Source organism: Botrimarina mediterranea (assembly GCF_007753265.1).
In the GTDB taxonomy this organism is placed as follows: Bacteria; Planctomycetota; Planctomycetia; order Pirellulales; family Lacipirellulaceae; genus Botrimarina; species Botrimarina mediterranea.
The window spans coordinates 4,421,860-4,537,202 of the sequence record NZ_CP036349.1 but is presented as its reverse complement, the minus strand read 5'-3'; the positions used below and the strand labels follow the sequence as shown (position 1 = coordinate 4,537,202).

93 protein-coding genes and 3 tRNA genes (2 of these 96 only partly in view) are annotated in these 115,343 nt (G+C 64.1%); 44 read left to right on the top strand and 52 right to left on the bottom strand.

Annotated elements, in window-relative coordinates:
• From Spa11_RS17485 to Spa11_RS17445, 9 genes are all read right to left on the bottom strand, one after another.
• Positions 1-437: the start of a tyrosine-type recombinase/integrase gene (locus Spa11_RS17485; protein ID WP_145114598.1), read on the bottom strand. 745 nt of this gene lie to the left of the window's left edge; 437 of the gene's 1,182 nt are visible here — the first part of the coding sequence; it begins with the start codon at positions 435-437; its stop codon lies beyond the left edge, outside the window.
• Positions 438-560: 123 nt separating this feature from the next.
• A tRNA-Val gene (locus Spa11_RS17480) sits at positions 561-634 on the bottom strand.
• 122 nt (positions 635-756) lie between these two features.
• The gene (locus tag Spa11_RS17475) at positions 757-1,158 is read right to left on the bottom strand and encodes a Sec-independent protein translocase subunit TatA/TatB (RefSeq protein ID WP_145114596.1); all 402 of its coding nucleotides are present in this window, start codon (positions 1,156-1,158) and stop codon (positions 757-759) included.
• 54 nt (positions 1,159-1,212) lie between these two features.
• Positions 1,213-1,434, bottom strand: coding sequence for a Sec-independent protein translocase subunit TatA/TatB (locus tag Spa11_RS17470; RefSeq protein WP_231933012.1), 222 nt, complete (start codon positions 1,432-1,434; stop codon positions 1,213-1,215).
• 108 nt (positions 1,435-1,542) lie between these two features.
• Positions 1,543-3,327 (bottom strand): prenyltransferase/squalene oxidase repeat-containing protein, encoded by a 1,785-nt coding sequence (locus Spa11_RS17465; protein WP_145114594.1) that lies wholly within the window; start codon positions 3,325-3,327, stop codon positions 1,543-1,545.
• 16 nt (positions 3,328-3,343) lie between these two features.
• The gene (locus tag Spa11_RS17460; RefSeq protein ID WP_145114592.1) at positions 3,344-3,787 is read right to left on the bottom strand and encodes an ExbD/TolR family protein; all 444 of its coding nucleotides are present in this window, start codon (positions 3,785-3,787) and stop codon (positions 3,344-3,346) included.
• Positions 3,788-3,889: 102 nt separating this feature from the next.
• Complete coding sequence (locus Spa11_RS17455; RefSeq protein ID WP_145114590.1) at positions 3,890-4,567, bottom strand: MotA/TolQ/ExbB proton channel family protein; 678 nt, start codon at positions 4,565-4,567, stop codon at positions 3,890-3,892.
• Between the two features lie 105 nt (positions 4,568-4,672).
• Positions 4,673-5,278: a hypothetical protein gene (locus Spa11_RS17450; RefSeq protein ID WP_231933010.1), complete on the bottom strand. Its 606-nt coding sequence runs from the start codon at positions 5,276-5,278 to the stop codon at positions 4,673-4,675.
• A 294-nt stretch (positions 5,279-5,572) separates the two neighbouring features.
• Positions 5,573-6,379 (bottom strand): BON domain-containing protein, encoded by an 807-nt coding sequence (locus Spa11_RS17445; RefSeq protein ID WP_197529484.1) that lies wholly within the window; start codon positions 6,377-6,379, stop codon positions 5,573-5,575.
• Between the two features lie 1,084 nt (positions 6,380-7,463).
• Between Spa11_RS17445 and Spa11_RS17440 the strand changes: the two genes are divergently transcribed.
• Entirely contained in the window at positions 7,464-7,646 is a 183-nt protein-coding gene (locus Spa11_RS17440; RefSeq protein ID WP_145114586.1) for a hypothetical protein, read from the top strand.
• A 93-nt stretch (positions 7,647-7,739) separates the two neighbouring features.
• On the opposite strand, the gene Spa11_RS17435 is transcribed toward Spa11_RS17440, so the two are convergent.
• The 4 genes from Spa11_RS17435 to Spa11_RS17420 form a co-directional block, all read right to left on the bottom strand.
• On the bottom strand, positions 7,740-9,647 hold the full coding sequence (locus Spa11_RS17435) for a redoxin family protein (RefSeq protein ID WP_145114584.1): 1,908 nt from the start codon (positions 9,645-9,647) through the stop codon (positions 7,740-7,742).
• A gap of 431 nt (positions 9,648-10,078) precedes the next feature.
• Positions 10,079-10,285 carry a hypothetical protein gene (locus Spa11_RS17430; RefSeq protein ID WP_145114582.1) on the bottom strand — a complete coding sequence of 69 codons (207 nt, stop codon included), beginning with the start codon at positions 10,283-10,285 and terminating at the stop codon, positions 10,079-10,081.
• Positions 10,286-10,473: 188 nt separating this feature from the next.
• Positions 10,474-10,902: a hypothetical protein gene (locus Spa11_RS17425; protein WP_145114580.1), complete on the bottom strand. Its 429-nt coding sequence runs from the start codon at positions 10,900-10,902 to the stop codon at positions 10,474-10,476.
• 245 nt (positions 10,903-11,147) lie between these two features.
• A complete protein-coding gene (locus Spa11_RS17420) occupies positions 11,148-11,978 on the bottom strand; it encodes an enoyl-ACP reductase FabI (protein WP_145114578.1) in 831 nt (276 codons plus the stop codon).
• A gap of 281 nt (positions 11,979-12,259) precedes the next feature.
• On the opposite strand from Spa11_RS17420, the gene Spa11_RS17415 reads away from it, so the two are divergent.
• On the top strand, positions 12,260-14,161 hold the full coding sequence (locus Spa11_RS17415; RefSeq protein ID WP_145114576.1) for a sigma-54-dependent Fis family transcriptional regulator: 1,902 nt from the start codon (positions 12,260-12,262) through the stop codon (positions 14,159-14,161).
• 189 nt (positions 14,162-14,350) lie between these two features.
• Here the strand turns inward: Spa11_RS17415 and bioA are convergent, their stop codons facing one another.
• The 8 genes from bioA to Spa11_RS17375 form a co-directional block, all read right to left on the bottom strand.
• Entirely contained in the window at positions 14,351-15,667 is a 1,317-nt protein-coding gene (gene bioA, locus Spa11_RS17410) for an adenosylmethionine--8-amino-7-oxononanoate transaminase (RefSeq protein WP_145114574.1), read from the bottom strand.
• 92 nt (positions 15,668-15,759) lie between these two features.
• Complete coding sequence (locus Spa11_RS17405) at positions 15,760-16,548, bottom strand: SAM hydrolase/SAM-dependent halogenase family protein (RefSeq protein WP_197529483.1); 789 nt, start codon at positions 16,546-16,548, stop codon at positions 15,760-15,762.
• Positions 16,549-16,756: 208 nt separating this feature from the next.
• Positions 16,757-18,235, bottom strand: coding sequence for an Asp-tRNA(Asn)/Glu-tRNA(Gln) amidotransferase subunit GatB (gene gatB, locus Spa11_RS17400; RefSeq protein WP_145114570.1), 1,479 nt, complete (start codon positions 18,233-18,235; stop codon positions 16,757-16,759).
• A 47-nt stretch (positions 18,236-18,282) separates the two neighbouring features.
• Positions 18,283-18,666 (bottom strand): GxxExxY protein, encoded by a 384-nt coding sequence (locus tag Spa11_RS17395; protein WP_145114567.1) that lies wholly within the window; start codon positions 18,664-18,666, stop codon positions 18,283-18,285.
• A 41-nt stretch (positions 18,667-18,707) separates the two neighbouring features.
• The gene (gene gatA, locus Spa11_RS17390; RefSeq protein ID WP_145114565.1) at positions 18,708-20,246 is read right to left on the bottom strand and encodes an Asp-tRNA(Asn)/Glu-tRNA(Gln) amidotransferase subunit GatA; all 1,539 of its coding nucleotides are present in this window, start codon (positions 20,244-20,246) and stop codon (positions 18,708-18,710) included.
• Between the two features lie 86 nt (positions 20,247-20,332).
• The gene (gatC, locus tag Spa11_RS17385; protein WP_145114563.1) at positions 20,333-20,623 is read right to left on the bottom strand and encodes an Asp-tRNA(Asn)/Glu-tRNA(Gln) amidotransferase subunit GatC; all 291 of its coding nucleotides are present in this window, start codon (positions 20,621-20,623) and stop codon (positions 20,333-20,335) included.
• A 21-nt stretch (positions 20,624-20,644) separates the two neighbouring features.
• Positions 20,645-20,941, bottom strand: coding sequence for a 50S ribosomal protein L28 (gene rpmB / locus Spa11_RS17380; RefSeq protein WP_145114561.1), 297 nt, complete (start codon positions 20,939-20,941; stop codon positions 20,645-20,647).
• 293 nt (positions 20,942-21,234) lie between these two features.
• The gene (locus Spa11_RS17375; RefSeq protein WP_145114559.1) at positions 21,235-22,098 is read right to left on the bottom strand and encodes an inositol monophosphatase family protein; all 864 of its coding nucleotides are present in this window, start codon (positions 22,096-22,098) and stop codon (positions 21,235-21,237) included.
• 510 nt (positions 22,099-22,608) lie between these two features.
• On the opposite strand from Spa11_RS17375, the gene Spa11_RS17370 reads away from it, so the two are divergent.
• The 4 genes from Spa11_RS17370 (at position 22,609) to ccsA (ending at position 29,654) form a co-directional block, all read left to right on the top strand.
• A complete protein-coding gene (locus Spa11_RS17370; RefSeq protein WP_145114556.1) occupies positions 22,609-22,995 on the top strand; it encodes a hypothetical protein in 387 nt (128 codons plus the stop codon).
• A 69-nt stretch (positions 22,996-23,064) separates the two neighbouring features.
• On the top strand, positions 23,065-24,492 hold the full coding sequence (locus Spa11_RS17365) for a helix-turn-helix domain-containing protein (protein WP_145114554.1): 1,428 nt from the start codon (positions 23,065-23,067) through the stop codon (positions 24,490-24,492).
• Positions 24,493-24,708: 216 nt separating this feature from the next.
• Positions 24,709-25,821, top strand: coding sequence for a hypothetical protein (locus Spa11_RS17360; RefSeq protein WP_145114553.1), 1,113 nt, complete (start codon positions 24,709-24,711; stop codon positions 25,819-25,821).
• A gap of 173 nt (positions 25,822-25,994) precedes the next feature.
• On the top strand, positions 25,995-29,654 hold the full coding sequence (gene ccsA, locus Spa11_RS17355; protein WP_145114550.1) for a cytochrome c biogenesis protein: 3,660 nt from the start codon (positions 25,995-25,997) through the stop codon (positions 29,652-29,654).
• Positions 29,655-29,815: 161 nt separating this feature from the next.
• Here the strand turns inward: ccsA and cydB are convergent, their stop codons facing one another.
• Together cydB and Spa11_RS17345 are read right to left on the bottom strand one after the other, a co-directional pair.
• Entirely contained in the window at positions 29,816-30,832 is a 1,017-nt protein-coding gene (gene cydB / locus Spa11_RS17350) for a cytochrome d ubiquinol oxidase subunit II (RefSeq protein ID WP_145114548.1), read from the bottom strand.
• A 129-nt stretch (positions 30,833-30,961) separates the two neighbouring features.
• Positions 30,962-32,410, bottom strand: coding sequence for a cytochrome ubiquinol oxidase subunit I (locus Spa11_RS17345; RefSeq protein WP_145114546.1), 1,449 nt, complete (start codon positions 32,408-32,410; stop codon positions 30,962-30,964).
• A gap of 331 nt (positions 32,411-32,741) precedes the next feature.
• Between Spa11_RS17345 and Spa11_RS17340 the strand changes: the two genes are divergently transcribed.
• From Spa11_RS17340 to Spa11_RS17325, 4 genes are all read left to right on the top strand, one after another.
• Positions 32,742-34,412 (top strand): hypothetical protein, encoded by a 1,671-nt coding sequence (locus Spa11_RS17340; protein ID WP_145114544.1) that lies wholly within the window; start codon positions 32,742-32,744, stop codon positions 34,410-34,412.
• A 189-nt stretch (positions 34,413-34,601) separates the two neighbouring features.
• Positions 34,602-36,347: a glutamine--tRNA ligase/YqeY domain fusion protein gene (locus tag Spa11_RS17335; protein ID WP_231933008.1), complete on the top strand. Its 1,746-nt coding sequence runs from the start codon at positions 34,602-34,604 to the stop codon at positions 36,345-36,347.
• Between the two features lie 180 nt (positions 36,348-36,527).
• Positions 36,528-36,920 (top strand): L-rhamnose mutarotase, encoded by a 393-nt coding sequence (locus Spa11_RS17330; RefSeq protein WP_145114542.1) that lies wholly within the window; start codon positions 36,528-36,530, stop codon positions 36,918-36,920.
• 32 nt (positions 36,921-36,952) lie between these two features.
• Positions 36,953-37,696, top strand: a complete 744-nt coding sequence (locus Spa11_RS17325; RefSeq protein WP_145114540.1) for a phosphatase PAP2 family protein — start codon at positions 36,953-36,955, stop codon at positions 37,694-37,696.
• Positions 37,697-38,084: 388 nt separating this feature from the next.
• On the opposite strand, the gene Spa11_RS17320 is transcribed toward Spa11_RS17325, so the two are convergent.
• Positions 38,085-39,335: a glycoside hydrolase family 28 protein gene (locus tag Spa11_RS17320; RefSeq protein ID WP_145114538.1), complete on the bottom strand. Its 1,251-nt coding sequence runs from the start codon at positions 39,333-39,335 to the stop codon at positions 38,085-38,087.
• Between the two features lie 222 nt (positions 39,336-39,557).
• Between Spa11_RS17320 and Spa11_RS17315 the strand changes: the two genes are divergently transcribed.
• Positions 39,558-39,640 (top strand) — tRNA-Leu (locus Spa11_RS17315).
• A 281-nt stretch (positions 39,641-39,921) separates the two neighbouring features.
• Positions 39,922-40,365: a GNAT family N-acetyltransferase gene (locus Spa11_RS17310; RefSeq protein ID WP_145114536.1), complete on the top strand. Its 444-nt coding sequence runs from the start codon at positions 39,922-39,924 to the stop codon at positions 40,363-40,365.
• Positions 40,366-40,439: 74 nt separating this feature from the next.
• On the opposite strand, the gene Spa11_RS17305 is transcribed toward Spa11_RS17310, so the two are convergent.
• Complete coding sequence (locus Spa11_RS17305; RefSeq protein WP_145114534.1) at positions 40,440-41,483, bottom strand: type II secretion system F family protein; 1,044 nt, start codon at positions 41,481-41,483, stop codon at positions 40,440-40,442.
• A gap of 150 nt (positions 41,484-41,633) precedes the next feature.
• On the bottom strand, positions 41,634-41,933 hold the full coding sequence (locus tag Spa11_RS17300) for a hypothetical protein (RefSeq protein ID WP_145114532.1): 300 nt from the start codon (positions 41,931-41,933) through the stop codon (positions 41,634-41,636).
• Positions 41,934-42,437: 504 nt separating this feature from the next.
• Between Spa11_RS17300 and Spa11_RS17295 the strand changes: the two genes are divergently transcribed.
• Positions 42,438-43,118 carry an HNH endonuclease gene (locus Spa11_RS17295; RefSeq protein ID WP_145114530.1) on the top strand — a complete coding sequence of 227 codons (681 nt, stop codon included), beginning with the start codon at positions 42,438-42,440 and terminating at the stop codon, positions 43,116-43,118.
• Between the two features lie 89 nt (positions 43,119-43,207).
• On the opposite strand, the gene Spa11_RS17290 is transcribed toward Spa11_RS17295, so the two are convergent.
• On the bottom strand, positions 43,208-43,486 hold the full coding sequence (locus Spa11_RS17290; RefSeq protein WP_145114528.1) for a ferredoxin family protein: 279 nt from the start codon (positions 43,484-43,486) through the stop codon (positions 43,208-43,210).
• A 612-nt stretch (positions 43,487-44,098) separates the two neighbouring features.
• Between Spa11_RS17290 and Spa11_RS17285 the strand changes: the two genes are divergently transcribed.
• Entirely contained in the window at positions 44,099-44,674 is a 576-nt protein-coding gene (locus Spa11_RS17285) for an RNA polymerase sigma factor (protein ID WP_145114526.1), read from the top strand.
• An 80-nt stretch (positions 44,675-44,754) separates the two neighbouring features.
• Here Spa11_RS17285 and Spa11_RS17280 read toward each other — a convergent pair whose 3' ends face one another.
• The 3 genes from Spa11_RS17280 to Spa11_RS17270 all read right to left on the bottom strand — a co-directional run bounded on the left by Spa11_RS17280 (position 44,755) and on the right by Spa11_RS17270 (position 46,821).
• The gene (locus Spa11_RS17280; protein WP_145114524.1) at positions 44,755-45,903 is read right to left on the bottom strand and encodes a hypothetical protein; all 1,149 of its coding nucleotides are present in this window, start codon (positions 45,901-45,903) and stop codon (positions 44,755-44,757) included.
• A 17-nt stretch (positions 45,904-45,920) separates the two neighbouring features.
• Positions 45,921-46,427, bottom strand: coding sequence for a hypothetical protein (locus Spa11_RS17275; RefSeq protein ID WP_145114522.1), 507 nt, complete (start codon positions 46,425-46,427; stop codon positions 45,921-45,923).
• A 154-nt stretch (positions 46,428-46,581) separates the two neighbouring features.
• Positions 46,582-46,821, bottom strand: coding sequence for a hypothetical protein (locus tag Spa11_RS17270; protein WP_145114520.1), 240 nt, complete (start codon positions 46,819-46,821; stop codon positions 46,582-46,584).
• Positions 46,822-46,940: 119 nt separating this feature from the next.
• On the opposite strand from Spa11_RS17270, the gene Spa11_RS17265 reads away from it, so the two are divergent.
• The 8 genes from Spa11_RS17265 (at position 46,941) to Spa11_RS17230 (ending at position 58,678) form a co-directional block, all read left to right on the top strand.
• Positions 46,941-47,729: a glycine-rich domain-containing protein gene (locus Spa11_RS17265; RefSeq protein ID WP_145114518.1), complete on the top strand. Its 789-nt coding sequence runs from the start codon at positions 46,941-46,943 to the stop codon at positions 47,727-47,729.
• A gap of 699 nt (positions 47,730-48,428) precedes the next feature.
• Complete coding sequence (locus tag Spa11_RS17260; protein ID WP_145114517.1) at positions 48,429-49,982, top strand: 2-isopropylmalate synthase; 1,554 nt, start codon at positions 48,429-48,431, stop codon at positions 49,980-49,982.
• Positions 49,983-50,118: 136 nt separating this feature from the next.
• On the top strand, positions 50,119-51,216 hold the full coding sequence (locus Spa11_RS17255; RefSeq protein WP_145114516.1) for a calcium/sodium antiporter: 1,098 nt from the start codon (positions 50,119-50,121) through the stop codon (positions 51,214-51,216).
• A 260-nt stretch (positions 51,217-51,476) separates the two neighbouring features.
• The gene (locus tag Spa11_RS17250; protein ID WP_145114515.1) at positions 51,477-52,859 is read left to right on the top strand and encodes an MFS transporter; all 1,383 of its coding nucleotides are present in this window, start codon (positions 51,477-51,479) and stop codon (positions 52,857-52,859) included.
• Between the two features lie 261 nt (positions 52,860-53,120).
• Positions 53,121-53,978: a sugar phosphate isomerase/epimerase family protein gene (locus Spa11_RS17245; RefSeq protein ID WP_145114514.1), complete on the top strand. Its 858-nt coding sequence runs from the start codon at positions 53,121-53,123 to the stop codon at positions 53,976-53,978.
• A 242-nt stretch (positions 53,979-54,220) separates the two neighbouring features.
• Positions 54,221-55,297, top strand: coding sequence for a Gfo/Idh/MocA family protein (locus Spa11_RS17240; RefSeq protein WP_145114513.1), 1,077 nt, complete (start codon positions 54,221-54,223; stop codon positions 55,295-55,297).
• Positions 55,298-55,549: 252 nt separating this feature from the next.
• A complete protein-coding gene (nagB, locus tag Spa11_RS17235) occupies positions 55,550-57,535 on the top strand; it encodes a glucosamine-6-phosphate deaminase (protein ID WP_145114511.1) in 1,986 nt (661 codons plus the stop codon).
• A gap of 345 nt (positions 57,536-57,880) precedes the next feature.
• Positions 57,881-58,678, top strand: a complete 798-nt coding sequence (locus tag Spa11_RS17230) for a hypothetical protein (protein WP_145114509.1) — start codon at positions 57,881-57,883, stop codon at positions 58,676-58,678.
• 686 nt (positions 58,679-59,364) lie between these two features.
• Here the strand turns inward: Spa11_RS17230 and Spa11_RS17225 are convergent.
• The 3 genes from Spa11_RS17225 to Spa11_RS17215 all read right to left on the bottom strand — a co-directional run bounded on the left by Spa11_RS17225 (position 59,365) and on the right by Spa11_RS17215 (position 62,901).
• Positions 59,365-60,060 (bottom strand): DUF4142 domain-containing protein, encoded by a 696-nt coding sequence (locus tag Spa11_RS17225; RefSeq protein ID WP_197529481.1) that lies wholly within the window; start codon positions 60,058-60,060, stop codon positions 59,365-59,367.
• Positions 60,061-60,441: 381 nt separating this feature from the next.
• A complete protein-coding gene (locus Spa11_RS17220) occupies positions 60,442-61,776 on the bottom strand; it encodes an SAM-dependent methyltransferase (RefSeq protein ID WP_145114506.1) in 1,335 nt (444 codons plus the stop codon).
• Between the two features lie 201 nt (positions 61,777-61,977).
• A complete protein-coding gene (locus Spa11_RS17215; RefSeq protein WP_145114504.1) occupies positions 61,978-62,901 on the bottom strand; it encodes a malate dehydrogenase in 924 nt (307 codons plus the stop codon).
• A 128-nt stretch (positions 62,902-63,029) separates the two neighbouring features.
• Here Spa11_RS17215 and Spa11_RS17210 point away from each other — a divergent pair, with 128 nt between their 5' ends.
• Entirely contained in the window at positions 63,030-64,175 is a 1,146-nt protein-coding gene (locus Spa11_RS17210) for a M24 family metallopeptidase (RefSeq protein ID WP_197529480.1), read from the top strand.
• A 281-nt stretch (positions 64,176-64,456) separates the two neighbouring features.
• On the opposite strand, the gene Spa11_RS17205 is transcribed toward Spa11_RS17210, so the two are convergent.
• The 6 genes from Spa11_RS17205 to Spa11_RS17180 form a co-directional block, all read right to left on the bottom strand.
• Positions 64,457-67,708, bottom strand: a complete 3,252-nt coding sequence (locus tag Spa11_RS17205; RefSeq protein WP_145114500.1) for an efflux RND transporter permease subunit — start codon at positions 67,706-67,708, stop codon at positions 64,457-64,459.
• Positions 67,709-67,798: 90 nt separating this feature from the next.
• Complete coding sequence (locus tag Spa11_RS17200; RefSeq protein ID WP_197529479.1) at positions 67,799-68,893, bottom strand: efflux RND transporter periplasmic adaptor subunit; 1,095 nt, start codon at positions 68,891-68,893, stop codon at positions 67,799-67,801.
• A gap of 441 nt (positions 68,894-69,334) precedes the next feature.
• Positions 69,335-71,167, bottom strand: a complete 1,833-nt coding sequence (locus Spa11_RS23055; RefSeq protein WP_197529478.1) for a hypothetical protein — start codon at positions 71,165-71,167, stop codon at positions 69,335-69,337.
• A gap of 46 nt (positions 71,168-71,213) precedes the next feature.
• Complete coding sequence (locus tag Spa11_RS17190; RefSeq protein ID WP_145114497.1) at positions 71,214-72,269, bottom strand: ABC transporter substrate-binding protein; 1,056 nt, start codon at positions 72,267-72,269, stop codon at positions 71,214-71,216.
• Positions 72,270-72,322: 53 nt separating this feature from the next.
• Positions 72,323-73,147: an ABC transporter permease gene (locus Spa11_RS17185; protein ID WP_197529477.1), complete on the bottom strand. Its 825-nt coding sequence runs from the start codon at positions 73,145-73,147 to the stop codon at positions 72,323-72,325.
• A gap of 263 nt (positions 73,148-73,410) precedes the next feature.
• On the bottom strand, positions 73,411-74,067 hold the full coding sequence (locus Spa11_RS17180; RefSeq protein ID WP_145114495.1) for a metallophosphoesterase family protein: 657 nt from the start codon (positions 74,065-74,067) through the stop codon (positions 73,411-73,413).
• A 281-nt stretch (positions 74,068-74,348) separates the two neighbouring features.
• Here Spa11_RS17180 and Spa11_RS17175 point away from each other — a divergent pair, with 281 nt between their 5' ends.
• Together Spa11_RS17175 and Spa11_RS17170 are read left to right on the top strand one after the other, a co-directional pair.
• Positions 74,349-75,989, top strand: coding sequence for an acetolactate synthase large subunit (locus Spa11_RS17175; protein WP_145114493.1), 1,641 nt, complete (start codon positions 74,349-74,351; stop codon positions 75,987-75,989).
• Between the two features lie 555 nt (positions 75,990-76,544).
• Positions 76,545-77,978 (top strand): aldehyde dehydrogenase family protein, encoded by a 1,434-nt coding sequence (locus Spa11_RS17170; protein WP_145114491.1) that lies wholly within the window; start codon positions 76,545-76,547, stop codon positions 77,976-77,978.
• 127 nt (positions 77,979-78,105) lie between these two features.
• Here the strand turns inward: Spa11_RS17170 and Spa11_RS17165 are convergent, their stop codons facing one another.
• Positions 78,106-78,486 carry a hypothetical protein gene (locus Spa11_RS17165; RefSeq protein ID WP_145114489.1) on the bottom strand — a complete coding sequence of 127 codons (381 nt, stop codon included), beginning with the start codon at positions 78,484-78,486 and terminating at the stop codon, positions 78,106-78,108.
• A 392-nt stretch (positions 78,487-78,878) separates the two neighbouring features.
• Between Spa11_RS17165 and Spa11_RS17160 the strand changes: the two genes are divergently transcribed.
• Positions 78,879-78,950: transfer RNA gene (locus tag Spa11_RS17160), tRNA-Cys, on the top strand.
• A gap of 509 nt (positions 78,951-79,459) precedes the next feature.
• On the opposite strand, the gene Spa11_RS17155 is transcribed toward Spa11_RS17160, so the two are convergent.
• The 3 genes from Spa11_RS17155 to Spa11_RS17145 form a co-directional block, all read right to left on the bottom strand.
• Positions 79,460-80,212 (bottom strand): heavy-metal-associated domain-containing protein, encoded by a 753-nt coding sequence (locus Spa11_RS17155; protein ID WP_145114487.1) that lies wholly within the window; start codon positions 80,210-80,212, stop codon positions 79,460-79,462.
• A gap of 351 nt (positions 80,213-80,563) precedes the next feature.
• On the bottom strand, positions 80,564-81,100 hold the full coding sequence (locus Spa11_RS17150) for a DUF421 domain-containing protein (RefSeq protein ID WP_145114485.1): 537 nt from the start codon (positions 81,098-81,100) through the stop codon (positions 80,564-80,566).
• Between the two features lie 434 nt (positions 81,101-81,534).
• A complete protein-coding gene (locus tag Spa11_RS17145) occupies positions 81,535-83,400 on the bottom strand; it encodes a transketolase (protein ID WP_145114483.1) in 1,866 nt (621 codons plus the stop codon).
• A 510-nt stretch (positions 83,401-83,910) separates the two neighbouring features.
• On the opposite strand from Spa11_RS17145, the gene Spa11_RS17140 reads away from it, so the two are divergent.
• From Spa11_RS17140 to Spa11_RS17115, 6 genes are all read left to right on the top strand, one after another.
• On the top strand, positions 83,911-85,002 hold the full coding sequence (locus tag Spa11_RS17140; RefSeq protein ID WP_145114481.1) for a sodium:calcium antiporter: 1,092 nt from the start codon (positions 83,911-83,913) through the stop codon (positions 85,000-85,002).
• A gap of 89 nt (positions 85,003-85,091) precedes the next feature.
• A complete protein-coding gene (gene coxB / locus Spa11_RS17135; protein ID WP_231933006.1) occupies positions 85,092-86,057 on the top strand; it encodes a cytochrome c oxidase subunit II in 966 nt (321 codons plus the stop codon).
• Positions 86,054-88,582, top strand: coding sequence for a cytochrome c oxidase subunit I (ctaD, locus tag Spa11_RS17130; protein ID WP_145114479.1), 2,529 nt, complete (start codon positions 86,054-86,056; stop codon positions 88,580-88,582). Before coxB ends, ctaD begins: the two co-directional genes overlap by 4 nt.
• Entirely contained in the window at positions 88,579-88,983 is a 405-nt protein-coding gene (locus Spa11_RS17125; RefSeq protein ID WP_231933004.1) for a transmembrane prediction, read from the top strand. The genes ctaD and Spa11_RS17125 overlap by 4 nt, the downstream gene beginning before the upstream one ends.
• Entirely contained in the window at positions 88,983-89,615 is a 633-nt protein-coding gene (locus Spa11_RS17120; RefSeq protein WP_145114477.1) for a cytochrome c oxidase assembly protein, read from the top strand. The genes Spa11_RS17125 and Spa11_RS17120 overlap by 1 nt, the downstream gene beginning before the upstream one ends.
• The gene (locus Spa11_RS17115; protein ID WP_145114475.1) at positions 89,612-90,718 is read left to right on the top strand and encodes a c-type cytochrome; all 1,107 of its coding nucleotides are present in this window, start codon (positions 89,612-89,614) and stop codon (positions 90,716-90,718) included. Before Spa11_RS17120 ends, Spa11_RS17115 begins: the two co-directional genes overlap by 4 nt.
• An 88-nt stretch (positions 90,719-90,806) precedes the next feature.
• On the opposite strand, the gene Spa11_RS17110 is transcribed toward Spa11_RS17115, so the two are convergent.
• A complete protein-coding gene (locus tag Spa11_RS17110) occupies positions 90,807-93,881 on the bottom strand; it encodes a tetratricopeptide repeat protein (RefSeq protein WP_145114473.1) in 3,075 nt (1,024 codons plus the stop codon).
• A 253-nt stretch (positions 93,882-94,134) separates the two neighbouring features.
• On the opposite strand from Spa11_RS17110, the gene Spa11_RS17105 reads away from it, so the two are divergent.
• Positions 94,135-94,677, top strand: coding sequence for a gamma carbonic anhydrase family protein (locus tag Spa11_RS17105; RefSeq protein WP_145114471.1), 543 nt, complete (start codon positions 94,135-94,137; stop codon positions 94,675-94,677).
• 265 nt (positions 94,678-94,942) lie between these two features.
• Here Spa11_RS17105 and Spa11_RS17100 read toward each other — a convergent pair whose 3' ends face one another.
• From Spa11_RS17100 to Spa11_RS17090, 3 genes are all read right to left on the bottom strand, one after another.
• Positions 94,943-96,799 carry a glycerophosphodiester phosphodiesterase family protein gene (locus Spa11_RS17100; RefSeq protein ID WP_145114469.1) on the bottom strand — a complete coding sequence of 619 codons (1,857 nt, stop codon included), beginning with the start codon at positions 96,797-96,799 and terminating at the stop codon, positions 94,943-94,945.
• Between the two features lie 61 nt (positions 96,800-96,860).
• Positions 96,861-97,985, bottom strand: coding sequence for a WD40/YVTN/BNR-like repeat-containing protein (locus Spa11_RS17095; protein WP_145114467.1), 1,125 nt, complete (start codon positions 97,983-97,985; stop codon positions 96,861-96,863).
• Positions 97,986-98,013: 28 nt separating this feature from the next.
• Positions 98,014-98,283, bottom strand: coding sequence for a MoaD/ThiS family protein (locus Spa11_RS17090; protein ID WP_145114465.1), 270 nt, complete (start codon positions 98,281-98,283; stop codon positions 98,014-98,016).
• A gap of 293 nt (positions 98,284-98,576) precedes the next feature.
• Between Spa11_RS17090 and Spa11_RS17085 the strand changes: the two genes are divergently transcribed.
• Positions 98,577-99,572, top strand: a complete 996-nt coding sequence (locus tag Spa11_RS17085) for a hypothetical protein (RefSeq protein WP_145114463.1) — start codon at positions 98,577-98,579, stop codon at positions 99,570-99,572.
• A 90-nt stretch (positions 99,573-99,662) separates the two neighbouring features.
• Here Spa11_RS17085 and Spa11_RS17080 read toward each other — a convergent pair whose 3' ends face one another.
• Complete coding sequence (locus Spa11_RS17080) at positions 99,663-99,986, bottom strand: hypothetical protein (RefSeq protein ID WP_145114461.1); 324 nt, start codon at positions 99,984-99,986, stop codon at positions 99,663-99,665.
• A complete protein-coding gene (locus Spa11_RS17075) occupies positions 99,973-101,028 on the bottom strand; it encodes a DUF1559 domain-containing protein (RefSeq protein ID WP_145114459.1) in 1,056 nt (351 codons plus the stop codon). The genes Spa11_RS17080 and Spa11_RS17075 overlap by 14 nt, the downstream gene beginning before the upstream one ends.
• Before the next feature lie 307 nt (positions 101,029-101,335).
• Between Spa11_RS17075 and Spa11_RS17070 the strand changes: the two genes are divergently transcribed.
• From Spa11_RS17070 to Spa11_RS17055, 4 genes are all read left to right on the top strand, one after another.
• Complete coding sequence (locus tag Spa11_RS17070; RefSeq protein WP_197529476.1) at positions 101,336-101,959, top strand: GDSL-type esterase/lipase family protein; 624 nt, start codon at positions 101,336-101,338, stop codon at positions 101,957-101,959.
• 223 nt (positions 101,960-102,182) lie between these two features.
• Positions 102,183-104,396 carry a PilW family protein gene (locus Spa11_RS17065; RefSeq protein WP_145114454.1) on the top strand — a complete coding sequence of 738 codons (2,214 nt, stop codon included), beginning with the start codon at positions 102,183-102,185 and terminating at the stop codon, positions 104,394-104,396.
• A gap of 97 nt (positions 104,397-104,493) precedes the next feature.
• Entirely contained in the window at positions 104,494-104,787 is a 294-nt protein-coding gene (locus Spa11_RS17060; protein WP_145114452.1) for a hypothetical protein, read from the top strand.
• 186 nt (positions 104,788-104,973) lie between these two features.
• Positions 104,974-106,035, top strand: a complete 1,062-nt coding sequence (locus Spa11_RS17055) for a peptidylprolyl isomerase (protein ID WP_145114450.1) — start codon at positions 104,974-104,976, stop codon at positions 106,033-106,035.
• 298 nt (positions 106,036-106,333) lie between these two features.
• On the opposite strand, the gene Spa11_RS23050 is transcribed toward Spa11_RS17055, so the two are convergent.
• Positions 106,334-106,501 carry a hypothetical protein gene (locus Spa11_RS23050; RefSeq protein ID WP_197529475.1) on the bottom strand — a complete coding sequence of 56 codons (168 nt, stop codon included), beginning with the start codon at positions 106,499-106,501 and terminating at the stop codon, positions 106,334-106,336.
• Between the two features lie 25 nt (positions 106,502-106,526).
• Here Spa11_RS23050 and kdsA point away from each other — a divergent pair, with 25 nt between their 5' ends.
• The 6 genes from kdsA to prmC all read left to right on the top strand — a co-directional run bounded on the left by kdsA (position 106,527) and on the right by prmC (position 113,288).
• A complete protein-coding gene (gene kdsA / locus Spa11_RS17050; protein ID WP_145114448.1) occupies positions 106,527-107,363 on the top strand; it encodes a 3-deoxy-8-phosphooctulonate synthase in 837 nt (278 codons plus the stop codon).
• Between the two features lie 148 nt (positions 107,364-107,511).
• A complete protein-coding gene (locus tag Spa11_RS17045) occupies positions 107,512-109,650 on the top strand; it encodes a hypothetical protein (protein WP_145114446.1) in 2,139 nt (712 codons plus the stop codon).
• Positions 109,647-110,597 (top strand): bile acid:sodium symporter family protein, encoded by a 951-nt coding sequence (locus Spa11_RS17040; RefSeq protein ID WP_145114443.1) that lies wholly within the window; start codon positions 109,647-109,649, stop codon positions 110,595-110,597. The genes Spa11_RS17045 and Spa11_RS17040 overlap by 4 nt, the downstream gene beginning before the upstream one ends.
• A 288-nt stretch (positions 110,598-110,885) precedes the next feature.
• A complete protein-coding gene (gene rpmE, locus Spa11_RS17035) occupies positions 110,886-111,110 on the top strand; it encodes a 50S ribosomal protein L31 (RefSeq protein WP_145114441.1) in 225 nt (74 codons plus the stop codon).
• 105 nt (positions 111,111-111,215) lie between these two features.
• Entirely contained in the window at positions 111,216-112,289 is a 1,074-nt protein-coding gene (gene prfA, locus Spa11_RS17030; protein WP_145114439.1) for a peptide chain release factor 1, read from the top strand.
• A 123-nt stretch (positions 112,290-112,412) separates the two neighbouring features.
• Positions 112,413-113,288 (top strand): peptide chain release factor N(5)-glutamine methyltransferase, encoded by an 876-nt coding sequence (gene prmC / locus Spa11_RS17025; RefSeq protein ID WP_145114437.1) that lies wholly within the window; start codon positions 112,413-112,415, stop codon positions 113,286-113,288.
• Positions 113,289-113,385: 97 nt separating this feature from the next.
• Here the strand turns inward: prmC and Spa11_RS17020 are convergent, their stop codons facing one another.
• Both Spa11_RS17020 and pxpB read right to left on the bottom strand, forming a co-directional pair.
• Positions 113,386-114,153, bottom strand: a complete 768-nt coding sequence (locus tag Spa11_RS17020; protein WP_145114434.1) for a 5-oxoprolinase subunit PxpA — start codon at positions 114,151-114,153, stop codon at positions 113,386-113,388.
• A gap of 82 nt (positions 114,154-114,235) precedes the next feature.
• Positions 114,236-115,343, bottom strand: partial view of a 5-oxoprolinase subunit PxpB gene (pxpB, locus tag Spa11_RS17015; protein WP_261342269.1) — the 3' portion only. The gene runs 488 nt beyond the window's last position; the window shows 1,108 of its 1,596 coding nt (coding positions 489-1,596); its start codon lies beyond the right edge, outside the window; it ends in the stop codon at positions 114,236-114,238.

Sequence of the window (115,343 nt, the reverse complement as noted above, 5' to 3'; positions counted from 1 at the left end):
CGCTTGATGCGGCCCACGTGGTCGTTGATGTAGTTGCGGCTGTGCCCGTCGGCGATCATCCGGTCACGGAGCGCCTTCAGCCGCAGGGGCCCGAACTGGTCCGCAGGCTCACGGCCGTACCAGTCGTTGAGGTATCGCAGCGTCGCCTTGATTCCCGGGGTGACACCGGTGCTGCGACCGTCCTTCTGGTAGTAGCCGACGGCGAACTCCCAGTACCGCGCAGCGAGTTCGACAATTGTCAAAGCTGACGCGTCGGCGTTGCTTGGCCGCGAGCGGCCGCTTGCCAGCCACTCCGCGACCAGCCGGTCGTACAGAACGCGGCTCGGCTTCGAACCGTAGGGCCCAAGGTAGTGATCGACACCGCAGAGAGTGACGACAGCTTGGCCGCTCGCCTTGTGGCGACGATAGGTCGGCAGCTTACTTACTAGACGTGGCATCGCGGGTCTCCCAAGGATTGAAGCCCCAAAACGGTAGGTACCGTTTTGGCTCTCCGGGAAACGCCGCACTGCCGACCGTCGGCAGGTGTCAGAAACTCAAGACTCGGCAGAAGTTACAGCTAGTGGGCGATACAGAACTCGAATCTGTGACCTCTGCCGTGTGAAGGCAGCGCTCTAACCAACTGAGCTAATCGCCCGCGTGTTCTTGCCAGCCAGAAGCTAGGTCTAGCGGCGAGCCCCAAATCTTAGCGGGAGGCCCGAATGGTAGCCAGAGCCAAAGGGCCCCGCTAGACGGTTGCGGCCGACCCCCGCTTGGTGCTCAGCCGACATTGGACGGACTGGGCGCCGGACTCGGAGCTGGAGCCTCTTCACGACGATCGACGGCCGCCAGAGCATCTTCTTCACTAACCGCATCGGTCTCTGGTACATGGGAGTCGTAGGCCGAATCGCTGGCGCTGTCGTCGCGGCGAGGGGGGTCTTCGTCGTGGGCAACCTCGGCCGCGTTGGGGAGCCGGCCTTGGGCGCCTTGCACCGGGGCCCGGGCCGCCTCATCCGCCTCGTTCATCGCGCTGCGGAACTCGTGCTGCAGGTCATTCATCCCGCGGCGGAACTCGGTCATGCTCTTGCCCAGCGACCGCGCCACCGTCGGCAGTCGGCTGCCGAACAGCAGGATGGCGACGACGCCGACGATCAGCATCTCGACGGGGTTGAGTCCGAACATGGCTTTGTCTTGACAGCAAGGCAGCGGGGCGACGAACCAGCGCTATCGGCGCCGTTACTTCTGCGGTTCGTTGCTGTGGTCCTCGACCTCTTTCACGCCCTTCTTGAACTCGGTGATGCTCTGACCGAACGCGCGAGCGATTGACGGCAATCGCGTGCCAAAGAGCAGCAGCGCGATCACAAGGACAACGAGAAGCTGGACGGGGCCGATGCCGAACATGGCGGAAAGGGTCGCTGTGCCGTTCGCAGTGACGCCGCGACCGGGAGGGTAAGTCATTGAGCGCTCGGCAGTTAGAGCGCACTCTCTAGTCTACGCCGACGGTCGGGGGCGTCAAATGGCCGGCGGGGCGAACTGCGTTACAGTTCTATGGCGAAATACCAGCCTCTACCGCCGCAAAACGCCCTCTCGTGAGGCGATCCAGGGGTCGCGGCCGATGGTTTCGGCGTCGTAGCGGTAGTAGACCTCCAGGCACATCGCTCCGAGGGCGGTCGCGTAAACCCGGCCGCCATACCCCCCCCAGACGGTGTCGGCGCCCCAGCTGCCCGCCTCGGGGCCCTGGGCGACTTGGCGGGGGAGGACGGCCCGCTGCATGGCGTCGTTCCACTGCCGCCACGATTGCTCGCCAGCGGCGCCCGTCGAGCGGTGGTGGTGGAGAGCGAGCGTCGCATAGTACCAGTAGTAGAGGTTCGGCTTTCCGCCCGGGCACGATCGACACTCCGCCCCGGGCATGTCGGTCAGCAGCCACGCGGCGGCCTCGTTATCGGCCGCGGGCGATCGCCGCGACAAGCCGAGGATCTGCCGGCAGTACATGGCCTCCGCGGTCATGGTGCTGGTCGTGGGCCCGAGCCGCTGGTAGCAAGCGAGCCCGCCTTGATCGCCGCGACGGACCGCCGTGAGAAACTTCTCGCACCCGGCCCAGGTCGTCTCGGGCACGACGACGCCGGCGATCTCGGCCGAACGCAGCGCCATCACGACCCACCCCATCTGGCTCATATCGCCGCGGTCGCCCGGTTGGTAGCGCCAGCCGCCATCGGCGCGATTCTGGGTGCCGACCAGATAGTCGACCGCGGCCTCGACAGCGGGTCGCAGCCGCTCGTCGCCGCTGACGGCCATCGCCTCGGCGAGCGCGAACGTCGCCATCGAGTGGCAGTAGGTCTTGGCGTACAGCGTCGCGTCGCCGGCGAGCGATCCGCTGGGTTCTTGCTTGTCGAGCAGGTACTGCAAGCCGCGCGTGTAAACGTCTCGGTACGGCCCCGCCAGGTGCGTGTGCCCCGCACCGCCCATCGCCAGCAACGCAAGGCCCGAGAGGCCGGTCTCAGCGCCTTCGCCGGCGCGCTTGCGGTCTTGGCCGAGCGTGAAGGTCTCGCGCCCCGCTCCCCAACGCCGGCTATCCCACGAGCCATTTGGCGCCTGCGCGCGAGCGAGCCAATCGACGGCCGCGGCGACGGCGTCGAGCGACTCTTGCGAACCGCCCTGGTCGGCCGAGAGCCGCCGCTTGGCGAGCTCGCCGCGCTGGGCGTAGGCAGAGGGAGCGAGCGAGGAAGGGACGAGAGACGAGGGGCGGGGGACGGGGGTAAGTTCGGGCTGCGGGATCGGTTCAAGCAGTGGCTCCGGCGCAGATTCGACTTGCGATTCAACTTCTCGAGTCGCCGACTCCTGCGGCGATTCCTGTGTCGGCTCCGCGTTCTCTTCTTCAGCCTGAAGCGCCCACGGTTCAACCTCCGGCGGCGCCATCGAGTCCACCTCCGCCAACTCGGGTTGCGGTTCCGCCTTTTGCTCTGAAGGCGCGTCCGCCGCTTGAGGCTTAGCGGGCGAAGGCTCCGCCACAACGACACTCGGAACTTCCGCCGTCTCCTTTGACGCCGTTGGTTCCGCGTCCGCGACCGGCTCAGCGGCGACCGGCTCTACCGCGTCCGCCTTGGGGTCGGGCGCCTCGGTGGTCCGCAGTACGATCCGCACCTTCTGCAGCGGCGCGTCTTCGGCGCCGGGTCGCGGCGGGCCGCCGAGGCGGATGCCCGCCATCGCCGCAAGCAGCAGCAGGTGGGCCGAGATCGACAACGCCCCGTAACGGTGCAGCGGTCGCCGCTTGCCCCACTCGGTGAACGCCGTCGCGGCGCAGCCGCCAGCGGCCAGCAGGGCCAGCGCGGCGAGCAGGGTCGAGAGAGACATCGTGCGTCCTCTCCCGTTAGCGGCGGATCGTTTCTTCGGCCGTGTCTACTGACACGCCCACGTCGGCGATTCCCGCCGCGCGGCACGCGGTGAGGGCGGCGGCGATGTGTTGAAAGTCGCAACGGGCGTCGCCGTGGATTAGCACCGCTGGGCCCGCGTCCGAGGCCGCGCTCTCTTTCGCCAGCGTGAGGTCGGCCTTCAACTCATCAATGGATCGCACCTCGCCATCGAGCGTGATCTCGCCCGCCGCCGTGACGCTCACGACGCGCGGCTCGACCACCGCCGCGACCGACGTCCCTTCCGATCCAACGGTCGGCAACTCGAGCTCGACTGCGCGCTCGACCTCCGCGAACTGGGTCGCCGACATGAAGAAGATCACCAGCAGGAACACAACGTCGATCATCGGCGTCAGGTTCAACGCGAACGGGTCGGCGCCGGTGGCATCGCGTTTGAGAGGCATGCAGAGGGGTTCGGGGCTAAGGGGTTGAGGGGCTAAGGGAGCTGAGGCGAACTGTTTCCCGAGGCCCTAAGCCCCTCAGCCCCTCAACTCCTAACCCCTCCACTAAGCGGCCCGTTTGGTTTTCCGTGGTCTCGCGGTTCCTCGCTCTTCGATCGCTTCGGCCGAGATCAGGTTCACGAGCTCTTGGCCGTGGCGGTCGATCTGGCCAACCAGCGTGTCGATGCGGCCGGTGAGGTGGAGGTAGGCGATCATCGCGGGGATGGCGACGGCGAGGCCCGCGGCGGTGGACATCAGCGCTTCGCTGATGCCGCCGGCGAGCAGCTCGGGCTTGCCCATCGCCGATTCACCGGCGATCGCGTTGAACGATGTCCGCATGCCCCACACCGTGCCCAGCAGGCCGAACAGCGGGCACAGCTGGCTGACGCCACTGATGACGCGGACGTACTTGCGGAGGTCGGCCGCGGCGCGTTCGCCCTCGTCGAGGATCGCTTGCTCGACTTCCACCGCGGGGCGTCCCCAACGGCGCAGGCCCGCCTCGAAGACGTTCGCGATCAGACTCGAGTTCTCTTCACACAAGTCGAGCGCGCCCGACTTATCGACGGCGCCCTCTTCGACCTGAGTGAGGACACAGTGAACGAACCGCTTCGGAACGACACGGCTATGACGCAGCGCCATCAGCCGCTCGATGACGCACAGCACCATGACGACCGAGGCGATGCTGATCGGCACGAGCAGCGGGCCCACGCTGAGCACGGCGTCGAGCAGAGTGGTTTGAGCCATTCACGATTTCCCGTCGTAGCGTCCACGGTTGGCGCCTATTCACGCCGCCGCCGACCGGCGCCACAGGGGCGCGGTCGGCGACGAGCGATTCGATTGTCAGCGACTCTAGTTCAGCGGCGGCAGACACTCGGCGTTATCGACATCGCCAACCATGTGCAGGTGGTTGTGGTCGATGTAGAGCACTTCGCGGGCGTCCTCGTCACGGATGGTGTGAGGCACCGGCCAGCCGACGCGACGCACGTCCTCGTAGTAGACGGTGCACTTGTAGTGGGCGTGGTGCTGTTGAGCCGGGCCGATCATCGGGTAGACACGGACCGGGTCGACGTAGTCGGCGATCTTCTCCTTGACGATCCGCACGTTGTTGCGGTTGCGGACCCAGAGCATCGGGATGCCGCCCTCGATCGGCCGGGCCTTTTCCAAGGCGCGGATGACCTCGTCATCGCTCGGCGGGTCGAGCGCCACGGGCGGTCCGCCCGAGTCGTCGATCGGTCCGAGGATCGGCACGCGGTCGTAGCGTTCGTGCTCCCAATACTTGTCCTCTTCCTTCTTCTGAAGGTAGGGCGAAATCGGGATGGGGACCGCCAGGATGCCCAGACTCGGGCCTCCGCTGACCAGTCCCCAGAAGCATCCGGTGCTCGTCGTTGTAACCGCCGCCACGAGCAGTGCCGCGGTGGCGAGTTGAGGCCGGAGCATCATGCGTTGCCGTGCCATCGAAAAGGACCCTCGTCTGATAGCGAGCGACGTGGGCGCGATCCTGCGCCGCCCGACGCCACGTGATTCGATAGTCTTCTTATCGTGTGAAGCTGGGCGGAACTTGCGGGTTATTCTGAAAATACTGAGTAGTGGGCAGTCAGCAGTCAGCAGTGGTAGCCGTGTCGGCGGAGCCGAAGCCGTTTTGCTGCCCACAACCGACCGCCCACTGCCCCACCACAAAAGCCGCAAGCCCCCGAGGGAAGGTTCCCCCCGAGGGCTTGCGCCAGTTCGTGTAGTAGCCGCCTGCCGTACTCAGTGCGACTCTTGGTGGCTGAAGTCGAGGAACCACCAGCCGTCGTCCCATTCGAGCGTCACCTTCCGCCATCCCAGCGGGACCTGCGGATAGGGATGGAACGGGCCGATGTACGGCCAGGCCGCCGGCGAGTACTGCTGCGGATAGCTGACCGCGGCGTAGTTCGGGTGAGCGGCGTAGCTGGGCCACGCGTAGTTCGGCATGTTGGCCGAGTCGTAGCTCACGCCGCGGGCGCCAGCGGTGCTATAGCCCTGGGGCGCCCCGCCGCCGGCGTAGGCCGCCCCGTACTGGGCGGGCTGAACGCCTTGCTGCATACCCGGATGCGGCATACCCGGCTGCGGCATGCCCTGTTGCGGCATGCCAGCCGTCCGACCCATAGCGAGCGGCATGCCGCGCGACGGGGCCTTGGCCGAGGGCATCGGCTGCGGATTCGGCGGCAACGGCGCCTCTAACGACTCCGGTTCGCCCTGATGGAGCGAGGCCAGCTTCAGCGGCTCGTCCGCTTTCGGCGTGGCCGGCGCCTCGGGCTCGGCGATCTCGAGCTTGTTGACGACGTGGGAGATGCCCTCCACCTCGCTAGCGAGCTGTTCGGCAATCGCCGACTGCTCGGCGCTGGTGACCGAGCCCATAAGCCAGGCCACCCCGTCCTCGAACTTCACGCCAACGCGATAGTTCTTGAGCTGGCCGCTCTCACGCAACGTCTGCGCGACTTGGCTGGCCATCTGTTCGGCGGCGGGCGATGCTGCCCCGGCCGACGCCGGCCAGAGCAGGGCCGCCCCCGCGGCCGCGACGATCCACTGACGCATCTTACTCCCCCTCTGTGTTTTCATTGTGACAGCTCCGCCAACCGAATCGCTCCCGACTGGGTAGCTCACGATTGCCGGTGACTGGCTGGTGGGTCGGTAGGACCCGGTCGCTCGCCCCCGTCGGGCGTGGCGCCATCATCCCCCGCGGCTGATACAACCGCTCCGGTTGGTACTTTCGGCAGCACCGACGCACGGCGGGGAGTCTTTTTTCGCTTTTACCGAGAAGCTGTGCTGAGAGACGGGGTTGGAAGGCTGCTGGCGCCGCTAAGCCGCAAGCGGCTGCTGGCTGTGGCATGGCGGTTGCTTTGACTGGCCGCGGACCCTGCGCGCCGTGCGCGCGAGGACTGTTCCAGCCACCGCTATCTCTGCTTAAGGAGCTTGATGAACTAGCCCTCCGACCCCATGCCCCGTGCGTCGAAGGCGCTGGCGAAACCTCGCCGCGCCGCGATCGACGTTGACGGCAGACAACCGAACCGTTGCCCCGCAGCAACAAGGCCGAACCCTCGGCGGATCGCACTCCGCCGTTCCGTTCACCTTCGAGCGGCCCGCCCCGAGAGCGTGGCTGACTCGCAACGCAACGCGGGGCAAGCGGCCGTAGCGCCGTTGCCTCACTCTGGGAGCCGTGGCAAGCGCTTCGAGTCGCTACTCCGCCCGCTTGGTGAGCCTCTTTCACCCAGCGGCCGGGTCGCGCGCCGTTTCACCAAAATGGTGAAACGACTCCCTCTTCTTGTGAGTCGCCGTAAAGCCTTACAGACGCCTCGGTTGCGACGAAGTTTCTCGCTGTTGGCGACGAGAATCCGTCAGGACACTCGCTCGAAACAGCTAAGCCGTCGGCGCTTAAGGGCTTTTCACGGCGGTGGTGAGAGTATCGCCGCAGTTCGCCGGTGAGAGGCTCGCTCAAGTCGCCGCCGCGAGATTCTTTTCGCGACGTAATGCCGACCTTTCGCGGTTGCGGCGGGAAGCCGCCCCTGCTGGCACGACGCTTGCTTTCTTATTGGTGTCGTGGCGCCGATTGTGGCCCACGCTCTCTCCACCCGTCGGAAACGCGCTACTGAAAGCTCGTCGCTTACCAGGACTTAACACCATGCAGACCTACGCCAATCACGCCTTCCGTTACGACCACTACGAAGACCGCGCCTCGGACGAGTCGCAAAAGACGGGAGCACGCCGCTCGCAACGCTCCAGCCGCCGCCGCTCGCGCAAGCGAACGACCAGCACCCCCGGCATGACCATCAACGGCCGCCGCGGCCGCCGTTGGGGGTGGTGAAGCAGCGATTCGCGGTTAGCGGTTAGCAGGGTAGGCAATGGACAGGGGCGTGCCGTCCCCTCGTCCCTAGTCCCCCGTCCCTAACCCCGCGCGTCAGCGCACCACTCGCTGCAACTCGGCTTCGAGTTCGCCCGCCGTCAGGCTGCGGTTCACGACGCGGCCTTGGGTATCGACCAGCATCATCAGCGGCAGGTTGATAACGCCGAGCGATGTCGCACGCTCGCCGTCGAGGCCCTCGGCGTCGTAGAGGTGTTCCCAACCGTTCTTGTTAGCGGCGAGGAACTGCTTCGCAACCGCCGGGTCGCTATCGAGATTGACGCCGATCGCGTCGAACTTGCCGCGGTACTTCTTCCGCAGCGCCTCGATCTGCGCGAAGTCCGATTGCGGACCGCTCCACGTCGTCCAGTAGTGGACCAGCACGAAGCGGCCCTTGAACGGCGCCGCGGCGAGGTTGAGTTGCTTGCCCGAAAGCGTCGGTCCCGAGAGCGGCAACGCCTTGCCGACCGAGTCGAGACGCCGCAACGCGCCCGCGGCCTTCTGGCCTTGGACGGTGCGTGGGAACTCGGCGGCCGCTTGGCGGTACCACTTCACCGCGACGTCGTTCTCACCGGCGAACTCACCCGCCATGCTGCCCAACTGCAGCAGCGCGTCGGCCGCGTCGGGGCTGGTGGGGTACGCCTTCACAAAGCCCTCGAGCGACGCGATCCAGTTCTGCTGGACCTTGGCGAAGTCGGCCTTGGGGTTCTGATAAGCCAGGCCGTTCTCGGCGGCGATCTGTTGGTAGCGGAAGTGCGCCTCGAGGTCCTTGCCGATCCGCTGCACGCCGGGCGAGCGCGCGATCGAGCCGAGCTTGGCGACGCCGGCGGAGTAGCCGTCGGCTTGCACAGCGGCGCTCAACAGGCCGGCGAGCTGCTTGTACCAAGCGGTCGCCTCATCGGCGCGGTCGGCGCTCTCGGCGAGCTTGAGCAAGAGTTCGACACGGCGGTCGGTGAGCTTCGCCCGGTCGGCGGGCTTCGCGTTCGCCGCTTGTTGGTCGAGCTTGTCTAGATCGGTCATCCACTTCTGCACCTCGTCGCTGGGCGCGCCGACGGTCGCGGCGCCGCCGTTCATCGTTGGCACCGAGAACAGGGCCGCCAGCTCGGGGCTGGTCGCTCCTGTCTGCGGCGATTCAACGAGCCGCCAGCCGTCGCCGACTTGGACCATCGAGCCGAGCAACAGTTGCTCCGGAGCGCCGCCGGCGTCAACGAGCGCCGACGCGTTCTCGTAAACGGTGACGTCCTTCGTCGACCCATCGACCCCTTCGGGGATCACGCCCGGGCGCGGGGCGCCGAAGTCAACGAACTTGCCCTTGGCGTCGATCGCCTTCTGAGTCGTCAAGAACTTCTTGAACTCGCTCGCCGCGCGCTCGCGGCTGGCGGCGAAGCTCTCGGCAAGCGCCTTGCCAAGGCCGAGCGACTTGGCCTCGTCGGCCGTGAGCAGCAGCCGCTCGAAGCGTTCGGCGTCATTGGTCTGCACAGCGAGGAACGCCTCCTCGGCAACTTCCTGCGGCGAGATCCGCTTCCAGTAATCGATCTTGGTGTCTTCGTTATCGTCGATGCCCCAGCGCGAGCCGCCCGTGTGGAACCAGCGGTACTGGTCGGCGCGGTTGTCGAAGTCCGAGTCGATGTCGCGGTAGACTTCCAGGCCGTTCTGGTAGTAGCACCAGGTGTCGACGACGTTGTCGGCGTTGGCGTCGGCGAAGCGGCGGAGCATGCGGCCGGTCCCGTCGCGGACGATCCACGAGGTCCCCTTGCCGTCGCGCTCGGCCTTGATCGTGCAGTTCTTGGCCTCGTCGCCAGCGGGCTTGTCGAACTCGACCCCCTTCTGAATCGGCGACAGAGCGAGCGCCTGCTCGGGAGTCGGCGCCGCGCCCTGACCAAAAGCGGTGGAGCTAGCAGTGACAGCGATCAGGCAGAGGAGGGCGCGTAAGCAAGGCGACATGACGACGAGGTCCTCGTTCATCCGTGGGAGATAGCAAGTCAATCGCGCGGAGTATCGCTATCAGACGCGGCGGCGTACAGAGCGCTTCGGTGTGCTGGTTAACCACAGAGCCACGGAGGACCCGGAGGACGCACAGAGAAGCATCCGAGCCGCGACCGTCAGGGTAGCGACCAAGCGAGCGTCGTCATGTGAAGTCCCTGGCCCCAACGATCGATGTCGAGCAAAGAAAGCCCCGGAGGGGCGAAAGCGCGTAGCCAGGGGCGCAAGCCCCTGGTCATCGGAAAAAGGGAACTAGAAAGCCCCGGAGGGGCGACAGCAACGTGATGATCAACGTTGCTGTCGCCCCTCCGGGGCTTTGCTGTTTGAGGCGTCGTCTACCAGGGGCTCGCGCCCCTGGCTGCACGCTGCCGCCCCTCCGGGGCTCTTACGGACGCCCGTTGGCTCGCTCCAGACTACGGCTTCGCCTTGTTCTGCGACTCTCGGCTCGCTGTCGCCATGATTTCGAGGATCAGCATGAAGACACCAACAACGGCGATCACCAAACCAAACTCATCGGCATAGCAAACAACCTGCGAAGAGGGCATCGCCTCGGCGATCGCGCCGCCTACTGCCATGAAGGCGCCCGAAAAAACAATGATGCTGAGGGCGATAGCTCTCATCTTGGCCTTGCATTGATTGGAGAATAAGTTCGAAACATAAGCTATGTGCTTTGCCCATGAAGTATGGGGTCGCCGCATACGATGAGATCGAGACTCGAACGCCTCTTGTTGCTCCGCAACCCCGAGACTCGTTCGAATGAGCCTAGCGGCAGGCACGCCCTCCCGCTCACGACAGTCGGGGCCACCTGTTAATCACAAAGATTGTGGCAGACTTGGGCAGTTACCACTCCGAATGCTATCGGCTTTCCTGGCGCCTTACCGATCGCGACGAGATAGACGAATTCACGAAATTCGAATCCGTCACTTAAACGCGTTGGAGCTGTGTGGAGCAAAACGTACCACAGCCTTCCTTCCTCCGCTACATTCCTAAGCTTTGCATGAAGTGTCATCGATCGTTGAGGGTCGTTCTCGCCATCTAACTCATTCGCGAAAATGTACTGCTCCGTAGGATCACTGTGGATCTCGTCGTTCTTGGTACCTGGACGATAGCCAGGATAGGGGATGTAGTCCGCATCAAGGGAGACGACGTGTTCACTTTCGAAATGACGCGGCATCAATGCAGCTAGCGCTTCCCGTCCAGTGCGAAGACGACTGCCGTCACGCAACTCGATCAGCATTGGGTGTAGTGGAAAGTCCGACGCTCCACCGTAGCAAGTAAGCCCATCGAGTGATCGCAGGACTGCGCATAGCGATTCCACATCGGAAGGGATACCGGTCTCGAACTGTGATTCAAATGTCGCGATCCCGTCGCGCAGCACAAGCGATTCCGATAGTGGCGACTCGAACCCAAAGTCCAGATGTTGCATTTGACGTTGGGCGTTCTGTTAATGCTTTGTGCGCTCTGAGATGAGCCGAGTCACGGTTAACCCTTCGCCGCCTTGAACTTATCCAGCAACCGCCCCGGCGAGCCCATCGCGTTGTAGCCGGCGTCGACGTGCAGGATCTCGCCCGTCACGCCGCTCGACATGTCGCTGAGGAGATAGACGCCGCTCTTGCCGACTTCTTCGTGCGTGATGTTGCGGCCCAGGGGCGCCATCGCTTCGTAGAGGCCGAGCATCTCGTCGACGCCGGCGCCGCGGCCGCTGATCGTTTGCACGGGGCCGGCCGACAGGGCGTTGACGCGGATGTCGCGGGGGCCGAGGTCGTACGCCAGGTAACGTACGGTCGCGTCGAGGGCCGCCTTGCAGACGCCCATCACGTTGTAGCCGGGGACCGCCTTCTCGCCGCCGAAGTAGGTGAGCGTGAGGATGCTCGAACCGGGGCTCAGCAGATCCTTATGCGCGCTCGATAGCGCCATCAGGCTGTGAACGCTGATCGCCATCGCGAGCTTGAAGCCTTCGCGGCTCGTGTCGACGGTGTCCTTCTTGAGGTCCTCCGGCGGCGCGAAGGCGATCGAGTGCAGCAAGAAGTCGATGTTGCCGAACTCGGACTTACACTTCTCAGCGACGCTGGCGACGTGCTCGTCGTTCGTCACGTCCATCGGCACGAGGAACTTGGCGCGCGGGTTCCCGTCGATGAGCTTCTCGACGCGGCCCTGGTTCTTACGCCGCTCGTCGTCGGGCTTGTCGGGCATGTGCGTGAAGCCGCAGTCGCCCCCTTGCTCCATGACCTGCTCGGCGATCGCCCAGGCGATCGACTGCTTGTTGAAGACGCCCGTAATCAGGCCTTTTTTTCCTGCGAAGAGGCCGGACATAGCGGCGGCTCCCGTGTGAGTTTTGGAGGGGACAGTCGTTGCGAAACGGGCGATCCTACCCGGCAAGAGCGGCGGGGAGAACGGGGCCGCGATCAGAGCTGGCTGACCCAAATTGATTGAGGCCCCGATCGATTGTGGGAGGGGTCTCCAGACCCCGATAGCGGTCTCCTGGCCGAATACGGCATGGTGCGCGTCATCGGGGTCTGGAGACCCCTCCTACAGATTGCTGTCGCCATCCTCTGTGGTTGCGTTCTCGCCCCGCCCGCGTCACAACGGATGTCATGATGACAACACAACCGCTGGCGAAACTCGCTGTCGATCTGATCGCTGCCGTGGGGGAGGGCGCCCAGCCTTTCGACGCCCGTGTCGCGGCGGCGGTGCGGGACGCTTGTGAGGCTTCGGCCGTCGGGTTGTGGCGTCCGGCGGCCCCGCAGTGGCGGAATCTGGCGGGGGTTCCTACGACCCCCTCAGAGCCCCCAGAAGCCGTTCCTGAGGCCCTCGACGCCGAGCGGACGGTTGAGGTGGCGGGCTGGATTGCGACGCCTCTAGCGGCCCCTGGAGGGCCCTCAGAGGGCTACCGTCAGCCCGACATCCTCGCCATCCGCCAACCGCGCCAGCGCCTGCCGATGGCCGACCTGGCGGCGCTGGTCGAGGCGGCCCGCACCGCGGCGTGGGCCACCCATCACGAGGCCGGCCGGATCGAACGGCTGGCGGAGCTGGTCTCGCTGTCGCTGGAGTGGGGTGAGTCGAGCGACACGGCCGCCCTCCTGGAGCGGATGGCCGAGGCGGCGACGCGCCTGTTCGACTGCGACCGCGCGACGGTCTTCTTGTGGAACCGCTCGGCGGGGCAATTGGTGGGGCGGCCGGCGCTCGGCATGCCGGGCAATCAGCTCACCGTGCCCGACAGCGCGGGCGTCGTCGGCCGTGTTGTGCAAACAGGTAAGGCCTTACGCACATCAATGCGTGACGCGGAGATGGTCGATCGTGCGACCGACAAGTCGAGCGGCTATCGAACTGACTCGCTGCTCTGCGTGCCACTCGATGCGCCGGGGGGCGAACGCCTCGGCGCCTTCGAGCTGATCAACAAGAACCGCACCGGCGAGTTCACCGACGACGACGAACGCGGCTTGATTGAGTTCGCGCGACTCGCCGCCGTCGCCGTCGCCAACGCGCAACAGGTCGAAGACCTCGTGTGGCAACGCGACTCGCTCGTGGAGCAGGCCGCCAGCGATGTCCGGATGCTCGGCGAGGCGCCGGCGATCGCCGCGTTACGCAAGACCATCCAGCGCGTCGCCGACGCCGACCTGGCGGTGCTGGTGCTCGGCGAGAACGGCACGGGCAAAGAAGTTGTCGCGCAGTCGCTCCACTTCCAGAGCCGCCGCCGCAACGCGCCGCTGCTGGCGGTGAACTGCGCGGCGATCGCCGAGTCGCTCTTGGAGAGCGAACTGTTCGGCCATGAGAAGGGCGCCTTCACCGACGCGCGCGAGTCGCGGGCCGGCAAGTTCGAACTCGCCGACGGCGGCACGCTGCTGCTCGACGAGATCGGCGACATGTCCCCCGGGGGACAAGCGAAGTTGTTGCGCGTGCTCGAAGACAAAACCGTCGTGCGCGTCGGCGGCGCCGAAGAACGCAAGGTGGATGTGCGTGTCGTCGCCGCCACCAACCGCGACCTCGCCGAGCGCGTGCGCGAGGGCAAGTTCCGCGAAGACCTCTTCTATCGCCTGTGCGTGGTGACGATCGAGCTGCCGCCGTTGCGCGACCGTGGCGACGACGTGATCCTCCTCGCCGAGCACTTCTTGAAGCAGTACAGCCAGAAGCGCGGCCGCAAGACGCCGAAGCTCTCTGCGACGGCCAAACGCAAGCTCACCACCCACAACTGGCCCGGCAACATCCGCGAACTGCGTAACCTGATGGAGCGCGTCGCGTACCTGACCGACGAGCCGATGATCGAAGCCGACGACCTGGCGATCATCGACCGCGGCCCGACCCGCGGCGCCGGCGGCGAGCTGGCAATCGAAGGCGAACTGACCGAAGCCACAGGCGAGTTCCAACGCCGCCTCATCAATCGAGAGATCGAACGCGCTAGGGGCAACGTCGCCGCCGCGGCCCGGTCGCTCGGGCTTCATCGTTCCAATCTTTATCGGAAGATGAAGCAACTCGGGATGGACACCGACGAAGGTTGAACCACAAAGGAACGAAGGAACAAAAAGAGTAGGATGGCGCCGTAGGCCCATCGCCTCATTTCGGAGCCGACATCAAGAAGTGATGGGCCTTCGGCGCCATCCTACGAGCGAAAGAAATCTGTACCGCGAAGGAACTAACGAAGAGAAAAGTCGTCGTCTTCATTCTTTGTTCCTTCGTGCCTTCGTGGTTCAAATCTTTTGCAAAGCGGCCGCCACTACGTCGAGGATGCGATCGAGGTCAGTCGCATCAATGTTGAGCGGGGGCATCACGTAGACGAGGTCGTCGCGGCCGCGGAGCCAGACGCCTCGCTCTAGTGCGTAGCTCGCGATGGCTTGGCCTTTCGGTTCGTGGAGGTCGATCGCCGCGATCATGCCGCACTGGCGGGAGTGTTTGACGCGCGGACTTGTCGCGATCTCGCGCCAACGCTTATTGAGGTGAGCAATCTTCGCCGGCAGTTCGTCCATCAGGCCCGACTCGAACTCGTCGAGCGTCGCCATCGCCGCGGCGGCCGCTAGGGCGTTGCCGCTGTGCGTGTGGCCGTGCCAGAACGTGTTGTCGTCGGTCGGCTCGCGATTGAGGAACGCGTTGTAGACGCGTGGCGTGGTGATCGTCACCGCCATCGGCAGGTAGCCCGCCGTCAGGTGTTTTCCTAAACACAAGAAGTCGGGCGTTACGTCTTCGTGGTTGCAGGCGAAGAGCTTGCCCGTGCGTCCGAGTCCGACGGCGATCTCATCGGCGACGAGCAGCACGTCGTACTCGTCGCAGAGTTTTCGCAACCCCGCCAGAAAGCCCGGCGGGTGCATCAGCATCCCCGCCGCGCACTGCACGCGGGGTTCAACGACAATCGCGGCGATCGTGTCGGCTTGCGATTCGAGGACGGTACGCACATCAGAGAGTGCTCGCGCCATTTCTCCCTCCCCACCAGGTAGAGGGGAGCTTTTGGCGCTGCGGCTATCGGGCGCCGCGACACGTATCACTTCACAAAGCACCGGCGCGAACGCATCGTGATAACGTCCGATGCCGCCCAGCGCTGTCGCGCCGATTGTGTCGCCGTGGTACGCCTGACCGAAGGCTAGATACTTTGTCTTGTTAGTTCGCGGCGAGTCGCATTGCCGCCAGTACTGCAGCGCTTGCTTCATCGCGACTTCGACCGCGCTGGAGCCGTCGCTCGAATAGAAGACGTGTTGCAAGTCGCCCGGCGCAAGGTCGGCGAGGCGTTTAGCGAGTCGCACGGCGATGTCGGCGCCCATGCCGAGGCTGGTGCAGTGCGCCATCTTGCCGAGTTGTTCGACGATCGCCGCGTTGATGCGTGGGTGACCGTGCCCCAGCGCCGCGCACCACATGCTGCTCGCCGCGTCGAGATAGGCGTTGCCGTCAACGTCGTAGAGCGTCGAGCCCTCCGCCCGCGCGATCACCAGCGGCTCGTACCCCGCCATCGGCGTGAACGAGTGCCAGTAGTGGGCGCGGTCCCATTCGCGGAGTTGGTCGTTCTTTGAACTGTTCATTTCGCAAATATCTGTAGGAGGCGTCTCCGACGCCGATTACGCGCACCATGCCGTTTCGGAATGGATACCGTAATCGGCGTCGGAGACGCCTCCTACAAGGTGTCGCTCCAATTCAAACAAACGGCGTCGCCGACGCCCGCGCCGAGCATCTCCGCCGCGTTGCCATTAACGAGGGCGACTTCGACGAAGCCCTCCGAGCCAACGAGCGCCACTAGCGTCTGCGGTGGGTTCTCGCCGTAGGTTTGCCAGAGGCCGTAGGTCTCGTGCTCGCCGAGGGTGACGCGCAGCCGCTCGTCGCGCGGCGTTTCTTTGAGCAGGTCCGCGCTGATGTTCGTGATCAGGTTGCCGTAGTGATCGACCTCGGCGACGCGGCCTTCGATCCGCTCGTTTTCGATGCGTGGTCCGTCCGTCATCGGCATCCTCTGAAGAGAAGCGTGCGCCGCGCCGAGTTCCTTGAGCGGCGTTCCCGACAAGAGCAGCGCCGCGGCGGGCGCCATCAAGTCGCGCCCATGGAACGTACACGAATCCCCCGCCGGCGCCAGTCGCTCGCGGCTTAACGCGACGCATTCATCAAAGCGTCCTTCCAACCACCCGAACAACCCGTTGTCCGGACCGATGAACCGTTGCTTCAGCGCCTCAACGACGACAATCGGCCGCTCGGTCCCTACGCCGGGATCGATCACCGCCAGATGCGTCGTCCCCGCGGGCCAGTAAGCCGCCGCCGCTTCCAAGAGCCGCGCCGCCGCGGCGATGTCTTGCGGCGGGATGTCGTGCGACAGATCGACAACCGTCACGCCGGGCGCGCGGCTGTAGAGCACCCCCTTCATCTGCGCGACGTAGCGGCCGCCGGGGCCGAAGTCGGTGGTGAGGGTGAGGAGCATCGAGGGAGGTTGGTAGGCGGGTAGTCCGATAGATCGGTAGGGTGGTGATAGAAACCCTAGTCTACCCGCGACGAATCCCGCTACCGTGCGGCGCGTTACGCCAGCCATCAAGTATCGTGGCGAGCCGGCGACGTTAGTCGTCGGTGGATGCCTAGTACCCGCTACCCACCGACGACTAACGTCGCCGGCTCGCCATTAGCGCTTGGCGCTACAATCCCTTCGCGATCAGCTCTAAGCAAATCTCGCGCACGCGACCGGGGTCCGCATTCGGGTTCTTCTTCTTTGCTTGTCCGATCAGCGCGCCGACCGCTTTGTCGTTCCCCTTCTGCACGTCGGCGACGATCTTGGGGTTCGCTTGCAGTAGGTCGCGGCAGATCTCGACGAGCTCCGACTCATCGACCGCGGCGATGCCGAGCTTCGCCATCGCGGCGTCGGCGTCGAGTTTTTCGGCGATCATCAGCTCGAAGACCTCGCGCGCCCGCGGGCTCGGCAGCTCGCCGGCGACGAGCTTCTTGATCATGCCGCCCAAGCGCTCGGGCGCGAGGCCGACATCCGTAAGCGTCTTCGACTCGGCGTTCATCACGCGCAGCACGTGCTGCGTCACCCAGTTGGCGGCGAGTTTGGCGTCGCCCGCCTCGGTCGCGGCGGTGAAGAAGTATTCGACGACCTCGCGTCCCTGGTTGACGATCACGTCCGAGTCGTACGCCGACAGGCCGTGGTCGGTCACGAGGCGTAGTCGCAGCGCGGCGGGCAGCTCGGGCATCGCGGCGCGGACCTTGTCGACTTCGGCGGCCGGGTTCAGCACCGGCGCTAGGTCGGGGCAGGGGAAGTAGCGGTAGTCGGCCGACTCTTCCTTCTCGCGCTGCGGGATCGTCTTGCCGGCGTTGTCGTCCCAGCCACGGGTCTGCTTCGGCGCTTCGCCGATGAGGCGACCCGTCTCCTGCCACTCACGATACTGCCGCGCCGCTTCGTATTCGATCGCGCGCTCGACGGCGCGGAAGCTGTTGAGGTTCTTGATCTCAACGATCGGCGTGGCAAGCTTCTTGCCGGGATTCTTCGGGTCGTCGAGGTGGATGTTGACGTTGGCGTCCACCCGCAGCGAACCCTCCTGCATGTTGCAGTCGGAGACGCCGAGGTACTCGGGGCCGAGGATCAGCTTGAGTTCGGAGAGATAGGCCTTCGCCTCCGCGGCTGAACGCAAATCGGGCTCGCTGACGATCTCCAAGAGCGGCGTGCCGGCACGGTTGAGGTCGATCACCGTGTCGCCGCCGGCCCCCGACTCGTCGTGCAGGCTCTTGCCGGCGTCCTCTTCGAGGTGCGCGCGGAGGATGCGAATCGTGCGAGCTTCTGAATCATCAACCGCGACTTCAAGCTTGCCATGCTCGGTGATCGGCAGGTCAAACTGGCTCGTCTGATACCCCTTCGGCAGGTCGGGATAGAAGTACTGCTTACGGTCCCACTTGGTGAACGCGGGAATCTCGCATCCTAGCGCCACGCCCGTTTGCACCGCGAGCTCGATCGCCCTCGCATTCAGCACCGGCAGCGCCCCCGGCAGCCCGAGGCACACGGGGCAGACCTGCGTATTCGGCGCAGCGCCGAACTTATTGGGGCAGCCACAGAACAGCTTGCTCTTGGTGGCGAGCTGGACGTGGACTTCGAGGCCGATGATCGTTTGATAGTCGCTCATGACTTTCTTAAGGCTGGTTGCCCACGAATTACACGAATCTACGCGAATTAAGTTCGAGGTAGGAATCGTTCGTGCTGGAGGCCTTTGCTGTGCCCGAAGTTGATAAGCAAACCGAGGGGCATCTTTGTAGCGTGCAGGTAGTTCAGTAGTTGGGCTCGGTGATCGTCGTTGATGTATGACACAGCCTTCAGTTCAACAAGGACGGACCCATAGCATATCAAGTCAGCACGGTAAGCCTGGATCAGCGGCTGACCTTTGTAGTGGATTTGCAGTGGCGATTGAGGAACGTACGGAATCTGCTTAGCGCCTAACTCAAGTTGCAATGCTTCTTGATATACCGCTTCTAGGAAGCCACATCCCAGTTCGTTGTATACCTCGAAGCAAGCCCCCACGATTGCATATGACTCGTCCTTAAGAACGATCTCAGCCATCGTTTAGACCTATTCGAGTCAATTCGTGTAATTCGTGGGCACTAAATCTTAGCGAGGGGCGCCATTCCAAAAGCCGCTTCGTGCATCCGTGCTGCTCTGAGGAGCCGTTCTTCTTCTAGTGGCGGGGCCATTAGTTGCATGCCGATCGGTAAGCCCGACTTGGACATGCCGCAGGGGAGGCTGATCGCGGGGAGGCCGGCGAGGTTGGCGGCGACGGTGTAGAGATCCAGGAGGTACATCGACAGGGGGTCGTCGACGAGTTCGCCGAGTTTGAACGCCGGCGCCGGGGTTGTTGGGCCGAGGATCACATCCACCTTCTCAAACGCGCGGTCGTAGTCCTGGCGGATGAGGCGGCGGACTTGCAGGCCCTTGAGGTAATACGCGTCGGCGTAGCCTTCGCTCAGCGCGTAGACGCCGAGCATGATGCGGCGTTGCACTTCGGGACCGAAGCCTTCGCTGCGGCTCTTGCGGTAGAGACGCACCAGGGCCGAGTCGATCTTCTTCAGCGCCGCTTTGTCGCCCGCGTCGGTCGCTGCCTTGCGCTCGGCGGCGAGCTCGGCGTGCATCGCCGTTTCGTCGGTGCGGTGGCCGTAGTGAACGCCGTCGTAACGCGCGAGGTTGCTCGACGCCTCGCTGGGGGCAATGACGTAGTAAGTCGCCACGCCGTGCTTGGCGTTTGGTAGGTGGACTTCGACAATCTCGGCGCCGAGTTCCTTATATCGATCAACGCTCGCATCGACGGCGGCCTTCACTTCGGCATCAAGGCCATCGGCGTAGTGCTCGGGAACGACGCCGACACGCAGACCCTTGAGCGGCTCGTCGATCGTTGGCGCCGTCGGTTTCGCCTCCATGTTGGCGGAGGTCGAATCGCGGTCGCAGTGGCCGGCGATCGCGTCGTAGAGCAGGGCCGTGTCTTCGACCGTGCGGGCGAACGGCCCGACTTGGTCGAGGCTGCTGGCGAACGCCACCAGTCCGTAACGGCTGACGCGTCCGTAAGTGGGCTTCATGCCGACGATGCCGCACAGCGCGGCGGGCTGGCGGATCGAACCGCCCGTGTCGGTGCCGATGGCGAGGGGCGCCTCGCAAGCCGCGACCGCCGCCGCCGAGCCGCCGCTGGAGCCGCCGGGCGAACGCGTAAGGTCCCAGGGGTTGTGCGTCTTCTTGAACGCCGAGTTCTCGGTCGAGCCGCCCATTGCGAACTCGTCCATGTTCGTGCGGCCAACGAGCACAGCGCCGGCCGCCTTGAGCTTGGCGACGACGGTCGAGTCGTACGGCGCGCGGAAGTGCTCGAGCATCCTCGACGCGCAGGTAACGAGCTCACCTTCGTCGCAGAGAACGTCCTTCACGGCGACCGGAACGCCATCGAGGGGGCCGAGCGGCTTGCCGGCGGCGCGACGCTCGTCAGCAGCAGCGGCTTGTTGGAGCGCGCGATCCGATGACACGTGCAGAAACGCGCCGACCTTAGCGTCGATCGCCGTGATGCGGTCGAGGTGCGCTTGCGTCAGCTCGACCGAAGAGACTTCGCCGGCGTCGAGGAGGCGACGCTGCTCGGCGGCGGTGAAGCGGGTGAGGTCGGCCATCGTGTTTGGTCGCTCCCTGACGGTCGCGGCTCAGTGAGTTGTTACACGCCGAGCCGTCACCGTGACGGAGTACCAATGAGAACGGCTCAACCTTCGAGAACAGCCGGCACTTTGAAACCGACCGCATCCTTCCGCGGGGCGTTCGCTAGGGCCGCCTCGTGCGACAGGCCCGCGCGCACCTCGTCGGCCCGCAAGACGTTGTAGAGTTCGACGGCGTGGGCCATTGGTTCAACGCCCGCCGTATCGACCGCCGCCAGCGAATCGACGTACGCCACGATGCCGGCGATCTGCGGCGTCAGCGCTTCGAGCTGGGCGTCGTCCAAGTCGAGCCGCGCCAGGTGGGCGACGCGCTCGACATCGCTCCGAGAGATCGCCATGGCCCCTTCATCCGCAGAGGATTACTTCTTCTTGCCAGCCGCTTGCGGCTTAGCGGCCTTCACGGGCAACTGGAACGGCGCCGTGCGGACCTTCTTCACGACCGCGCCCGAGCGGATGCACTGCACGCAAACTCGAAGGTGAGCGGCGTTGCCACCCTCGCCCGCGACCTTGACGCGCTGCAAGTTCGGCTTGAACTGCCGCTTGGTGATGCCAGTGACCTTGGTGCCGACGCCGCCGAGGTACTTCTTCTTACCGCGGATGGTGACCTGGTTGCCGATCTGCGGGCCTTTGCCACAGAGTTCACAAGCGCGAGCCATCGGATTGCCTCGTGGTCGGCCGCCGGTGGGGCAGGCCTGGTGTGTTGAATCGTTGTGCGGGTGTCGAGGCCGTCCCCTGGTCGGGTAACGGACCCCTAGCCGTGGCCTTCCTGCCGCGGCGAATCGCACAGGTTAGCGGACCAAGGCGTGGGGGGCAATGCTCCCCAAAGGCGGAAAACCGGCTGAGACGTGGAAACTGTGGGAGGCGTCTCCAGACGCCGATTTCGCGCACCATGCCTATTCGGGATGGATACCGTAATCGGGGTCTGGAGACCCCTCCTACAGATTTCTGCCTACTTCCCAGCCGTGATCGCCAAAACCTGCTTCAAAACATGCCCGTTGGTGGCGATGCCTTCGCCGGCGTGGACGGTGGGGTCGCCGCTCCAGCTGGTGAAGGTGCCGCCGGCTTCTTCGAGGATCGGCTTCAGGCACGCCGCGTCCCAGACGCTCATCTTGGCGTCGACCATGAGCTCGGCTCGGCCGACGGCGACCATCATGTAGCCATAACCGTCGCCCCAGGTGCGGGATATGCGGGCCGTCTGCTGGAGGGCGAAGTAGGTCTCCGTGGCGTCCTCGGCGCGGTCCTGGAAGCCGCCGACGTCACCGGTTAGGAAGAGGCCCTCACCCAGGTCCTTCAGTTCCGAGACGTGCGCTCGGCTCAGCTCCCCACCGCCGTTTTGGCCGCCGCCGTTCTGGTACCAGGCGCCACCGCCGATGGCGGCGTGGATCGTCTCGCCCGACGCCGGGGCGTTGATCACGCCCAGGATCGGCTCGCCGGAGGCTTCTTCGAGCACCGCCACTAAGTTGGTGTACAGCGGCACGCCGTGCATGAAGGGCTTGGTGCCGTCGATCGGGTCGAGGATCCACTTGTATCCCGACGTTCCGGGCTTTTCGGGGTACTCCTCGCCGAGGATGCCGTCGTCGGGGAACCGCTCCTCGATCCGCTTCCGCAGGTGCTGCTCGGCCGCCTGGTCGGCCAGGGTGACCGGGGTGCGGTCCTCTTTCCACTCGATCCGTAGGGTCGGCGAACGGAAGTAGGTCTGGGTGATCTCGCCCGCTTCGAGCGTGATCTGGCGGGCCCAATCGAGCCGCTCATTGGCGGCGGCCTTCCACTCGGCAGGGTACGTAGCGGGCGAAGCGGCGGCGGGCGTCGTCATGACGTCGATTAGGGGGTCCGTGTTCGGGAGTGCGCCAACGCTGGGCGCAGGTTGTCCGGCACGACCCAAACTACCCGTAGCGGAAAAAGTAGGGGAGCCCCCCGAGCTAGGCTCGCTACCTCGACCCGTAGCGAGCCGGCGACGTGAGTCGTCGGTGGACGCCTGGTACCCGCTTCCCACCGACGACTCACGTCGCCAGCTCGCCGCAACTCGTATTCGGCCAGTTTTCCGACCGGCGTTGTTGGAAGTGGTTAGCGAAACTACGTAGAATTACCTGGATCGCCGCTCGTTGCGGTGGCGAGCCGGATTTCCCAACGATTCCCCGAGGAAGGAGCCTCTGCCATGACCATCCACCAGCGTCCCGCGAGCCGCGGGTTGGCTGTCGTCCTTATGTTGGCCGTAGCGACCGCTGTGGCGGCCCAGGGCTTCGTCTGGCCGCCTGCTGAGGGGGACCGAAGGGTTCAGTCGGGGGGCGCGAAAACAGGCCGAATTCAAGCCATTGAACAGCCTTTGGCAGCCGACCCCCTGCCGACCAATCCATTGGAAACCGATCCGCTGCCGACCGATCCGCCGCCGTCGGAGGAGCCGCTCAGTTTCGCCGCCCGATCGACAACCGCGGCCGCCAGCCCACCGCTGCCCGCCGTGGCGGCGCCGCCGGCGGGGGGGCAGACCCAGTGGAAAATCCTGGAAAATCCGAACGGCCCGCACGCGGCCCTGATTTTTGACCCAGTCCGCCAAGTCTTCGCCGTTTACCACGTCGACGCGGGCAGCGGTCAGATTATGCTGAAGTCCGTCCGTAACTTGTCGGCCGACCTCCGACTCGAACAATTCAACAGCGGTGCCCCCGCCCCGAAAGACATCCAAGCGATGCTCGACGAGGCCCGGGGTCCCCGTTAACGCAATAGCGCTAGCCCGCTGCCGCTAGCGCCTTACGACCGAACTCTCCCCGCCCGAACTGTCGTCGCTATGTCGCAGAAGTTCATCAGCCTCGAAGACGCCGCCGCCCGCCTTGGGATCACGAAGGAACGGCTCAATCACCTTCGTGACGCCAACGTGATCAACGGCTACAAGGACGGGACGAGCTGGAAGTTCCGCACCGAGCACATCGAGCGGCTCGAATCGGAGGGCATCCCCCCCGAGGACGAGGGCGAGGACTTCACTCTCGACGCCGCGGAGGAGTACAGCCTCGGCGATTTGGGCGACGACCTACCCGAGGTCAAGCTGGACGATGACGCCCCCGATGAAGCCCCGCCGACCGAGATCGGCGGTTCGGCGGACGATGATGACGACATCGGTCTGGGCGTCGAGCCGTTGGGCGATGGCGACGATGCCGAGTCGATCCTGCTCACCGGTGATGACGAGATCGAAGGGGGCATCCCGCGCCCGCAGAGCACGATCATCGGCAAGAGCGATCTGTCGCTCGAAGACGACTTGATGCTCGCTAGCGGCAGCGACGCCGCCGCCAAAGCGGGCCCCAAACCCGGCTCCAGTGCGTTCGAGGACCTTGACGAGCTTGAGCTCGACCTTGAGACCGAGTCGCGCGTCTTCGAGGCCAAGCACGCCGAAGCCGCTCGCAAGGCGTCCGAGGAAATTGCCAAGGCAGAGTCGAGCCTCAAGCTCGGCTCGGACAGCGACATCGACCTCGACCTGGGCGACGCCTCGGCTGTCCGTGGCTCGGACGTGCTCGGCAAGGGCGATGTCGACGAGGCCGGTTCGCCGGGTCTCTCTGGCCCCGGTAGCGTCAGCGGCCTGGGCGGCATCGACAGCATTCAGCTCGGCGAAGACGAGGATGACGACCTTGTGCTCGGCGGCTCGGACGGTTCAGACGGTCTAGCCACGGGCGATAGCGGCATCAACCTCTCCCCCTCGGACAGCGGCTTTGCCTTGGACGAGGTGCCGCTCGACCTGGGCGGCTCGCAGATCGGATCGGCCCTGGACTTGGCGGCCCTCTCGGCGGCCGGATCGGGCGCGTCGGGCATGGGCTCGGTGATGTCGGGCCTGGGTGGCGAAGACTTCCAACTCACCCCTGCCGACAGCGGCGACGAGGAAGAAGACAGCTCGCAGATCGTCGCCCTCGAAGAGGTCGGTGAGGAGGACGAGGACCTCCCCGGTTTCGAGGCGATCGACGAAGGCGAGGGGGACGACGATTTCGGCGGCGGTTTCGACGCCGGCGGCTTCGGGACCGAGGCGGCCGCCGCCCCGGTCGCGGTCGGCTCTTCCCAAGAGGTTCCGTTCCCGGGTTGGGTGCTCGGCATGTTGATCGCCGGCTTCTTCTCGATGCTGCTGGCCGGCGTCATGGCGATGGACCTGATGCAGACCATGTGGTCCTGGGACGAGCCCTTCGCGTTCAGCAGCGGCCTCATGGAAGGCCTCCTGAGCATCGTCGGGCAATAGACTAGCCACACGTCGAAGCGGGGACGCAGGGACCTCGAAGGTGTGACGTGGGCCACCCTGTGCGGCGGTTTGCCGCGCCTCGGCGTCCGCGATACGGGTAGGCCGCGCTCCCCGCGGGGCCGTAAGATAGGGGGCTCGCTGCCAGAACGTCTGGCGGCGCCAATCTCCGCCACCGGTCCCAAAAAGCCCGTGCTCTTCACCCGCCGAGCGGCCCCCGTGGTCGCGCTCGCCCTGTGTATTGTCGCCCTTGCTGGGTGCCGTCCCGAGGAAGAGGTCCGCACCTACCGGATCGCCAAGCCCGCCGACGCGCCGAGCGCCGCGAGCGAGACGCCGCAACCCGTTGCTCCCGAAACCGCCGCTAAGCCGCCGAGCGGCGAGCCGACGGATCGGATGATCGGGTCGATCGTGCCCGGGCCGAGCCAGGCGTGGTTCTTCAAGGCCGTCGGTCCGAAGGCGGCGATCGACGACGCGGCAGACGCGGTCACCGCGTTCCTCGCCTCGGTGCGGTTCGAAGGCGACAAGCCGAAGTGGGAGACGCCCGAGGGCTGGACCGAGGAGGAGGCCGGCGGCATGCGGCTGGCGACGCTCAAGGTCCCGGCGGAAGAAGGGACCGAGTCGATCGAAATGAGCGTCATTGGTCTGCCGCTCGTCGGCGACTGGGACGCGCAGGTGCTCGACAACGCCAACCGCTGGCGGAAGCAGCTGCAACAGCCGCCGCTCGCCGCCGAGGCCATTGGGGACGAGCTGAAGCCCCTCGCCGACGTGGCCGAGGGCGCGGTGCTGTTCGACACGGTCGGCTGGTTCGACGGCGGCACGATGGCGCCCTTCGCCGGCGGCGCCGCGCCTTTCGCCAGCGCGACGCCACCCGCGGCGCCGGCCGCGCCCGCTGCTGAGCAGCGCGAGATGAAGTACCAGTCGGAGTTGCAATCGACGACGCCCGACGGTTGGACCGAAGAGCCCGGCAGCGCGATGCGCAAGGCGTCGCTCCGCACGCCCGGCGGAGCGGTGCTGACGGGCTTCGCGTTTCCGCTTACCGGCGCGATGGGCGACCGCTTGGAGAACGTCAACCGTTGGCGCGGCGAGATCGGGCTCGAGCCCACGACCGCCGACGAGCTCGAGGCCCAGACCGAAGAAATGAAACTGCTCGGCAGTGACGGCGCGTACTTCGAGATGGTCGGCAAGACGGAGACGACGCACGCCGCGATGGTCGAGCGCGAAGGCCAGGTCTGGTTCTTCAAGCTCCGCGGTCCCGTCGAAGAGGTGGCGAACGAGCGCGACGCGTTCAAGAAGTGGCTTGAGTCGTTGTCGCTTGAAGGCGCCGAGAAATAACAATTCATGTAGGAGGCGTCTACGACGCCGATGACGGCATCCATTCCGCAGCGGCGTGGTGCGCGTCATCGGCGTCGGAGACGCCTCCTGCAAATTATCGGGTGAGAAATGCCCCTCCCCACAAACGGGAGGGGAGTAATGAAGAAGCCATCGCATTCTTGCAGGCGAATTAAATGGGCGCGACCCTCGAAGCTACTCCCAGTGCCACGACGGCACGACCGACCGACGCGCCGCGCTCTCGACGCGAGGCGTCGACGCTGGAGCGGCTGCTCGGGCCGTTGGCGTCGCTGCGGTTGACGGTCGTGCTCTTCTCGCTGGCGATCTTCTTGGTCTTCGCGGGGACGCTTGCCCAGGTGGACCACGACGTTTGGTACGTGGTCGAAGAGAACTACTTCCGCGTCTGGGTGGCGACGATCGAATGGCAGGCGTTCGCGCGGCTGGTGGAGATGTTCACCAAGAGCGAGGCGCAGCCGATCACGGGGGGTTTCTTGTTCCCCGGCGGCAAGCTGATCGGTGTGGCGATGTTCCTCAACCTGCTCGCCGCGCATTCGGTGCGCTTCAAGGTCGCGTCGAAGGGCGGCCGGCTGGCGGCCGGGCTCGCGCTTGTCGTGGCGGGCGTGGCGGCGACGGCGTGGGTCATCTTCGGCGACAAGACGGTCGGTGACGAACTGTCGCCGGCTTTCAGTGACGGCCTCTGGCAAGCCATGCGCGCCGGCATCGCGGGCCTAGCGCTCGTGATGACGTATTGGTCGCTACAAGCCCGCGCGCGATTGCGAACCGCGGAGTGGGGCCTGGCGATGGCGCTGAGTCTCGTGCTGCTCGGCGTCGCGGCGTACCTGTTCTTGTATCCCTCGGCCGCGCCTGACAACTCGGGCATGCGCATTCTGTGGCAACTCACGAAGTCTTGCGGCGCCGCGGTGCTGTGCCTCGTGGGCTGTCTGCTGGCTTTCAAGCAGCGCGCGGGCATCGTGCTGCTGCACGCCGGCGTGGCGCTGCTGTTGGTGAATGAACTGGTGGTGGACCTCGCCCACGTCGAGGGCGTCATGTCCATCCAGGAGGGCGCGACCGCCAACTATGCCGAGGACATCCGCAGCGTCGAACTAGCGGTCGTCGCCGACGAAGGAGACACGCAGCGCGTCACCGTCGTGCCACAGAACGTGCTCGCCAAAGCCGCCAAGTCGGGCGAAGTCGTGAAGCATCCCGACCTGCCATTCGATCTCAAGGTCGTGCGGTTCGACGAAAACTCGACGCTCGCCGCGGTGGGCCCTGTCGCCGAGAACCCCGCCACGCAAGGCGCCGGCTTGCAGCGCATCGCGCTAGCGAATCGTTCGGTGTCGGGCGCCTCGGCCGCCAGCGGCGTCAACCGGCCTTCGGCCTACGTCGAGCCGATCGACAAGGAGACCGGCAAGTCGCTCGGCGTGTGGCTGGTGTCAAACTCGTACATGCGCACGCCCGGGGGCGGCGGTATCGGCCTGCTCTCGCAGCCGATCGAGGCCGGTGGCGAGACGTACGGCGTCGATCTGCGCTTCAAGCGGCTCTACAAGGACTATTCGGTCACGCTGCAAGACTTCCGGTTCGATCGGTACTCGGGGACCAACGTCCCGAAGAACTTTCAGTCGGACGTCGTGATCAATGACCCGTCGCGCGGCGTCGAACGCGACGCGAAGATCTGGATGAACAACCCGCTGCGCTACGCCGGCGATACGCTCTACCAGCAGGGCTATGACGAAGTCACCGAGCAGGGGACCGTCCTCCAGGTGGTCAGCAACACGGGCTGGATGATCCCGTATGTGAGCTGCGTTTACGTCGGCCTGGGAATGCTCGTGCACTTCATGGGCACGCTGACGCGCTTCGCACGGCGGCGCGTCGAAGAAGCGAACCGCCTAGCGAAGGCGAACGCCGCCGACGAAGCGGGCCCGAGCCTGCTCTCAGCGGCCGCTTGGAAGCAGCCGATCGTGTGGGCGCCAGCGCTCGCCGCGGTGGTGGCGGTCGCTTACTTCGGTAGCAAGGCAAGCCCGCCGAGCGACGCAGCGGGGGCGATGGCGATCCAGCGCTTCGGCGCGTTGCCGGTCGCCGAGGGGGGCCGCATCAAACCGATCGACACGCTCGCCCGCACGACGCTGCAGGCGATCAGCGCCCGGCAAGAAGTCTTCGAAGACAAGGACGACCGCGACGGCCTGCCGGCGACGCAGTGGCTGCTCGAAACGATCTCGGGGCGCGAGGGTTGGGCGCAACACCCGGTGTTCCGCATCGAGAGCCTCGAGTTGCTCGACGCGCTGGGTCTCGAACACCGCACGGGCTTCTTCCGTTACAGCTACGAAGAAGTGATGAACCCCGAGGCCGGCTTCGCGAAACAGTTCGACGCCGCGATCGCGCAGCAAGCGGCGATCGAGGAGGCGAAGAAGGCGGGCGAGGAAGCCGAGCCCTTGTCGCTCGTCCAGCAACAGACGCTCGCCCTGGCGGACAAGATTACGCTGGTGCACCAGCTTGCCGGCGCTTTCGGCGACCCGCGCATCAACGGCGAGAACGAACAAGAGGTGCGGCAGCAGCTCGTCGCCGCGCAGGCCAACGCCGAGAGACTCAGCCGCTCCGGCGCGGTGCTCGCCGTGCCGCCGAGCGAGGCCGATGGCGAGTGGTCGACGCTCTTCCAGTCGAACCTGGCGAACCTGATGCGGCTGGCGACCAAGCAGCCGCTCGAGCCCGCCGGCGCCGCTTGGAGCGACGCCCTCACGGCGTACAACCGCGGCATGCCCAAGGAGTTCGGCGATAGCCTCACCGACATCGAAGCGGCGATCGAGAAGTACGAGCGTTCGCTCGAATCCTCGCCCGAGGTGTTGGCGAAACTCGCCTCGTCCGAAAGGCTCGACGCCGCCGCAGTGCGGTTCGAGCACTTCTTCAGCCACTTTAGCCCTTTCTATTACTGCGCGGCGATGTACCTCGTGGCGTTCGTGCTGACAGCGTTGTCGTGGCTGGGTCAGGGGACCGTGACGAAGGCGTTGGGGCGTGCGGCGCTCGCGGTGATCGTTGTGACGCTGCTCGTGCACACGTTCGCCTTGGTGGGCCGTATCTACATTTCGGGCCGGCCGCCGGTGACGAACCTCTATTCGTCGGCGGTGTTCATCGGCTGGGGCGCGGTGCTGTTCGGCGTGGCGTACGAAGCGATCTACAAGATCGGCATCGGCAGCGCTGTGGCGAGCTTGTTGGGCTTCGCGACGCTGGTGGTGGCTCACTACCTGTCGCTCGACGGCGACACGTACACCGTCCTCCGCGCGGTGCTCGACACGCAGTTCTGGCTCGCGACGCACGTCGTCTGTGTGACGCTCGGTTACTCGACGACGTACCTCGCTGGCTTCCTCGGCGCCGGTTACCTGATCGCGATGGGCGCCCCCCGGCTGGTGGGCGCAAAGAGTCTGCTCACCAAGCAAGTTGGCGACCAACTCATCCGCATGGCTTACGGCACGCTCTGCTTCGCGCTGCTCTTTAGCTTCGTCGGCACCGTGCTCGGCGGCTTGTGGGCGGACGACTCGTGGGGCCGCTTCTGGGGCTGGGACCCGAAGGAGAACGGCGCCCTGATCATCGTGCTCTGGAACGCCCTGGTGCTGCACGCCCGCTGGGGCAAGATGATCGGCCCGGTGGGCTTCGCCACGCTCGCCGTCGGCGGCAACATCGTCACCACCTGGAGCTGGTTCGGCGTCAACGAACTAGGCGTCGGCCTCCACGCCTACGGCGCCTCCGAAAGCAACACGGCCAGCATGCTCCTCTTCTTCGCGACAAGCCAACTGCTGGTAATGACCCTTGCCCTCTTACCGTCACGCTACAAGCAAGTTGCTTAGGTCTCGCGCAGAGACGCGGAGACGCAGAGAAAGAGTGCTGAGCGGGATGGCTCACGCAAAGCCGCAAGGGCTTTATTGCTTTCGTTCTTTGCGTCTTAGCGCCTTTGAGTGAGTCTTAAGAATGTGTCTCCGCGTCTCCGCGTCTCTGCGCGATACATGGATCAGTAGCTGTGTTTGTCGATGCGGACTTTGCCTCGGAAGGTCCAGTAGACCACCGACGTGTACGCCAGCACGAAGGGCATGCCGATCAGGGCGAAGAGGGCCATCAGCTTGAGCGTCGCTGTGGACGACGCCGAGTTGTAGATCGTCAGGCTGTTGGCGGGGTCGGTCGAAGACGCCACGAGGTCGGGGAAGAGGGCGAAGCCGAACAGGAACACCAGCGCCGCGATCGAACAGCCCGACGAGATGAACGCCTGCCCGCCGTACCCCTTGTAGAGGCAGCGCGACACGTTGGCGACCGCCAGGAAGTTGAGCACCACGATGATCAGTCCCCAAGGGTGGACGTCAAAATTCTTGGTGGCCCGGTCGATGGTAGCGACGGCGACGCCCGTTGTAATCAGGAACAGCACAACGTACGCGAAGTAGGCGCCCCACGCCCAAGTGCGTGTGCGACGCTGCAAGTCGCCGGTGGTCTTAAGGCCCAGGAACAGCGCGCCGTGCAGCGCGAAGGCGGAGAGCGTCAGCGCAGCGGTGAGCAGTGAGAAGAGGCCGATTTGCTCGAGGGTCGAGCTCGCCATGATGCCACGGTCATCGAGCGGCACGCCCGCCATCGCCGCGCCGACCGCGGCGCCGTAGACGACAGTTGCGACGAAGCTCGCCGTGAAGAAGACCGTGTCCCACAGCACCCGCCACCACGCGCGATCGACCTTGCCGCGGAACTCGATCGACACGGCCCGAAAGATCAGCCCGCCCAGCGCCGCCATGAAAGCCAGATAGAACCCCGAGAACGCCGTGGCGTACGCCTCAGGAAACGCCGCAAACAACGCCCCGCCGAACGTCACGAGCCACACACCGTTGCCGTCCCACAACGGGCCGATCGAGTTCACCAATAGCCGCCGCTCGCCATCGTCCTTCGCAAACGGATGCCACAGCGCGACGCCCAGGTCGAACCCGTCCAGCACCGCGTACCCGGTGAGCAACACGCCGAGGAGGACGAACCAGAGAGTGGGGTAGTCCATGGGGCGAAGTGGGAAGTTGGAAGTGGATCTTGCAAATGACGAATGACGAAGCACGAATGACGAACCTGTCGGAGGATTTATCCGCCACCGGCTGGTTCGTCATTCGTCATTCTTGCTTCGTCATTCACGTTAAGCATCCGCCATGCCGATGTCGTGCCGCCGTTCCGATACCGTTTCGCCGTCGTCGCCCTCGTCAAGCTCCGGCCCATGTTGGATCTTGCCGTTGAGCAGCACCAGCCAGAGGACGCCGAGCGTGGCGTAGATGACGCCGAAGAAGATGATCGAGCCGAGCACCTGGTCGGCGTGGACCGACTCGGAGACCCCGTCCGCCGTGCGGAGGCCGCCGGTGGCGACGCCATCGACGATTGTTGGGTAAACGATCCAAGGCTGGCGGCCCGTCTCGGCGGCGACCCAGCCCGCTTCGTTGGCGACCATCGCCAGCACGACCGACGCGACGAAGAACCACAGCAGCCAACGCTGCTCGAAGAGCGTGCCGCGGCGATAGAACCACCACGCAACGAGCGTCGCGCCGATCATCAGCGTGCCGATGCCCACCATCAGGTGATAGGCCTGGAACGTGATCCAGACGGGCGGCTCGCCGTAGACAGGGCCGAGTTGGTCGAGCCCCGGCACCTCAGCCGACGGGTCTTGGTGGATCAAGAGGCTTAGCCCCGAAGGGATCGCCACGCCCCAATCGACGCGGCGCTCGGCGGAGTTGGGCCAGCCGAAGAGATACAGCGGCGCTCCGGCTTTCGTCTCATAAAGGCCTTCCATCGCCGCAAGCTTGGCGGGCTGATGATGAGCGACCATCTCCGCATTAAAATGCCCCGACACGGCTTGGGCGAGCGACGACACGGTCGCCAACATCAGCGCGCCGATGAACGACCGCCGCGCGAAATCGACGTGCCTGCCCTTGAGCAGATACCACGCCGAGATGCTCATCACGAAGCACGCCCCGAGCACGAACGATCCCAGCCAGACGTGCGTCAAACGGTGGATGGTCGAAGGGTTAAAGACCATCGCCCAGAAGTCGATGATCTCGGCCCGCAGCGCGGTGCGCTCGCCGACGACGTGCTCACGGAGCACATGGCCGGTGGGCGTTTGCTGCCAACTGTTGGCGATGACGATCCACACGCTCGAGAAGATCCCGCCCAGCGCGACCATCACTGTGGCGAAGAAATGCGTCTTCGGCCCGACGCGGTCCCAGCCGAACAGCAGCAGCGAAAGGAACCCCGACTCGAGGAAGAACGCGAAGATGCCTTCCGCCGCGAGGGCCGAGCCGAACACGTCGCCGACGAACCGTGAGTACGCCGCCCAGTTGGTGCCGAACTGGAACTCCATGACGACGCCCGTCACGACGCCCAGCGCAAAGTTGAGCCCGAACAGCCGCGTCCAAAACCGGGCGGCCTGTTCGTAGATGATCTCCTTGGTCCACAGGTAGCGGCCTTCGAGATAGACCAGCACCACGCCCAGCCCGATCGTGAGGGGCGGGAACAGGTAGTGGAACATGATCGTCAGCGCGAACTGAATCCGCGACAGCATGACGACATCGAGTCCCAGAGCGGTTTCATCGGGCATCCCGCGATTCCCGTGGTGGCGGTGCGTTCGGACAGCGTAACACTATCGGCGGCGTGCCGTCGCGGGGCGAGCGCGGCAGATGGTCGCGGTCACGATAAGTCTCGTGCAGAGACGCAAAGAGGACGATGGCTTGTAGGGTCCGCTGTGCGGACCGTAGTTGAGCGAGCGCGGCGCCTCCTCGCCCACCGTGCCAGATCTGGCGCCAAACCACCAAGCACGGTCCTCACAGCGGACCCTACTAAGCTTCAGTTTCCATAGACAAATCCGGACTCACAACGTATCCCACTAATCAAAGCCCCTCAGTTTTCTGTCCCAATGGAGACCCGCCGCCATGCGAACCCTCCCGCTAGCGCTGCTGCCGCTCCTCGCCATCGTCGCAACGGCGTCCGCCTTCGAGATCACGCTCCCCGACGGGCAGCAGATGCTTAAGCTGCCGGTACGGGTGGTTGACGAGAAGGGCGAGCCCGTCGTCGGCGCGAAGGTGATTCCTTGGGCGCTGCGGTCGGGTCAAGGGCATGGGCTCTGGCGAGAGGGAGACGAGCGTAGCGGTCTCGACCCGGCGTCGGTCAAAACCGATGCCAATGGTCGAGCTGACATTTCCTACCCGCGATATCGTGACGTCGTTGAACAGGTGACAACGCTTCAAGTTTCGTTGTGGATCGACCAGCCGGATTTCGGCTTCGTCGATGACCTGCATATCGATGTGCCTCTAGAGGAAGTTGTTTCGCACGAAGTACGGCTCGTGCGTGGCATTCGACCAACCGTGCGACCACTGATTGACGGCAAACCTGCTGATCTTGGATCCATTTACGCCATCTGGTCCGACGGCCGATCGTGGCGCCCCGGTACGAAGATCGAACCTACGGAGGATGGCGCTCTCCGATTCCCGGCAATGGCGCCGGGTCCGGTTAGCATGCGGCTGGTTCGATTGGAGGGAGAACATGCCACGCACTTTAGCCCCATCAATCGATTTGAATTAGGGAAAAGCGATCCGCCTATGATCGACATCGAGCTTCAGCCCTCGGCGACGGTCTACGGACGACTCGACGGCGAAGTTCCACGACCGGTAGAGGATGGTCGTGTTAAGGTCAGCACCATCAACCCGAACGCCGACGACTACCAAGCCTTCGAGGAGTGGTTCACCTGGGCGCCGATCCAGCCCGACGGAACGTTCGTCATCAAAGGGTGGCCTCAAGGTGAGGCTCTCCAACTAATTGCCCTTTGCCGGGGCCACTACGCGACGAATGGGGTTGCACCGAAGGTAGTTGAGGACCCTCGCGACCCAATGATCGACCCCTACAATCGCCCACAAGTATTCGAAGAGCCGGGCGATGAGCCGATTATCGTAGCGATGTCACAAACTTCAGCGTGCCGCGCGACCGTGCGAGACGCGGCGGGTGAGGCGGTGGAAGGAGTTCGAGTGCTCGCTAATCCGAATGTCGGGTGGTGGAACAGCGGCTCACAGATTTACTGCAGTCCGCTGGTCCGCGGTGAGCGACTTCTCAGAGAGCGCGATTACGCCGATGCGGTCGACGAAGGACACCCTTACCCCTTCGATGGCACTACCGACGCTGCGGGCCATGCCACGGTCACGATGCTCCCAGGCAACGGGCGTCTCTACGTCGATAGCGACGACTACGAACTCCCCATCTTCATCGGCCGTCGCGACTACGACATCAAAACCGTCCCGGGCCAGACGATCGATGTCACACTCACCGTTCAGAAGAAAGGGACCGAGCAACTCGGCGATTGGGACAAGCTCGCCGGCGTCGTGTTCGGCTGCTCGACGCGCGAGGGCCGGCAGATCTGCGCGAAGCCCGGCGTCCGGGAGAAGATGACGGCGTTCCGCGAGCGCCTGCAATCGGCCGAGAACCCCCGCGACCCGAAGTTGCTGTCGGAGCTATATGCGTCGGTGGCGGAGGCGTTCGAAGACTACGGCGACGAGGCCGAGGCGGCAAACTGGCGGCGTAAGTCGGAGGTGCAGGCGGAGCTGGCGAAATAGTCTTGCGAAGACGCAAAGGCTTAAGACTCACGCAAAGGCGCGAAGGCGCAAAGAAGGCGGGAAGTAAAGCCCTTTGCGTCTCTGCGCCTCTGCGCGATTCATTAACGGCCCTCTGCGGCGGACGGTCGGAATGGTAGATTGCGGCTTAGCGGCCTTCCCGTGCCCGCCCCACCCACCCCGCCTACCAAAATGCTGGCCCGCCAGCTTGCCACCGCGATGTCCACGGACGAGACGCCTGCCGACCCTTCCGCCTCGAAGAATTTCATCGAGCAGCAGATCGACGCCGACCTCGCCGCTGGGCGTGTCGATCACGTCCACACGCGGTTCCCGCCGGAGCCCAACGGCTACCTGCACATCGGGCACGCCAAGAGCATCTGCCTGAACTCGGGCCTCGCGCGGAATTATAACGGGCAGTTCAACCTACGGTTCGACGACACGAACCCCGCGAAGGAAGAGCAGGAGTACGTCGACGCCATCATGGACGACGTCCGCTGGCTCGGCGCCGAGTGGGACGATCGGCTGTTCCACGCCAGCGACTATTTCGAGACCTACTACGAGTGGGCCACGGCGTTGGTGAAGGCGGGGCACGCCTACGTGTGTGACCTGACGGGCGACGAAGTGCGCGAGATGCGCGGCACGCTTACTGAACCAGGCAAGCCGAGCCCGTTCCGTGATCGCTCGGTCGAAGAGAACCTCGACCTCTTCGCGCTGATGCGCGCGGGCGAGTTCCCCGATGGCGCCAAGACGCTGCGCGCCAAGATCGATATGGCCTCGCCGATCATCAACCTGCGCGACCCGGTGATGTACCGCATCAAGCACGTCTCGCACCAGCGGACGGGCGACGCGTGGTGTTTGTACGCGTCGTACGACTGGGCCCACGGCCAGGGGGACGCGCTCGAAGGCATAACGCACTCGATCTGCACGCTTGAGTTCGAGAACCACCGCCCGCTCTACGATTGGTTCCTCGACCGCTTGCAAGAACTCAAGCTGCTCCCTCACCACCGGCCGCGACAGATTGAGTTCGCACGGCTCAACCTCACCTACTTGGTAATGAGCAAGCGCAAGCTGCTCCAACTTGTGAAAGAGGGGCACGTCTCCGGCTGGGACGACCCCCGCATGCCGACGATCCGGGGCCTGCGTCGCCGCGGCTACACGGCCGAGGCGATCCGGGCGTTCTGCGAACGCATCGGCGTCACCAAGCAGAACAGCACGATCGACATGCTGTGGCTCGAAGACGCGGTGCGCGAGCATCTCAACGAGACGGCGCAGCGGCGCATGGCCGTGCTACGGCCGTTGAAGGTGACGCTCACGTCGTACGCCGACGGCACGCCGCTCCCCGAGGGCGTCATCAAGGTCTGCGAACTCGACAACCACCCGCAGCACCCCGAACTCGGCAAACGCGAGATCGAACTGACGCGCGAGCTATGGATCGAGGCGGACGACTTCATGGAAGCGGCCCCCAAGGGCTTCTTCCGTCTCCAACCAGGCGGCGCTGTGCGGCTACGCGGCGCGGGAATCATCAAGTGTGTCGAGGTCGTCAAAGACGGGGAGGGCGCCATCACCGAAGTGCAGTGTACGCTCGACCCCGATACGACGGCGTTGGTTGATGGCAAGAAGGTGAAGGGGACCATCCACTGGGTCCCTGCCGAAGACTGCCTCGACGCTGAGGTGCGACTCTACGACCACCTGTTCGCCGCGGAAGACCCCGAAGACGTGCCCGACGGCAAGACGTTCCTCGACAACATGAACCCGAACTCGCTGGAGATCGTCGTCGCGAAGCTCGAACCCGAGCTCGCCGACGCCCAGCCCGGCGATCGTTACCAGTTTGAACGCCTGGGCTACTTCCACGCCGACCCGATCGACACCGTCGCCGAGGCGCCCGTGTTCAACCGCACCGTGACGCTGCGCGACGCGTGGGGCAAAGCTGGCAAGTAATTTGCGCGCAGAGACGCGGAGACGCAGAGAGACAGCTTTAAGACTCACGCAAAGGCGCAAAGCCGCGAAGAAGAAAAGAATTACGGACCTTTGCGGCTTTGCGCCTTTGCGTGAGTCATCTCGCTCGCTATCTCTCTGCCGTCTCCGCGTCTCTGCGCGAAACCTTTTGGATTTCTGATCATGGCAGCATACGGCCCCACGAATCCCTCGCCCGAGTCGCAGGTCGCCGCGGGTGTGCGGCGCTACGCGGGGTTTGTTGAGCTGGACCCGGCGAAGGAGCGGCTCTACCGCGAGTTGCACGCCGATGTGTGGCCCGAGGTCGTCGCCGCTTGCAAGCGGGCCAACATCCAGAACTACCACATCTGGATCCAGACGATCGGCGCACGGAAGTTCCTGTTCCGCAGCTTCGAGTACACGGGGAGCGACCCCGACGCCGACTTCGCCCTGGCTGGCGAAGACCCGACGACGCGCGAAAAGTGGTGGCCGCTCACTGACGGCTGCATGCTGGGCGTCCAGGGCCGGCCGCGCGGCGAAGAGTGGACCGACGCCGAGCTGGTGATGTTCATGCCGTGACGATCGGCGCGTCAATTGCGTAGACTGGCGGCATGGACAAGTCGCTGTTGTCATCGTGGTACCGGGCCCTCCGGGGCAATGCGTTGCCGATCATTGTCGGGATCATCGCCGCGTTGTCGGCGTATGTCTTCTTGGAGGTGGCGGACGAGGTGGCCGAGGCCGAGATCCTTGGCGTTGATAGCGGCCTGCTGCTGTCGCTCCGCAACCCGGACGACCTCGCCGATCCGATCGGCCCGCGCTGGCTGGAAGAAATGATGCGCGACTTCACGGCCTTAGGCGGCATCGGCGTGACGACGCTCGTGACGGCCGGTGCGGTCGCTTACTTGGTGATGATCGGCAAACGAGCCATGGCGGCGTATGTCGTGGTGACCGTGGTGGGCGGTGTGGCGCTGAGCCTCGCCCTGAAAGCGGGCTTCGACCGGCCGCGGCCCGACCTCGCGCCGCACGGCTCGCACGTGTACACGCAGAGCTTCCCCAGCGGCCACGCCACCACGGCGGCGGTGGTGTACCTGACGCTCGGCGCGATGCTCGCCCGCATCCAGCCGCTGTGGCGTGTGAAGGCGTTGATCCTGACGATGGCCGTGGCGCTGACGGTCGCCGTTGGCTTCAGCCGCGTCTACCTGGCGGTCCACTGGCCAACCGACGTGGTCGCCGGTTGGGCGCTGGGGCTCGCCTGGGCGCTAGGCGTCTGGCTCGTAGCGATGGGCATCACGAGATTCACCCGCCACAAGCATGGGTCGGAGATGCAGAAGGTCGCCGATCAGATGTCGAGTTAAGGATTCTTCACCACGACGGGCCCGAAGAACACGACGGCATGCTATCTAGAGCGTGCTTCACTTGGCCGTAACGTTTCTAGCCTCGCTCTGATCCACGGAGCAACGTGGGGAAGTCTCGCGCAGAGGCGCAGAGTTGGATGCTTTCCAAGACTCACGCAAAGGCGCTAAGCCGCAAAGAACGCGTTGCTGTGCGATCGTTTGCGGCTACGCTCATTTCTCAACGACTTTGTCTATGCGCCTTGGCGGCTTGGCGTGAGTCTTCGCTGCCTAGCCTCGGCGTCTCCGCGTCTCTGCGCGAGACGCTACGGAAAAATGAAGTCCGCTCTAGAAAGAACTTTGCCCCGCCAAATGACTCGTCGCGCCCTTCGTGGTGAATTCTTCTGGCAGCTCAGTCGATAACCGGCTCGGCGTCGCCCACGACCAGCGGCTCACCCTTCGCCGCTGTGACGTTCACGTTCCGTAGCACGACGCCCCGCACGTGGCGGATTTCAAGGCCGGCCCGCTGCGAATCGATCGTCACATTCTCTAGCAGCACGTTCTCGATTGGGCTTTCGGGCAAGCCGACGAGGAAGCCCGCGTCCTTGGTGCTCGTGGCGGTGAGGTTGCGGATCGTGATGTTGCGGTACTTGGGCGTTGTCTTTGTGACCGGTTGCGGCTCGTCGGTCGCGGGGATCTTTGGGTAGTAGCTGGTGATGGTGATGGCGCCGGCGACGTTCTTCATCGTGATGTTCTCACACGTGAGGTTCTCGACCGTGCCGCCACGCTTGCGGTCGCTCTTGATGCGAATGCCGTTGACGGTGTTCTCGAACGTGCAGTCGCGGACAACGACATCCTTGACGCCGCCGACGGTCTCGCTGCCGATCGACATGCCGTGGCCGTGCTTGAACGTGCAGTCGGTCACCGTGAGCCCGTGGGCGGCAAACTCGCGGCCGTCAGCGCGCTTGCCCGACTTCACGGCGATGTTGTCATCCCCCACATCGATGACGCAGCGCCGCACCACGACATCGACGCACATGCTGGGGTCGATCGCGTCGGTGTTCGGCGCCCGTTCGGGCGCGAGGAACGTCGCGTCCTCGACCAGCACGCCGTCGCATTCGGTCGGCACGAAATGGAACTTGGGCGCGTTCTGGATCGTCACGCCGCGGACGGTGAGGTTCTTCACCCGCGTCAGCACGATCAGGTTCGGGCGCGGCAGGGTGTAGCCCGACTTCGCTTGCCGTGCCGCCTCGGCCGCCACCCACCACGCCTGCCCGCCGCCGTCGATGGTCCCCTCGCCCTCAATGGTCACGTCCTCGAGGTCCTTTCCGGTGAGGAAGTGATCGAACTTGCCGGGCTCGTTGTCACGCTCAAACGCCGACCGATCACCGGTCGCCAGCAGGATGGCGCCGCGTTCCAGTCGCAGCGTTGTCTTCGTGCGGATCTTGATCGGTTCGCTCAAGTAGGTTCCTGCGGGCAGCAGCACAACGCCGCCGCCCGCCTGGCCACAGTCATTGAGGCACTTCTGGATCGCGGTTGTATCGAGCGTCTCGCCGTCGCCTGTCGCGCCTGCGTCGCGGACGTTGAAGACCTGTTGCCCCACCGCCGGCGTCGTTAGGGCTAGCGAGCCGAGGAATAAAGCGGGCAATATGAGGAAGTGCATGACGACTAGCCGGTCGAGGAGGGGGAGGAGAGCGAGGAGTGCCGCGGCTACGACCGCTAAACCCCGTTGTCGGCCACCTGGAGTCAATGGGCAACGACTTTCACCGCAAACTCACTCTCTCACGCTGTAGTCACCACTGTGTGCGGGACGGCTTGCCGTCGCCAGAACGTGATGCATAATGGCCTAACTCGTTGCCCAAACAGGGTTTGGCCGACGAGCCTTGCCGGAGTGGCGGAATGGCAGACGCGGCGGACTCAAAATCCGCTGCCCGCAAGGGCGTGTGGGTTCGACTCCCACCTCCGGTACTGGTTTTTGGGCGGTCTCGACATGGCTTCGCCATGATCTCGCCACGCTGCGTTACGAGTATTGATGCACGGCCTCGACGTGGCGGGCAGGCGACAGGCTATTTTTGTCGCCGACGGCGCTTCGTCGTCGACTCAGGGTTCGAACGCCATTCTGGCGGCCTGCTCAGTTACCCTCCCTCGATGCGGGCAAGCTTCGTGCGTTCGGCGTTTCACTCATTTGTACTTAGCGGGAGACCATCGGAATATCTGGGACAACTTGCCCTCTCTGGTAAGCTAGGCGGATGGTCACGCTCCGAAAAGTAACCCGTGAGAACTGGGTCGCCTGCGCCAAACTCTCGGTGCACGATCACCAGCAAGGCTACGTTGCGAGCAACGTCTCAACAATCGCCGAATCCAAGTTTGAGCCACACCATCAACTTCGCGCAATCTGCAACAGCGAGAGGGTGGTGGGAATGCTGGCATACTGCCACGAAGATGACCCGGAGGACGTAGATCTGTATTGGATCTTCCGGCTGCTGATCGATAAAGACCACCAACGTCAAGGCCATGCGGCTCAAGCGATGTTGCTTGCCCTGGAAGAGATCCGACAACGAGGTGGAACACGTATCAGAACCATGCACAAACCAAGTAACAGAGCGGCCTCTGCCTTGTACAGTGGTCTAGGTTTCAAGACGATTGGAAACCTAGACGACGGCGACACGCTCCTCGAAATCATCCTTGCCTAAGGTGCGGCAAGGTACCGCGAAGTCTCCGCGGAGGGCGTGACTTGTGCGCGTGATTTGTTGAGACGCCCGGTCCCTCAAATCTCCTTCAGCGCATCATTGATCATCCCCGTATACATCCCAAACACGCGGAAGATCAGCACGATGATCAGCGTTGCGATCGCGGCCCACACGAGGAACGCGGCGACGCGCGTCAGCATCGCGACGGCGTGCTCGGCTTCTTCGTCGTAGCGTTTCGAGAGGCGGTCCATCGATTCGACGATCGTGCCGGTTTGTTCGGCCACGTCGAGGTGATCGAGGAAAGGCTGCGGGAACGCCTTTGTTGCGGCGAAGCACTTTGAGAGCGGCTCGCCGCGGCCCACCATCGCGGAGACGTTGGCGGCGTGGCGGGAGTAGCGGTCGTTGTCCGACGCGCGAAGCACCACGGGGCCGACTTTGCGTAGGTCCATGGCGACGTTCATCGTCAGCCGCAAGGCCCAGGCGATCCGCGCCAGCGCGATCTTCTGCAGCGCGTCGCCGATGACGGGGATCGAACTCGCCCAGCCGCGGACCTTGGCGCCCCACTCGGGTCGGCGGCGCACCGCGAGCCAAGTGAGGGCTGCTACCAGGGCGGTCCCGATCAGCAGACCTACGTACGTCACGAGTCCGCTGGCGCCCGTCATGCCGAAGCCGACCATGTCGATCGGTTGACCTTTGCCGTCCTTGAGGATGCCGCCGATGGCGATCAGCACGCCGACGATCCCAAGGGCGAGGACTAGTTGGATGACCGGCCAGAGTATGGCGCCGCGGAACTCGCGCGCGCGACTGACTTGGCGCTGGTAGTGCTGCGCGAGGCGATGGAAGACTTCGTCGGCCGTGCCGGTTTGGTCGCCGACGCGGACCAGCTCGACCATCAGCGGCGGGAAGAACGGCCCGGCCTCGGCGATCGCCTTGTCGATCGAGTCGCCGCGCTGGATTGCGTCGGCGACTTCCGAACAAGCCTTAGCGCCGCGCCCCGATAGCCGCTCGCCTTCGCTGCGCCAGATACGGCGGAGGTCGATGCCGGCGTCGAGCGAGATCGCGACACGGTCGCAGAGTGCGGCGAGCGTCTTCGCCGATGCGGGGACGCCGGCGGTGAGCATGTGGGAGGGGGGAGGCTGCAGGCTTGAGACTTGAGGAAGCAGGGCGGCTCGCAAGCGAGCCGCAGAGGGCTTTACTACATGAAAGAGTAAGTACTCCAAATGAAAGAGTAAGTACTCCAACCCTGTCGTCTACAGTCTCAAGACTCGCCCCTAATTTTCGCTGTAGCTCGTGCGCGAGGCGACGCGGCCCAGCGGGTTGCGGAGGAACCGCTCGCGGCAGTCGGGGCAGAGGTCGTAGCGGACATGACGGTAGAGGGCCTCGTCGAGGTCGGCGTCGATGTCGTCCATCCGCTCAAGCAGGTCCTCGATCTCTCCAAGGTGATCGGCCTCTTCGGCGGTGTTGCCGGCCTCATCGTCGAGGGCGGCGTAGACCTCCATACGGACGACGTAGCGGGTCTCGCTCGTCTGGTTGATCGCCCGGCCGCAACAATCGCAGGTGAAGTGAATCATCGGTAAGCGCCTTATCGAAATGGCGTCGAAATGGCTTTGCCGCCAAGGGTTCCGCCAATCCGTGACGGTAGGAATTGCTCCGAGCCACATCTCTGCGCCTCTGGTGATCATCCTAAGGACAAGCGCAGCCGCCCATCAAGCCGAAGAGCGGCCTTGTTTGAAGATTTGGCGAAGCGGCGAACGGAAGTTGGTGAAGACGCCCCCGGAGAGCCCCTGTTCCGACTAGTCCCCCTGCTACCGCTGGATTACGATGGGGGTATCCGGTGGACAATCCGTCGATCGCCGAGTGGGTTGGGATTCTTGCAACACTGAGATTCTCGCAATTCAGCTCGGCAGCCGATGGACGCGCCCTGTGCGCGAACATGTCCCCGTCACGACGAGTCCGGTAGACGTTCGTAGGCGTCGCGGAGCGGCGCCTGTTTTCGTATGCCCCGTTTGTAGGCGTAGTTTTCAGGCCCGCTAAGCGCGGCCCCTAAAACACGGATTTGGGAGTGACGAGTCTCTATGGCGACCGCTGCCTATCTGCCGACCCACCCGACGCCGAACAACGGCATGTCGGCGCTCCATGCGAGCGTTCTGGTCCTGAACCGCCAGTACATGGCGATTCACGTGATCGATGTGCGCCGGGCGTTCACGCTGCTGCTGCGCGAGTTGGCCGAGGTCATTCACATCGAGGATGGCCAGTACGCCAACTACGACTTCGACTCGTGGCGTGACCTCAGCGCTCTCCGCGCGCAGTTCCCGGAAGACATGGAGCCCGACCCGCACGCCGACTGGGTGCGGTCGATCAACTTCCAGATCCAGGCGCCACGGATCCTGCGTCTACTGCACTACGATCGCGTTCCCCGCCAGCGGGTGCGCCTCAACCGCCGGAACCTGTTCGCCCGCGACGGCGGCAAGTGCCAGTATTGCAACAAGACGTTCCCGACCAGTGAGCTGTCGATCGACCATGTGGTGCCGAGCTGCCGTGGCGGCGAGACCACCTGGGAGAACGTGGTCTGCGCTTGCGTGCGCTGCAACGTCCGCAAGGGGGGCCGCACCCCCGACGAAGCCGGCATGAAGCTGGCGAAGAAGCCGGTCCGTCCCAAGCGCAGCCCCCTGCTGGCGATCAAGCTGGGGAACCCGAAGTACGTCAGCTGGCGGACGTTTGTCGACGCGGCGTATTGGTCGGTGGATCTGCGTTGAGGCATAAATTTAGCCCCCGGTCAATGACCGGGGGCTAAATGCGTATCGCGTATCAAACGCGTATTCGATCTCGAAAACCCTTCGCCGGCTTAATTGTCGGCGAGGGGTTCCTTCTTTTCGGTGATGACTTCGCTTTGCGGCGACATCTCGGCGTTCAGGGCGATGAAGTCCTTCCACTCGTCGGGGACGTTGTCCTCGTGGTAGATCGCCTCGACGGGGCACTCGGGCACGCATGCCTCGCAGTCGATGCACTCGTCCGGGTGGATGTAGAGCATCTTCTCGCCCTCGTAGAAGCACTCCACCGGGCAGACGACCACGCAGTCGGTGTACTTGCAGTTGAAGCAGGGCTGGGTGACGACGTGCGGCATCGGGGAGTTTCTCCTGCTAGATATTGACCGCTTTGGCGGTGGATTGGTCTTGGATGGCTTTGCGGCCGTTTTGGAGCCATCGGCCTTGGGGCCGGGGCGCCTTGAGCCGGGGTGGCTTGTTGCGACTGGGTATCAATAGAGCGGCGGCAAGTCGTTGCTGGGTAACCGCTTACGCATCGTAGCCGGTCGCTCTGATTGGGCAAGCTAGGACCACTGCGCAGCAATGTCAACGCCCCGCGAACTGGTTGCTTGCGGCGCCGGCGCTGCGTACGATTGGTGGAGGCGTTGCCTGCCTAACTTTGCAGCGGGAAAGCATGCCGCGACAAGGTTTTGCGTGCGATAAGCCCCCGTCCAACAGCCGAACCTTTTGGTAGCGTCCGTCGAACCAAGTCGGTTCCGCTGGCGTAGGCGAACGCGGGGCTAGCGAACGCCGCCATTCGATTGATCATCACTCAGTTGAAAAGGCGCTTGCGATGGATCGTCGGAAGAGGCGTTCCATCCAAGAAAGCTACCGGAAACACGAACCGGGACAGAACGAAGGGGCGCCAACCGCGGCCGCCGCAACACCGCGACGGACCGTGGTCTCGATCCGCTGACTGCAGGGGACCGTAAGTGCCTCTCTTACCGAACGACCGTGATCTACTCGACTCCCTGCTTGGCGGAGACGCCAATGCTTGGCCGTTGTTCGTCGATCGCTTTATCGGCCTGATCTCACACGTCGTCAGCCACGCGGCCGACTGCCGCGGCGTGCGGATCACGCCGGCGGATCGTGAGGACCTCATCGCCGAGGTCTTCGTCACGCTGCTGGAGCGCGATAAGGCCGTGCTCCGTCGTTTCCAACGCCGCAGCGCGTTGCACGTGTATCTCTCGGTGATCGCGCGCCGCGTCGTGGTCCGGCGGCTGATGCAGAAGGCCGGGCAGACCCCTGTCGCGATGTACGCCCCGGGCTACCCGGCCGACATCCCCAACGGCGAAGCGCCGGTCGAACAGCGTGTCGCCGATCGCGAAGAGGTCGATCACATGCTCGGCGGCTTGCCCGAGCCCGACGCCCAGGTAGTCCGCATGTACCACCTCGAAGGCCGCTCGTACAACGAGATCAGCCACGCCGTGGGCCTGCCGGTCAACACGATCGGCCCTGTGCTGAGCCGCGCCCGGATGCGGATGCGCCAAAGCGGCGGCTCGCATTGATCCGTCAATGAGCCGTTGGCGCTAGCCGCGGGTTGTGGTGGAACACGGTCCGTGGCGCACCCGCGGCTAGCGCCGACGGCTCATTCTAGCGCTCGGCCGCCCGCTGGTAGGCCGACGAAGCCGCTTGCTTGCGGCAACGTTACGGGCGCCACCTGTGCGGTCGCCGGCGAAGGATAAACGCTCGGCCTTTGACTGGGCGTGTTCGGCGCGCGTGTGGTCGGCGCCGTCGTGATTGGCGCCGTTGCTTGTGATGCGACGGGCGTCGTTGACGCGTACGACTCGACAAGCGAGCCGGGCTGGCCGTACACCGAGCCGGTTCCTGAGAGGTCCCAGGGGCCCTTCGTGGCGCCTTGCACGCCGCCGGGGGCGATCAGGTCCACCACGGGGTACGACCCCAACTGCGGCAGGCTCCAGAGCTGACCGCCGTCGCCTACGGGGGCGTTGATGACGATTTGGCCCGCGTTGATCGTGAGGTCGAGTCCTGCCGCGGGGACGTTCACCCGGACGCGCTCGGGGAGCGAGGTCTGCGTCGTCTGGTCGTAGCGGAAGTTGTCGGCGACGACGCTCGCCGTCAGCGCGCCGGCGTTATCGTAGACGTGTTGTTCGCGCACCCAGGCGGTCTGAGCGTCGACGATCAACACCCGCACGCCGTTGGCAGTTTGCGCGCGAAGCTCGATCGTGTTGTTGTCGCGGGGCAGGGGGCCGACGTACGCCGCGGTGGGGTCGAGCTGGACGAGTCCCAAGGCGTCGATCAGCCACGCCGGCTCGATCGGGACTTGGCCCTTCATCGGGCTCGTGGCCCACTGGTCGTGCCGCGCCGTGTAGAGCGCGGGCGGGTCATTACGGCGGGCCCAGATCCAGAAGCGTTCGTCGTTGCTGCCGAGGTCGAGTTCAGGGCCGGAGACGCCGGTCGTGGCCCGCATGCGGAACCGCTGCGGGCGCTCCACCGCGATGCTCGCCGACACCAGCGGCAGGCCGGCCGACTGGGGCATCGAGATCGACGCCGACGGCGCTTGGTAGGTTTGGATCCGCGAAGCGTTGGCGTTGATCGCGGCGACGACCTCCGCGGCGCTCGAGGTAGGCGAGAGCACCACCGGCGCCGGCGGGCCGGAGATACCGAATGGCGATCCCAACCGCGGCGAGCAGCTCGCGCCCATCGACGACACGATCACGACCAGCGCAGCGCAAGTCGCGACGAGTCGAGCGAGCAGTGATTGGTCGGTTCGCATGTTAGGTCGATTGGGGGTCAAGCGGCGCCGAGTAGTTCGCTCAGGCGCTCTTGCAGCCGCGGCGCCTCTTCGGCGCTAGGCGGCGTGATGGCGATCTCGATCGGATCGTCGCGCTCGCGGCACACGAGCGTGAGCGTTTCGACGTCGCCTTGCTTGGTTTCTTTGCCGTGCAGGCCATCGAGGAAGCCCTCGCCTTGCAGCCGTAGCACCCGGCGACGCACGAGCAGCAGCGCAAGCAGATAGCGCGCGGGCGCCTCTTCGGGCTTGTCGGCCCACTCGTCGAGCAGGGCGAGTAACGCTTCGCGCGGCGCGGGCTTCGCTTCGCCATTGCCGGGCATCGTCGATCGCCACCAAGCGATCGTCCCCTCGGGCGGACCGTTCCAAGCGACCGCCGAGTAATCGCGGCGCACTACTTCGGCGCCCTCGTCTACCAGCACCGACACGAACGACTCCCCAGCCGTCAGCTCACGGTCGGCGGCGGCGCAGCGGCGCGTACAGCGGCGGACTTGATAGTCGATCGCCATGGGGTTCCAGGGGGGCGCGGAGTTCGGGCCGCGGACCGTAGGAAAAACCGTGCTGGCGACGCAAGAGCGCGCGGAGGGAGCCGGTGATGGCGCCGCTAAGCCGCAAGCGGCTGACGGTTCAGGACACGCCGCTTGCGGCTTAGCGGCGCCAGACCTAACGCGCCACGAAGAACCGCGTATTGCCGCCGTCCGGCCCAATGCCGATCCGGATCCTCCCCATGCAACGGGGACAGCGGCCCTCGTACGCGTCTCCGGCCCGGTTCTGGTAGATCCGGGCGTAGATGCCGCAGCACTCGAAGGTAACTCCCAAGAAGCGACCACGGCGGTCCTGGCCCGGCCCCTTGGTGGGCGTGGCGTCGCTGGAGAGGTCGAGATGGCTGCCGGGGTCGTCCATCGTGCTAGCGGCGTGGCGAGGGATTTCGGGTAAGCTTAACCACAACTGCGGGGCGCTGGGCAAGATGAAGTTTGGCGCCGCCCTCCTACTCGACGTTCCTCACCCTAGAAGGGGGCGTGATGAGAACAACCGACCGCGAACTGTGGCGCAGGCTCGAGACTTTCGAGTTCGACGACCCGGCGGCGTCGCTCACCTTCACCCGCCGATTGGCGAGGGAGAACGGTTGGGATGTTCCCTATGCCGCCCGTGTCGTCGAGGAATACAAACGGTTCGTCTTCCTAGCGATGACCGCCGGTCACGAGGTGACGCCCTCCGACGAGGTCGATCAAGCGTGGCACCTCCACCTTACGTACACCCGCAGCTACTGGGGTGAGTTGTGTGGCGAAGTCCTCGGCCGGCCATTGCATCACGGCCCAACGAAAGGGGGCGCCTCGGAGGGCCAGCGCTTTGAAGATCAGTACGAAGAAACGCTCGCAAGTTATCGCGACGTGTTCAGCGAAGAGCCGCCCGCCGATGTCTGGCCTCCGAGCGTGGTGCGATTCGGCGAGGCGAAGGATTTTGTACGGGTGAACCGGCAGCGGATGTGGCTCGTGCCGAAGCCTTGGTGTCGATCGTCGTCCAGTGCAGGCGTCGTCTTCTGCGGCATCGCTGCCGTGCCTCCGATACTGTTCGGTCAGACCCATTGGCTCTTGTGGGTGATCGGTGCGTCTATCGTTTTATCCATCGTTTACAATATTGCCGTGGCGAGTCGTCGAAAGCCTGGCAATCGCAAACGGCATCGCGGTGGTGACTCCGGCTGCGGTGGAACGGGCCTTTTTTTCGGCAGTGGATGCGGGAGTGACAGCGGGGGCGGCGACAGTGGTTGCGGAGGTGGTGGCTGCGGAGGATGCGGAGGGTGCGGCGGGTAACTCTTTCGTTCGATTTGCCAGCGAGCCGGGAGAGTCACAGGATTATGCAAAGGCTAGCGGTGTGAAGTGGGTTTAGGTGGTTACGTCCATGAAGCGTTGGCGCGTTTTTTCCCCTCCACCGCTTTCGGGGGAGGCCGCTTTATCCACGAAACGGGGGGAGGGGGTGGAACCCTGGTACCCGCTTCAGCACCCTCCCCCCGTTTACCAGAGAAAGCGGCCTCCCTCTGAAGAAGGAGGGGGACCTATCGCGCTAACGCTTCTTCAATACACCCGACTTTGAACTGCTAGCCCTTGCATAATCCTGGTTAGCGCCCGGAGTGGAGTGGGCGCGTAGTCTCCTCCGGTCGCTGACGCTCCCGGCTCGCCTTCGCTCGTTGTGGGGAAGCGTGTAGTTGATTCAGCCGGGGTCGGGGACGCCCCGGCTCGCTCTTGGATTGCCATCGGCCCGGCTTTTTTCGGCGAACCCGGTCGCCCTAGCGGGGGTCTGGGGGCTATACTCGAAGCCGAGCACCAATCATGTCGACTGCCAGCCTCCTACTGCCGCTCCTCCTACTAGCCCCAACGGGGTCCTAGGGACGGCGCGCAGTCCGAGCTGCACTACTGAAAACGCCAGACCCCGGGGCCCCTGCGGCCGCGGGGTTTTTTCGTATCCTTACCATTTCTTTGAACCCTTTTCGCAGGCGCCAAGCACTTAAGACTATGTCACGCCCAATCACGATCTTCGACACCACGCTCCGCGACGGCGAGCAATCGCCCGGCTGCAGCATGAACCTGGCTGAGAAGCTCGAGATGGCCCAGGCGCTCGCGGACCTGCGCGTCGACGTGATCGAGGCGGGCTTCCCGATCGCGTCGCCAGGCGACTTCGAGAGCGTCAAGTCGATCGCCGAGACCGTGAAGGGGGTGCAGGTCTGCGGCCTCGCCCGCTGCAACGACAAGGACATCGACCGCGCGGGAGAGGCGGTCCGCGGCGCCGAGCACCCGCGGATCCACGTCTTCCTCGCCACCAGTGCGATCCACCGCGAGTTCAAGCTGCGGATGGACAAGGCCGAGATCGTCCGCCGCGCCGTCGAGGGCGTGAAGCGGGCCCGTAACCTGTGCGACAACATCGAGTTCTCGCCCGAGGACGCGGCGCGGACCGAGCTGGATTTCCTCTGTGAAGTGGTGGAGGCCGCCATCAACGCGGGCGCCACCACCGTCAATATTCCAGACACCGTGGGCTACGCCACGCCGACGCACATGTTCAACCACATCAAGACGCTCGTCGATCGGGTGCCGAACATCGACAAGGCCGTCATCAGCATGCACTGCCACGACGACCTGGGGATGGCGGTCGCCAACAGCCTTGCCGGCATCGAGGCGGGCGCTGGGCAGATCGAGTGCACCATCAACGGCATCGGCGAGCGAGCCGGCAACTGCTCGCTCGAAGAGATCGTCATGGCGCTCCGCACTCGCAACGACTACTACCAGGCCGACACCCGCATCGACACGACGCGCCTCGTTCCCACCAGCCGCTTGCTCTCGAGCATCACCGGCATGGAGGTGCAGCGTAACAAGGCGATCGTCGGCCGCAACGCGTTCGCCCACGAGTCGGGCATCCACCAAGACGGCATGCTCAAGGAACCGACGACCTACGAGATTATGCGGCCCGAGGACGTCGGCTTCACCAAGACCGACCTCGTGCTCGGCAAGCATTCTGGTAGGGCGGCTTTGTCGGATCGCCTGAAGGCATTGGGCTACCCGGTCGAAGGCGACAAGCTCGACATAGTCTTCGAGGCGTTCAAGCGGCTCGCCGACAAGAAGAAGGAGGTCTACGACTCCGACCTCATCGCGCTGGTGGACAAGCGACCGCCGAGCGAGCGCGACTGGTCGCTCGTCTCGTACGACGTGAAGACGCACACCGACGAACCGGCCTCGGCTACCGTGACGCTCCGTCGTGGGCCCAAAGAGAAGGGCGAAGAAACGACCGAGACGTTCTTCGGCGGCGACGGCCCGCTCGACGCGCTGTTCCGCGCGGTCGAGAAGGTCGCCGGCATCCAGCTCGAAGTGACCGACTATCGCGTTAACAGCGTCTCCAAGGGCAAGGACGCGCAGGGCGAGGCCAACATCGAGGCGATCAGCGACGGCCGCCTCTACCGCGGCCGCGGTGTCTCGACCGACACCGTGGAAGCGAGCACCAAGGCGTTCGTCGCCGCCGTGAACAGCGCCCAAGCCGGCGGCGGCCCCCCCGCCAACATCCGCCGCAACGCGGTTTGATGGGCTGACGAATGGGACGCGGATTTACTGGGATTGAAAGGATTGACGCGGATATTCTTTCGATTCTGATCCGCGGAAATCCCCGTCATCCGCGTTCATCCGCGTCCCATTCTTTTTTTTCAAAGAAGCAACTTAAATGGACCTCTTCACGATCGCGCTCTTCATCCTCGGCGGGTTTGTCGGGTTGATTGTTGGTGGTGAGTTGCTCGTGCGCGGGGCTTCGAATCTGGCGGCGGCGCTGAAGGTGCCGGCGCTGGTGATTGGGCTGACCGTAGTGGCGCTAGGGACAAGCGCGCCGGAGCTCGCGGTTACGGTGAAGTCTTGCTACGCCGGCGAGGCGGACCTGGCGGTGGGGAACATCGTCGGCAGCAACTTGGCGAACCTGCTGCTGATCCTCGGGCTCGCCGCGACCGTCGCGCCGCTGACGGTTAGCTCGCAGCTCTTCCGGCTCGATATCCCGGTGATGATCGGCGCGGCGATCGCGTTGTTCGCCCTGGGGTCAGACGGCTCGGTCTCGCGCGGCGAGGGGATCGCGCTGGTGGTGGCGATGGTGATGTACCTCGGCTGGACGATGCGCGAGGCCCGGCGCGAGACTCGCAAGCTCGAGCGCGAACTCGAAGACGTGGCGCCGCACGACGTGCCCGCCACGCCGAAAACGTTCGTCGTCAACACCATCATCGGGCTCGCCGGCCTGGCGCTGCTCGTCTACGGCGCCGACTACACGGTGAATGGCTGCGTCGAGCTCGCCAAACGGTTTGGTGTCAGCGAGCTGGTGATCGGCCTGACGATCGTGGCGATCGGCACTTCGCTTCCCGAGCTCGTCGTGTCGGTCGTCGCCGCGATGCGTGGCAAGCGTGACCTGGCGGTCGGTAACGTCATCGGCAGCAACATCCTCAACGTCGTGGCGGTGCTTGGAATGGGGGCGACGGTCGCCCCGGCGGGCGTCGCGGTGAGCGCCGACTCGCTGGCGTTCGACATCCCGCTGATGGTCGCGGTGTCGATTTGCTGCTACCCGATCTTCTTTTCGGGGATGAGTGTGACGCGGCTCGAAGGGGCGCTGATGCTGCTCTTCTACGTCGCCTACACGGCGTGGCTGGCGTACTCGGCCGCGGTGATCGGCCAACCGCCGGGCCGCGGGTCGCTCGTGGCCTTCTTGGCGCCGCTGGCGGTAGTGATTGGGCTGTTGGCGGTGACACGCTGGCGGCGACAACCCTGGGGGAAGCTGCCCAGCTAACGGCGTGTGGCGAGATTGATTGGCGAGCCGGCGACGTTAGTCGTCGGTGGAATCCATGTACCCGCTATCCACCGACGACTAACGTCGCCGGCTCGCCGTTTCGCCATGCAAAGCGGGCTTTTTTCACAAGCCCTGCTAGCCTCCGAGGGGGCGGGGTCGTTACCATCGCAAACCCGCGGCTAGCGCCGACGGCTCACGCGCCGTAGCGATAGTGACGCCTCTCCTCTCCCAATGCAAAAATCCCGAGCGAGCAGCTACGCATGGTAACGACCCGGTTGTCGGTGATGATGTTCCTCCAGTTCTTCACTTGGGGGGCTTGGTTCGTGACGCTGTTCCTCTGCATGGGGAGCGCCGGGCTGGGCGACTTCACGCCGCGGGCGTATCAGAGCGCGCCGATCGCCGCGATCATCGCGCCGCTGTTCTTAGGGCTGATCGCCGACCGCTTGTTCCCTTCACAGATGGTGCAGGGTGTGCTGATGCTGATCGGCGCCGGCCTGATGTACGGCGCCGCCGGGGCGGTGGAGGCGGGCAACGGCTCGCTGGCGGTGTGGCTCTTCATCGGCCACATGCTCTGCTACATGCCGACGCTCGGCCTGGGCAACTCGATCGCGTTCGCGAACATCGACGACCAGAACAAGTTCCCGGCGATCCGTGTCTGGGGCACGATCGGCTGGATCGTCGCGGGCTTGGTGGTGGGCGGCCTCGGGTGGTCGGCGAGCACCAAGATCCTCTACCTCGGCGCGGCGGCGTCGGCCGTGTTTGGGTTCTACAGCTTCACGCTCCCGCACACGCCGCCGCCGGCGAAGGGCAAGCCGCTCGACATCGGCAGCCTGTTGATGCGCGACGCTTTCGGGTTGATGAAGAGCGTGCCGTTCGCGGTGTTTATCCTCTGCTCAACGCTGATCTGTATCCCGCTGGCTTACTACTACCAGTACGCGTCGGGCCTGTTGTCGCAGACCGGTTTTGAAGAGCCCGCGGCGACGATGTCGCTAGGGCAGATGAGCGAGATCGTCTTCATGCTGCTGATCCCGTTCTTCTTCCGCCGCTTGGGCGTGAAGTGGATGATCATCGTCGGGATGGGGGCGTGGTTCGCCCGTTACGTGCTGTTCGCCTTCGGCGCGTCCGAGCTCTCGACTTGGATGCTGCTCTTAGGCGTCGCGCTGCACGGCATCTGCTACGACTTCTTCTTCGTCACGGGGTTCATGTACACCGACCAGAAGGCGCCGGCGAGCGTCCGCGGTCAGGCGCAGAGCATGCTGGTGTTCTTCACGCAGGGCGTCGGCATGTTTATCGGCTATGAGGTCGCCGGTCGTCTGTTCAAGACCCAGATGCCCAGCCACGACAGCCTCAGCGCGGCGATCGCCGAAGCCCGCCCCGAGTCGACGCTCGGCTTCTTCGAACGCTTCGGCAAGATGTTCAGCCGGGCGTTGCCGGAGAACCTCGATGGCGAACTGGTGAACCAGACGATGCTGCAGTGGAAGGAGTTCTGGCTGATCCCTGCTTACATGGCCCTGGCGATCATGGTGCTGTTCGCGGTGGCGTTCTGGGACCGCGTCGATCGCGACAAGGCTCTAGGTGAGGGCGCCCTCGGCCAGAGCGGCGACGAGTCGGCAACCGCAGGGCCCGAGAACGCGCCGGCCTGACTCGCTGCCCGATGCGACGGACTCTGGCATTTGGCGGCCATGCGTGTAAGGATCGCGGCACGAGTGGCATAGCACCGGGCTAAGCCATCGGAGCCTAGCGGGCGACGAAGTCGCTTGTGGGAGGCGTCTCCAGACGCCGATTACGGTATCCCTTCCGAATCGGCATGGTGTGCGTAATCGGGGTCTGGAGACCCCTCCCACAAGAAGCTGATCCCGCAAGGGCTGACTTCCGCCTTCCCCTTTCCGCCTTCCCCCTTCGCAATGCCTCGCCCCCTCGGAGTTTTCGCCAGCATCGACGCCGGCCTCGGCGTGCACCTGGATGTCGCCCACGAACTCGGCGTCCCCACGGTCCACCTCCACACGCCGCACAAGGCGTCGCGGACCGAGGCGAACGCCGCGGCGTTCCGCGCTCGCTTGCAAGAGCTGGGCATCAAGATCTCCGTCGTCTTCGCCGGTTTTGATGGTGAGTCCTACGCCGACATCCCGACGACACAGCGCACCATCGGGCTAGCACCGGCTGAGACGCGCGCCGAGCGGCTGGCTGAGCTAAAAGAGATCGCCGACTTCGCCCGTCTCCTCTCGTCGCCCGAGACGAGCTACACGGGCGGCCCGATCCCCGTGGGCCTGCACGTCGGCTTCGTTCCGCACGACGCGTCCAGCAAGGAGTTCGCCGACGTGGTCGCCGCGACGCACGCGATCTGCGACCACTGCTTGCCCCACGGCCAAGCGGTCCACTTGGAGACCGGGCAAGAGGCCGCTGGCGTGCTGCTGGAGTTCCTCGCAGCGGTGGATCGCCAGAATCTCGGCGTGAACTTCGACCCCGCCAACATGATCCTCTACGGCTGTGGCGAGCCGCTGCCGGCGCTGGAGCAGCTCGGCAGGCACGTCCGCAGCGTCCACTGCAAGGACGCCAAGTGGAACGCTGACCCCGGCGAGACCTGGGGCGAGGAGACCGCTCTGGGCAAAGGCGACGTAAACTTCGCCGCGTTCATCGGCTTGCTCGACAAGATCGGCTACAACGGCCCGCTAACGATCGAGCGCGAGATCCCCCAAGAGCCCGAACGCCAAAAAGCCGAGATCGGCGCCGCTCTGGAACTGCTTCGCTCACTCGATAAGTAGGCGACGCGAAGGAAGGGAGATAGGGGGATAATTGGAGATAAGGGGGATCGTGGCCGCCGCGGGGGACGCCTTTGGTGTGGAAGATTTTTTAGCACCCACAAAGCCATTCCTTTTCTTAGATAGAGTTTTTTGGCGGCTAGATTTCCCGCGGTCGAACGACCGTCCCCCTCATCTCCAACCATCCCCCTATCTCCTTTCCTGAATTAACCCTTCCTCAGTCAGACCGCACCGTTAGTTCGCACATGCTTCGAGTTGGCATCGCTGGCCTTGGGTTTATGGGGATGGTTCACCACCTCTCCTATGCGAAGCTGCGCGGCGTGAAGGTCGCCGCGATCGCCGATCCAGACGCGAAGAAGCGCGGGGGCGATTGGCGGTCGATCAAGGGGAACTTCGGCCCGCCGGGGGCGAAGATGGACCTGGCGGGCGTCGCGACGTACGAGTCGGTCGATGAGATGATCGCCGACGCGTCTCTCGACGTCATCGACATCACGCTGCCGCCGGCGCTGCACGCCGACATCGCTTGCCGGGCGCTCGCCGCGGGGAAGCACGTCTTCTGCGAGAAGCCGATGGCGATGCGGCCGGCCGACTGCGACCGGATGGTGAAGGCCGCCGCTAAGGCGAAGAAGCAGCTCTACATCGGCCACGTGCTGCCGTACTTCCCCGAATACGCCTGGGCGCTGAAAGAGATCCAGAGCGGCAAGCACGGCGCGCTTGTTGGCGGATCGTTCAAGCGCGTCATCTCCGACCCGGCTTGGCTCACCACGTTCTGGGACCCCGACCGTGTCGGCGGCCCGATGCTCGACCTCCACGTCCACGACGCGCACTTCATCCGCTTGGTCTTTGGCAAGCCGATGGCGGTGTCGACCAGCGGCCGGATGCGGAACGGTCTGCCGGAGTATTGGAATACGCAGTTTGAGTTTAGTGGGCAGTCCGCAGTGGGCAGTGGGCAGGAAGGGAAAGCACTGCCTACGGTGCTCGCTACTAGCGGAACGATTAATCAGCAGGGGCGGTCGTTCCAGCATGCCTTTGAGATTCATCTCGAGCGCGCGACGCTGGTCTTCGACTTCGCGGTGATCGGCGGCGAGGGGGCTTACCTTTGCCCGCCGACAGTGCTGACGCACGACGGCAAGGCGAAGCGGCCCAAGCTTGCCGGCGGCGACCCGATGGACGCCTTCGAGACCGAGCTCCGCGAAGTGGTTCGGTGTGTGAAGGAGGACAAACCCTCCGCGGTGCTCAGCGCCGAGTTGGCCCGCGACGCGATTGTGCTCTGCCAGGCGCAGGCGAAGAGTTTGGAGAGTGGGAAGCGGGTACGGGTTTGAATGGGGTGGTGAGTTCGGGCGTGGCACGCTCCGGTCGCTGACGCTCCCGGCTCGCCAGCAGAACGATGGCGAGCCGGGAGCGTCAGCGACCGGAGGGAACCACCAACCCGCTCCCCCCTACCGATCGACTCCCCAAACCCCAGTCTCTGCGCATTTTCGAGACTTCACTACTCAATCCGCCGCACCGCCGACCGCGATTGCGGTTAAACTGACGTTTCTAGCCACACCCCACCCAAACTTTCGCGCACGCCCATGGCCGCCTTGAAGCCCGCCACCCTCAAGGACCTCGACCCCCGCAATCAGATCGAGCGGATCCCTTGTTGCGTGTTCAAGCACGCCAAGAGCGCCAGCGAGTACGTCGCCGCCCAGATCGCCGAGCTGATCCGCGAGCGCGCCGCCGAGGGCCGGCCTTGCGTCCTTGGCTTGGCGACCGGCAGCACGCCGACGACCGTCTACGCCGAGCTGGTGCGGCTGCACCGCGAAGAGGGCCTGTCGTTCGCCGGCGTCCACACGTTCAACCTGGACGAGTACTACCCGATGCAGCCCAACGAGCTGCAGAGCTACGTCCGGTTCATGAACGAGAACCTCTTCGACCACATCGATATCGATCAAGCGAACGTCAACATCCCCGACGGTACGCTCCCCGAAGAAGAGGTGCTCGCCCACTGCGCGGCGTACGAGCAGAAGATCGTGGATCTCGGCGGCGTCGATATACAGGTCCTCGGCATCGGCCGCACGGGCCACATCGGTTTCAACGAGCCGGGTTCCGGCCGTGAGAGCCGCACCCGTATGATCACGCTCGACAAGAAGACTCGCCAAGACGCGGCGAGCGACTTCTTTGGCGAGGACTACGTGCCGCGTCGTGCGATCACGATGGGCGTTGGCACGATCCTCGAAGCGCGGCAGGTCTACATGCTCGCCTTCGGTGAAGGGAAGGCGAAGGTCGTCGCCGAGGCGATCGAAGGTCCCGTGACGCCGATCGTCGCGGCGAGCTTCCTGCAAGAGCACGACAACGCGGTGGCGGTCCTCGACGAAGCCGCTGCCGACCGGCTAACACGCTACCAAGCGCCGTGGCTGCTGGGGCCGCTCTCCTCGGGCCCCGGCGGCGTCTTCGAGTGGAACGACTACTGGACCCGCAAGGCCGTCATCTGGCTGGCACGGAAGCTCAACAAGCCGATCCTCAAGCTCACCGAAGAGGACTACAACGAGGACGGCCTGCAAGAGCTGCTCGCCAAGAAGGGCCGCGCCTACGACATCAACCTGCAAGTCTTCCGCCAGTTGCAGGCCACCGTCACCGGCTGGCCCGGCGGCAAGCCGCTCGAGCGCCAACAGCCCGGCGACCGCCGCCGCCCGCACGACGAGATCTTCCCGAAGCGGGTGATCTGCTTCTCGCCGCACCCGGACGACGACGTCATCAGCATGGGCGGCACGCTGATCCGCCTCTGCGATCAGGGCCACGAGGTCCACATCGCCTACCAGACGTCGGGCAACGTCGCTGTGTTCGACGACGACGCGATCCGCTACGCCGAGTTCATGGCGGAGTTCAACAAGCAGTTTGGCATCAACCCCGAGCAGACCGCGAAGCTCGAAGAGCACGTCGAGACCTTCCTCCGTCACAAGCAGCCCGGCCAGGTGGATAGCCCCGAGGTTCAAACCATCAAAGGCCTCATCCGCCGCGCCGAGGCCCGCGCCGGCGCGCGTGTCGCGGGCGTGCCGGAAGAACGCTGCACGTTCATGGACATGCCCTTCTACCAGACGGGCCGCGTGCGCAAGAACCCGCTCGGCGAAGACGACATCCAACTCGTCATCGATTTTCTCGAGCGGATTAAGCCGCACCAGATCTACTGCGCCGGCGACCTGTCGGACCCGCACGGCACGCACCGCACTTGCCTCCGCGCGATCCTCACGGCGTGCGACCGCATCAAGGACCGCGACTGGTACCAGCACTGCGTCGTCTGGCTGTACCGCGGCGCGTGGCACGAGTGGGAGCCGCACCAAATCGAGATGGCCGTCCCGCTGAGCCCGCAAGAGGTGATGCGGAAGCGGAACGCAATCTTTAAGCACCAGTCACAGAAGGACCGGGCCCTGTTCCCGGGGAGCGACCCGCGCGAGTTCTGGCAACGCGCCGAAGACCGCAACCGCGGCTGCGCGCAACTCTACGACAAGCTGGGCCTGTCGGAGTTCGAAGCGATCGAGGGTTTCGTTCGCTGGAAGGGAGAGCTGGAAGGCGTGGTCTAGTACGGGCTGCCGCCCCCGGCTCAGCCTTATCTGTAGTGCCGGGCTGCGTGCAGGTTCTCGTTGGCAGGTTGAAATGCCGACTCTTTGCCCCGACGTTGGGCCCTCTTACGAGGTCGATAGCCTGGCGCCGATGGCCGGCTCAGGTGAGTATTGACCGAATAAAATGGGATTTTCCTTGCAAACGGCCCGCAGATCCGGTTAATGAGATCAGCTGCGGCAGCTAGCACGCTCCTTAACTCGGGGCGGGTTTCTCCTCTCTGCGGTCTTGTGTCGTCGCTTGATTCTCTGAGGTCGATCGCCGGGGGCGATTGGCAAGGGTCTTTTCCACCCTATTCGTTTGCAACCATGAATGCTCAACACTTGATTCGAATCGGTGGCGCCGCACGGGGACGCTTCTACGGGGTTGGTCTTCTCGTCGGAGCGTTGTCGCTCGTCGCGACCGCGCCGGCGGAGGCGAGCATCGAACTCAATTTTGGCGCCGACAGTACGTCCTCGAACCCGACCGCGACGGGCGCGTCGGCGAAGGTCGTGATGAGCTTCATCGACTCGCTGCTGCCGGGTGAGGTCGATCTCGAACTGTTGATCAGCAACACCACGGGCAGTCCCGTTTTCGGCAGCGGCGCCACGGCGTCGATGCTCACCGGCTTTGCGATCGATCTTCCGATCGGTGTGTCGCTCGTCGCCAACAGCCTGATGACCGACCTCGACGGCGACACGGTGGCGTACTTCGACACCTTGCTGGTCAATGCAAGCTTGCCGCCGTTTGGCAGCGTCGATTTTGGGGTCGCGGACAACGCCAACTTTCAGGGCGGGAATGCGAACGGCGCACTCCCCGCTGGCTCGAGCGACAAAGTATCGATCAAGCTGAGTGGGGGCACGGCAGCCGTCTTGGAAGCGGCGTTCCTCTCCGCCCTCACGGACCCGGGCGACGATTCCTACAAACTGACGTCGTTCGTCAGGTTCCAGCAGGTCAACGCCGGCGAAGGAAGTGACAAGCTGACGGACCCCACGATTACGATGACTCCGCCGCCACCCCCCACGGACGGCGAAGTCCCCGAGCCTGCCAGTCTGTTCGTGTGGGCGATGGTCGCCACTTTGGGAGTTGGTTCCGCTACGGGTTGTCGGCAGCGCAACCGTGCTTGACGATCGCGTCGAGGGGACCTTTGTGACCGAGGGGTAGCTAGAGCGTTCTTCAATTTGCCATCACGTCTCGCGCAGAGGCGCTGAGACAGCAGAGTTGGATGACTTGAAGACTCACGCAAAGGCGCTAAGCCGCAAAGAACGCGTTGCTCTGCGATCGTTTGTGGCTACGCTCATTTCTCAACGACTTTGTCTTTGCGCCTTGGCGGCTTGGCGTGAGTCTTCGCTGCCTAGCCTCTGCGTCTCCGCGTTTCTGCACGCGACGCTACGGAGGAATGAAGTACGCTATATGTGGAGCACGCTTTAACGACACCTCCGGGACCGACCTCCGCGGGTCGTGGCGGGAAGTTCGACAGGGCGGCGGACTTTGGGCCGACGTGCGGTGGTCGATCCCCAGGTAAGGCAGCCCCTTTGGGGGGCGCCCTCCTGAGCCTCTAGGACGCACGTTAGGGCGTTGCGAGGGCGAGGTGAGGTTCTGTCGCCCCGAGGTGTTTGAGGCCTTCTACGGGCCTCTGTGGGGCCTGTAGACGGGTGTTCATGACCACCGCCGGGTCGGGCGGCAGCCGCGGCTCCAAAAGGCGTCCCGTCAGCCCCGATCGCCGAACGATCGTCGGACCGCTTCAACAAAAAAAGCCCGCCGCCATCTCGGGATGGCGGCGGGCTCACTTCAGAGCGGTTGCAGTCTCAGGTTAGCTATTCTTCTGCTCCTTCATCAGCTTCTTGGCCTTGTCGAGGTGCGACTGGACCTTCTCCTTCGCGTCGGCGACCACCTGCTTCAGTTCGGGCGAGACCGCATTCTCGGCCGCCTTCAGGTGGGCGACCATCTGAATGTGCGTGGCGACCTGGCAACCCAGGAACGCCTGCTCCATCTCCTTACCACTGGTCTCTTGCAGTTCTTCCTTGGTCATAGCGACGCAGTTCTGCGTGGCTTCTTTCTCGATCTGGAAGAGCTTCTTGTCGGTCGGGTTCTGTGCGGCCGTCTGTTGCGACGCACTGGGATTATCAAAGCCCGGCGTAATGTTAGTGCCGGCCTGCTGCGAACGCTGCTGATCGCGATCCCACGAGCTGCTGTCGCTGGAGAGCTTGGTCGAAGCGGCCTGCGGCGCGAAGCGTTCTAGTTCTTTGTTGAGCTTCTTGTGGTCTTCGGCCAGCGTCTTGGCGAACTTCTTGACGTCGCCGTCGTCGAGGTTCTCTTCGGCGAACTTGGCGATCTCGATCTCGCCCAGGTTGGCGAGGATCAGGCAGGACGCGACGCGGTTGTCGATCTGCGAGCTGTTGGCGCGCGTCGACGACTGAATGTTCTGTTGGCCCGACGTCTGAACGACCTGTGCCGATACGACGGACGTCATGGCGACACACAGGGCAACGGTTAACAGACACTTCATCTTGACATCTCCGATAGAGGGGAGGGCGGGGCGGCCCCGCATGAGAAACACAACCGGCGGTTGCGAAGGCGCAAAATCACCGGTCAGCGCTAAGGGCGTCGAGGCGATGCGACTGGCACGTCAGCTAGGCAAACGACATGCCTCGCCGTCACAATCGGCGACAATCTCTTGCGAGCGCCTTCAAAAAGAGGCGTCCTGAGCGGCAAAGGCGCGCCGAGATAAACACGATCTTCGCTAAATCGCTAGGTGGGGCAGCGCCAAAGCATCCACAACGTTCACGTGCTTGTGGTCTGTCGCAGAGCATTCTGCAATGGCGACGCGCAACGCACCTGCCGGTCGATCAACGGCAGCAATGATGGCGGTCCAAAGGTCGCCGCAACGTTACGCCGCCGCCCGAGCGCCTGCCGGACGCGGCTCGTAGAGATGCTGGCGCGTCGGCGGCATGCCGCTGACGCCCTTCGAGGCGTGCTTGGTCGCTACCGTCTGGAAGATGCACGCCGAACCGTCGCCGAGCGAGTAGCTCACGCCTCCCAAGTAAGCCAGCCACAGCCGGTACTTCTCCGCGCCCACCAGCCGGATCGCCTCGTCCCGGTTGCGGTACAAGTTGCGGCACCAGTGCCGGCAGGTCTGGGCGTAGTGGTCGCGCCAGCCCTCGACGTCGCTGACGCGGAAGCCGTGCGACTCCATCAGCTCGAGGCTGTGGCCGATGTGATCGAGCTCGCCGCCCGGGAAGATGTACTTGCGGAGGGCCTTCTGCTCGGGCCGCAGCTTGCGGAACTTGCGGGCCGACTTCTTCGCCGGCCGGGTAATGCCGTGGTTGAGGAAGATGCCCCGGTCGGGCAGCAGCGAGTTGATCTTGTTCAGATAGAGGGGCATGTTGGCGATGCCGACGTGCTCGACCATGCCGATCGACGAGACCTTGTCGAACGACCCCTCGACGTCGTTGTAGTCCTTGAGCTCGATGCTCGCCCGGCCCTCGAGGCCACGCTCACGGATCAGCTGCTGCGTGTACTCGACCTGTTCTTCGGCGAGCGTCACGCCGTGGGCGTAAACGCCGTAGTGCTCGGCAGCGTGGCAGATCAGCGCGCCCCAGCCACAGCCGATATCGAGCATCCGCTCGCCCGGCTTGAGTTGTAGCTTGCGGCAGATCATGTCGAGCTTGTCGAGCTGCGCCTGCTCGAGCGAGTTGTTCCAGTCGGTGAAGTACCCGCAGGTGTAGACCATGTTCCGATCGAGGAACAACTTGTAGAAGTCGTTGCCGATGTCGTAGTGGAACTGGATGTAATCTTTGTTGGCGGACTGCTCGCGATCAAAGCCAGCGTCATCGCCGTTAAAGCCGTTCTTGTCTTGGACCGGCTCATCCCGTGCAAAGAGGAACGGCAACAGATTCCGTGCGACGGCGAGCTTGCTCACCTTGCCGACGCGGCGGCGCGAGTTCTTGACGCGGGCCTTGTCGGCGAAGTCGATGAAGTCGGCGCCGTAGAAGTCGACGCCGCCGGTGGCGTACTGGCGGATGACGGTCTCGAGCGAAGGCCGCCGCAACAGCGCGCCGATGACCCCGGGGCCGCGGATCGAGAGGCCGATGTTCGGGTCGGCGTTGGGACCCAGGGGCACGACCGACCCATCCCACAGCCGCACCGAGATCTCGGCGCCGAGCTTCTGGCCGATCATCCCAAAGAGCCGCTTCGCCGCTTCAAGTCGTTTTGCGTCGCCCATGACCGACTCCGTGCGCCAAAATGAAGACATTGGCCGTGGACCGTACTAGCGGCTGCCAACGATGGCAAGGCGAATCGTGGCAGGATAAAGAATGGAACGATTGTGGGAGGGGTCTCCAGACCCCGATTACGCGCACCACGCCGTTACGGCATGGACACCGTAATCGGGGTCTGGAGACCCCTCCCATAGTGGATTTGCTAGCTAAACGTCCTTGTCTTCGCGCAGCGTGCCGACGATCACCTTGCGGATCACGCTAGCACTGGCGCGAAACGCCTCGGCTTCCTCTTCGTTCAACTCCGGCTTCATCCAACGCACAATCCCTTTCTTTCCGACCACCACCGGCACGCTCAGGCAGACGCCGCTGACGCCCTGGTAGCCATCGATCAGCACCGAGAGGGGCATCGTGTGGCGGGCGTCGGTGACGATCGCTTCGATGAGGTAGGTCGCCGCCATCGCGATCGCGTAGTTCGTGCAGCCCTTCTTGTTGAAGACCTCGTAACCGGCGCCGACGGCGCGGGCGAACATCTCCCGGCGGTCGGGGCGGTCTTCGAGCGGCTCGCCGCCCGCCTCGGCGCAGCTGAAGGCGAGGAACTGGCTGTCGCCGTGTTCGCCCATCGAGTACACCCGGATGTCGGCGGGGTGGATGCCGACCTCTTCGCTCACCATGTCGCGGAAGCGGGCCGAGTCGACGAGCGTCCCGGTCCCCATGACGCGGTCGGGACTGAAGCCCGACAGCCGGATGGCGTGCCAGGTCAGCACATCGACGGGGTTCGAGATCATCACGATCTTTGCGTCGGGAGAGGCTGCCGCCAGCGGCGGGATCAGCTCTTCCATCAGCCGCGTATTATCGGCGGCGGCCTTCAAGCGGTCGGTGAAGTTCTCCTTCCACGGCGCCGACGCGCAGATGACGAGCACCTCCGAGCCGGCCGTGTCGGCGATCTCGCCCGCGCGGATGTCGATGTTGCGATCGACGAAGAGGTGGGCGTGCTGGAGGTCGAGCGCGTCCCCCTCGGCGGCGTCTCGATTGCGACCGACAATCACGATCTCGTCCACGACTTCCTTGACGACGAGCGTGTAGGCGAGCGTCGAGCCGACGCGGCCGGCGCCGATGATGGAGACCTTCATGGTTCAATCGGTGATGTTGGAACCGCCAAGGCGCCAAGAGCGCCAAGGGCGGAGAGGTTTACAGGATCGGTGAGATGGGTTTCGATGGTCCTATCTCAATCATAGCCTGTTTACTGCCGAGCCGACCTGTGCCGCCTCAACCGCCTGCGATAACCGCCGAAGACCATCGCCAGCGGATCGATTGTTTGCAGCGACGGATGGCGGAACAGAACGTCGACGCAGTGCTGCTCCCCGGCGGGGCGAGCTTGCGGTACTTCACGGGCGTGGGTTGGGGGATCAGCGAACGGCTTCTGGGCGCGATGATTGGGCGAGAGGGAGACCCGGTCTATGTGGCGCCGGCGTTCGAGGAGCCGAAGGTTCGTCAGCTCTTGCGGGTGGGCGACGCGGTCCGTGTCTGGCAGGAGGAAGAGTCGCCCTATCGGTTGGTCGCGCAGCTGCTCAGTGAGTGGCGGGCCGAGAAGCTGGCGTTCGACGAGGCGACGCCGTGGGCGTTCGTCGCGGGGATACGTAGCGAGGCGCCGAGCATCGAGCTAGTTGACCCGGTGGGCACCGTCGCCGCTTGCCGGGCCGTGAAGAGCCCCGCCGAGATCGCCATCATCCGCTGGGCGATGGGGCTGACGCTCGACGTGCACCGCCGCGTCCACGAGATGCTCCGGCCCGGCATGACGAACACCGAGATCGCCGCCGCCGCCGACCGGATGCACCGTGAGGGGGGCGCCGATGGCGGCAACACGTTTTCGATCGTCGCCTTCGCCGACCAGACCGCCTACCCGCACGGGCCCGAGGGGGAGCAGACGCTCCGCGACGGGGATACGGTGCTGGTGGACATCGGTTGTGCAGTACACGGATACCAGTCCGACCTGACGCGGACGTATGTCTTCGGCGAGCCGACCGAACGACAACGCCAACTCTGGGCGGTCGAACACGAAGCGCAGCAAGCGGCGTTCGACGCAGCGAAGCCCGGCGCGCCGTGCAGCGACGTTGACGAGGCGGCGCGGGCCGTGATCGCCAAGCATGGCTTCGGTCCCGACTACAAAACGCCCGGCCTGCCGCACCGCACGGGGCACGGCCTCGGCCTCGAGTGCCACGAGCGGCCCTACCTGGTCCGCCGCAACGACACGCCGCTAACGCCCGGCAACATCGCCAGCATCGAGCCCACCCTCTGCGTCTACGGCGAGATGGGCGTCCGCCTCGAAGACCACTTCCTCGTCACCGAAAGCGGCGCCGAGTGGCTGACGAAGCCAAGCGAATCGATCGACAAGCCGTTCGGTTAACAAAATGTAGGAGGCGTCTCCAACGCCGATTTCGCGTACGATGCCGTTGCGGAGTGGACGCCGCAATCGGCGTCGGAGACGCCTCCTGCAGTCCCTTTGTTGGATCAATGCACTGCGTCGAGGCCGCTCATGAAGAACGCGTAGTTCTCCCAGCTCTTCATGGGTAGGGCGAACTTGCAGACGCTCAAAGACCCAAGAGATCAGGGGCGAACTACATTCGGGTTCTCATTTTGGGAAGCCATAGTCGACCCTCGGGGTGACCGGTCGGCCTCTGCGTGCGTCTAGCTGGAGCTGACGCTGTCATTTGCGGTGAGGGGCGTCGAGCCGCGAGTCAGCCGCACAATCACGTAATAGAACACCGGCGTCAGGAAGATGCCGAACAGCGTCACGCCCAGCATTCCGGAGAAAACCGCGATGCCAAGCGTGCTCCGCATCTCCGCACCGGCGCCCACGGCCAGCGCGAGCGGCAAGACGCCGAGAATAAAGGCGAGCGACGTCATGATGATGGGCCGCAGCCGTAGACGGCACGCCTCGACCGTGGCCTCTTCCGGCGACGCCCCTTGAGCCGATTTCTCCTTGGCGAATTCAACGATCAGAATGGCGTTCTTGCTCGCAAGGCCCACGAGCACAACGAAGCCGATCTGCACGAAAATGTTGATGTCCATCCCTGCCAGCCAGACGCCGATCACCGAGCTGAGCAGGCACATCGGAACGACGAGGATGACGGCGAGCGGCAAGGTCAGGCTTTCGTACTGGGCCGCCAGCACGAGGAACACCAATACAACCGCAACCCCGAACACAATGATCGCCGTATTCCCCGCCAGGATCTGTAACAACGTCAATTCGGTCCATTGAAAATCCATGCCCTGCGGCAGAACCCTCTTGCCCAGTTGATCGACCGTACTGATCACCGTGCCCGAGCTCACGCCGGGCAGCGATCCACCGTTGACCGACGCCGCCGTTTTGCCGTTGTAGCGGAGCACGAGGGCTGGGCCACCGATTTCGTTTACCTGCGCCACGCTGCCCAGCGGAACCATCTCGCCAGCCGAGTTGCGAACCTTCAGCCTCGTCACCTGCTCGGGCGTCAGCCGGAACTGCGGATCGCCCTGAAGATTGACCTGCCACGTGCGCCCGAACTGGTTGAAGTCGTTGGTGTAGTATCCCCCCAGGTAGAGCTGCAACGTGAGGAAGACCTCGTCGAGGGGGACGCCCATCGATTTGCAGCGAGCGCGGTCGACATCGACGTACATCTGCGGCGTTTGCGCCCGGAACGCGCTGAACATCCCGATGATCCCAGGTTGCTCATTGCCTTCGGCGGCGAGATCGTCCGCCGCCTCCTGGAGGGCGTCGAGTCCAAGCCCGGTGAGATCGCGGACCATCAGCTTAAAGCCACCCGCGCTGCCGAGACCGTCGACGGGCGGCGCTCCAAAAACCGAGACCGACGCTTCTTGCACGTCGCGATAGCAGGCGGCCCGCAGCTTCGAAGCGATTGCGTCGGCGCCCAAGTCATCGCCGTGGCGATGGTGGAACTCGTCGAGCACCACGTACACGGTTCCGTAGTTGGACCCGATCGCGTTTTGCACGATCGACTGACCGGCGATGGTGATCGTGTGCGCAATGCCCGGGACGCCATCTCCGTGACCGTCTCCGGAGTCCCCAAGAGCGTCATCGTCGCTTCCCAGAGCGATCTTCTCGATCTGCTCCATCACTGCCTTGGTGCGCTCCAGCGACGACGAGTCTGGCAACCGCACATCGACCAGCAGGTAGCCTTTATCTTGCGAGGGAATGAAGCCGATGGGGACCCGTGTAAAACTGAAGTAGGTGAGCGCTAGCAATCCGACATAGACCAACAATACGAGCGCGCTGACCCGCAACAGGCCGCGAACGATCGACGCGTACAGATCGGAGCCCTGGGTGAACCCGCGGTTAAAGAGCCGGAAGAACCAACCCAGGCCGAACTGCATCAATCGCGAAAGTAGGTCTCTCTGCTGCTCCTTCGGCTTCAGCAGCAGCGCGCACAGCGCGGGACTGAGGGTCAGTGAGTTGACCGCGGAGAAAAAGGTGGAGACGGCGATCGTCAGCGCGAATTGCCGGAAGAACTGGCCCGTGATCCCCGTGATAAAAGCGCAGGGGATGAACACGCACATCAGCACGAGAGAGATCGCGATGATGGGCCCGGTAACTTCGCTCATCGCCTTCTCAGCGGCGGCCTTGGGAGACATCCCGTGGTCGAGATGATGTTCAACCGCCTCAACCACGACGATCGCGTCGTCCACGACAATGCCAATCGCAAGCACGAGGCCGAAGAGCGAGAGATTGTTGAGGCTGAAGCCCATGCCTGACATCACGGCGAACGTGCCGATGATCGCCACGGGCACAGCGATCAGCGGGATCAACGTGGCCCGCCACGACTGCAAGAACACGAGCACCACAATCGCGACGAGGACGATGGCGTCCCGCAACGCCTTGAAGACCTCGTGGATTGATTCGTCGATGAAGGGGGTCGTGTCGTAGACGATGGCGTAGTCCACGTCGGGCGGAAACTCGAGCTTGAGTTCCTCCATCCGTGTCCGGATCGCCTCCGCGGTCGCGAGCGCGTTCGATCCCGGCTGCTGGAAGATGCCCAGGCCGATCGACGGTCGCCCGTCGAGACTACACGTCGTGTCCTCGGTCTTCGCGCCCAGCTGGATGCCGCCAAATCGGGCGCCGTCTTCGTCGCTGCGCTCGTCCGTCACCAGGTCGCGCAGGCGCGTGATCTCGCCGTTGTCCCCAGTCTTTACGACGATCTCGCCGAACTGCTGGGGCGAGGTCAGTCGTCCGAGTGTGCTGAGGGTGTACTGAAACGCCCGCCCCGTTGGCACGGGAGGACGTCCGAGCGATCCGGCGGCGACTTGGACGTTCTGCTCGCGCAGCGCCGCCACGACATCGCTAGCCGACAAGTTGCGCGCCGCCATCCGATCGGGGTCGATCCAAACTCGCATGCTGTAGTCGAGCTGCCCGAGATAAGAAACGTCGCCGACGCCTTTGATCTGGGCCAGTTCGTCGCGCAGATTGATCGTTGCGTAATTGCTCAGATAGAGCTGGTCGTACGTCCCCTTGGGAGACACGAGGTTGACGACCAAGAGAATGCTCGGCGACTTCTTCTTTACGCTGACGCCCGTTTGCTTAACTTCACTCGGGAGGGATGGGAACGCTAGATTGACTCGATTCTGGACGAGCACTTGCGCCATGTCTAAGTCGGCGCCTACCTCGAACGTCACCGTCAAGTTGTAGCCGCCGTCGTTGGTGCTCTGCGACGACATGTACAGCATGTTCTCGACACCGATCACCTGCTGCTCGATCGGCGCGGCGACGGTGTCGGCTACGACCTTGGAGCTCGCCCCGGGATAGGTGCAGCTAACCTGCACGGTCGGCGGCGTTATCTCGGGGTACTGCGCTACCGGCAGCGTCCTCACGGCGAGCGCTCCCGCCAGCGTGACGATGACCGAGATCACCGCCGCAAAGATCGGGCGGTTGATGAAGAAACTGGCCATTGCGTTGACGCCTAGGAACCGGACTATTTTGGCGATGAGGCGCGTTGCGTAATTTCGACTCTCACGATTCGGGCCGCTGCCAGCAGGCGGCTACGAATCGGACGGAGTCCCAGAAGCGGCTTCGGCAGCGGGCTCCATCTCGGCAGCGGGCTCCGTTTCGGCCTCCACCAGCTGCCCCGGGCGGACACGCTGGAGTCCCTTGACGATCACCCGATCACCGGCCGTCAACCCCGACTTCACAATCCGCCAATCGCCGCGCTGTCCGCCGATCTCGACGTTGCGCCGCTCCGTCTTCTGCTCCTCCGTGACGACATAGACGAACCGGACGCTTTGGTCGGTGGCTAGGGCTCGCTCCGGAATCAGCAACGCTTGGTACGGTTTGCTGACCGGGACACGGATTCGTACGAAGAGTCCGCTTACCAGACCACGATCTTCGTTCTCGAACACGCCTCTGAGACGGGCGGTGCCCGTAGTGGTGCTAACCTCGGCCGAAGCGAAGTCGAGCTTGCCGACGTGCGAAAAATCCTTTTCATCCGCCAACTGCACGTAACACGGAACCTCTTGGTCTCGTAAATTGCCGGGGGTCTTTTCCAATTCATTCCCGCTCCGTCGCCGCATGTACCCGAGCAGCGAACGCTCATCGACGTCGAAGTACACGTACATCGGCGCCTCAGCGACGATCGTCGTCAGCAGCGTTCCATCGGTCCGTCCGCCGGTGAGCAGATTGCCGTCGGAGACAAGTGCGCGATCGATGCGGCCGCTAATCGGCGCTTTGATCTCCGTATACTTCAGATCCAGAGCGGTTCGATCGGCGTCTGCCTTGGCCGCGACGACGGTCGCCTCGGCCGACTTCATCGCGGCCACGGATTCTTCGTACTCCTCCTGCGAAATGGCCCCGGAAGGGACCAATTTCTCGCTCCGACCGAGGTTCGCTTTCGCCAGCTCATAGTTGGCCGACGTCAACGCGATGCGCGACAAAGATTGGGCATGAATGGCTTGGTACTCGTCCGGTTCGATCGTGAAGAGAGTCTGCCCTTCTTCGACGTAGTCGCCGTCCCGAAACTCGGTTGACTTCAAGTAACCGTATACACGGGCCCGGACCTCCACAATCGCGGAGGCTTCCGTCCGACCGGTGTACTCGTCGGAGTCGGTGACCACCTGTTCGACGACGCTGGCGACGGTCACTCGCGGAACGGGTTGCTCAGAAGTCGTCGGCGTATCGCTGTTGCACCCTAGGCTGAACGTCGAAAGCACGAGCGCCGCGATTACACAGAGTGAGGCGCCCCGGCGTCGTGACGTACCATCGAGAACTACCGCCTTTAGAAGCCCATGCATCAAATGAGGGCCTGAAGGACCGAAAAGAGAGTCCGCCATCTTTGGCTGCCAGAACGTTGGAATGTCGACAGTTTTCGATTTCGATCGGTGCGTTCCAATCGACTCGACAACGATCTTAATGGGCGCGGACTAAATCGGTCGTGAGAAATCGCCGAACGATGGTCGGCTGCGCCGTATTCTGGCGTGCGGTTAGCCCCAAAACAAGACTTGCCCCACGGAGTAGCCATCGAATAGCAGACCAGCCGTTGTCGGCGCGGGATTATTACCCGCCACCCTGTGTACCGTCGCGAGCTAGCCGGCGTTGTGCCGGTCGATCGAAGCGGCGATCGCCTCGTCGCGGAACGACCGCGACGCCACGCCCTGCGGGTCCCAGGGGCCTTCGCTCCACAGAAAGGCCTTGTCGATTGGTGGCGAAGCGTTTGCGTCATTGCTCAGGTAGTCGCACAACGCCCCGTAGTACCCGCTCCGTAGCTTCGCCAGCGCGGGGTCGTCCCACGGGTTGTTCCGGCCGTGCCCGCGGCCTTCGTAGGGCTTAGCGGCGACTTGGGCGGGTGTAGGGTAGCGGAGGCCATCGATCCCGAACTCGGGGTAGCCGCCGCCGATGCCGACCTCGCTGTAGACGAGCCGAGCGTTTGGCGACAGGTCTCCCCCGAGGCTGCGCAGTTCTTCGACGAAGTTCTGCGTCGCGGCCAAAAAGTCTTCGGCGGTGGGCGGCACGCTGACCGGCGCGTAGCAAGAGACGCCGATGAAATCGAGTTCGGCGAACAGCTCGGCGACGGCGGCGTGGTCGATCGCGGCTTCCTCCGCCTCACCCGCTAGGCCGCTCCAGTTGAGGGCGACGCCGATCTGCACGCCCTTGGTGCGGGGATTGGCTGCGAACCGTTCGCGCAATCGCAGGACGATCGCCCGATACGCCTGGGGATGCTGGAAGAGCGAGCGGCCCATCTCGCCCGACAGGGCCAGATCGAACCTTGTGTCCGAAGTCGCTTCGGCTTCGATGGCGTCGGCGAGTGGTTTGATGAGCAGCGACTCGTACGAGCCGGCGCCGATCGTCTTGGAAGGCGTGAAACGGTACAGGTTCCGCCACTCGTTGACGCGACCGCCGGCCGGGTCTAGGTGCGGCAGCAGCGAGACGTGGAGGCCGCGGCGGACGGCCTGGCCGATCGCCTTCGCGAACGCGTCGCGAAAGCGGTCGGCCAGGTCGTCCGTGGCGACCGTGAAGTTGTCGGGCGACGTCCAGGACGCTCCCCGCGATCCTTGCAGGCCGTAGGCGTCGATCGTCAGATCGGGCTTGAGGCGTGCATGGAGTGTTGGCACGAGTTGCACCCAGCGGTCGGCCGACGGAGCGGAAGCCATGAGATCGGCGGCTCGGCTGACGTGCTCAGGCGCCGTGTCGAGCGAGGTGGCGTCGTACATCATCACGGTTGGACCGATCGGCGCCCGACCGGTCTTGTGCAACGAGGCGAGCCGGAAACGGCCCGACGGGGGCGGCAGCGCCGCCCCCGTGTTGTCGGCCGGCATGTCGGCCGCAGGCTCGTCCGTATGGTCATCGTGATCGTGATCGGCATGCTCCTCATCGTCGTGATCGGCATGATCGTGATCGCTGTGCCCTTCATGATCGTGCGCGTCGTGGTCGTGGGCATCATCGCTGGAGGGAGAAGTTGGCGACGCGGCTCGCTCGGCCGCGGCCTCGTCCATCTTCGCGACGATCTCCGGCGGCAACGCGGCGCGGAGTTCGGCGAGTCCGTCGAGCAACTGCTGCTTGAGCGGTTCGAACTTGAAGTCCTCCGGCAGCTCATCCTCGTGCAACGGTTCGTGGAGTACGGCAAACGTTTCGAGCAGCGAATCTTTAGCGTCGTCGAGCTTCGTCAGTTGTTGGTCACTCAGCCCGGCAACGCCCGCCAGCTGTTGAATCGTGCTGAACGACTTGCCGAGCTGGTGCATCGGCCTGTCGGCGGCTTGCGGATTGCCCGCCTCGAACGCGGCGATGATCTCTTCGGTCAACGACTCAAGCGTGATCAACGCCTTCGGGAACTGGGCGGGGTCCAATTCCGGCCCCGTGGGGCCGCAGCCGATTGAAAACGCCACCGCCGAGAGTGCGGCGGCGAGGAACGGGGGTCGCATAGCAGAGTTCTCCAAGAGTGTGGAGTTAGAGGGAAGGAGATGTAGGCTACGGCCCGGTTGGAGCCTCAAGCAAGAGTTCGTCGCGTCGGTCGAGGCCGACGCCCTTGTTGACGAATCGGTCGTCGTAAGAATCTGTCGGGTCGATCTCGCCTTCCTTGTAGAGGCCGGCCTTGGTCATCGTCTTGACGAACGAAGCGACGCGGTGGCCGTCGATCGCGCCGAGGCCCTTTTCGAGCGTGTCGCCCGAGTCGACGAGGCCCCACTTGCGCATCATCTCGATCGAGTAATCGATCTGGCTGGGTGTCATGTCGGCGTTCTCGGCAAGGATCAACTCGTTGGCCGTGGCGGCGTCGCCGTAGAGGTACTCGTACCAGCCGACGATCGACGCATCGACGAAAGCCTGCACCAGTTCGGGCTTCTCATCGATCAAGTCTTGACGCGTCTCGAGCACGGTCGAGTAGCTCTGCCAGCCGTTGTCGGCGAGCAGGAAGACGCGCGGCTCGGCGCCGCTGGCTTCGCGGACACGTTGCGGCTCGGCGGTGGCGTACCCCTGAACCGCCCAGCCTTTGTTCACGAGAAACGGCGCCAGGTTGTGGTTGTACGGCCGGATGAGCGACCGATCGAACCCGTGGGCCGACTCGAGCCATAGGAAGAAGCTGTGCCGTCCCGGCGCGCCGAGCATCAGTGGCGCCTTCTTCAGGTCGGCCCATTCTTTGACGGGCCCGTCGGCGTGGGCGATCAGGCACTGCGGGTCGCGCTGGAAGAATGCGGCGACGAAACGCGTTGGGATCTTCTGCTTCACCACATCGAAGGCCGGGATCAGATTGGTCCCGATCAGGAAGTCCGCTTTACCAACGGGCAGCAGCGGGCGGTTGTTGATCATCGGCCCGCCGACGCGGATCGTCACATCAAGACCGCGGTCCTTGTAGTGCCCTGCGGCGAGCGCTTGATAGAAGCCGCCCAGTTCGGGCTGCGCCTTCCAGTTAAGGGCAAGCGTCACTTTCTCCGCGCTGCTAGCAGGTTGCGGGCAGGCGATCAGCAGAAGTAGTAAAGCGATTCGAAGCACGGCGACGCGGGGGCAGAGCAGGGCGGGTGTCGCCATAAGTCTAACAGTTTCCCCAGGGATTGGCTGGGAGCCCTAAGCGTATCGCCTCACTACAGCGTTGACTCGTGCCAACCGGCGAGCAGCCAGCGGCTCAGGAGGTGCGTCGCGAAGTAGCCGATGATCCCCGTCAGCGCGATCAGGGCCAGGGCGGCGAACATCAGCGGCGTGTCGAGGCGGTACTGGCCCTCGAAGACGGCGGCGGCAAGGCCCGACTGCTTGCCAGTCGCGCCCGTGGCGAATTCGGCGACGACGGTGCCGACGAGGCTCAGGTTGACCGCCGTCCGCAGTCCGGACAGGAAGTAGGGGAGGGCGGTCGGAGCCAAGAGCAGGCGTAGTCGCTGCCAGCGGCTGGCGCCATAGAGATCGAAGAGGTCGCGCAAGCCGGGATCGGCGCTGCGGAGGCCGACCGTTGTGCTTGCGAGGATGGGGAAGAACGCGACGATCCATGCGCAGACCAGGAGCACCACTTGCGTCTGCTCGATCCAGATCGTCAGCAACGGCGCCGTCGCCACCAATGGCGTTACTTGCAGCATCACGGCGTAGGGGAAAAGGCTTAGCTCAATCGCCGGGGAGATAGCGAAGAGCACCGCCAGCAGTAGACCTCCCGCAACGGCCAGCATTAACGCCAGCAGCATCGTACGTACGGTCACTAACCAAGCGGGTCCGAGCGCGCCCCACTGATCGACGAGAGTTGCCGACACCGCCGAGGGCGCCGGCGCGACGTACGGCTGGACTTCCTTCCAGCGAATTAGCGTCTCCCAAGCCGCCAAGAATAAGACAGCGACCAGAGCTGGCGCCGCGACCCGCACCCACATTGGGCGCCGTGCCGACGTCCGGCGTTCGCGGATCGATGATGAGGGGTCGGCGATGGCCACGCCCGCAGTCTAGGCGCGCCGAATCGAGACAACAACGTCCCTGAAATGCGTGACCCGCCGATCCGTCGCGACTTCACGGCGAGATCGACGGGTCGACGCCTGCCCCGACTAGTTCATCGGCGGCTGGTCGTTCCGAATCCAGTGTAGGAATCACGTTCGCGGCGCCATGCGTATGGCGCCGCGGGAAAACTGTAGCGAAGGGCCGGGCGAGTGTGGGAATTACTCACCGCATCGGCGTACTGAAAACGATTGCAGCCGTGCGACTATACCCGCAGAGCTCCGTCTGCTGAGACCTGCCAAGTCTGTCCCGTCTCAACATCACGAGCGGTGAGCCAGCCGCCGCCGTGGCAGTAGGTGTCGAGGCACACCAAGTAGCCGAGGTCTTGAACCTCGCCGCGTTTCTGTGCCGTGTGTCCGACGATGACACGCTTGCCCGAGAAGTGCTCCTTCGGCGTATGCTCCTGCAAGCTTTGCCAACGCAGCGCCTCGGCCGGTTGGCGGTCCATCGGCTCGTCGGCGACGTAGTTGGCGTGCGTGAAGATGAAGTCGTCGGTCTCGTAGTACGGCAAGCAGCGGTCGATGAAGTCGAGGTGCTGCTGGGGGATCACCGACAGGTCACCGACAAAGCCGTAGGAGTCGAGCGTGGCGACGCCGCCGTGCTGGAACCACCAGGTCCGCGGGTACGACCCGCGTAGCGCGCCGAGCATCATCTCTTCATGATTGCCGAGGAGCGAAGTGAGCCGCCCCGACGCGTCGAGCTCCAGCAGCTGATCGATCACGCCCCGTGAATCGGGCCCGCGATCGACATAGTCGCCAAGCGTCACGACATGGTCGTCATCGCCCAACTCGATCGCCTCCAGGATTGCCCGCAGCGCGGCGCTGCAGCCGTGAATGTCGCCGATCGCGATGAGTCGGGGCATTCAGCAGCGGGGGAGGGCGGTGTAGGGAGAATGCAGTAGGCCACTTAGGTTACCCCGCCTCGAGTTGGTCTGAGAGCCCCCAAATTAAGTGTCATGCGAGCCCCGCGACGTCAGTCCGGGGAGTGTGTTGGCGCCCACTTTCCTCCCCGGACTGACGTCGCGGGGCTCGCCCGAGTCGGTCTTGGGGCTCGCAAGAAGATCATTCTCTCTGCAACCGGTCCCCCTTTGCGCCTCCGCGGCTTTGCGTGACGCTTAGAGTCCACCACTGCAAAGGAACTGCGATGAAATCCTCCGACCTGTTCGTCCGTGCCCTCGAAGCGGAGGGCGTCGAGTACATCTTCGGCATCCCCGGCGAAGAGAACCTCGACCTGCTCGACTCGCTGTCGCGATCGACGATCCGGCTGATCCTCACCCGCCACGAGCAGGCCGCCGGCTTCATGGCGGCGACCTACGGCCGGCTCACCGGCAAGCCCGGCGTCTGCCTCTCGACCCTCGGGCCGGGCGCCACGAACTTCGTCACCGCGGCGGCGTACGCCCAGCTCGGGGCGATGCCGATGCTGATGATCACCGGCCAGAAGCCGATCAAGACCAGCAAACAGGGGCATTTTCAGATCATCGACACCGTCGACATGATGAAGCCCCTGACGAAGTTCACCAAACAGATCGTCGCCGGCGACAACATCCCGTCACGGGTTCGCGAAGCCTTCCGCCTCGCCGAAGAAGAGCGGCCCGGCGCCGTGCATCTCGAATTGCCCGAGGACATCGCCAAGGAGCCGACCAAGACACCCGTCATGCACGCCAGCCGCGTGCGCCGCCCCGCGGCGGACGAGAAGTCGATCCGGTTGGCGGTCGATTTGATCGAGAAGGCCAAGTGTCCGTTGCTGCTGGTCGGCGCCGGCGCGAACCGACGCCTTTGCAGCAAGATGCTGCGGCGCTTCGTCCACCAGACGGGCCTCCCGTTCTTTACGACGCAGATGGGGAAGGGCGTCATCGACGATTCGCACGAGCTGTGCCTCGGCACCGCGGCGCTTTCGTCAGGCGACTTTGTCCACCGGGCGATCGATGCGGCCGACCTGATCATCAACGTTGGCCACGACGTTGTCGAAAAGCCGCCGTTCTTTATGACGCCCGGCGGCGTGAAGGTGATCCACGTCAACTTCACGACGGCCGAGGTCGATCCGGTCTACTTCCCGCACGTCGAGGTCGTTGGCGATATCGCGCACAGTGTCTGGCGGATGGGTAACGACATCCGCCCGCAAGAGCACTGGGAGTTCAAACGCTTCCGCGAAGTTAAGGCCGCTCAAGAGAAGAACCAAGCCCAGCACACGGCGGATGACCGCTTCCCTGTCACGCCGGCGCGGCTCGTCGCCGAAGTGCAGGCGATCATGCCCCCCGATGGGATGCTGTCTCTCGATAACGGCATGTACAAGATCTGGTTTGCGCGCAACTTCAACGCCCACGAGCCCAACACGCTGCTGCTGGACAACGCGCTGGCGAGCATGGGCGCCGGCCTCCCCGCGGCGATGGCGGCCGAGATCGTCCACCCGAAGCGCTTTGTGATGGCCGTCTGCGGTGATGGCGGGTTCTTGATGAACGAGCAAGAGCTCGAGACGGCCGTCCGCCTCAAGCTCGACCTCGTCGTGCTGATCCTCAACGACTCGGGTTACGGCATGATCAAATGGAAGCAACAGGCCGACGGCATGACCAACTACGGCCTCGACTTCACGAACCCCGACTTCGTCAAACTCGCCGAAGCCTACGGCGCCCGCGGTCACCGCGTCGAATCGACCGCAGCTCTGCGACCCCTCCTAGAGAAGTGCCGCGACACCCCGGGCGTGGACGTGATCGACTGCCCTGTCGATTACTCGGTGAACGTGCCGTTGTTGAACGAAGAGATCAAGAAACTGGCAGCGGCTTTGTAAAAATTCACCACAAAGGAACGAAGGAACAAAGAAGCGAAGCGACTGTAGGAGGGGTCTCCAGACCCCGATTACGGCCTCCATTCCGAAACGGCATGGTGCGCGTAGTCGGCGTTTTTTAGATTTCACCGCGGAGTGTGCAGAGTGCGCGGAGGACGCGGAGTAATGATGAGTCCATTTCCAGAAGATTGGCAGCTACTTTGGGTGTTCGAGTGCGAACCTCAAGAATCAGAACAGGTGTTCAAGAGGTACGGCAGCGAAGTCAATGGGTATAGAGTTGTCTTCGAATGCTGGCCTCAAGAAATGGAAGCCAAGCTTGCGTGGTGGAAGGGTAAAGAGGTTTTAGGGCGTCTCGAATTGCAGTGGGTTCGAGGCATCGTGGCTGAGACCCATAAAAAAGGCTCTACCGCTTTGGTATTCACATTCGAGAAGGACTGCATCCGTCCACTTAGATTTCAAGTACGACCGTATCCTTCTGTAGAATGGGGCACATGCTGGGGCCCCCGCTAAATAATCAAACTAACTCCGCGTCCTCCGCGTCTCCGCGGTGAATCCAAAATGCTAAAAGACAAATACCCCTTCTACCTCGCTAACAAGCCCGAGTCGCCCAACGCCGACCTTGAGGTGACCGACAAGTTCACCGGTAAGGTTGCTACCCACGTGGCGATGGCGTCGGCGAGTGACATCGATCGGGGCATCGCCGCGGCGGTTGAGGCGACCGAGCCGATGCGCCTCATGCGGCCTTACGAGCGGCAGGCGGTGTTGTACCACTGCGTGGAGCGCTTCAAGCAGCGCGCCGACGAGATGGCGATGGCTCTTTGCATCGAAGCTGGCAAGCCGATCAAGGATTCGCGGGGCGAAGTGTCCCGTTTGATCGACACTTTTCGGATCGCGGCCGAGGAGTCGGTCCGCGTCGACGGCGAGATCCCGAACCTTGAGATATCGGCGCGGGCTAAGGGCTACCGCGGCTTTGTGCAACGCGTGCCGATCGGGCCGTGCTCGTTCATCTCGCCGTTCAACTTCCCGCTCAATCTGGCCGCCCACAAAGTGGCGCCGGCGCTGGCGGTGGGCTGTCCCTTCGTGCTCAAGCCGGCGAGCCGCACGCCGATTGGGGCGATCGTCATCGGCGAGATTCTTGCCGAGACCGACCTGCCACCCGGCGCGTTCAGCATCCTGCCTTGCCACCGCGATGGCGCCGACCTGTTCACGACCGACGACCGTCTCAAGCTGCTGTCGTTCACCGGCTCGCCCGACGTCGGTTGGGACCTCAAGGCCCGCGCCGGCAAGAAGCCCGTGATCCTCGAGCTCGGCGGCAACGCGGCCTGCATCGTTGACGAGGACGCGAACCTTGAAGACGCCGTCGCCCGCCTCGTGATCGGCGCGTTCTACCAATCGGGCCAGAGCTGCATCGGCGTGCAACGCATCCTCGCGCACGAGAAAATCTACGACACACTGAAAGATAAGCTCGTCGCCGCCACGAAGAAACTGATCGCCGGCGACCCGAAGGATGAAGACACGTTCATCGGCCCAATGATCAGCGAGGGTGAAGCCAAGCGGCTCGATGGCTGGATCCAGTCGGCCGTAAAGGCGGGCGGCAAGGTCCTCTGTGGCGGCAAGCGTGACGGCGCCATGCTTGAGGCGACGCTGCTCGAAGACGTGCCGGCCGATCAAGACCTCTGCACCGAAGAGGCGTTCGGCCCGGTCGCGATCCTCAGCAAGTTCAGCTCGTTCGATGACGCGCTTGCTCAAACCAACGACAGCAAGTTCGGCCTGCAAGCGGGCATCTTCACCCGCGACTGGTACAAGATCCAGCAGGCGTGGGACACGCTCGAGGTGGGCGGCGTCGTCATCGGCGATGTGCCGAGTTGGCGCGTCGATAACATGCCCTACGGCGGCGTCAAAGACTCCGGCCTCGGCCGCGAAGGCATCCGCTACGCGATGGAGGATATGACGGAGCAGCGGCTCTTGGTGATTCGCACGCCTTCGGCGTGAGACTAAACATCTGTAGGAGGCGTCTCCAGACGCCGATTACGCGCACCACGCCGTATCGGCTAATTGACCGTAATCGGCGTCTGGAGACGCCTCCTACAAGACTACTGCCAACTGCCCACTCTTCGCGCTAGCGAAGAATCAGAATCGGCCGCGCCACATGATGCGCTTCAGGACGGCCGAGCGTGTAGCCGTTGAACTGAGCGCCGTACATGCCGCTGAACGGCGTGGCGGGCGTCGAGGGGCGGGCCTGCGAGTAGCCGTACCATTCGCGGCTGGCGATACGGGCGGCGCGCTGGGCGGCCTTCGCCTGGGCCTTCGCCTGGATGATCTCGGTTGGCGTCATCTTGCCGATGCGACCGGCGTACTCGGGCCGCTCGACGGCCGGGGCGCCCACCGGGCCCGGATCGAGCGTCACCTGGGCCGACGCGGTGTTGGCAAACGCGGCAGCCGCCACGGCGGCGAGTGACAGCGAGGCGAGGCGGCTGGGCGATGCAAGACGAATACGCATGGCGACGGCTCCGGCGTCAGGTTGAGCGAGCCCCGTTTGGGCAAGCCCAGTTTAGGCAAGCAACGCCGAATCCTTTCGGCTGCCCTGAGAATCGTCGCGCACAGCGCCGCCCGTCCAAACGGCCTCAGCGGGCCGTTACGACCGGTAGAACCGGTAGTGGGCATTCGGCTGTCAGAAGGGGTCGACGGCTTTGCCGACGCTGTTTTCCCGCTCACCGCCCTCTGCCGACTGCCCACTACAATCGTCACACCTTGACCATGTCCCGCCAGTTTCGTAGTTTCGACTTCAGTGAGGGGGCGGCAAAGCCGATACAACTCTCACAACCGCGTCGGACTGCAGCTCCGACGTGCTAGCGAACCCGGTCCACTGGACCCGTGTCCCGCTAGAACCAAGGCGTCGTAGCCAAGTGGCTAAGGCATCGGATTGCAAATCCGACATCGTGGGTTCGACTCCCACCGACGCCTCTCCGATGAACCCCGTGAAACCGCTGTGTTTCCCGGGGTTTTTCGTTTTCGCGGCGACCGTCCGCGGCGGGCGAATTGTCAGCAGACCCCTCTAGTTTGCTCTGCTTACCTGGATTTGGCGCCACCTTTGGCGCCACGAAACCTCGGCGGCCCGCTCGGCTGGCCGGCGGTCATCCGTTCCAGTAGCCCGTGCCAGCTGCCGATCCTGAGTCGCGCCGTCGAGGGGCCCGCTATTCAGAGAAAGCGCGGGGAGCGAGTCGAGGGCGCCAGCAACGTCGAGCACCCTAGGATCGGTGTAAGTGTTCATCGTCAGATCGATCGTCGAGTGACGCATCGCGGCCTGTGCGGTGCGCGGGGCGACCTTGCCGGCCGACAGCAGAGCGACCGGGGGGCCGCAATGGTGTCCTTAAATTTCGATGACACCGTTCCGCCGGGGAACACCAGCCAACACTATCCGTCAGAGTTTGGTGTTCAGGCGGGCTTCGCTCGATTGAACGTCTACCGACCGATCAAGACGTGAGATGCCTCATGAGCATAAAGATCGCCATCGCCAACATGACGCTGTTCTCGACGATCGTGACGACTGACATCGGCAAGTTGAAGACTGTTCCGAGGCAGGCGCATTGGATGGTTTGTTTGCGGAGGACAGCGCCGGCGACGCCCACGAGCCCTACCGCCATGACGATCGCTGTTAGGCAGTTGGCGAGGATCGGCAGAGTGCGGCTGACGAATAAGATCCCAAGTGCGAGTTCGATCCATGGGTACGCCAAGGCGTACGCACGATTACGCTTCGCCACAATGTCGTAGCTTGAGAAGGCATCAGCGAACGCCGGGATATCCAAGAGCTTGAAGAAGGCGAAGCCGAGGAAGAAAAAGCCCATGAAGTAACTCATCGCCCGCGGCCAAACGACCTCGCCGTGAATTGACTCTGCAATTGCAGTCGCACCAAGCACATAGGCGACCACCAACAGTAGAGGCTTGTAGTTCGAGAGGGAAAAACCGGTCGATGGCTCGGTGCTCTGCGTCGAGGCGCCCTGCTTACTCGGCGGTGAACTTACCGGGGTCGCCTGATAGCCGGCCTCTCCCATCAGCTTGACGACGCGATCACTGTCTGCCTTATCGGCTAGGTCGACGGTGAGTGGCCTCTTGGGATCGTCGAGATCGACCGACCAATTGAGCACTCCTTCTTCGGCGTCAAGCAGAGGCCCGATCGTTGTCAAGCACTTCTGGCATCGTAGGTTGGTCTCGTAGGTCTGCTGCATCGACTTATCTCCTCAGCGAATCTACTCGAAAGGATTAGCGGCTCGATGATCGAGCAGCCCCCAACGAGATAGCGGGGCGTCTAGAGCGTTTGCTTCCTAGAGTATGGTCTCTCGGGGCTGATCCCGTTCGCTACGTCCGTTGTTGGTCAGAAACGAAGCATGAACTCCCTTCGTATAGCGACTTTTTTGACTGGCTCGGCGCTTTGCAGAGAGTCTCCGATTGTTCACGACTCTTGACGTACCGGCCGCATCTCGAGCAATTGCGGCGAGATGTGTTGCGATCAAGATCGCCCAAGCGGATCAGAGAAGTATGCCTTGCCGAGCGGCGTTCATCGGCTTGCGGTTCAGTGTTCAACCTGCCGAGCGGTTGCCGATGGAGCGAACGTCACGGAGGCTCGTTGCTACGTTTGCGACCGGCCCCTGCACCACACTCAGCGATCCGTCGGTCTCCAGAATCACCGCCTCAACCCCATCAACCGAAGCTACGCCCGCTGCTCGGAGGGCAGCGAGGACTTCTCCCTCGGTGATCCGTTCTCGCTGCATTGCCCGCGACATCATTCTACCATGATGCAACAGCAGGGTCGGTTCTGAGCGGATTAGCGCCCGAAACCACCTCAGGCGAATGCTGGTCCAGGTTACGAGGTACTGCAGCCCGATAAGCAGCGCTAATGCCAGCGCCCCTTCCGTCAACGCTACATCTTTCGAGAGAAGCATCGTTGCGAGAGTTGATCCCAGGGCCACCGTCACGACAAGATCGAACGCATTGAGCTTGGTTAGTGTCCGCTTGCCCGAAAGACGCAGGAGTGCAACGAGCGCAATGTAAGCCAGCACGCCGACGGCAAGCGTGCGTAGTAACCCGTCCCAGCTGTCAAAGAATGCGTCCTCCACGATTCCCGTGCTCTCGGTTAATGGCAGACGGCACCGAGTCTCTCTGGTCGTTGGCGTTTTTCCGGCATTGCATCGTGCTCCTAGGGAGTGCTCTGAGGAACTTACGGCAAACTACTCTATTCCGCGGTATCGAGTGCCCTAGTGGGCTGGCGCGAGAATTGCATGTGAGTACGCCTCGCGAATGGAATTCCAAGTGGCGAGGTTGCTGAGATTGAATTCTTCAGTGTTGTTACTTCATTCTAGTGACAGACCTCCGATTGAGGTCGACGCTGGAGTGGATAGTACGACACGGGTGGGGAAGAGTGAGGGGGGTTACTGCGGAAGGGCACGAGCGTGAGTTCACTTCGCAGTGTGACACGGAGAACATCCCTTCGCTTTTCGTCTAGGTACCTGATGCTAAGAGCGACCTCTTAGGCCTCAGGAGATTCCTAGGCCTAATGAAGTGTCGGTTGCATTGAATTGGCGACGTTTGAGACGAAGCCGACAATTGCATCGGCAGAGATTCCCTCGGCCTTGCGGAGACGAGCTGGCTCCCCGCTGCGTGGTCGTTGATCGACCGCCATCTGGAAGACCGGGACGGGGCGGTCGGCCAGGGCTGACGCGACGGCTTCACCCAGGCCGCCTGCGAGGTAGTGGTCTTCGACCGTCACCACGAAGCCTGTCGCCTCGGCGACGCGATGTAGTGTCTCTGCGTCAAGCGGCTTGACGCTGTACAAGTCGATCACACGGATCGGGATGTCCCACTCGTGGAGCTTGTCGTAAGCGGCAAGAGCCTCATGGAGCGTGACCCCAGCGGCAACGACGACGCCGACATCCCGGTCGGAGTGCCGCAGCACTTTGCATCCGCCGATCGGAAACTCCTCGTCGTTGCCGTAGATCACCGGTGTCTTACCGCGGGTGGTCCGGAGATAACAGGCGCCCGGCTCATGGGCCATCGCTTCGACCAGCCGCTCGGTCGAGACGGCGTCGCAGGGGTACAGCACCGTCGAGCCCGGCAGGGTCCGGAACATCGCCAAGTCTTCCAGGCCCATTTGTGAAGGACCGTCCTGACCGATCGACACGCCGGCGTGCGAGCCGACAAAGTTGATCCCGGCGCCCGAGTGGACGCTCATGCGGATCTGATCAAACGCCCGAGTGAGGAATGCCGCAAACGTCGAGACGAACGGTGTCTTGCCGCGCAGAGCCATGCCCAACGCGACGCCGGCCATGTTCTGCTCGGCGATGAACATCTCGAAGAAGCGCTCGGGGTACGCGTCGCGGAGCACATCGGCGCGGGTGGAGTTGCTCACCTCTCCGTCCAGCGCAACTAGGTGGGGCAGCACCGGCGCTAGCCTTTTCAGGGCTGAACCGTAGCCGTCGCGCGTGGCGTGCGAATCTCCGACCGCGTACTCCAGCGGACCCGCCGGAAGCGGCTTCAAAGGGGGGAGTTCGACGCGCTTCGGCGGAGCGATGCGACCTCGCACCGAGCGGTCCACCTCGCCGATTTCATCAAGCGCTCGCTTCAATTGGTCGTCGTCGAGCGCTTTGCCATGGAACCCTTCCTCATCCTCAAGAAAAGAGACGCCGTGTCCTTTGATCGTTTTGGCGATGATCATCATTGGCTTGCCGCTTACCTTCTGGGCAAAAGCGAGGGCCGTTTCAACTTGGTCGAGGTCGTGCCCGTCCTCAACAATTTCAACATGCCAGCCAAAAGCTTCGAGTCGTTGTTGGTAGGCCGAGAGGTCGTGGCCAAATTGCGTCGGGCCTCGCTGGCCGAGCCGGTTGACATCAAGCATGCCAACGAGGTTATCGAGTTCGTAGTGGGCCGCGATTTGGATCGCTTCCCATTGCGAACCCTCGGTCATTTCGCTGTCACCGAGCAAGACGTAGGTCCGGTAAGGGACCCGGTCGATCTGCTTTGCCGACAGGGCCATGCCGACCCCGATCGACAATCCTTGGCCGAGCGAACCGGTGGCGGCCTCGGCGAACTCGAATCGCTTGGTGGCGTGCCCTTCGAGCGAACTGTCGTAGTCTCGGTAGGTGAGCAAATCATCCTCGGCGATCTCGCCGGCGGCGGCCCACAGGGCGTAGAGGAGCGGGGAGGCGTGCCCTTTCGAGAAGATCACACGGTCGTTGTTCACGTAACCGGGATCGGAGGCGTCGTAGTGTAGTTGGCCCGTGAAGAATAGCCCGGCCATCAGTTCCAACGCCGATAACGATGAGGTCGGGTGCCCTGAGCCTGCCGCGTGCGAGGACTCGAGTATCCAGACCCGCATCAACCGGCATACTTCTTCAAGCTGCTGTCGTTCATCCTGAGTCATGGCTTACCTCCTTCAGACTTGCAGGCTACAGATGACGAAGCTTGCAGGGCGTCAACACGCCGCGAGTCGCTCGTACCGACCCAGATTGTTGAAGTCGGCTCTTAAGACGGGAGCTATCAATCCCTTACGCGCGTGACGACGGCGTGAGACGATGCAACTTGGTGTAGATCGTGAGCAGCGAACGCTGTGCCGCTCTCTGAATGCAAGGTGTGAAAAGCTTCCGCCCACGAGGCTGGCGCGAACGCGATCACCTTGGCTACCAAGCAACACAGTGGGGTGATAGGGAGCCAACTGCTGTGGTGGCGCTGGTGTAACGACCCGACCGCTGGAGTTGGCTGGGCATGTATGGGCCCGCACCTCTGGGGAGTTACTACCTGCGTGGAACGGTGGCGATTTCAGGTGGCGCAGATTGTGCCCCCGCCGAGTCGTGTTCGGGTGACGATCAGGTGGGGTCGATCTCCCGGCACCACCCCGTAGAGTCGTTCACGCCAGCCCTGGGTGCAGGCCTCTATGCTTGATTTGGATTTCAAATCGCTTCCTGTTTGGGGAAATCTCGCGATCCTGGCAATCGGGGGATCCGTGGTCTGGGTGGCGGGATTGCAGCTCGCCCGTCTTGCGGAATCGATTGCCTTGCGCACGGGTATGAGCCGGGTGCTGGCCGGCGCGATGCTTTTGGGGGTGGCGACATCGTTGCCCGAGATCGCCACGACGGTGACCGCCGGCGCCCTGGGGAACGCGCCGCTGGCGGTGAACAATCTGTTTGGTGGCGTCGCCATGCAACTGGCGGTACTGGCTTTGATCGACTTCTGGAGCGTCCGCGACGGCCCGCTAACTTTCTTCTCTCCCGACCCGGTCTTGCTGCTCGCTGGCGTGTTGCTGGTGCTGCAGGTCGCATTAGCAATCATCGCCGTCTCAGCGGGAGATGTGGCGATTCTTGCACACATCGGCTTTTGGCCCTTATTGCTGGTCGTGATCTACGGCATGTCGCTGTACTACATCGAGAACTTCGCATCGCTTGAGACATGGACCGCCGCCCGGTTGCCAGAGAAAGTCTTGCAAGCTGACGCTCCAGGAGACGATCAGAAAGAAAGTACCGACGCCTCTTTGGCGTGGTTGATGGCGTTGTTCGCCTTCAATTGCGTCCTCGTCCTGATCGGCGGCGCCTCCGTCTCCACGTCGGCCGACGCATTTTCGGCCCAAACCGGCATCGGCAGTGGATTTATCGGGGCGACACTGGTCGCCGTAGCGACCTCGTTGCCGGAGATCAGCACGACCGCAGGCGCCATTCGGCTCGGCGCCTACTCGATGGCGATCGCCAACATCTTGGGCACCAACACGCTGGAGATTGCTTTGCTGTTTCCGGCCGATCTTGCCTACCGCGATGGCCCCGTGATGAACGCTGTGGATAACTCGGCTCTGTTGATGGCCGGTTTGAGTATCGTCATGACCGCGCTCTACTTGTGGGGGTTGCTGGAACGGCGGGATCGATCGATCCTTCGGATGGGGGTCGATTCATGGTGCGTGCTGTTGACCTACCTGGCGGGCCTAGGAGTCTTGTACTTCCAGTCGGGAGCGGCTGGGCAATCGGGAGCGCCCGGGTGATCATGCGCGCCGCCATTCAGTCGCTCGGACCGATGACAGATCGGCTGCGACGAGCCACTTGTAGGTGGGGTCGCAGTTCGATCGCACGATTGGTCCTGCCGGCAGTTGTGGTATGCGGAGGGTGCCAAGGGCCCCAGTCCGCTCTATCACCGGCGGGCGAGGGCGCCGAGCAGATCGCCGCCCTATTCTGGGCGATGGCGATCGGCGCCGGAATGATCTGGCTGATCGTCATTGGATTGGCCGTCTACGTGCTGCGGATCGCTCCCTACCCGCACGACACGCGGTCTTCACGACAATGGGTGATCGGTGGCGGTGTGGTCGTACCGACCCTTCTGCTAACCATCCTGCTGATGTTCGGCCTGGCGATTTTGCCGGCGCTGGTGCGGCCCGCGCCTGGGGGGAGCCTGCACGTTGAAGCCGTCGGCGTCCGCTGGTGGTGGCGAATCATTTATCCCACGCCCGATGGCGGCTCGTTTGAGCTGGCCAACGAAGTGCGGTTGCCGGCTGGCGAGCCGGTACAGTTTGATTTGCGTAGCGCGGATGTGATTCACGGGTTCTGGATCCCCTCGCTAGGCGGAAAGGTAGACATGATCCCCGGTCGTCAGACACGACTGACGCTCTGGCCCACGACCGTCGGGACCTACCGGGGAGTCTGTGCCGAGTACTGTGGCGCGTCGCATGCGAAGATGGCTTTCGATGTTGTCGTGATGCCACGAGCGGAGTTCGACACTTGGTTGCGACAACAAGCCCAAGACGCCGTCGATCCGTCGGGATCGGAGGCACGCCGCGGAAGTGAGGTGTTCCTTAAGAGCGGCTGCGGCGCCTGCCATTCGGTCCGGGGCACGCCCGCCGACGGTTCGATCGCGCCGGACCTCACGCACCTTGGCAGCCGGAGGAGCCTCGCCGCGGGAAGCCTTGAGAATTCACCCGATAATCTCCGACGCTGGATCACCGATCCGCAAAGCATCAAGCCGATGGCGGTGATGCCCGGCTTTCACACGCTATCGGACGCCGATTTAGCAAGTCTGATCGCCTACCTGCAAGGACTGGAGTGAACAGCCCCGCCGATAACGACGCCCCCGAGGGCGCACCGAAGAACGTCCAAGAGCAACGGCTCCTGGAAACGTGGCGTACGCCGCGCGGTTGGCGTTATTGGTCCGCGGTGAACAACACCGAAGTCGGTCTTTGGTACACGGTCACTTCGGGCTGCTTCTTTCTGTTTGCGGGGGTGCTTGCACTCTTGATGCGGGTGCAACTCGCGACGCCGGGCGCCGAGTTCTTGTCGGCGGACCGGTACAATCAGATCTTCACCATGCACGGCTCGGTGATGATGTTCTTGTTTGCCGTGCCGATCTTCGAAGCGATCTCAATCCTCCTGCTGCCCCAGATGATGGGCGCGCGCGACCTGCCCTTTCCGCGGCTTTCGGCTTACGGCTATTACAGCTTCTTGATCGGTGGGGTGTTCGTTTGCGGCTCGCTGTTTTTCGACGCCGCCCCCAAGGGCGGCTGGTTCATGTACCCGCCGATGACCACCGACTATCAGCCGGGGATCGGGGCCGATATCTGGCTATTGGGTTTGTCGTTCATCGAGATCGCTTCGATCGCCGCGGCGGTGGAGCTCATCGTCGGCGTGCTCAAGTGCCGCCCGCCGGGGATGCGGATCAATCTGATCCCGCTGTACGGGTGGTACATCCTGGTGGTTGCCGGAATGATTCTGTTCGCGTTCCCGCCGCTGATCGCCGGTGACATTCTGCTAGAGATGGAACGCGCCTTCGACTGGCCTTTCTTCGACCCCAGTCGGGGCGGCGATCCAATGCTGTGGCAGCACTTGTTCTGGATCTTCGGCCACCCGGAGGTCTACATCGTGTTCCTGCCGTCCGTCGCGTTGATGGCGATGATTGTGCCTACGTTCGCCCGCACGCCGATCGTGGGCTACGGCTGGGTGGTGCTCGCCGCGGTCGGCACCGGCTTCTTGAGCTTCGGCCTGTGGGTGCACCACATGTTCACCACGGGACTGCCCGCGGTGACACTGGGCGTTTTCTCTGCGGCTTCACAGGCCGTGGCGATCCCCACGGGTATCCAACTGTTTTGCTTCCTCGCAACGCTCGTGGCGGGCAGGGTGGTTGTGTCAGTGCCGCTGCTCTTCATCTTCGCCAGCCTCGCGACGTTTGTCTTCGGCGGCCTGACTGGGGTGATGGTCGCGGTCGCTCCCTTCGATCTCCAGGCTCACGACACTTACTTCGTCGTTGGCCATCTGCACTATGTACTGGTTGGCGGGACGATCTTCCCCCTGATTGGCGGCGCCTACTACTACTACCCCTTGGCTACTGCGAAGCAACTCTCACCGCGCTTGGGAAAGATCGCGTTCTGGCTGCTGCTAGTTGGGTTCAACATCACGTTTCTACCGATGCACTGGACCGGTCTGCTGGGGATGCCCCGGCGGGTCTATACCTATCCGGCAGGAATGGGCTTCGAAACACTAAACTTGATCTCAACGGTCGGCGCCTTCGTGCTGGCCTTGGGCTTTCTGGTGGTGCTGTGGGACATCGTTCGACCGAAGGGCAAAGAGCCCTATGCCCCCCGCAACCCGTGGGACGCCGGGACGCTCGAGTGGCTGGCTGAGATGCCCCTCAAACCGTGGGGCATCCGCTCGGTCCCGATCATCAAGAGCCGCTACCCCCTCTGGGATCAGGAGGATTTGGTCCGTGACATCGACGACGGGCGGTTCTATCTGCCCGACGCTGAGGAAGGGCTACGCGAGACGCTCGTCACGTCGGTGATCGACGCCCGCCCAGAACAGTGCCTACGCGTGCCGGGGCCGACGTTCTTGCCCATGATAAGCGCGGCGTTCACCGGCGGCGTCTTCATCTTCGGCACCTACCACTGGTGGACGCCCTCGTTGCTGAGCGGCGCTGGCGCGGTGGCGACGATCCTCATCTGGCTGTGGACCGGCACAGCGCGAGCACCGGAAAAGGAAACGAAGAACGTCGGCCTTGGCCTAGAGCTCCCGATTTATATTTCGGGGCCCTCGTCCGTGGGTTGGTGGGCCATGTTCATCACCATGCTCGGCGACGCGACGGCGTTCATCTCGCTCGTGTTCGGCTACTTCTTCTACTGGACAATCCACGACGACTTCCCGCCCGAAACGTCGGCGGGTCCCGGCGTCATGTGGCCCGTGGCTGGGGGGCTGCTGATGTTGCTGGCCTACGGGATGACGATCGCCGCATGGCGCCTTAACCGGGCCGATCGAAGCGGCGTCTTCTACTTCACGCTGGGGACCGCCGCCCTGCTGACCGTGGGGGGCGCCGCGGCGCTCTACGCGGCGCCCTGGGTCACCGGTCTCGATCCCACCAGACACTCCTACGACGCGATCGTTTGGCTACTAGTCGGCTGGACGGTCCTGCACGCGTTGGTGGGCGTGTTGATGCAACTCTATTGCCTAGCCCGCCGCAGCGCCGGCCTTATGACCGCGCGACACGACGCCGACATTACCAATGTAACGCTGTACTGGCACTTCCTCGCGCTAACCGTGGCGCTGACGGTCGGCGTTATCGCCGGCTTCCCCTTGCTTTCCAAATGATGGACGCGCCCCCTCCCAACGCCGTACCGACCGCTAATGAAAGCGACGAATCGCTGCTGGCGATCTTTGTCTCGCCGGCGGTCTGGGCCGCGCATTTCATGGCCTGTTACATCACGGCTGCGGTTTGGTGTGAGAAGTTTGCCGGCGACTCACTTTCGCTAGCGCCCGTGCGTGTTGCCTTTGCCGTCTACACCCTCCTGGCCGTCGCTCTTATCGTGGTGAACGGGTGGTTCGGATACCGCCGCATCCGCGGAGCCCCCGAAGGCTACGGCTACGACACCGACAGTGCAGAGGACCGTCACCGCTTCCTTGGATACGCGACCACCCTTCTGGCGGGCCTTAGCCTCGTCGCGACTCTGTTCGTCGCGGCGGTCGCTCTTTTCGTGGAGACTTGTCACTGATGCGAATGGGACTGCTCATCGCCGGAATCGCAGCACTCGCCGTTGCTTGGTTGGGGCCGTTTCGCGAACTCGCCCACTACGCGTTCTTCGGACACATGCTGATGCACATGCTCGTGGTTGCCGTCGCGGCGCCCCTGCTGGCTTTTGCAGCGGCGGGAAGCCGCTTCGACCCGACCCAGCGAGCGCCCGCGTTGTTTGCGCCGATCCCCGCCTCGGTGGGCGAACTCGTGCTGGTCTGGGCGTGGCACGCCCCGGCGCCGCATCACCTCGCCCGGGAAAGCACTTGGGGATTGATTGCCGAGCAAGGTTCATTCCTGCTCGCCGGCCTGTGGGTGTGGCTTTCCGCCTTTGGCGGAGACCCCCGCCGCGACCATGGGCGCCGCGCCGCGGGGGTGATTGGTCTTCTGCTCACGTCCATGCACATGACGCTGCTCGGCGCCCTGCTCGCGCTAGCGCCCCGACCGCTTTACTCGCATAACACGGGCCATGAGACGATGTCGGCTCTCGCCGATCAGCAGCTGGGTGGCGTTGTCATGATCGTCGTCGGCGGAGTCGCCTACCTGAGCGGCGGCTTGTGGTTAACGTGGGAATTGCTTCGGAGCCGACACGACGTAGCTGAGGCGGCGCCATGAAACTTCGTCTCAAGCAACGCGCGACGACGCTCGCCGTCTTCCTCGGATTGCTGGCGATGCTCGGTTCGATCGTCGTGGTGACCGGGGTCGCTCCGATCCGGGCGAGCTCGGGCCATTGGGCAATTACGAAGTGGTTCTTGGCGTTCTCGAAAAATCGCTCGGTCGCCACGCACAGCCTGGGAATCGAGGCCCCCGAACTCGATGACCCGGGGCGTGTGCGGCGGGGCGCGGGCCACTACGAGACCGCGTGCGCCAACTGCCACGGCAGCCCCTTGCGCGCGCGATCGCCCGTCGCTCTGGCGATGACGCCGACGCCACCCTTGCTTTCGCCGCTCGTCGAGCGTCGCAAAGCCCGCGAACTCTATTACGTGGTCCAGCACGGCATCCTCTTCGCGGGTATGCCTGCTTGGCCCACTCAGCAGCGGCCCGACGAGGTGTGGGATGTCGTCGCGTTTCTTGTCCGATTGCCGCAGATCGACCGCGATGAGTACGCCCGCCTGATTTCACAAGAGAATGGACTGACGCCGCTTCCCACTGCCGATGGAGTCGCCACGGCGCCGCTCGCAACTTGTACGCGTTGCCACGGCGCCGACGGACGTGGCGGTCCCGGTGGGGCGTTTCCGCGCTTGGTGGGCCAGCCCGCCCAGTACTTGCTCGAATCGTTGGAGGCCTACACCGCCGGCGAGCGCCATAGCGGTGTCATGCAAACCGTCGCGGCGGTGCTCACGGACGAGGAACGCCGCGCCTTCGCGAACCACTTCGGCGAGATGTCGGCGTCGAGCACCGACGCCACGGCCCTGTCAGGGTTTCAAGAGGATAGGGACGCGATCGCTCGCGGGCGTCAGATTGCCGAGCACGGCCTACCCGACGCCAATGTGCCGTCGTGTATCGACTGCCACGGACCGGGTGAACTACCGATTGCGGATGAATATCCACGGCTGGCGGGCCAGCCGGCTTGGTATCTCGAGCGGCAACTCCGCCTTTTCCACACCGGCCACCGTGGCGGCACAAACGCGCGTCTGATGGACCCCATCGCCGCTGGCCTGCCTGAAGCAATGTACCGCGATGTGGCTCTCTATTACTCGTCTCTCGCGGCCGACTAGGGAAGCTTCATCGCATTCCGAGAATCATCGCTTGGTCTGGCCTCATCGCCAGAGAGGGCTCGTCGTTCCTATCCGGCGCCGTCGCGTGTCACCCCTCGGACATAGACTTCTCGGAACGGCCACCGTCCGCGCTCGACGCCTCAGTTTCGGCCCCTGCTTCCTGGACGTCTTCCTCCGAAGCGGTTTGCTGCTTTGCCTCGGCCACCTTCTCCATTGCGGCGTACGCCACTGGCAGTCCGCCCCGGTCGGTTCCGCGCCGCGAAACCAAACGACGCCCTGCTAGAGTCGCCGAGTAGCGGTCAAAAGGGGACTGGAACGCCGCCAGACCATAGTACTTATTCGACAACTCTGTTTGTCCGGTGTGTTCCAGAGCCGCTCCCAGGAAGTAGTAGTAGTCGCAACGGTAGCCATCGGTCGACTCAGCGACGGCCTTCTCGAAGATTGCATAGAACTCATCGGCGGGCTGTTTGCCCGAGAAGGCGTCGGACATGACATCCAACACAACAATCCAGTTGGGGTAATCCTGAATCTCCTTGGCTTCGACCAGGGATCGCACCTTAACGATCGATCTTTGGACCGCGTCAGCATCTTTGAGTTCGGCGGCGATCGATGCCGCAAGGAACAGATTGTAGGCGCGGGTCCATGGATCGTTGGAATCGGGCAACGACTGGAGCGGTCCCTCGACTTGGGACAAGGCGGCGACGAGATCGCCCTCCAGCCAGCGGTAGATGGCTACACGGAGCTGTGAGTCATAGTATCTGTGCTGTTCAGCGACGGCGATGCTCTTTGCCGCGATAGCGCGGGCGCCTTCTCGGTCGCCTTTGCCGTTGCGTTGCGTCCAGAAATACCACTCGGTGCCTGTGTAGCCAGACGGATAGCTCCGCGACGCTTCTGCGGCGAAGTGCTCGGAGGACTTCTGGTCCTGCATCCCTTCGTAGACGCGCGAGGCTAGCAAGAGCCCCCAGGATGAGTAGGTCTGGGCTGCTTCCAAAGCGTGAGGCTCCGCTTGCTTCCACGCACGAAGCGATAGGTGCTCGTTAGCGATCTCCCGGTGAATCTGGGCGTGTGCGAGGCCCAAGTCTTCGAGCTTCAAGTAACTCTTGAGGGTCTGCTCCCACCGGTCTTTGTCTCCTTTCCGATAGTAGATTTCGGACAACGCGCGGACCGAGTCCATGCAGGGGCTGATGTCGATCGAACGCCGATAGCAACGGATCGCGTTCTCGTCGTCCCCCAGACGCTTGTACTGCCAAGCCGCCGCCATCCAACCGAGCGGGTCGTCGCGTAGTTCTGCTTCCCAGCTCTTGACTGTCTCCCTGTCGGGATTGTCTGCCTCGGCGAACTTCAGACGCTGGGCCTGGGGCGCGTACGGGCTGACCGTGGCGATATCGGCGAGGATGCTCTGGTGATCCTCGTCCGAGAAATGTTTGCGCCAACGCAACACCAGGCCGTGGTCGGCTTCCAGCAGAGCGGGAACGGTGCGCGAACGATACGCCACAGCGTTGACGCCCAGTTCCGTGCCGCATTTCAATCCTGCGACCGGCACGTCCCAGACGCTGGAGAGCATGTTCACCATCACGCCGCGGGGGTCAACGATCGTGAGCTTACGGAGCGTCGCCTTGGACTCGTCTTGTTGGCGCGGAGAGAATGTGTGGCTCTCTACGAAGGGCGCGTAGCGATGCCCCTCGACCAGTGGTCGGAGCTGCGCTACTAGGCTTTCTTTGGAGTGTTCGACCGCGTCCCCTGACACCCGTAGCAGATTCGCCGCTTGGGTGAACTGCTCTTGGGCGATGAGTTCGGCCAGGACCGGCCAGGAGAACTCTTCGACCGGACCTTCGAGCGAGGCCTCTCGCAATGCGTGGGCGATTTCCATCGGGCGCGGGCTAAGGTATGAAGACGTTGTCCGGCCGAATACCCCCCCGATCAGGTCCAACTTCTTGACCAGCAATGGCCGGACCCGCTTGGGCAAGGAGCCGAGCGACGCCAACCGCCTTGGCAGCAACTCTCCAAACGCCTGCGCACCGGCGCCCGAGCCAATCCGCTTAATCGCTAAGGCGTTCCAATTCGCCATCGCCGCGTAAACGCCGTAGGCTTCCGGGCATTCCGCCATAGCCGCGCTGCCCTTCTCATAGACCCATCGGCCATGCAAGTAGGAGTAGTAGAGATTCCACTGCGCGAACGCCGCGGTCTCGGCAAGATCGGGGCGATGTTCGGCGCATTGAGCGAGCGCTTCGTGATCGTACTTCGCGATCGGCGCAATAAGCGAAGCCCACTCGGGTGGATCGTCGCCATCGCCCGGTAAGGCAGAGGCCGCCTCGAACTCTTCCAGCGCCAGCGCATGCAGCCCAAGAATCGCGTAGACGTACGCGCGATTCCAATGCGGCAGTGGCTCGCCTTCGGCGAGCTTGAACATCCTCTCGGCGTAAAGAAGCGATCGCGCGGCGAAGACATCGCTCTGACTCGACCAGGTGTGGTTGGTCAGCGCCGACAAATGAGCGTAGGACCGCGATAACACTCCAAGCCACTCGACCGAGTCGCCATCACGGCGGATCGCTTGATGACCGGCCCTTATCGCAGCAAATTGAGACGCGAAGTTCATCTCTCCCAACCAGGACTCGATCTCAGCCGAAGGACTTGAACCCGACTCCGTTGTGGCAAGCGATTCGGAGCCGCCGGCGGCAGATAAGCTCTTGGCGATGAGGTCGGTTGCGTTCGTCACCTCGGCGACGAGTCGGGGATAGCGCGACCGAACGTCCCCGCCACCGCCGCCCGCTTCGGCTTCCCAAATCGGCGCGTACTGAGGGCCGTCTTCTACGTAGAGTCGAGCGTTCCAACCGCCGTCATCATTGAACTGCGATTTCAATCCTATGGCGTGCTTGGCTTGGTGGGCCGGCTCCCCCTCCGATCCCCCAAACTCGGGGAATCGTTCCCCGAGCGCTTCGTCGCGGGTGATCATCCTCAGCTCGTCACGCGCTGCAATCAGCACGCCTTGCCTGACGATCTCACGGAGAAGTCGGTCGGCGAAGACGCCATCCGCGGGGTAGGTCTCCGTTGTTAAGCAAAGGACGGACCCCACCACCTTCCGTGGCGGTTCAAGCGGCGTCGCCTGCGCTGGCGATTGCCCGACCGGCGGCGTTGCTTGCTCAGAGCAGCCGACGTGGCACAATACACAGATCAGTAACAGCAGGCTGCTATTCCGACACCTAGTTCGGTACGGTCTGCCTTGGAAACACTGGGGCATCATCATTTCTTGCTAGTGAGATCACCTCAGGTGATTTTGCAAACCTCGGACGCGGTGATTGTAGCTGCATGCCGGCGGCAGGATAAGCTTTCGCGGAGTCGGTTGCGTTTATTCCAGTCGTATGTCTCACTGAGGAAAGTTTCGAGCCGCCACCCTTGCCACTCGCTACACTGCGACCATGCCCACGATCCTTTCTTTCCGCGGCGTTTGGCCCCGGCTTCACGAGTCGGTCTTTATCGCCGACGGCGCCCGCATCATTGGCGACGTCGAGATCGGCGCCGATTCGAGCGTCTGGTTCAACGCGGTCGTACGTGGGGATGTTTGTCCGATTCGCATCGGTGAGCGGACCAACGTGCAGGACAACGTCACGCTGCACGTGACGCACGACACGGGACCGCTCAACATCGGCAGCCGCGTCACGATCGGCCACAACGCAGTGCTGCACGCCTGCACGGTGCAGGACGAGACGCTCATCGGCATGGGCGCCATCTTGCTTGACGGCTGCGTGATCGAGTCGCGGACGCTTGTAGCGGCGGGGTCGCTGGTGCGGCAGGGTTTCGTGGCGCCGTCGGGGATGCTCGTAGCGGGCGTCCCCGCCGCGGTGAAGAGGCCGCTAACCGAGGATGAGCTACGCAACGTCCTCGAGTCGCCCGACAACTACGCGCGTTACGTCGCCGCGTACCGCGAAGGGAGCTACACGGGGATGCCGCGCGGCGTTTGACGGATGGGCTTTACCCTTCAAGGTGCGTTATCGCGTTCTTCGATTCACCATTGAGTCTCGCGCAGAGACGCTGAGACGCAGAGGGTAGGTGGGGAAGACTCACGCAAAGGCGCTAAGGAAAAGTCTTTTGAAGCAAGATCGCACCCGCGTAGAGGCACATCCTTCGCAACTTGGCGCCTTTGCGTGAGTCTTATCAAAAGTCTCTCACTCTGCGTCTCCGCGTCTCTGCGCGAAACTCCCTCCACTTGGCTTCGTGGATCAACGTTCATGGCGAGTCGATGAGGGCGTTGGGTTGGTACGGCGGGGGAATACGGAATCGGTCCGCCAGGTCCACTAGCAGGCGTGAAACGGGAGGCATGTCATCGCGCTCCGCCAGCACCGAACGCGCCTTGGCCGGCACGTTGGTGATCAGGCCATCAACGCCGCGACTGATGAGCGCCGACATCGTCATTGGGTCATCGACGGTCCACACGTAAAGCTCGCGGCCGCCGTGGTGCGTCTTTCGGATCAGCTCACGTGTGGCGAACGATGCGTTCACCGCCAAGAAGTCCCCTTCGAGACGCCGTGACGAGCCCGCCGTGACCGAGAGCAGTTGCCCGACGCGCCACTCGGGCCGTAGCGCCTTGAGTTTGGCGACGCCGTTCCGATGGAGGGACATGAACTTCGTTTGGTCCACCATGCCGGCCGCTTCGACGATCTCGACGACGCGCTCCTCGAGCCGCACGTCGTGGCCGAAGTACTTGAGCTCGACGAGCACGCCCGCCTTGCCGCGGCACTCGTCGAGCACGGCGCGGAGCGTCGGGACTCTTTCCGTGGCGAAGTCGGCGCCGAACGAGCTGCCGATGTCGATGTCCGCCAGCTGCGAAGCCGTGGCGTCCCAGATCTTGAGATTGAGGCCGGCGGCTTTCATGAAGTCGCTGTCGTGGAAGACGACCACCTCCCCGTCGACCGTTTCTTGAACGTCGATCTCGATCCAGTCGGCGCCCTCGGCGATCGCGGCGCGGACCGCGGCAAGGGTGTTGTCGGGCGCCGAGAAGGGCGAGCCGCGGTGGGCGATGACGAGCACGCGATCTTCGACCGGCACGCTGCTGAGCGTGACGAAGCCCAGCGTCACGGCGCCGAGTAGCGCGACAGGCATGCCGACCGCCAGTCGCTTGCGAGTGACGAACGACGCCCCGTTACCGAGGCCGCCGTCACGAGTGAGCGTCTCGGGGATGACGCCCCCCAGTCGCAGGTGAAGCCGCCGCACGATCGCCGCCAGCGCAACGATCTCGACGAGGTGGGCAACCGCCCCGGCTGTCACGGCAAGCGTCAGGCCCAGGCCGACGCCGATAGAGACAGTGGTAAGCGACTGCGGCCAGTGCGGCGCGATCCGCCACGCGGCGGCCCCGATCACTAGCGTCGTCGTCATCGACAGCAAGAACGAGCCCACCGCCCAGCCGGCGATCCACGCGCGGACTTCCCAGCGGTGGGGCGCCGTGCGGCGCCGGCTGAGGCTTCCGACGCGCCAGTAGGCTTCGTCTTCGAAGAGCGTGATTGGCAAGACCAAGAACCAGTCCGACGCCAGCTTAACGGCCACGACCGCAATGTACGCCGTGAGGCCGACAACGACGACCGCCGCCGCCCAGAAGGCGGGTGGACGCTGCGACAGGTAGTAGTTGATGTCGTACTTGGTCAGCAGCAGGGCGTAGGTCGCCGCCGTGATGGCGACGGCCGGGGCGAGCCAGAGGATTGTTTGCAAGACGATCTTCGCCGCGACGCCGAGCAGCCGTGCCGAGTGCGAAAGAAGCAGTTGCAACGCGGCGAGGAGATTCGGCGACTGCGGCGGTTGTGACAAGATGGTGAGCAGCGCGCCGAACTCGAGCGCCACGATCGCAGTAGCGATGACGCTCACCACCACGAGGCCCGCCACACCGATCGGCGAGGTGACGAAGTAGAGCAGGTCCTGGTCGGCGAGGACCGATTGGCCAGAGCCCAGCATCGCCAGCCGCAGCGTCGCGGCGTAGAGCGGCGCGAGCAGCAGCGTCGAGGCGAACCACCAAACAACCCCAACGCCCAGCAAGGCCCGCCAGCGAGTGCGGCAGTCGAGCCAAGCGGCGACAGCGGTGGACCAGGCGTTCATCGTAGCGGGGTCCGGAGGACGCGGCTCGCCGTCGCCCTTCGATTCAGGCAAACCAAGCGAGCTACGCGAACCGGACAGAATAGATCGGCGGCAAGTGCGCCGACAACAGCGTCCAGCTCTCGCCGCCGTCTTCGCTGATCCAGAGGCCGCCGGTGGAGGAGCCCATCGCTAGGCGTTCGCCGGCGTCGTCCACGTCGAGGGCGTGGCGGAAGACGATGTCGTAGGCGTGCGTTTGCGGGAGGCCGTCGCGTTTCGCGGTGAAGGTGGCGCCGCCGTCGGAGGTTTTTGATACGGCTAGCGCAGCGTTGACCGGGTAGCGGAACTCGTCCTTCACGGCGGGGACGAACCACGCCGTGTCGGGGTCGTGCGGGTGGACGGCGACGGCAAAGCCGAAGACCGACGGATCGACGTTTGTCATTTCGTCCCAGTTGGCGCCGCGGTCGTTGCTGCGGAAGACGCCGTTGTGGTGTTGGATCCAGAGACGGTCGGGGTTGGCGCGGCAGCCGACCATGCGGTGCGGGTCTTGCGAGACCGGGTCGTACGCCATCTCGGGCGGCATGTACTCGGCGCGGAGGCCCTGGTTGTCGTTGGTCCAAGTGGCGCCGCCGTCGGTGGTGGTCCAGACGCCGCCGCAGGAGAGGGCGACCGCCAAGCGGTTCTTGTCGCGGGGATCGACGACGATCGAGTGCAGCCCGGCGTCGTCCTTGCCGCCGCCGAACCAGTTGTCGCGTTGCGGCATATTCCACAGCGACTCGACCAAGCGCCACGAATCGCCATAGTCGTCCGAACGGAAGAGGCCGCCGGGGATCGTGCCGCACCAGAGCGAGCCGGGCTCGTCAGCGCCGGCGGGTTCGAGCGACCAGATTTCGGACAGCGACGCGGGCTTGCGCTGCGCGCCCTCGATGGCTTCGCCCGTGTCGGGCATGCGATTGGGGACCGTTTCGCCGGCGGGGTACGTCGGCGCCGCGATCTCTTCCCAGGTCACGCCGCCGTCGCGGCTGCGGTGCAGGTGGCAGCCGAAGTGTCCTTCGTCCACCGAGGCGTAGGCGACGCCGTCCCGGGGATCAACGAGCGACATCGAGAGGTTCTTGCCGAGGAACGCGACGTTGGCGATCTCCCAACCGCTCGGCGCGCGGCGGAACGTGAAGAGGCCCTTGCGAGTCGCAACGTCAAATCGATCGGACATGAGGAGATCGCGATGAGGATTGAAGGGGTCAACCGCCCGACAGGGCTTGCATGACGAAGAGTTCGGAGGCGGGCGTGATCGGGTCGCTCAAAGCGACGCGGTCGGCGATCAGTTTGCCATCGACGAACACGGCGACGTGGCGGCGCAGGCGGCCTTGCTCGTCGAAGACGTAGCTACGCAACCGGTCGCGGCCGGCGAGCGCGGCGGAGAGGGCTTCGGCGACGGTGGCGCCGGCGACCTCGACAGGCTCGTCGGGGGCGTGGTCACGCAGGTGATCGGTGAAGGCAACGGTCGACATTGGTTGCGATGATTCGGTGAGCAAAACAGAAGCCACGGCATTGAAACGCGAAACTCTCCGAGCCTGCAAGTAAGCGGGAACGGGTTGTCGGCAAGAAACGTCGAATAGTGGCTAAAACCATTCGGAGGGCGTGACGAGATCGTTTAAAATAGGCCCTTAACGCGGTCGCGGGCGTTGCACGGGCTGATGTTGCCGCGGCACGGGGCTGAGGCTGAGGCTGAGGCTGAGGTTAGTTGTTGCACGACTCTGGAGATCGGATGCTTTTTCAGTTGCTAGCGATGTGCCTCGGATTGATGGCATCCGCCGCACTTGCGGTGGAGCGACAGGGCGCGCCGGTCGAAGTCCCAACCGCGGAGGCGCTCAGTGAGCCCGGGGCGCTGGCCGCTTACGTGACGGAGTCGCTCACGACGACGGGGCGATGCGTGCTGCCGGTAGGCGTCATTAAGACCGACACGCCGGTGGTGCTTAAACGGCTCCACGGGGGCGTCATCGAAGGGGCTGGCCCCGCTTATGCTCCGGCAGAATCCAGGAACGGTTGGCGGTCGCACCCCGAGACGATTCAGGCCTCGACGCTGATCGTCGCGACCGACCCGACACAGCCAGCGATCGTCCTCGAAGCGGCAATCAACACAGAGCTACGCAACTTCAGCGTCGAGACCACGGGGGTCGGGGTGGCGTACAAGCAAGTCCCGGGCTGGGGCAATGCGAATGCTTACCTGCACCGCGTCGCCTTTCACGGTTGTGGAATTGCGTTCAAAGCGGGTGAAAAGTCCACGGATCACAACGCCGCCGACGTGACATTCAACGGGTGCCAGTTTTATCGCTGCGGTACGGGTCTGGAAGTCAATCACCTGCAAGGCGTGAACTACCTGTTCGATGGGATGTGTTTCTTCGGTCACGTTGATCGGGCGGTGGTGTTTAACGAGGGCGGCTTCTCGCACCTGGAGAACTGCACGGGCTTTGATGTCGGCACGTGGCTAACGCTGAGTGGCGGCGGCTCGAACCTGATGCCCTGCCGGATCACCCATCTGTACAGCGACCGCAAGAAAGAGGACACGCCGCCGGTGATCGTCGATGCAAGCCGCGCCACGAACCAGACACGCGTCCTCGTCGATGGCGTGAAGGTCACTCAGCACGGGCTGCACGACCGGTTGTACTACTCGGGGCACGTCTACTACCGCCTACCGCGAGACCATAAGAAGCAGAAGTCGATGATCCGCGTGCGCGACAACGACCTGAACAACTACCCGTGGGGTGGTGTGTACGAACCGCAGGTGGTTGATAATTGACGGCGAGCCGGCGACGTGAGTCGTCGGTGGACCGTACGTACCAGCTTCCCACCGACGACTCACGTCGCCGGCTCGCCTCTGGTCGTGACGCTATCGCTTCACTTGATCGCGCATCATCCGTTTAGCGGCTTGTTGCGCGTCGGACCAATCGCCGTTGCGGCACTGCTGGCAGATGTCGTTCAGCCAGCCGGCCTCACGTTCGGTGATTTCGCCGGCAGCGACGGCCGCGTCGATCTTGGTGGTGACTTCGTCGATGCGGTCGGCCGACTGCCGATTGCTGAGTGTGTAGAGCGCGTGGGCGAACTCGTACGCCATTGGGCTTACTTCGCCGTATCCGCAACCTGCCATCACCAAGAGTATCAAGCCGACAGCCGACAGCCGACGGCCGAGAGCCCCTTTCTCACAGTTCTGCATTCGAAGCCTCCCCCTCGCCGATGCTGCTGTACTCGGCCCATAGGATTAGGTTGACGTCTTCGGATACGAACCGCACCGACGCGTCACCCAGCGCGACGTTGCCGCCGCCGGGGTGCTCGGCAAACATCTGCCCGACGTGCAGCGTCGGGAAGTTGACCGGGTGGATGATGATTTGATCAAAGACGTCAAACTCGCCCCCGGATGGGCCGCCATGGACGAGCACCAGTGTGGCCGCCGCGTCGTCGCCGTTGTCGGGCGTGATGAGTTTGGGGAGCGTCGTGGCTTGGGGAACGACACCGGCCCAAGTCTTGTCGCTGAGCCGCGCCGAGTGTTCACCGAAGAAGATCGTCTTGGAGAGCCCATCGGTGACATCGGCGAAGCGCGTTTGCGAGTTGCGATAGAACGGCCCATCAGCGACTTTGGCGACGTCGCCGTTGTGGGGGACGATCCCCGTGGTTTCGGCGTAGATGTCGGTGAAGATCGTGGCGTCCGCCGCGCCGCCGCAGGGGCCCCAGCAGGATTCTTGGCCGTGGCTGGCGACGTAGTGCGAGCGACCCACTTCGATCGGCCCAGCGCCGAGATCGACGTGGCTGCCCGAGGCGTCGGCGACCGCGAACGGCGTCGTCTCCTCGCCCACGCTGGGGCATAGGTAGGAGGTGACGGTCGCTCGCCGCGGAACCGCGTGCGCGGGGGCCCAGACGGGCACGTCGAAGTCGATCGCGTCGGCGACGGCGGTCTCTTCGAGCTGCTGTAGCAAGTAGGCGCCCCATGCCCAGCCGGGGCCCGCGTCGCCGGTCGTCGCGTCACGGTCTGGGGCGGTGGTGTCCACCGAGTAACCCGGCGGCAAGAGCCGCTTGGCGCTCTCGTAGTTATGCGTCGCCAGGCCGATCTGCTTGAGGTTGTTGGTGCACTGCGACCGCCGCGCCGCTTCGCGGGCCGCTTGAACGGCCGGGAGCAGCAGCGCCACCAAGAGGCCGATGATGGCGATAACGACCAGGAGCTCGATCAGCGTGAATGCGCGGAAGGTGGTTTGACGTCTCATGGCTCGCGTGGAAATTGTAACCAAGGCTAAATTAGCGATGCGACCGATTGTACCCTTGGCGACAACTGAGGCAAGTGGCTTTCATCGCACTTGGTTTGAGAGTCCGACTGGGTGGTTATCGTTTGCATGACGCACTCCCGGCGCTGGCGCTTGGGGCTCCCTTTTTCGGCGTTGCCGCCACAACGAAGGAGAGCCCTAACCACCAGCGCCGTGAGTGAATCACCGAAGGAGCTTCTTGGCCGGATCGGCTCGGAGCGCAACAATCGTTCGTCAGCCCGCGTCCCAGACATCCCCCCGCCGTATGTCGATGTCTTCCACTGAACCCTGCCGGATCGCTTGCGTGGGGGCGAGCGTCACCTTTGGGCGCGGGTTGCCGAATCGGCGAGAGCAGTGCTACCCGGCCGTGTTGCAGCGGCTATTGGACGAGCGGTACGGCGCCGGCGGGTGCGAGGTCCGCAACTTCGGCTACAGCGGCGCCACGGCGGCGCGGGTGTCGAACGAGCCGTACTGGCAGACGCCCAGCTTCACGGCGGCGACGCGGTTCGAGCCGCACTTCGTGCCGCTGATGCTGGGAACGAACGACGCCCAGTTTGCGAACGTTTCGGCCCGACGGACGCTCGCCCGCGACTTGGCGGACCTCGTCGAGCACTTCCGGGGCCTGGGCGCCGAGGTGCTGGCGGCCGACCCGCCGCCGGCGTTTCCGCCCGTGGCGGAGATCGATTTTGACGCTCTACGGGACGAGGTGCGGCCGACTGTTCGCCGCGTCGCCGTCGAGATCGGCGCCCCGCTGGTGGACTTCTTCAGCCCTCTGGAGGACGCCAGAGCAGGCTTTCCCGACGGGTTGCACCCTACCGCGGAAGTGGCTGAGAAGATCGCTCAGATCGCGTTTGGGGCGTTGGAGCCGCTGGTGGGGCGGTGGTTGGGTCGGTGATGGATAGCGATTTAGTGGGCCACTCCGGGCGCTAACGCGTTCCGGCTCCCTGTCACTTGGTGCGCAATCCAACTTCCCACTTCTGACTTCCCACTTGGCGTTAGCCTAACTCTTTCTTGACCAATACGTTACGGCGTGTTGCAATGAATGGGCCTGGGCCGCTTCAGGGGCCTTTTGCGCCTGGGCCCAACTCGTCGCGAAAAGCGGCCGGAGAAGCCACCGAGTGAAGTTACTCCATCCGTCCAACCCGCTCACGGCGCGCGCCGGCGCCGTTAATCGCCGTCTGCCCACCGCCCACTGCCCACCGCCCACGGCGCTCACCATCGTCGAGATGCTGGTGGCGATGGCGATCACGCTGCTGATCATGGCGGCGGTGGTGACGGTGTTCGCCAACGTTTCGAACAGCGTGACGCGGCGGCGGGCGACAATCGAGATGTCGTCGGCGCTGCGCAACGTGCGCGAGACGCTCGCCCGTGACTTGGCCGGCGCAACGTGCCCCGCGGTGCCGTGGCAACGGCCCGAGTCAAACGTCGGTTATATCGAGATCATTGAAGGGCCTCAGAACGACTACTACCCGACGCCGTGGTTGTTCGACGGCGACGGCGACGGCGTTCCCGATCCGATCGGCAATGTGCCGGGCATTGAACTGGCGCTCTCGTCGCTGCCGGGGAGTAACCTGGGCGGCACGCCGGCGAACGACTTCACCGGTCACGGCCTTGTGATCGGCTCCAACACGCCGATCGGCCCGGGCACGTCGCTGGAGAACACACCTACCGACGGCCGCGGCCTCGGCGACGGCGACGACACGCTGATGCTCACGGTGCGTAATGAGGAGGAGCCGTTCGTCGGCAGGATCCCGATTCGCTCGGGGAACGCGTCGCCCAGTGCGGCTGCCTTTGCCAACTGGGGAAACGAAGAGATTGAGTCGCCGCTTGCCGAGGTGGTGTGGTACGCGCTGGAGAACCCGGTCGACCCGAACCGCACGTTCGCATTCGGCGAGCCGGGCTATCGGACTATTTATCGACGGGCGTTGTTGATTCTGCCGGACGTGGATTATGGGATCGATGTGATTCCTGGCGGAGTCGATACGAATCCGGGTAACGTCGCGGGCGTGTTGGCGGGCCCGGGGGCGGTGCGAGTCCTTCCGCCTGATGTGGACCGCACCGACGTTTCCCAAGCGATTGCCTGTCTCATCAGTTTCCAAGAGCGTTACGACCTGTCGGTGCGGCTTGAATGGGACCCACTGTTGCCAAGCAGTAATACAGAGCCCGGCAGGTGGGTGCTCAAATCCAATACGCTCGGCGATCTAACAGAACGAGAGAATCGCTACGAGCATCATGGCTACATTGGCATCGCCGCGGCTTACGGCACGATCGATCGCTACTACCCGTTCGCATTGGCATCGGGAGGAGTAACGCCCAATTCCGTTTCGGATGTGCTCTTCGTTTCCGATCCTGAGATCGGGAATCCAGCAGAAGGCGCAGAGTTTCAAACAGTCGTGGCGGGTCTGCCTGCCGCTCTTGGAGGCGGCTATGCAGTGGTCGCCTACGAGCCGTCAGACACCGAGACGACATCGATGGATCGAGTTTACGGTGCGCGTCCGTTCGCCCTCGTGAATTACTCTACCGCATCACCATGCACAGCGCGGGCAGTGCTAAATGAAGTGAATCAAGTGGTTCACGTCACGAGAGGTCTTGTTCCGCTCGGCGGGAGCCGGCGTGGCGAGGACGTGATGATGACAGACGCTTTGGCATTCGACTTGAAAGTCTACGACCCGGGCGCGCCGATCTACCGAATTGCTTCCGGCACGGACTTTCTTATCGTAGGTCCCAACGATCCGGCGTGGCCTGCGGCGATATTGACCGATGCCAATGGGCCGGCTGCCAATGGCGATGTTGCAATTGATACATTCGAGAGTCAGGGCGCCTACGTCGATCTTGGTTATGGAAAGCGTTCGCCTGCCTTCGGTGTCAGCCAGCGTTACACGGGCGATCCTCTGCTACCCGTAGGGGCCCTCAACCTGGTTGCCCCGATCGCTCCGCAATTCTGGCGCGATGGGTTCGTTCGATTGCCAAGTCAACCAACCTCCACCGCAGCTCCACTTACGACGTTGTACGCGAACTACGACACGTGGAGTTGGCATTACGAGAACGATGGGATCAATCAGGATCGCGACAGCGGCCCGAACGGCAGGCCTACGGTTGACGAGGGGGCCAATGGCTTGGACGACCCGGACCCCACCATTGCCGGCGACCCCCGTCTCGTTGACAACGCCGCCGACATCGCGCTATACGGCCCCGACGACTTCGCTGAGCGTGAAACGCGTCCCCCTTACGATGCGGCGCTGCGTGGCTTGCAGGTGTCGCTCCGTGCTTACGAGCGTGACAGCCGACAGATCCGTGAGGTGCGGGTCAAGGAATCGTTTGTGCCGGAATGACGTTGAGAGGCTAGAGGCTAGGATGAGCGCTGCGAACTGGAATTCCCTCGTCCCCCGTCTCTAACTGCCCCCCGTTAGCAGGAATCGGCCTCCACCAATGCATGTCATCCGACTACGAGCTGCCTGGCGACACGAGGGGGGCGGCGTCTCCGTGCGGCGTTTCAATAAGCCCACCGGCCTGGAGGGGGGTGAACGGGTCTGGCTCGTATGGGATGGCGCGGTCGAGGCGGTCGAGCTGAACGGCGAGCCGCTCGACGTGTCTCCGACCCGGCATGACGTGACAGAAAGGCTACGGCTAGCGAATGAACTCCGCCTAACCGGAGCGGCGAAGGCCACCTGCAGCACGGTCCATCTCGGCATTTCCCCCCGTGACGCCTCAGGCGAGTACTAGGTGTCCTAGCAGTTCTGCCGACTGCGCCAGATGGATCGGACGTTACAACTACGGCACGAATCGGCCCCAATCGATACGGAATGGTCGCCCTTATTTGCCGGGGGAAATAGACTACTGGCTTGGGGACGAACCGTTCCCGAGCGGATGGTATCGGAATCCCTTTCGAGTTGAGACAGGCGGCTTCACATGAGCGGCGGATTTCACTTAGCAAGCCTCCTGGGCTTGGCTGCGACGCTGGCCTCGTTGTCCGCCTCAGCGGCGACTCCGACGCACAAAGTGCGGATGTACTGGAACTACGGCCCGATTGAGGTCGAGCTCTATGGCGCCGACTCGCCGCGTCACGTCGCGAACTTCATGCTCTACGTTGACTCTAACCGGTACGACAATACGTTCGTCCACCGGGTCGAGGCCGGTGCCGCGAAGTTCGTCCAGGGGGGCGGCTTCACCGTCCCCGCGGCGCCGACGATCAACAACCTTGTCAGCCAACCCGTAACGCCGTTCAAGCAGATCAAGAACGAGTTCAACGCCTCTAACGGACTGTCCAACACACCGGGCAGCCTCGCCGCCGCGCGTACAGCCCATCCCGATAGTGCCACGGCCCAGTGGTTCTTCAACGTCACCAACAACGCGGGCGGCTTTGATCCGGGGCCCTATACGATCTACGGGCAGATCACCGAGGGCTTCGACTGGTTTAGCCAAGTGCCTTACGTCAACCAGCTTCAAGACACTTACCCGCAGAAGGCGGGCAGCTACGAGGCCACGACGCCGCTCGTCAATGGCACGACGCTCGTCACCCTGTACGAGACCATTGAAATCTCACTGCAGCCGGGGGACTTCAACAATGACGGGATCGTCAACCAAGCTGACCGTGATGTCTGGGAATCCGCCTCGATTAATCAGGACAATCTAGCTGCCGACGCGGACGGTGATTCCAACGTCGATGAAGACGATTTGGCGATCTGGCAGGCGAATCTCGGGCAGGGCGTGTTACGCTCACAATTGCCCGGCGACTACAACCGGGACGGCGATATCTCGAACGCTGATTTCCTGTGGTGGCAGACCCTCTACGGATCGACGCTCACCCTCGACGCTGACGGCAACGGCGATGGTGTCGTCAATGCGGCGGACTACACCGTGTGGCGTGATTCGATGGCGGCCGCCGGGCAAGCGGTAACGGTCCCCGAGCCGACCTCGGCGGCGATCGTCGCGATGGCGCTGCTCGGCGCGGGATGCCGCCGCCGAGCCTAAAAAAAGCGTGACCTCGGAGGAGCCGGCGACACACCGACTCCGTGACGACGGCCAGGGGCAATCAAGCCGTCCTCACACCGTTCCTCCGAGGCCACGCGGGCCAACGGTCGGTAGTTGCAGTCCCCGTGCCGCTGGGGCAGGGTAGGGCGTCCCGATCTGGGAATGCCGTAAGCCGTTGCGAGTGAACGGATTGCGGTGTTTGGCGGCAGTCTCAAGCTGGGATTCGCGGCGTCGGCTTCGCTGCGGCGTTTCAAGATCGCGCTACTCGGCTGTGGCGAGACGCTACACGAGGGCTCAATTACAGTGTGACGGCGAGCCGGCGACGTGAGTCGTCGGTGCGCGTCGGATACCCGCTTCCCACCGACGACTCACGTCGCCGGCTCGCCTTGTTGCCTGGGGCGCCATTGATCCGCTGCGGCGGGCGCCTTACCAACTCTTGCAGCAGGGCGGCCGTTGCGTGCCGCACTTACCGCTCAAGGAGGAGGGGCCCGATGGCCACAGAGAAGCCGAACACCGTCGCTACGATTGGCCCGCACCGCTGCGGCGCTGGGGAACCTCTGCTGCTGATCGCCGGGCCGTGCGTGATCCAGACCGAGGCGCTGACGCTCTCGATCGCCGAGTCGCTGGCCGCCATGTCGCAACGGCTGAGCGTGCCGGTGGTCTTCAAGGCGTCGTTCGACAAGGCGAACCGCACCAGTTCGGGCGCCTACCGCGGGCCTGGCCAGGACGAGGGACTGCGGATTCTGGAGAAGGTCCGCGATGCGACGGGCCTGCCGGTGACGACCGACGTTCACGAATCGCACCAAGCGGCGGCCGTGGGGCAGGCGTGCGACGTGCTCCAGGTGCCGGCGTTCCTGGCCCGCCAGACGGACCTGTTGATCGCCTGTGCGGCGACGGGGCGGCCGGTGAACGTCAAGAAAGGCCAGTTCATGGCGCCGGGCGATATGAAGCACGTTGTGGGCAAGCTCGTCGAAGGGGGCTGCCGCGACGTGCTGCTATGCGAACGGGGCACGTTCTTCGGCTACGGCCGGCTGGTGAACGACTTCCGGGCGATCCCCGAGATGCAAGCCCTCGGCGTGCCAGTCGTTTACGACGCGACGCACAGCGTCCAAGAGCCCGGCGGCCTCGGTGGCGCTACCGGGGGCCGGCGTGAGATGGTCGAGCCGCTCGCCCGGGCGGCGGTGGCGGTTGGCGTGAATGCGGTGTTCCTGGAGACGCACCCCAACCCCGATGATTCGCCTAGCGACGGGCCCAACATGGTCCCCCTCGACAAGTTGCCGGCGCTGGTGGAGCGGCTCCTCGCGATTCGGCAGGCGGCTGGCGTATGATGGGGTTCAGAGAGGGACTAGGGGCTGAGGGGCTAGGGGCTGAGGGAGAGAAACGGCGCTGCTTGCTCGTCTCCCTCAACCGTTTACCCCCTCAGTCCCTAGCCCCTCACCCTAGGAAGTTTCCCTTTGACGCCGACCCCCTGGTGGCATGAAGTTCGCGAACCCCTGGCGCCCGACCGCCGCAATCGCCGCCGTGGGCCTCGTCGCCGCCAGCCTGCTGACGCCGTTGGGCTGTCGCCCGACGAAGCGACCGGCGGCAAAGCGTCCCAATACCGGCGCCGCCTCGCAGCGCGACTCGCGCGGCTTGCTCGACTCGATTGTGGCCCAACTGCGGACGCTTCCCGAGTCGTCTCAGCTTGAGCTCACGCCGCCGGCAGTGGTGCTCGATGCGCGTTCTAGCGCCGACGGCGAAGAGATCCAGGGCATCCTGCGTCGTCGGCCCGACGGGCCGTTTGAGCCCGCCAACCTGATTACGGTCCCCCGTGGAAATGCGGGGTTTCGGAAGAACGTCAAGCCGGGCGACATCGTCAAGTATTACGGTGTGCCGGACGAAGCGACTCAGCAGCGTCTAGAAGCCACCGCCGAAGTCGATATTCGCACGGGGCAACGTGACTACTCGACGGCGGACGTGGATGTCCTGACATTCGACGCGATAGATTTGACGGTCGCTCAGGTGCTCGACGACAACTCGCTATTGATCGTTGGCGGTTTTCCCAACGAGGATGAAGCGGTGCGCAAGATCGAGGTCTGGCGGACCGTCGATTCGCGGATGGAAGAGATCCAGCGTGAGTGGGGCGCTTACGTCGCTCGCCGCGAGCCGCCGCTGGAGTGGCACCCCAGCGCTGACGAGGCGTCGCTCGGACAGCTGACGGAGCGTTTGAATCAATGGCTGCGGCAAGTCGGCGCCGCCGGCAAGCGGGCGGACGCCGGCGCCTGGAAGCGACCCACGCTGTTGGAGACGCTCCCCGAGTCGATTACCAGCGGCGTTGACCTCGAGCCGTACCTCGCCGATGACGAACTAGCGACGGGTTACTTCCGCCCCTACGAGAGCCGCTTGGTGCAAGGCGCGACTTGGCAGCGGGATGTGTCACGCTGGGCGCGGGGCGGCGACCTTGCGCCGCTGGCGGTGGCGAGGACGCTGTTCGACTGGGTGACGTTGAATGTGCAACTCGTCGAGCCGTCGCAAACGCCGCCGCGTTGGCCCTGGGAGATGATGCTGCATGCCCAGGCAACCGCCGCGGGTCGGGTGTGGGTCTTCGCCGGACTGTGCCAACAGCAGCATCTGACGGCCGTCGCCGTTGCTGTCCCCGTCGAGGGCGGCGATGAACGGCTCTTGGTCGGTGTCGTCGAGGGGACCGAATTGCGGCTGTTTGACCCCGTGTTGGGGGCGCCGCTTCCCGGCGCCAACGAGGGCGCGATCGCAACGCTCGCCGAAGTCCAAGCCGACGACGCGCTGCTGCGGAAACTGGACCTGGAAGACGAGTCCTACCCGCTTACCGCTGAGGCCATGAAGAACGCGCGTATTGGCGTCGTTGCCGATGCGTTCTCGCTCACTCGACGCGCAAGCGAACTCGACACAAAGCTGTCGGGTGACGACGCGCTGGCGCTCTCGGTCGACGTCGATGGCGTCGCCAAGCAACTCGGCGAGGTGAAGGGGGTTGGCGAGGTCGTTCTCTGGCAGCAACCGATCCAAACGCTCGCTGACAAGCTCGCGGCGAAGCCGTCCGAGCGGCGGCAAGCGGTGCGTGACTTCTTGCCGTTCGCATGGCGGCCGCAGCTATGGCGCGGGCGGCTCCAGCAGTTCCGCGGCGTCCACCAAGAGGCCGATGTGAAGCGAAATGTGCTCGACGAAACGCTCGACGATCACAAGGCGGCCCTGCGGTACTTCATGAGCCGCAAGGTCCGACCCTCCGAGAAGAGTCTCGAGCAGCAGAAAGTCCCGGAGGAGAAGCGAGAAATCTATCGCGCCGCGCGGACGTTGGGGACGCTCTTTCTAGCGTTGCTGTCGTACGAGGATGGCGCCTACAGCGTCGCCATCGACTGGCTCGACAACCCGGCGATGGACGATGCGTCGGCCGCGCCGTATAAGCCTCTAGTGCAGCAACTCAGGGCCCGCTCGCTCGAAGGTCTCAATCAGCTCGACGAGGCAGCGGACGTGCTCGACAAGATTGAAGGCCCGATGGCCCCAGGCGCCAAACTGCGGGCGCGGAGGTTGCGGGAGCGGGCGGTTGGCGCCGAGGAGGCGTTGGGAGACGAGGCCGATCAAGACGCGGCGGACGAGCCGTGACCAAGTTCGCTCGGCAGCAGTGGTTCTTACTGGCGCTCGGGGCGACGCTCGTCGGCGGCGCACTGTTCTACCAGCCGCTGCGGCCCGTCACCGAGGCGATCCCGCAGCACCCGCTGTTGGCGGTGATCCTGTGGCTGATGTCGGCGCCGCTCGACCTGCGACGTTCGCTGTCGGGGAGGCACGCCGTGGCGGCTACCGGCATAGCGGTGGCGGTCAACACGCTCGCGGCGGGGCCGCTGGCGTGGGTGATGGGCCGGGCCTTGATCGAACCGCTAGCGATCGGCTTGGTGCTTGCCGCGTTGTCGCCGTGCACGATGGCCTCGGCCGCCGTCTGGACCCGCCGCGGCGGCGGCAACGACGCCATCGCCTTGATGGTGACCGTTGTCACGAGTCTGCTTTCGGTGGTGTCGCTGCCGGGCTGGGCGTGGCTGCTGATCGGTAAAGGGCAGAACGTCGAAGTCGATGCGGTTGAGCTTGCCGGCAAGATGCTGGTTTACGTCGTGTTGCCGATCGGCCTGGCGCAGGCGATGCGTGGTTGGTCGCCGTGCCGGTTGTGGTGCGACCGGCATCGCCATCAACTAAGCCTCACCGCCCAGTTGGGGCTGTTGCTGATGGTGCTGATCGGGGCCGTCCGCTGCGGCGAGCTGCTAGCAGGGACGGACTCAACGCTGCGGCTGGTCGACTGGGGGCTGCTGATCGTCATCACCGCCGTGGTGCACGTGGTGCTCTTCGCCTTGGCTTGGTACGGGACGCGGGCGATCGGCGCCCCGCGGGCCGACATGCTGGCGGCCGCCGTCTCCGGGAGCCAAAAGACGCTGGCGGTGGGGTTGAGCGTCGCGATGGAGTTCGGTCCGCTGGCGATCCTGCCGATGATCGTCTACCACACGCTGCAACTGCTGATCGACGCGGTTCTGGTGGAGAAGTTGGGGGTGAAGCGGGCGAAGTGACGATTCTGGGGGTTCAGAAAGGGGGGGTGATTCGTGGTTCACTCCGGTCGCTGACGCTCCCGGCTCGCCAAAACACGGACGGCGAGCCGGGAGCGTCAGCGACCGGAGGGCGCCACGAAAACCTCCCCTTCACCTTACCGCCAGCCATCTTGAGCCCCGCCCCCCGCGCCCGTATGATACGGGGCTACGGCGGACCCCCGCCCACGACACAAGCGCCCGGCGGCCTCACCAGACGAGGACGCCCCCCAGGGCCCAGCCGACTGAGACCCAGTCGATAGGAACAGAGCCATGCAGGCCGACATCCACCCCCAGTATCAAGAAACGTCCGTCCACTGCGGTTGCGGCAACACGTTCACGACGCGCAGCACGCGGAAGGAACTGAAGGTCGATATCTGCAACGCTTGCCACCCGTTCTACACCGGCAAGCTGAAGTTCGTGGACACCGCCGGCCGTATCGATAAGTTCAAGAAGAAGTTCGCGGCGGCTGGCTACGCGAGCCTTGGCAAGAAGTGAGCGCGAAAGTGGAAAGGCGAAAGGGGAAAGGGGAAGAGCGTTAGCAGCGCCGTGTACGGCTGCGCTTAGTTTTCCCCTTTCCGCATTCAACTTTCCCCTTTCACCATGCGTGACCTGCTCGAAACGAAGCTCGCCCGGTTTGAGCAACTCGAGCGCGACCTCTGCGATCAAGACGTGCTGGCCGACTCGACGCGGCTAGCGGCGACGGCGCGCGAGCATGGGTCGCTGTCGCGGCTGGCGGGCAAGTACCGGTCGTTCAAAGACCTCTGCCAGCAGATCGCCGAAGCGCGCGAGATGGCGGCCGGCGACGAGGCCGAGATGCGTGAGCTCGCCGAGGCGGAGCTCCCCGATCTCATTGAGCGCCGCGAGGCGCTGTGGGACGAGCTGCTGACGATGACGCTCGGCGGCGAGGACGCCAACCGCAGCCGCTGCCTGATGGAGATCCGCGCCGGCACCGGCGGCGACGAGGCGGCGCTGTTCGCCCGCGACTTGTTCGAGATGTACAAGCGCCACGCCGAGGTGAAGGGCTGGAAGGTCGAGATCATGGACGCCAGCGCCACGGAGTTGGGGGGCTTCAAAGAAATCTCGCTCGCCTTCGAGGGCGAAGGCGTCTTCCGCGAATTGCGCTACGAGTCGGGGGGCCACCGCGTGCAGCGCGTCCCCGCGACCGAGACCCAAGGACGCGTTCACACGTCGGCCGCGACGGTCGCCGTTCTGGCCGAGCCTGAAGACGTCGAGGTCAACCTGACGCCGGAGGACTACCGGATCGACAAGTTCTGCGCGTCGGGCCCCGGCGGGCAGCACGTCAACAAGACCGAGTCCGCCATCCGCCTGACGCACTACGAGACGAACATCGTCGTCCAATGCCAGGACGAGAAGTCGCAGCACAAGAACTTGGCGAAGGCGCTGCGCGTGCTCAAGTCGCGCATCTACGACCAGCGCCAGCAAGAGGAAGAGAAGCGACGCTCCGCCGAACGCAAGGGCCTCGTCGGCTCGGGTGACCGCAGCGAGCGGATCCGCACCTACAACTACCCGCAGAACCGCTTCACCGACCACCGCGTCGGCCTGACGCTCTACAAGCTCGACCAGATCATGTCGGGGGACGTGCAGATGGTGACCGACGCGTTGGTAGATCACGATCGACAGAGCGTGCGGGACGCGATGGGAGGGTTGGATTAATGCGGAAAGTGGAAAGTGGAAAGTGGAATGGATTCAGTGGGGGCCGTAAGGTCACTTCCTTCCCCTTTCGGCATTCCCCTTTCCCCTTTTGCGCTTCGATGGCCTCTCCACAGGAGCGCCGCTATGCCTAACGAAGCGCCTTGGTCCGTTCTCCGCCTCCTCAATTGGACGACCGACTATCTGAAGGAGCACGGGGCCGAGTCACCGCGGCTCGACGCGGAGGTGCTGCTCGCCGAGGCGCTCGGGTGTCAGCGGATAGCGCTTTACACTCGGTTTGAAGAAGTCCCGGCGGAGGCGGTTCGCAACGCGTTCAAGGCGCTGGTGAAGAAGCGGGCCGAGGGGGCGCCGGTGGCGTACCTTGTGGGGCGGAAAGAGTTTTATTCGCTCGACTTCCATGTCGAAGAGGGCGTACTCATCCCGCGGCCCGACACCGAGCTATTGGTGGTGACGGTCCTCGACTTGATCAAATCTCGCGGCAACGCCGACGTGATGATCGCCGATATCGGGACTGGGACGGGCGCGATCGCGGTGGCGATCGCCAAGCACGCGCCGTCGAGCAAAGTCGTGGCGATCGACGTGAACCCGCAGGCGGTCGCCCTGGCGAAGAAGAACGCGGAGAAGTACGGCGTCGCCGACCGCCTCGCGCCGATCGAGAGCGACCTGTTCTCGAAGGTGAAGGCGTCACGCACGTTCGACTTCATCGTGTCGAACCCGCCGTACGTAACGACGAACGAGTTGATGAACCTCGACCCGACTGTGCGCGACCATGAACCCCACCTGGCGCTCGACGGCGGCCCCGAGGGGACGAGCGTCATCGAGCGACTCTTGGCGCTCGCGCCGGAGCGGCTCGCCAACGGCGGCGAACTCCTCATCGAGATCAGCCCGATGATCGCGGATCGCGTCGAGGGGCTTGTGAACGATTCGCCGGGGCTGGAGTTGGTGGCGACGTTGAAAGACCTTTCACAGTTGCCGCGCGTGACGCACGTGCGGAAGGCGTGACACGTTGTCGAACAACGAGTCTTCTCTTGAAGTGAGCCGCGTCGTCTCCGATGCGGTGGCAGGGGCGCCGACTTCACCGCGGTCGGGACGACGCGGCTCACTCGGTATCGCCTTGCGTAGTGAACGCGCGGAGCGTGATCCCTTCTGCTTCGAGCGCCGCCCGCACCGCCCGCGCGAGCGGGACCGCGTTCTCTCCATCGCCGTGTAGACAGATGCTGTCGCTACGCATGGGAATCTCCTTGCCGCTGAGCGCGACAGCGACGCCGTCGCGCGCGAGCCGCACCGCTTGAGCGACAACGGCCGCCTCGTCGGTTAGCACGGCGCCGGGGAGTGATCGCGGGGCGAGCGTTCCATCGTCGCGATACGCCCGATCGGCGAAGGCTTCGGCGAAGAACGGCAAGCCCGCGTCCTTTGCCGCCGCTTCGAGCGCGGAGCCGGCTTGTCCTAAGATCGGTAGCGGGCCGAAAGTATATCGCGAGGCCGCAGCAATCACGGCGTCGGCGAGCGATCGATCACGGCCCGTTTGGTGGTAAAGGGCGCCGTGGAGTTTGAGGTACTTCAGAGTCCAGCCGGTTAGGGTGAACGCGTAGAAGTGGAGTGTTTCGATCTGCTCATCGACTAGCGCAGCGAGTGCTCCAGGAGTGACAGCGATCTCGCGCCGTCCAAAGTGTTGACGATCGGCATGGCCCGGGTGGGCGCCGATCGCGACGCCGCCTTCAATCGCTGCAATGACCGAGTCGTGAATGGCGTTTTCGTCTCCCGCATGACCGCCGCAGGCGATGTTCGCGCTGGTGACGAGCGAAATCAGCTCGGCGTCGGTCGCAAGGCCTTCGCCTACGTCGGCGTTGAGATCGATCGTTCTCATCAAGGCGAGTTAACCACAAAGTAACGAAGGAACAAAGGCTCGTACTCAAACTCTTTCCTTCGTTCCTTAGTTCCTTGGTGGTTCAAAATTGTTGGTCCTCAAGTTGAATCCCGACAGCGGCGAGGGCGAGGTCGCGTTCTAATTTCTTGCGAAGACGGATCGCTTCTTCAAGATTGACTTCGGCGAAACGGACGGTGTTCCCGGGGGCTAATTGACCGATCATTGACCAGTCGGCGGAGATGATCGCGGCGATCACCGGGTAGCCGCCGAGGGTTTGGCGGTCGGCGCCGAGGGCGATGGGTTGGCCGTCGGGGGGGACTTGGACGGCGCCCGTGCAGACGGGCTGCGAGGGCATTTCGACGGCGCCGTTGACGGGGAGCTCGGGGCCTTCGAGGCGGACGCCCATGCGGCTCGATTGCGGGGCGACGCGGTACGTCTCGTTGAGCAGGCGGCGCCATGCTTCGTCATCGAAGAGGGGGGCTTGGGGGCCGCGGAGAAGGTGTAGGGTGGTGACGTCCTTCGTGGGGCTCCGGCGCCTTCCGGCTCCGGCTAGGACGGCGGTTGACGGTTGGTGGGTTGGGTTTGTGAGTGAACCGAGGACGTCGTCCACTCCGAGAGTTCTGCCAATGCTTCCGCCGAAGCCGCCCGGGATAGCGATGTAGGCGCGGGCGCCGCCTGTCAGGCGCCGGAGATCGAGTTGCTCGCCGGCGCGGAGCGTGACGCAGCGCGCAGTTGGGACGGCGCCGGCGAGGGCGAGCGTGACGGGTTCGATCGCTTCGAGGACGGGGCCCATCAGCGTCGCTTCGATGGCGGTGGCGCCGGGGGCGTTGCCGGCGAGGAGGTTTGCGAGCCGCAGCGACATTGTGTCCATCGCACCGCCCGGGCTGACACCGAGGTGTTGTCGGCCGTAGCGCGGCAAGCCCTGGAGCGTCGATTGCGCGCCGGCGTTGACGACGCGAAGCAAGGGGCGCTCTGGCGGCGGTTCGATGGATGGCGTCAAGTGATTCACGGCGGCGAGTCGCTTGAACTCCTTCGCGTTGATCGCCCGGAAGCGGACGCGGTCGCCGTGCTTGAGCAGCGAGGGCTCAGTACGGCCTTCTTCGAACATCACCAGCGGCGTCTGTCCGATGAGATTCCACCCGCCCGGCGATGCGCTCGGATAGACGGCCGTGTAAGGCCCGCCGATGCCG

Excerpts from the sequence above, each read along its gene's own strand:
- Spa11_RS17155 (WP_145114487.1), bottom strand. The coding sequence starts at position 80,212 with ATGCAGCAGACCTACGAGACCAACCTACGATGCCAGAAGTGCTTGACA.
- Spa11_RS17245 (WP_145114514.1), top strand. The coding sequence starts at position 53,121 with ATGCCTCGCCCCCTCGGAGTTTTCGCCAGCATCGACGCCGGCCTCGGC.
- Spa11_RS17250 (WP_145114515.1), top strand. The coding sequence starts at position 51,477 with ATGGTAACGACCCGGTTGTCGGTGATGATGTTCCTCCAGTTCTTCACT.
- Spa11_RS17330 (WP_145114542.1), top strand. The coding sequence starts at position 36,528 with ATGGCAGCATACGGCCCCACGAATCCCTCGCCCGAGTCGCAGGTCGCC.
- Spa11_RS17125 (WP_231933004.1), top strand. The coding sequence starts at position 88,579 with ATGATGGACGCGCCCCCTCCCAACGCCGTACCGACCGCTAATGAAAGC.
- Spa11_RS17170 (WP_145114491.1), top strand. The coding sequence starts at position 76,545 with ATGCTAAAAGACAAATACCCCTTCTACCTCGCTAACAAGCCCGAGTCG.
- Spa11_RS17080 (WP_145114461.1), bottom strand. The coding sequence starts at position 99,986 with ATGCAGAACTGTGAGAAAGGGGCTCTCGGCCGTCGGCTGTCGGCTGTC.
- Spa11_RS17430 (WP_145114582.1), bottom strand. The coding sequence starts at position 10,285 with ATGAGAGCTATCGCCCTCAGCATCATTGTTTTTTCGGGCGCCTTCATG.
- Spa11_RS17175 (WP_145114493.1), top strand. The coding sequence starts at position 74,349 with ATGAAATCCTCCGACCTGTTCGTCCGTGCCCTCGAAGCGGAGGGCGTC.
- Spa11_RS17075 (WP_145114459.1), bottom strand. The coding sequence starts at position 101,028 with ATGAGACGTCAAACCACCTTCCGCGCATTCACGCTGATCGAGCTCCTG.
- Spa11_RS17465 (WP_145114594.1), bottom strand. The coding sequence starts at position 3,327 with ATGTCTCTCTCGACCCTGCTCGCCGCGCTGGCCCTGCTGGCCGCTGGC.
- Spa11_RS23055 (WP_197529478.1), bottom strand. The coding sequence starts at position 71,167 with ATGCGACCCCCGTTCCTCGCCGCCGCACTCTCGGCGGTGGCGTTTTCA.
- Spa11_RS17055 (WP_145114450.1), top strand. The coding sequence starts at position 104,974 with ATGAGCGGCGGATTTCACTTAGCAAGCCTCCTGGGCTTGGCTGCGACG.
- Spa11_RS17090 (WP_145114465.1), bottom strand. The coding sequence starts at position 98,283 with ATGTCGACCGTTGCCTTCACCGATCACCTGCGTGACCACGCCCCCGAC.
- Spa11_RS17095 (WP_145114467.1), bottom strand. The coding sequence starts at position 97,985 with ATGTCCGATCGATTTGACGTTGCGACTCGCAAGGGCCTCTTCACGTTC.
- Spa11_RS17220 (WP_145114506.1), bottom strand. The coding sequence starts at position 61,776 with ATGGGCGACGCAAAACGACTTGAAGCGGCGAAGCGGCTCTTTGGGATG.
- Spa11_RS17085 (WP_145114463.1), top strand. The coding sequence starts at position 98,577 with ATGGCATCCGCCGCACTTGCGGTGGAGCGACAGGGCGCGCCGGTCGAA.
- Spa11_RS17375 (WP_145114559.1), bottom strand. The coding sequence starts at position 22,098 with ATGACGACGCCCGCCGCCGCTTCGCCCGCTACGTACCCTGCCGAGTGG.
- rpmE (WP_145114441.1), top strand. The coding sequence starts at position 110,886 with ATGCAGGCCGACATCCACCCCCAGTATCAAGAAACGTCCGTCCACTGC.
- Spa11_RS17425 (WP_145114580.1), bottom strand. The coding sequence starts at position 10,902 with ATGCTGATCGAGTTGCGTGACGGCAGTCGTCTTCGCACTGGACGGGAA.
- Spa11_RS17165 (WP_145114489.1), bottom strand. The coding sequence starts at position 78,486 with ATGCGTATTCGTCTTGCATCGCCCAGCCGCCTCGCCTCGCTGTCACTC.
- Spa11_RS17255 (WP_145114516.1), top strand. The coding sequence starts at position 50,119 with ATGGACCTCTTCACGATCGCGCTCTTCATCCTCGGCGGGTTTGTCGGG.
- Spa11_RS17265 (WP_145114518.1), top strand. The coding sequence starts at position 46,941 with ATGAGAACAACCGACCGCGAACTGTGGCGCAGGCTCGAGACTTTCGAG.
- Spa11_RS17440 (WP_145114586.1), top strand. The coding sequence starts at position 7,464 with ATGCAGACCTACGCCAATCACGCCTTCCGTTACGACCACTACGAAGAC.
- Spa11_RS17230 (WP_145114509.1), top strand. The coding sequence starts at position 57,881 with ATGAATGCTCAACACTTGATTCGAATCGGTGGCGCCGCACGGGGACGC.
- ccsA (WP_145114550.1), top strand. The coding sequence starts at position 25,995 with ATGGGCGCGACCCTCGAAGCTACTCCCAGTGCCACGACGGCACGACCG.
- Spa11_RS17345 (WP_145114546.1), bottom strand. The coding sequence starts at position 32,410 with ATGCCCGATGAAACCGCTCTGGGACTCGATGTCGTCATGCTGTCGCGG.
- Spa11_RS17260 (WP_145114517.1), top strand. The coding sequence starts at position 48,429 with ATGTCACGCCCAATCACGATCTTCGACACCACGCTCCGCGACGGCGAG.
- Spa11_RS17205 (WP_145114500.1), bottom strand. The coding sequence starts at position 67,708 with ATGGCCAGTTTCTTCATCAACCGCCCGATCTTTGCGGCGGTGATCTCG.
- Spa11_RS17215 (WP_145114504.1), bottom strand. The coding sequence starts at position 62,901 with ATGAAGGTCTCCATCATCGGCGCCGGCCGCGTCGGCTCGACGCTCGCC.
- Spa11_RS17405 (WP_197529483.1), bottom strand. The coding sequence starts at position 16,548 with ATGCTCCTCACCCTCACCACCGACTTCGGCCCCGGCGGCCGCTACGTC.
- Spa11_RS17295 (WP_145114530.1), top strand. The coding sequence starts at position 42,438 with ATGGCGACCGCTGCCTATCTGCCGACCCACCCGACGCCGAACAACGGC.
- Spa11_RS17280 (WP_145114524.1), bottom strand. The coding sequence starts at position 45,903 with ATGCGAACCGACCAATCACTGCTCGCTCGACTCGTCGCGACTTGCGCT.
- Spa11_RS17325 (WP_145114540.1), top strand. The coding sequence starts at position 36,953 with ATGGACAAGTCGCTGTTGTCATCGTGGTACCGGGCCCTCCGGGGCAAT.
- Spa11_RS17145 (WP_145114483.1), bottom strand. The coding sequence starts at position 83,400 with ATGACTCAGGATGAACGACAGCAGCTTGAAGAAGTATGCCGGTTGATG.
- Spa11_RS17305 (WP_145114534.1), bottom strand. The coding sequence starts at position 41,483 with ATGCTCACCGCCGGCGTCCCCGCATCGGCGAAGACGCTCGCCGCACTC.
- Spa11_RS17335 (WP_231933008.1), top strand. The coding sequence starts at position 34,602 with ATGCTGGCCCGCCAGCTTGCCACCGCGATGTCCACGGACGAGACGCCT.
- Spa11_RS17275 (WP_145114522.1), bottom strand. The coding sequence starts at position 46,427 with ATGGCGATCGACTATCAAGTCCGCCGCTGTACGCGCCGCTGCGCCGCC.
- gatA (WP_145114565.1), bottom strand. The coding sequence starts at position 20,246 with ATGGCCGACCTCACCCGCTTCACCGCCGCCGAGCAGCGTCGCCTCCTC.
- bioA (WP_145114574.1), bottom strand. The coding sequence starts at position 15,667 with ATGAACAGTTCAAAGAACGACCAACTCCGCGAATGGGACCGCGCCCAC.
- Spa11_RS17415 (WP_145114576.1), top strand. The coding sequence starts at position 12,260 with ATGATGACAACACAACCGCTGGCGAAACTCGCTGTCGATCTGATCGCT.
- Spa11_RS17020 (WP_145114434.1), bottom strand. The coding sequence starts at position 114,153 with ATGAGAACGATCGATCTCAACGCCGACGTAGGCGAAGGCCTTGCGACC.
- Spa11_RS17475 (WP_145114596.1), bottom strand. The coding sequence starts at position 1,158 with ATGTTCGGACTCAACCCCGTCGAGATGCTGATCGTCGGCGTCGTCGCC.
- Spa11_RS17100 (WP_145114469.1), bottom strand. The coding sequence starts at position 96,799 with ATGAACGCCTGGTCCACCGCTGTCGCCGCTTGGCTCGACTGCCGCACT.
- Spa11_RS17340 (WP_145114544.1), top strand. The coding sequence starts at position 32,742 with ATGCGAACCCTCCCGCTAGCGCTGCTGCCGCTCCTCGCCATCGTCGCA.
- prmC (WP_145114437.1), top strand. The coding sequence starts at position 112,413 with ATGCCTAACGAAGCGCCTTGGTCCGTTCTCCGCCTCCTCAATTGGACG.
- gatC (WP_145114563.1), bottom strand. The coding sequence starts at position 20,623 with ATGGCGATCTCTCGGAGCGATGTCGAGCGCGTCGCCCACCTGGCGCGG.
- Spa11_RS17470 (WP_231933012.1), bottom strand. The coding sequence starts at position 1,434 with ATGACTTACCCTCCCGGTCGCGGCGTCACTGCGAACGGCACAGCGACC.
- gatB (WP_145114570.1), bottom strand. The coding sequence starts at position 18,235 with ATGAGCGACTATCAAACGATCATCGGCCTCGAAGTCCACGTCCAGCTC.
- Spa11_RS17105 (WP_145114471.1), top strand. The coding sequence starts at position 94,135 with ATGCCCACGATCCTTTCTTTCCGCGGCGTTTGGCCCCGGCTTCACGAG.
- Spa11_RS17270 (WP_145114520.1), bottom strand. The coding sequence starts at position 46,821 with ATGGACGACCCCGGCAGCCATCTCGACCTCTCCAGCGACGCCACGCCC.
- kdsA (WP_145114448.1), top strand. The coding sequence starts at position 106,527 with ATGGCCACAGAGAAGCCGAACACCGTCGCTACGATTGGCCCGCACCGC.
- Spa11_RS17395 (WP_145114567.1), bottom strand. The coding sequence starts at position 18,666 with ATGGCTGAGATCGTTCTTAAGGACGAGTCATATGCAATCGTGGGGGCT.
- Spa11_RS17455 (WP_145114590.1), bottom strand. The coding sequence starts at position 4,567 with ATGGCTCAAACCACTCTGCTCGACGCCGTGCTCAGCGTGGGCCCGCTG.
- Spa11_RS17445 (WP_197529484.1), bottom strand. The coding sequence starts at position 6,379 with ATGCGTCAGTGGATCGTCGCGGCCGCGGGGGCGGCCCTGCTCTGGCCG.
- nagB (WP_145114511.1), top strand. The coding sequence starts at position 55,550 with ATGGCCGCCTTGAAGCCCGCCACCCTCAAGGACCTCGACCCCCGCAAT.
- Spa11_RS17300 (WP_145114532.1), bottom strand. The coding sequence starts at position 41,933 with ATGATTCACTTCACCTGCGATTGTTGCGGCCGGGCGATCAACCAGACG.
- Spa11_RS17320 (WP_145114538.1), bottom strand. The coding sequence starts at position 39,335 with ATGCACTTCCTCATATTGCCCGCTTTATTCCTCGGCTCGCTAGCCCTA.
- Spa11_RS17120 (WP_145114477.1), top strand. The coding sequence starts at position 88,983 with ATGCGAATGGGACTGCTCATCGCCGGAATCGCAGCACTCGCCGTTGCT.
- Spa11_RS17240 (WP_145114513.1), top strand. The coding sequence starts at position 54,221 with ATGCTTCGAGTTGGCATCGCTGGCCTTGGGTTTATGGGGATGGTTCAC.
- Spa11_RS17365 (WP_145114554.1), top strand. The coding sequence starts at position 23,065 with ATGTCGCAGAAGTTCATCAGCCTCGAAGACGCCGCCGCCCGCCTTGGG.
- Spa11_RS17190 (WP_145114497.1), bottom strand. The coding sequence starts at position 72,269 with ATGGCGACACCCGCCCTGCTCTGCCCCCGCGTCGCCGTGCTTCGAATC.
- prfA (WP_145114439.1), top strand. The coding sequence starts at position 111,216 with ATGCGTGACCTGCTCGAAACGAAGCTCGCCCGGTTTGAGCAACTCGAG.
- Spa11_RS17460 (WP_145114592.1), bottom strand. The coding sequence starts at position 3,787 with ATGCCTCTCAAACGCGATGCCACCGGCGCCGACCCGTTCGCGTTGAAC.
- Spa11_RS17310 (WP_145114536.1), top strand. The coding sequence starts at position 39,922 with ATGGTCACGCTCCGAAAAGTAACCCGTGAGAACTGGGTCGCCTGCGCC.
- Spa11_RS17420 (WP_145114578.1), bottom strand. The coding sequence starts at position 11,978 with ATGTCCGGCCTCTTCGCAGGAAAAAAAGGCCTGATTACGGGCGTCTTC.
- Spa11_RS17290 (WP_145114528.1), bottom strand. The coding sequence starts at position 43,486 with ATGCCGCACGTCGTCACCCAGCCCTGCTTCAACTGCAAGTACACCGAC.
- Spa11_RS17070 (WP_197529476.1), top strand. The coding sequence starts at position 101,336 with ATGTCTTCCACTGAACCCTGCCGGATCGCTTGCGTGGGGGCGAGCGTC.
- Spa11_RS17060 (WP_145114452.1), top strand. The coding sequence starts at position 104,494 with ATGCATGTCATCCGACTACGAGCTGCCTGGCGACACGAGGGGGGCGGC.
- Spa11_RS17450 (WP_231933010.1), bottom strand. The coding sequence starts at position 5,278 with ATGGCACGGCAACGCATGATGCTCCGGCCTCAACTCGCCACCGCGGCA.
- Spa11_RS17140 (WP_145114481.1), top strand. The coding sequence starts at position 83,911 with ATGCTTGATTTGGATTTCAAATCGCTTCCTGTTTGGGGAAATCTCGCG.
- rpmB (WP_145114561.1), bottom strand. The coding sequence starts at position 20,941 with ATGGCTCGCGCTTGTGAACTCTGTGGCAAAGGCCCGCAGATCGGCAAC.
- Spa11_RS17435 (WP_145114584.1), bottom strand. The coding sequence starts at position 9,647 with ATGAACGAGGACCTCGTCGTCATGTCGCCTTGCTTACGCGCCCTCCTC.
- cydB (WP_145114548.1), bottom strand. The coding sequence starts at position 30,832 with ATGGACTACCCCACTCTCTGGTTCGTCCTCCTCGGCGTGTTGCTCACC.
- Spa11_RS17115 (WP_145114475.1), top strand. The coding sequence starts at position 89,612 with ATGAAACTTCGTCTCAAGCAACGCGCGACGACGCTCGCCGTCTTCCTC.
- Spa11_RS17045 (WP_145114446.1), top strand. The coding sequence starts at position 107,512 with ATGAAGTTCGCGAACCCCTGGCGCCCGACCGCCGCAATCGCCGCCGTG.
- Spa11_RS17225 (WP_197529481.1), bottom strand. The coding sequence starts at position 60,060 with ATGAAGTGTCTGTTAACCGTTGCCCTGTGTGTCGCCATGACGTCCGTC.
- Spa11_RS17180 (WP_145114495.1), bottom strand. The coding sequence starts at position 74,067 with ATGCCCCGACTCATCGCGATCGGCGACATTCACGGCTGCAGCGCCGCG.